Origin of the sequence: Kitasatospora sp. NPDC008115 (genome assembly GCF_042957205.1) — a bacterium.
Taxonomy (GTDB): Bacteria; Actinomycetota; Actinomycetes; order Streptomycetales; family Streptomycetaceae; genus Kitasatospora.
Genome location: NZ_JBIBHU010000015.1, coordinates 55619 through 170961, shown reverse-complemented (window position 1 = coordinate 170961; position 115343 = coordinate 55619). Strand labels below are relative to the sequence as shown.

Sequence of the window (115343 nt, the reverse complement as noted above, 5' to 3'; positions counted from 1 at the left end):
AGAACTCGTAGGCGCCGAACATGTTGCCGTGGTCGCTCATCGCGATGGCGGGCATGCCCTGTCTCTCCGCCTCGGCGAAGAGCTTCCCGTTCTTCGCGGCCCCGTCCAGCATCGAGTACTCGGTGTGGACGTGCAGGTGCGCGAAGCTGTCGGACACGGTGCTGGGCTCCTCGGGTGGTTCCAGGACGGGGAAGCGGCCCAGGTTAGTCGTTCGACGCGCACGACACGCCGCGCCGGCGGCACGGGTGCCGGACTCCCGCACCGCCGGCAGGCGGCCCGACCGGCCACAGCGGTTCTCTCCGGCCCAGCCCCGGGCGCGCGCCGGCCGAGAAGGCGGCACGGCCATGCGCGCCGTACCCCAGCACATGTCCGGCGTCACGTCTGTCGGCGCCACGGCCGACGATCGTGGTCAGAGGCCCAGGACGCGGGCGGCGTTCTCCTTGAGGATCAGGGGGCGGACCTCCGGCTTGAGGCCGAGGGCGTCGAAGTCCGCCAGCCAGCGGTCGGGGGTGACGACGGGGTAGTCCGAGCCGAACAGCACCTTGCGGCGGAGGAAGGAGCCGGCCGCCCTCACGAGCTGCGGCGGGAAGTACTTCGGCGACCAGCCCGACAGGTCGATGTACACGTTGGCCTTGTGCGTGGCGATGGAGATCGCCGCGTCCTGCCAGGGCACCGACGGGTGTGCCAGGACGATCGTGAGGCCGGGGAAGTCGGCGGCGACGTCGTCCAGGAGCATCGGGTCGGACCAGCGCAGCTTGATGCCTCGCCCGCCGGGCAGGCCGGCGCCGATGCCGGTCTGCCCGGTGTGGAAGAGGATGGGGACGCCCAGTTCCTGGATCGCCTCGTAGAGCGGGTAGTGCTCGCGGGCGTTCGGCGCGAACGCCTGGAGGCTGGGGTGGAACTTGAAGCCGCGGACGCCGTGGTCGAGGACGAGCGAGCGGGCCCGGGCGGCGGCGTCCGGCCGGTGCGGGTCGACAGAGCCGAACGGGATGAGGACGTCGGGGTGGGCGGCCGCCGCCTCGGCGATCTCCTCGCTGGACAGGGCGGGGTGGCCCAGGCCCGTGGTGGCGTCCACCGTGAAGACCACGGCCGCCATGCGGCGCTCGCGGTAGTACGCGGCCAGCCGCTCCACGGTGGGCGTGCGGTCCTGGCCGGACTTGAAGTAGGCGGCCGAGGCGTCCATCAGCTCCGCGTCGAGCGCGAGACGGCCGTGGGCGTCCTGCTCCACGTGGACGTGGAAGTCGATGGCGATCGCATCGGAGGGGTTCATCGGTGTGCTCACAGGTGGTCGGTCCGGTTCTTGGCGTCGAGGAGGAGGGAGAGGAGGGCGTCGCGTTCCGCGACGAGGTCGGCCTCAGGGGTCCCGGCGAGTTCGTCGCCGACGCCTTCGGTGACGGCGCGCGTCAGCTCGGGCGTCAGGCGCGGCGCGCCGAGGTCGGCCCACCACTCCTCCATGGGCGGGCCGAGGTGCTCCAGGACGTGCGCGATGCCGCCCGGGCCGCCCGACAGGTGCTGGTTGAGGAAGGGCCCGAGCAGCGCCCAGCGCAGGCCGGGACCGTGGGCGATGGCCGCGTCGATGTCGGAGACGCTCGCCGCGCCCCGCTCGACCAGGGAGTACGCCTCCCGCCACAGCGCGGCCTGGAGCCGGTTCGCGACATGGCCGGGCAGCTCCTGGCGCAGCCGGATCGGGCGGCGGCCGAGGCTGCGGTAGAAGCCCATGGCCGCCTCGACGGCGGCCTCGCCGGTCCGCTCGCCCGGTACGACCTCGACCAGCGGGATGAGGTGGGGAGGGTTGAAGGGGTGCCCCACGAGGACCCGTTCCGGATGGGCCGCGCACGCCCGCTGGATCCGCGACGGCGGCAGCCCGGAGGAGGAGCTCGCCAGGATCGTCCCCGGCGGTGCCGCGGCGTCGAGGACGGCGAAGACCTCGTCCTTCAGTTCGGGACGCTCCGGGCCGTTCTCCTGGACGAAGCCGGCGTCCGCGACGGCCTCGGCGAGGTCGGGGGTGAACGACAGGCGGCGCTGGTCGGCGGTGACGGCCGCCCGGAGCCGCGCCTCCGCGCCGGGCGCGGGATCGCTGGCGACGACCTCGTGCCCGTGCAACAGGAAGAGCGTGGTCCAGGAGGCCCCGATGACCCCGGTGCCGACGACGGCGACCTTCACGACGCGCTCCCGGGCCCGGCTCCGGCGGCCCGTTCGGCGGCGTACGCGACGAAGGGGTCCAGCGAACGGGGGTCGGCGAGGACGTCGGTGCTGGCGACGGACTCGGGACGCGCGCCGAGCAGGATCCGCTTGACCGGCACCTCCAGCTTCTTGCCGGTGCGGTTGCGCGGGACGGCCGGGACCCGCTCGATGACGTCCGGGACGTGCCGGGGCGACAGCGCCGACCGCAGCGTGCGGGCGATCGTCGCGCGGAGGGCGTCGTCGAGCTCCACGGGGCCCGTGATGAAGAGCAGCAGCTCCCCGTTGCCGCCCTCGGGGTCCTCGATGTGGACGACGAGACTGTCCTCGACCTCGGGCAGGTCCTCGACGACGGCGTAGAACTCGGCGGTGCCGAGCCGGACCCCGCCCCGGTTGAGGGTGGCGTCGGAGCGCCCGGCGACGACGCAGTGGCCCTCGGGCGCGAACCGCACCCAGTCGCCGTGCCGCCACACGCCCGGGTACTCCTCGAAGTACGCGGCCCGGTAGCGGGAGCCGTCGGTGTCGCCCCAGAAGCCGACGGGCATCGACGGCATCGGCTCGGTGATCACCAGCTCGCCCAGCTCGCCGACGACCCGCCGGCCCTCGCCGTCGTAGGCGTAGGCGGCGACCCCGAGGCAGGGGCCGGAGATCTCTCCGGCGCGCACGGTCTGCAGCGGGCTGCCCTGGAGGATGCCGGTGCAGACGTCGGTGCCGCCGCAGCCGACGTTCAGCAGGACCTGGTCCCCGAACTGCTCGGCCACCCAGCGGAAGCCGTCGGCGGCGAGCGGGCTGCCCGCCGCGCCGAGCTGCCGTAGCCGCGACAGGTCGAACTCCTCGGCGGGCCGGATCCCGGCCTTGCGGCAGGCCATCAGGTAGCCGGGGCTCACGCCCATCAGCGTCGTCCCCGTGTCCTGCGCGATCCGCCACTGCTCCCGCAGGTCGGGGTGGACCGGATTGCCGTCGATCATGACGATCGAGGCGCGCACGAGCAGCGCCGAGACCAGGGTGTTCCACAGCATCCAGGCGGTCGTGCTGAACCAGAGCATCCGGTCGCCCGGCTTGAGGTCCCAGCTCAGCGCGTTGTTCTTCAGGTGCTCCAGGAGGATCCCGCCGTGCCGGTGGACGATCGCCTTGGGGATGCCGGTGGTGCCGGAGGAGAAGAGCACGAACAGCGGATGGTCGAACGGCACGGGCTCGAAGGCCGGTTCGGCCGGTTCGGCCAGCAGTTCCGCCCAGCCCAGCGCGTCGGGGAGGGCGTTCGGCCCGTAGGGGACGTGGACGACCCGCTCGACGGTGGGCAGTCGGGAGGCGATCTCCGCCACCTCGGTGCGGCGGTCGACGTCCCGCTCCCCGTAGCGGTAGCCGGCGACGGTCAGCAGCACCTTCGGTTCGAGCTGGGCGAACCGGTCGACCACGCTGCGCGGGCCGAACTCCGGGGCGCAGGCCGCCCAGACCGCGCCGATGCTCGCGGTGGCGAGGAAGGCCACCAGCGTCTCCGGGATGTTCGGCAGGTAGGCGACGACCCGGTCGCCCTTGCGGACGCCCAGGCGCAGCAGCCCGGCGCGGGCCCGGGCGACCTGGTCGCGGAGTTCGCCGAAGGTCAGTTCGAGCGGTGCCCGGGTCTGGGAGCGGGCGACGACCGCGACGGCGTCGAGGTCCTCCTCGCGGCCGAGCGCGTGCTCGGCGTAGTTGAGGGTCGCGCCGGGGAACCACTCGGTGTCCGGCATCGACCTGCGGCCCAGGGCGGCCGTGGGCGGGGTGTGGGGGCGGACGTCGAAGAACTCCCAGACCGACGACCAGAAGCCGTCCAGGTCGGTGACGGACCACTGCCACAGGCTGTCGTAGTCCGGGAAGCCCAGCTGCCGCCGGGACTCCAGCCAGCGGAGGTAGCGGCCGATCTCCGACTCGTCCCTGACCGAGGGGCCGGGCGTGCTGAGGATCTCGCTCATCGGGCGTCCTTTCCGTGCGAGCCGTGTGCGGCGGCGACCTTCGCGGCGCGGCCGTCGAGGAACGCCCGCATCCGCTCCTGGGCGTCGTGGCTTCCGGCCGCGACGGCCGACATGAGGGATTCGAGCAGCAGGCCGCCGGCGGGCGAGGCCTCGGCGATCCGGGGGAGCGCCTGGAGGACGGCGAAGTTGGTCAGCGGCGCGTTGGCCGCGATCCGCTCCGCGAGCTCCAGGGCCCGGGCGCGTGCCCCGCCCTCCCCGGTCAGGTACTGGGAGAGACCGGCGGCCTGGCCCTCGGCGGCGTCGAGGACGCGGCCGGTGAGCATCATGTCCGCCATCCGGTGGGCGCCGATCAGCCGGGGGATCCGGACGGAGCCGCCACCGCCGACGAAGAGCCCGCGCCGTCCCTCGGGCAGCGCGTAGAAGGTGGACGGCTCGGCCACCCGGATGTGCGCGGCGGCGGCCAGCTCCAGGCCGCCGCCGATCACCGCGCCCTTGAGAGCGGCCACCACGGGGACGCGCCCGCCCTCGATGGTGTCGAAGACGCGGTGCCACATGAGGGAGTGCTCCAGCGCCTCCTCGGTGGACCGCTCGGTCAGCTCACCGAGGTCGAGCCCGGCCGAGAAGTGATCACCCTCGGCATCGAGGACGACGGCCCGGACGTCCGCGCCCGGCTTCCGGAAGAACTGCTCGACGCTCAGCACGGTGGCGTCGTCGAGCGCGTTGCGCTTGGCCGGGCGGCGGAGCGTCAGGACCGCGACCCCGTCGCGGCGGTCGATGGAAAGCGTGCTCAAAGGAAAGGCTCCTTGGTTTTCAGGAATCCTGGGTATCGAAGGGTCTGCGCGGGCGGGCCGCACTCGGCCGGCCGGGGGCCCTGTGCTACGTCAACCGCGTTGACGTACTCTGCCGGGATGAGCGAACGCGTAGTGCCCGAGCCCCAGCGGCGCCGTCGGCGGCCCACCAAACAGGGGGTGGTGCTCTCCCACGAGCTGATCGTCGGCACGGCGCTGCGGTTGGTGGGGCAGCACGGTGCGGAGGCGCTCACCGTCCGGCGGCTCGGTGCCGCGCTGGGCGCCGACCCCAGCGCGGTGTACCGCTACTTCCACAGCGCGGACGACCTGCTGCTCGCCGTCGCCGAGGAGCTGATCGCCCGCGCCCAGGACGGCTGGCGGGCCACCGGGGACTGGCGGGCCGACCTGCGGGAGATCGGGATGCGGCTGCACGCCAGCTACCAGGCGCATCCGCAGGCGGCGCTGCTCGCGGCCCACCGTACGACCGGGCGTGCGCATGAGATCGCCGCGGTCGAGGCGATCCTCGGTGTGCTGCGCGGTGCGGGGTTCCCCGATCCGGAGGCGGTGCGGATCTACCACGCGTTCGTGGACCAGAGCCTCGGGTTCGCGGTGCTGGACGCGGCGGCGCTCGCGCTGCCGGCCTCCGCGCAGTCGGCGGACCTGCGGGTCTGGCAGGCCTCGTACGGCCGGCTGGACGCCGCGGCCAATCCGCACATCGCGGCCACCGCACACCTGCTGGCCGCCGACATGCGGTGCAGCGGCTACCCGTTCGCGCTGGAGCTGCTGCTGGACGCTGCCGAGGCCCGGCTGGCGGCGGCGCGCTGAGCGCCGCCGCGCCCGGCGCGTCGGCCGCCGGGCCTCGGCGGCGGGACTCATTCGGCGGTGTGGACGAGCCGGCCGCCGATGTAGGTGCGCAGGACGCGGGCTGCGGCGATCTCCTCGGGCGGGCCGGTGAGGATGTCGCGGTCGAGGACGACGAGGTCGGCGAGGTTCCCCACGGCGAGGGTGCCGGCGTCGTCGTGGCCGTTCACGTGCGCGGATCCGGCCGTGTAGGCGGCGATCGCGGAGGCGATGTCGAGCCGCTGCTCGGGCAGGAAGACCCGCTCGTCGGCGGCGTCCGGCTCCCTGCGGTTGACGGCCACGTGCAGCCCGGCCAGCGGGTCCGGGCTGCTCACCGGCCAGTCGCTGCCGGCCGCGAGGGTGGCGCCCGCGCGCTGGAGCGCACCGAACGGGTACTGCCAGGCGGCGCGCTCGGGGCCGAGGAACGGGATGGTCAGCTCGTCCATCTGCGGTTCGTGTGCCGCCCAGAGCGGCTGGATGTTGGCGATCGCGCCGAGCCGGGCGAAGCGCGGCACGTCGTCCGGGTGGACCACCTGGAGGTGTGCGAGGTGGTGCCGGGTGTCGCGGAACCCGTTGGCGGCGCGGGCGGCCTCGACGGCGTCGAGTGCCTCGCGCACCGCGCGGTCGCCCAGCGCGTGGAAGTGCACCTGGAAGCCCAGCGCGTCGAGTTCGGTGACGTGGCCGCGCAAGGCGAGCGGATCGACGAAGCTGAGGCCGGAGTTGGCGGTGGCGCAGCCGCAGCCGTCCAGGTAGGGGCTGGTCATGGCGGCGGTGAAGTTCTCCGCGATGCCGTCCTGCATGATCTTCACGGAGCCGGCCCGGAACGTGCCGTGGGCGAGGGCGGCGCGGCGTTCGACGAGTTCGGGGATCTGTTCGGCGCCGCGATCGCGTTCCCACCACAGGGCGCCGGTGACCCGGGCGGTGAGTGCACCGGAGCGGGCGGCGGCGAGGTAGGCGTCGGAGGGGTCGGACAGGCCGTTGAACTCGCCGAGCAGGGCGTCCTGCCAGCCCGTGATGCCGAGGGAGTGGAGCAGGCGCTGGGCGCGCAGGAGTCCGTCGAGGCGGTCGGCGGCGGTGAGGGGCGGGATCAACCGGGCGACGAGGGCGGTGGCGCCTTCCTGGAGCATGCCGCCGGGGGTGCCGTCGGGCTCCCGCTCGATCCGCCCGTCCACCGGGTCGGGGGTGTCGCGGTCGAGGCCGGCGAGTTCGAGGGCGCGGGTGTTGGCCCAGGCGCCGTGGTGGTCGCGGTTGGTCAGGTAGACCGGGCGGTCGGGGACGACGGTGTCGAGCAGGTGGCGGGTCGGCAGGCCGCCGTCGAAGCTCTCCATCGACCAGCCGCTGCCGGTGATCCACTCCTGCCCGGGGTTGGCCCGGGCGTAGGCGCGGATGCGTTCCAGGTAGTCGGGGACGCCGACCGTTCCGGTGAGGTCGCAGGAGGCCAGCTCGGTGCCGCCGCCCACGGCGTGGATGTGCGCGTCCTGGAAGCCCGGCAGCAGCAGCTTCCCGGTGAGGTCGACGACGTCGGTGCCCGGACCGATCAGGCCGTGGACCTCGTCGTGGCCGACGGCGGTGATGCGTCCGCCGGTCACGGCCAGGGCGCTCGCCCGGGTGCGGGCGGCGTCGCCGGTGTGCACGGGGCCGCGGGTGAAGACCAGGTCGGCCTTGGTCATGGGTGGTGCTCCGTTCTCGGGTCGTGCGGGTGGTACGGGGTGTTGCGGACGGGTCAGGGGGTGTCGCGCAGGAAGTACGGCGAGCGGCGCCGCCAGCGGGCCCAGGCCGCCACGGGCAGCCCGCTGACGATCATCACGACCACCACGGAGAGTTCGAACCAGCCGTTGTCGGCGGAGAGTTCGAAGTGGTCGGTGGAGTCGTAGAAGGTCCAGGCGAGGTAGCCGCCGACGGCGAGCAGGGCCGCGGCGCCGAGCAGCGGGCCGACCACCGCGCGCAGGCCCTCCAGCACGCTGGTGCGCAGCAGGTGGCGGAAGCGGACGGCGGCGGCGACGGCGGTGAGTGCGTAGTAGAGGGCGACGACGATGCCGATCGCGTTGACGGCGGCCGAGATGAGGTCGTTGACGGTCGGGATGGTGACCGCGCACAGGGCCAGGGCGACCGCGATGCCGGTGATCAGCAGGGTGCCGGCGGCGGGTGTGGAGTGCCTCGGGTGCAGGCGGGTCCACACCGGGCCGAGCACGCCGTCGCGGCCCATCGCGTACATCCCGCGGGCGGTGGGGATCACCGAGGACTGCAGTGAGGCCACCGCGGAGAGCATCAGCGCGATCAACGGCAGCGCGGCCAGCGGCTGATCGGCCAGCCGGTCCCCGAAGTAGGCCAGCCCGTGTGCCCCGTTGTCCGCCAGCTCGTCCAACGGGAGGACCCGCTGGAACGCCGTGCCGGCGAGCAGGAACAGCGCCAGCATCACCAGCAGGGCCAGCAGGCCGCCCCGGGAGGCGTCACGCGGGTCGCGGACCTCCTCGCCGACGCTGAACACCGACTCGAAGCCCCAGTAGCAGAACACCGCCAGCACCATGCCCTGGGCCAGCGCATCGAAGGACGGGATCGCGAAGGGGTTGTACCACTCCAGCGAGAACGGCTGGTCCCCGGCGAACAGCCCGTAGCCGCAGAAGCCGAGCAGCACCGCGTACTCGAACACCAGCAGCGCCTTCTGCAGCCGCGCGGCCAGATCCAGCCCGCGCACCGCCACCAGCGCCGCCCCGACCAGCACGACCAGGCCGATCAGCGTGCACTGCACCGTCGAGTCCGCGTCCAGCCGCACACCTGCGACGCTGCGCACGTGGGCCAGGCCGAGGAGTTGGACGATCGAGGAGCCGGTGACCGTGGTCGTGTAGGCCATGAACACCACGGTGCCGACGGTGTTCACCCAGCCGGTGAGGAAGCCGAGCCACGGGTTGAGCGTGCGCCCGACCCAGCGGTAGCTGCTGCCGGCGTCCGGCTCGGCGGCGTTCAGTCGCCCGTAGCCGCCCGCGATGGCGAGCACCGGGAGGAAAGCCAGCAGCATGATCGCCGGGAGGTGGAGTCCGACGACTCCGGCCATCAGGCCGAGGCCGATGCCGATGCTGCTGGTCGCGGCGGTACTGGAGGCGGCGATCGCCGCCCCGTCCAGGAGGCCGAGGGACTTGCGCATGGAGTGGTGGGGGCCGCTCGCGTCGATTCTCGGACCGCTGCCCGTGGCCTTCGCCGTCGATGCCAAGGGATCACCGCCTTGAGGGTGTGGGGGTGGGGTGGGTGAAGTGCGAGCCATGAAACCGGGGGAGCCTTAACACGTCAATGCTGTTGTCATAAGAGCCGGGACCGGCCGCCCGCCGGGCCGGGCCGCCGCTGCCGGGGCCTGGTGTCAGCCCTGCCGCCCGAACGCCCGCATGCCCCTGGCACGGGCGATCCCCGACGCCGCGTCGGACCCGAGGAGGTCGAGGACCTCGCGGGCCCGGTCCGCTCGGCCGGACGAAGCCAGGACGCCCCCGCTGAAGACCGAGCTGATCGCGGTGTCGCCCGGCAGCGGGCCGACGACGACGACGCCTGGCAGGTCCGTCAGCTCGCTGCGCTGCTGGAAGGCCAGGTCGGCCCGGCCGGACGGGAGCAGGCTGCCGGCGGGCACCCCCGCCGGCGCCTGGACGAGCCGCCCCGAGAGCGTGCCGGTGAGCCCCAGCCGGGTGATCAGCTCGACGAGGGCCGTCCCGCTGGGACCGGTGGAGTACGCGATCCCCGTCGCGGACAGGAGCGCTGCGCGCAGGTCGGATTCCGAGTCGAGGGCCGGAACCGGCGCCCCGTCCGGCACGGCGGCGACGACCTGGGAGACCCACAGCGGGCGCGCCGTTCCCCCCAGGAGGTGCCCTTCCTCCGCCAGCTCGGCCAGTGCTCCTGCGGCGAGCACGAGCAGGTCGGCCCCGGCGCCCTCACGAACCCGCCGTGCGACCTCGACCCCACCGGCGGATTCGAAGCGCACCGGGATGCCGCAGGTGTGCCGGAGGTGTTCGGAGAGGTCGGCCAGGACCGGCCGCGTCGCCATCGAGGACAGCCCGAAGATCTCTTGGTTCACATCGCCTCCTTGGGATCCGGCAGCCGGTCCGGCGCGTGCCGGGAGGCTTCGCGCCGGTCTGCGAGACTGGCCGGATGATCACACCCCGGAGCACGGCGGCCGGAAAGGTCCTTGAGGTCCTCGCGGCCTTCGACCGTGAGCACCCGTCGCAGACACTGTCGGAGATCGCTCAGCGTACGGGCTTGGCGTTGAGCACCACGCACCGCGTGATCACGGAGCTGGCGGGCTGGGGAGCGCTCGAACGCGCGGAGGACGGCTCGTGGCACATCGGGCTGCGCCTGTGGGAGATCGCCTCGGGGTGTCCGCGGACCCAGATCCTGCGTGACGCGGCACTGCCGTTCATGCAGGACCTCTACGAGGCGACCCATGAGAACGTCCAGCTCGCGGTGCGCGAGGGCACGGAGCTGGTCTTCGTGGAACGGATCGCGGGGCACGGATCGGTCGAGGTGGTCACGATGGTCGGATCCCGGTTCCCCGTCGGTTCCACCGGGATGGGCCGGGTGCTGCTGGCGCACGCGCCCCGGGAGATCCAGGAGGAGGTCCTGGAATCGCCGCTCCGGGCCTGGACCGAGCACACGGTCACCGACCCTAAGGCGTTGCGGACGCAACTGGACCGGATCCGCCGCGAGCAGGTCTTCGTCAGTGACCGGCAGCTCTCGGAGCACTCGGTCGCGGTGGCCGCGCCGGTGCGGATCGGCCGGGCCGGCCCGGTGAGCGCCGCCCTGGGGATCGTGATCGCGGCGCGGAGCGCGAGCCGGGCGCGCGGGCTGCGCGAGCCGCTGCTGAGGGCTGTGCGGGGGATCTCCGACGAGCTCGGCAGGCGGGCCCGGACGACGGCCTGACCTGGGGGCCTGACCTGCGGGGCTTCCGCCTGGCGGAAAGGGCGGCGACGGGCCGGGCGTCCGGATGCCAGCGTTCGGGGTGTTCGCAACCCCGCGCCACCGTTCAGGAGATGCCATGGCCGATGCCATCGTCGACACCGTCGCCTCGGTCCCCGTCGCCGTCGTCGGAGCCGGCCCGGCCGGACTGATGCTGGCCCATCTGCTCGGGAGGGCCGGGGTCGAGACGATCGTGCTCGACACCCGCACCCGGCACGAGATCGAGACGACGCACCGGGCCGGCATCCTCGAGGCCGACGCGGCCCGGGACCTGGTCGAGACCGGGGTCTCCGAGCGGATCCTGCTCGACGGCCACGAGCACGAGGGCGTCGAGCTCCGGTTCGGCGGCCGGCCGTACCGCGTCGACTTCAAGCAGCTGGTCGGCGCGTCGGTGTGGCTCTACCCGCAGACCGATGTGTTCATCGACCTGGCCGACGCCCGGGAACGCGACGGCGGCACGGTCCACTTCGGGGTCCGGGACACCGAGGTCCTCGACCTCACGACCGACGCCCCCCGGGTCCGCTGGACCGCGCCCGACGGGACCCGCCACGAGGTCCGGGCGCGGTACGTGGTCGGTGCGGACGGGTCGCGCAGCATGTGCCGTGACCTCGTGCCCGAGGACCGGCGGGTGCGCTACGGCAAGGAGTACCCCTTCGCGTGGTTCGGCATCATGGCCGAGGCGCCGATGAGCGCACCCGAGCTGGTCTACGCCCACTCCGAGCACGGGTTCGCGCTGATCAGCCAGCGCACCGACACCGTGCAGCGGATGTACTTCCAGTGCGCCCCCGACGAGTCCGTGGACGCCTGGCCGGACGACCGCGTCTGGGAGACGCTCCAGGCCCGGGTGGCTGGCGAGGACGGCTTCCGGCTCAACGAGGGGCCGATCATCGAGAAGACGGTGCTGCGGTTCCGCTCCTTCGTGCAGGAGCCGATGCGCTGGGGCTCGATGGCGCTGGCGGGCGACGCCGCGCACACCGTACCGCCGACCGGCGCCCGCGGGCTGAACCTGGCGCTGCACGATGTGAAGGTCCTCGCCGGCGTCCTGCTGCGGGCGCTCGGCGGCGAGGGCGCGGCCGCGCTGGACGACTACCAGCCGCGCGCCCTCCAACGGGTCTGGCGGGCGCAGAACTTCTCGCACTGGATGACCCGGCTGCTGCACACCGCGCCCGGCGACACGCCGTTCGACCTGCGGCGCCGGCTCGGCGAGCTCGACAATGCGGTGGGCACCCGGGCCGGCCGCACCTTCCTCGCCGAGCAGTACACCGGCTGGCCCGCCGCGGCCCAGGACTGACCCGGACCCACCAGGAGAGCACCCATGATCATCGACTGTCACGGACACTTCACCACCGCACCACCGCAGTTGACGCAATGGCGGGACCGGCAGGTGGCCGCCGTCGGCCGCGCCTGCGACGCACCCGACCCCGAGGCCCTCGGCATCACCGACGACGACCTGCGCCGGGCGATCGAGGGCAACCAGCTGCGGCTCATGGACGAGCGCGGCAGCGACCTGACGATCTTCTCCCCGCGGGCCAGCTTCATGGCCCACCACATCGGCGACTTCGAGGTCTCCTCGGTGTGGGCGCGGATCTGCAACGACCTGGTCCACCGCGTCAGCACGCTCTACCCCGACCGGTTCGCGATGGGCGCGATGCTCCCGCAGTCGCCCGGCGTCGACCCCGCCACCTGCCTGCCCGAGCTGCGCCGCGCGGTCGAGGAGCTCGGCGCGGTGACGGTCAACCTCAATCCCGACGCCTCAGGCGGCAGGTGGACCGCTCCGCCGCTGACCGACCGCAGCTGGTACCCGCTCTACGAGGCGATGGCCGAGTACGACATCCCGGCCATGATCCACGTCAGCACCTCGTGCAACCCGGCCTTCCACACCACCGGCGCCCACTACCTCAACGCCGACACCACGGCGTTCATGCAGCTGGTCCAGGGCGACCTCTTCGCCGACTTCCCGACGCTGCGGTTCGTGATCCCGCACGGCGGCGGCGCGGTGCCCTACCACTGGGGACGCTTCCGCGGCCTGGCGATGGCCCTCGGCAGGCCGGACCCCGAGACGCTGCTGGACAACGTCTTCTTCGACACCTGCGTCTACCACCAGCCCGGCGTCGACCTGCTGACCCGGGTCATCCCCAGCCGGTCGGTCCTCTTCGCCAGCGAGATGATCGGCGCGGTCCGCGACATCGACCCGCTCACCGGCCGCCACTTCGACGACACCAAGCGGTACGTGGACGCCACGCCGAACCTCTCCGACGAGGAACGGGCCGCCGTCTACTCGGGCAACGCCCTGCGTGTCTACCCCCGCCTCGCCGCCCGCCTCGTCGCGGCCGGCCGCTGAACCCAGGAGAACCACCGCATGGAGCACACCGAAATCGGCGTCGTCCACACGTCGGTCGACCGCGCCGACCCGGTGGCGGTCGCCGCGCTGTCGACGTTCGGCGTGGCGACGATCCACGAGGCCATGGGCCGGGTCGGCCTGATGCGCCCCTACCTGCGCCCGGCCTATCCGAAGGCCCGGCTGTGCGGCACGGCGGTGACCGTCCTGCTGCAACCCGGCGACAACTGGATGCTGCACGTCGCCGCCGAACAGATCCGAGAGGGCGACGTCGTGATCGCGGCCTGCACGACCGACAGCGAGGACGGATTCTTCGGCGAACTGCTCGCCACCTCCTTCCGCGCACGGGGATGCCGGGGCCTGGTCATCGACGGCGGCGTGCGCGACGTGGCCGACCTGGAGGAGATGGACTTCCCGGTCTTCGCGCGGGCGGTCCATGCCAAGGGCACGGTGAAGGCCACCCTCGGCTCGGTCAATGTGCCGGTGGTCTGCGCCAACGCCCTGGTCCGGCCCGGCGACGTCGTCGTCGCGGACGGCGACGGCGTCGTCGTGGTGCCTCGCGAGCGGGCCGCCGAGGTCGCCGAGGCCTCGGCCGCGCGGGAGGCGGGGGAGGCGGGCAAGCGCGCGAGGTTCCGCGCGGGCGAACTCGGCCTGGACATCTACGGCATGCGCGGCCCGCTGGGCGCGCTCGGGCTGCGGTACGAGGACTGAGGCATGACCACGACCTTCGAGAAGACCCCCGGCTGGCTGGACTGGCACGCCGGTCCGAGCCGTCCGCGGTTCCGGCCGCCCGCGGGCGCCGTCGACGCCCACTGCCACGTCTTCGGGCCGGGCGCGGAGTTCCCGTTCGCCCCCGAGCGCAAGTACACCCCGTGCGACGCGTCGAAGGAGCAGCTCTTCGCACTGCGCGACCACCTGGGCTTCGCCCGCACCGTCGTGGTCCAGGCGACCTGCCACGGTGCCGACAACAGCGCCATGGTCGACGCCCTGCGGGCGTCGGGAGGCCTGGCCCGCGGGGTCGCGACGGTGCGCCCCGGGATCGCGGACGCGCGGCTGCGGGAACTGCACGAGGCCGGTGTGCGCGGCGTGCGGTTCAACTTCGTCAAGCGGCTCGTCGACACGGCGCCGCGGCAGGACCTGTGGGACGTCGTCGAGCGGATCCGGCCGTACGGCTGGCACGTCGTCGTCTACTTCGAGGCGGCCGACCTGGCCGGCCTGCGCGAGTTCCTCCTCTCGGTCCCGGTACCGCTGGTCGTCGACCACATGGGCCGGCCCGATGTCGCCAAGGACCCGTACGGCCCGGAGTTCGAGGCGTTCCTGGACCTCCTGCGGGCCAGGCCCGACATCTGGTGCAAGGTCACCTGCCCCGAGCGGCTGTCGGTGAGCGGCCCGCCGGCCCTCGACGGGGAGCGGACGGCCTACCGCGACGTCGTCCCGTTCGCCCGGCGCGTGGTCGAGGAGTTCCCCGACCGGGTGCTGTGGGGCACCGACTGGCCGCACCCGAACCTCACCGGCCACATGCCCGACGACGGCCTGCTCGTCGACTTCGTCCCGCACATCGCGCCGACGGAGGAACTGCGGCGCAAGCTCCTCGTCGACAACCCGATGCGCCTTTACTGGCCCGAATCGGACTGAACCGTCCCACGAACGGAGGACCCACCCATGTCGCTGGACAAGAGCTACAAGCTGGTCCCGGGGACGACCATCTTCGACGCCGAGCAGTCCGCCAGGGGCTACCACCTCAACCAGTTCTGCATGTCGCTGATGACCGCGGAGAACCGGGAGCGCTACCTCGCCGACGAGCGCGCCTATCTGGAGGCGTGGCCACTGCGGGAGGAACAGAAGCAGGCCCTCCTCGACCGCGACCTCAACGCCGCGATGCGCGAGGGCGGCAACATCTACTTCCTCGCCAAGTGGGGCGCCACGCTGGGGCTCTCCTTCCAGCAGATGGCCGGATCGATGACGGGGATGACCGAGCAGGAGTACCGCGACATGATGCTCCGCGGCGGCCGCTCCGTCGAGGGCAACCGGATCGACCACGCCGTCCTCGAAGCGGCCCACGCCGACCGGACGCCGCCGGCCGAGCACGCCACGGTCACCGGCGCCGTCTTCACCTCGCACGTACCGGCGATCGGCGCGGCGATGGACCACCACAAGACCGACGAGCCCTACTGGCGGCCCGTCTTCGAGGGTTACGAGTACTCCAGACGGTGGGAGCGGGAGAACCTCCCCGACGTGGTGTTCCTGGTCTACAACGACCACGCCACCGCCTTCGACCAGTCGGTGGTCCCGACCTTCGTGCTCGGCACCGGTGCGGTCTACCCCACCGCCGATGAGGGCTACGGGCCCCGGCCCGTCCCGGGCGTCGAAGGCCATCCCGACCTCGCCGCGCACATCGCGCACTCGCTCATCAGGGACGACTTCGACCTCACCCTCGTCAACGAGATGAGCGTCGACCACGGCCTGACCGTCCCGCTGTCGCTGATGTTCGGGGACGTCGAGGCCTGGCCGTGCAAGGTGATCCCGTTCCACGTCAACGTGGTGCAGTACCCCGTGCCCTCGGGTGCCCGGTGCTTCCGACTCGGCCAGGCGCTGCGCAAGGCCATCGAGTCCTACGACCGGCCGCTGAACGTCCAGGTGTGGGGAACGGGCGGCATGAGCCACCAACTGCAGGGCCCCCGGGCCGGCCTGATCAACCGCGCGTGGGACAACGCCTTCCTGGACCGGCTGGTCGAGGACCCGGCCGGCCTGGCGCGGGTGCCGCACCTGGAGTACGTCGAGGAGGCGGGCTCGGAGGGCATCGAACTGGTCATGTGGCTGATCGCCCGTGGTGCGATGAGCGACATCGACGGAAGCGGCGAGATCGAGGTCAAGCACCGCTTCTACCACGTCCCGGCGTCCAACGCCGCCGTCGGGCACCTGATCCTGGAGAACCGACCGCGGGCCGAGGCGCCCGCCGTGAAGGAGTGACATGACCGACGACCGGACCGTCCGGATCGCCCTCGCCGGAGGCGGCGCCTTCGGTGCCAAGCACGCGGCCGCACTCAGGCGGATCAAGGGAGTCGAGGTGACCGCTGTCGTGAGCAGCTCCCTCGACAGCGCCCGGAGGTTCGCCGAGGAGCAGGGCGTCGGCCGGGGCGTCGCGACGCTGGAGGAGGCGCTGGCGATGGACGACGTCGACGCCGTCATCCTCGCCACGCCCACGCCGATGCACGCCGCGCAGACGCTGGCCTGCCTGGAGGCGGGCAAGCACGTCCAGGTCGAGATCCCGCTGGCCGCCTCACTCGGCGACGCCGAGGCGTGCCTGGCCGCGCAGCAGCGCACCGGGCTCGTCGCGATGGTCGGACACACCCGGCGCTTCAACCCCAGCCACCAGTGGGTGCGCCGGCGGACCGAGGCCGGGCTGTTCCGGATCCAGCAGCTGGACGTGCAGACGTACTTCTTCCGCCGCACCAACCTCAACGCCCTCGGGCAGCAGCGCTCCTGGACCGACCACCTGCTGTGGCACCACGCCGCGCACACCGTCGACCTGTTCGCCCACCAGACCGGCTCGCCGATCGTGCAGGCCAACGCGATCCAGGGGCCGATCCACCCCGAGCTCGGCATCGCGATGGACATGTCGATCCAGCTGCGCGCGGAGAACGGGGCCATCTGCACCCTGTCGCTCTCGTTCAACAACGACGGGCCGCTCGGCACGTTCTTCCGCTACATCGGCGACAGCGGCACCTACCTCGCCCGCTACGACGACCTGTTCACCGGCAAGGACGAGCCGATCGACGTGAGCGGCGTCGACGTCTCGATGGACGGCATCGAAATCCAGGACCGCGAGTTCGTCGCCGCCATCCGCGAGGGCCGGGAGCCGAACTCCTCCATCGCCCAGGTGATGTCCTGCTACCGGACGCTGGCGGCCCTGGAGGAGCAGCTCGACGCGGCCCAGGGCTCGTGACGGCGGCGCCGTAGGGGGGCGAACACGCGGGTGAGGGGCGGTCCGGCGGACCGCCCCTCACCCGTTCCCGGCGCTTGACGATCCGGTCAGGAGTCGAAGCCGAGGCCGAAGCGGTCGAGGGTGCGCAGCCAGAGGTTGCGGTGGCCGCTGTTGGCGTCGGCGCGGGTGAGGGCCCACTGGGTGAGGCCGATGCCGAGCGAGCGGGCCGGCTCGGGCGGGAAGGGCAGCGGCTTGCGGCGGACCATCTCCAGGGCGGTGCGTTCGGTGCGGGCGCCGGCCAGGAGGTCGAGCATCACCTCGGCCCCGAAGCGGGTGGCGCCGACGCCGAGGCCGGTGTAGCCGGCCGCGTAGGCGACCCGGCCGTCGTGGGAGAGGTCGAAGAAGGCGCTGAACCGGGTGCAGGTGTCGATGGCGCCGCCCCAGGCGTGGGTGAACCGCAGGCCCTCCAGTTGGGGGAAGGTCCGGGCGAAGTGTCGGGCGAGGGTGGCGAAGGTCTCCGGCCGCTGGTCGCGGTCGCTCCGCACCCGGCCGCGGAACTGGTGGACCACGTCGTAGCCGCCGAACAGGATGCGGTTGTCGGCGGAGAGCCGGACGTAGTGGAAGTGGTTGGCGCTGTCCGAGAAGCCCTGGCGGTTGCGCCAGCCGACCGAGGCGAGCTGCGGCCCGGTGAGCGGTTCGGTCATCAGCGCGTAGTCGTAGACCGGCACGGTGTACGGGCGGTGGCGGCGCAGCAGGGAGGGGAAGGCGTTGGTGGCGAGTGCCACGCGGCGGGCGCCGACGCGGCCGTACGGGGTGCGGACGGTGATGCCGCGCGGGGAGTCGGCGAGGCCGGTCGCGCGGGTGTGCTCGAAGATCCGCACGCCCTGGTCGAGGCAGGCCCGCTTGAGGCCCCAGGCGAGGCGGGCGGGGTTGAGCATGGCGACGCCCTCGCGGTCCCACAGGCCGCCGAGGAAGGTGGGGGAGTCGATCTCGGCGCGGACGGCCTCGCGGTCCAGGACGTCGATCGGGCTGCCGTGGCGGGCGGAGAGCTCGGCGAACTCGTGCAGCTCGTCGACCTGGTAGGGCTCGGTGGCGACGGCGAGGGAGCCGGTGCGCTCCCAGTCGCAGTCGATGCCGTGCCGCTCGACGGTGTCCTCCATGGCCTGGAGGTTGGCGGCGCCGAGGCGCTCCAGGGCGTCGAGTTCGCCCGGCCAGCGCTGGTGGCCATTGGCGAGGCCGTGGGTGAGGCTGGCCTCGCAGAAGCCGCCGTTGCGGCCGGAGGCGGCCCAGCCGGCCTCCTGGGCCTCGATGAGGACGACGTCGAGCGAGGGGTCGCGTTCCTTGGCGATGAGCGCGGTCCACAGCCCGCTGTAGCCGCCGCCGACCACCAGCAGGTCGCAGCGCACGTCGCCCACCAGGGCGGAGGCGGCGGCGGGCCGGGCGGGGTCGTCGAGCCAGAACGGTACGGGCTGGGCGTCCCGGAGGGCGCGGACGGGGTCGGCCATGGCGGTGGCTCCTTCGGTGCATGGCTGCGGTGCGCGGAGGGCCGGGGCCTCCGCATGCCGCCATCAGACCGTCGCGGCCGCTTCAACGTCAATGGCGTTGACATAAGGCGGCGCCCATCCGGGCGTGGGTGGCCGCCGCCCCCGGCGCCCGGGCGCCGGGGCGCTCGACTGCAACCGCCGGCCGCTGCTCCAGCGGTCGGGGGAGGTCGCCGAGGCCATCGGGGGCCCGCTTTCCTGTGCGCTGACCGCCTGCTGACGGTCGATCTCCTGGGGATTGCGTCCGGGACGAAGCATTTCGGCCAACTTGCCGCCGCATGGGTGACGTGTCCCCACCAAAGCTGGCACTGTACCGTCCCATCGCCGCAGAGGCCCTTGCCGTCGCACATGTACCGGACGGCGCGGCGAGCACGTCGAAGACCGTTCCAGCCACGCGAACCACCAGCTCTACCGGGCGGCACCACCCTCGGCCGCCCGGCTGGCTCCGGCCGCTCGAACCCGGCCGTCGCAGAAGGAGTTCAGTGTGACTCGATCCCCCAGAAAGTCCGTCACCGCGAGCGCGTTGATCGCCGGCGCCGCGATGATCGTGGCTGCTCTGCCCGCCGGTGCGGCCTCCGCCGAGGACGTCCCGGCCGGGGCCGCCGCCGAGGTGCGGGCCTTCGCCGGTGCGCTGCCGGTGGACCTGTCGCCGGAGCAGCGCGGCACGTTGCTGGCCGCCGCCGACGCGAACCGGGCGGAGACCGCCGGGGCGCTGGGCCTGGCCTCCGAGGAGGCGCTGGTCGTCAGGGGCGTCACCAGGGACGCGGACGGCACCGTGCACACCCGCTACGAGCGGACCTTCGCCGGACTGCCGGTGCTCGGCGGCGACCTGGTGGTCCACGCCGCTCCGGACGGCTCCGTCAAGGGCGTCACCAAGGCCACCGAGGCGGACATCGCCGTCGACACCACCGCCGAGGAGAGCGCGGAGGCGGCGAAGGGCCTCGCGCTCGACAGCGCCGGGAGCGCGAAGGTGCGGGAGCCGGCGGCCGACAGCGCCCGCAAGGTGGTCTGGGCCGCGTCCGGCACCCCGCGGCTCGCCTGGGAGACGGTGGTCACCGGCACGCAGGAGGACGGCACGCCGTCCGAGCTGCACGTCGTCACCGACGCCGACTCCGGCAAGAAGATCTTCGAGTACCAGGGCGTCGAGACCGGCGTCGGCAACAGCAAGTACTCGGGCCAGGTCACCATCGGCACCTCGGCCGCCGCCGCGGGCGGCTACGCGATGACCGACCCCGCCCGCGGCGGCCACAGCACCTACGACCTGAACGGCACCACCGGCACCAGGACGCTGTTCACCAACCCGGCCGACACCTGGGGCGACGGTACCGTCGCCAACCGGCAGACCGCCGCCGTGGACGCCGCCTACGGTGCCCAACTCACCTGGGACTACTACAAGAACGTCCACGGCCGCAACGGCATCAAGGACGACGGCGTCGCCGCCTACACCCGGGTCCACTACGGCAGGAACTACGTCAACGCGTTCTGGTCCGACACCTGCTTCTGCATGACCTACGGCGACGGCGCGGGCAACGTCAAGCCGCTGACCTCGATCGACGTCGGCGGCCACGAGATGACCCACGGCGTCACCTCGGCCACCGCGGGCCTGATCTACAGCGGCGAGTCCGGCGGCCTGAACGAGGCCACCTCCGACATCATGGCCGCCGCCATCGAGTTCTGGGCCGGCAACCCCGAGGACCAGGGCGACTACCTGGTCGGTGAGAAGATCGACATCAGGGGCGACGGCACCCCGCTGCGCTACATGGACAAGCCCTCCAAGGACGGCCGCTCCAGGGACTCCTGGTCGCCCGACCTCGGCTCCATCGACGTGCACTACTCCTCCGGCCCGGCCAACCACTGGTTCTACCTGGCCTCCGAGGGCAGCGGCGCCAAGACCGTCAACGGCGTGGCCTACGACTCCCCGACGTCCGACGGCCTGCCAGTCACCGGCATCGGCCGGGACGCGGCCGCCAGGATCTGGTACCGGGCACTGACCACCTACATGACCACGTCCACCAACTACGCGGCCGCCCGCGTCGCCACCCTCCAGGCCGCCGCCGACCTGTACGGGCAGACCAGCGCGACCTACCAGGACACCGCCAACGCCTGGGCCGCGATCAACGTCGGCCCGCGTGTCGTCGACGGCCTCCTGCTCGACGCCGTCGGCAACCAGGTCACCGAGGTCGGCGCCGCCGCCGGGCTCCAGGTGAAGGCCGTCAACTTCAACCCGGGCGCCGTCACCTACCACGCGACCGGCCTGCCCGACGGCCTGAGGCTCCACCCGGTCAGCGGCCGCGTCACCGGAACCCCGACCACCGCCGGCACCTACACGGTCACCGTCACCGCCAAGGCCTCCCACCACAGCAGGCTCTCGACGACGTTCACCTGGAAGGTCTCCCCGGGCATCTTCACGAACACCACCGCCGTGCCGATCCCGGACGGGGGCCCGGCGGTCTTCTCGGACATCGTCGTCGACCGGATCGCGGGCCACGCGTCGAGCGACCTCAAGGTGGGCGTCGACATCAAGCACACCTGGCGCGGTGACGTGGTCGTCGACCTGGTCGGCCCGGACGGCACGGTGTACCCGCTGAAGAAGAGCAACCTCGGCGACTCGGCCGACAACGTCGTCGAGACCTACACGGTGGACGCCTCCGCCCAGCTCGCCAACGGCACCTGGCGGCTGCGGGTGCAGGACGTGTACCGCAGCGACTCGGGCCGCATCGACGGCTGGAAGCTCATCTTCTGATCGGAGTTCCCGCCCAGGTGGTCCGACCGGCGAAGTCACTCACTTCGCCGGCCGGACCACCGGGTGTCGGCGCCGGCGGCAGTTCCCGTGGTGATCACCCGGCCGTCCGCCTTCGGAGGCCGAGAAGCCGTACGGCGAGGCCGACCGGCCGTCGACCCTGATGTGCGGCTCGCAGTGGGGCGGGACGCCAACCCCGCGCCGGCCGGGAGGAGTTCGCGACCGGCCGGTCCGCGGACCCGTCCTCCGGCCGGCCGGCGACCCCGACCCGCGGCTCGGGGTCGGGTGGGACCACGGCCCTGTGTCGGCCGGTCGGGCTCCGCCGCAGGTCGGACCACGTATCCCTCCCCGGGCAGGAGGGGGAGCGGCACGCCGGAACGGAGACTGGAGGTGATCTTGAGACACCGGTTCCGGCACAGAGGGCGGGCATGGCACTGCGACACGGACGAACGATTTCCCTGCTGACGGTGGGCGCGGTGACGACCGTGCTCACGGCGCTCACCCCGGTGACGGCCTTCGCGGCGGGCGGGGATGCGCTGCAGCCGTACGCGCAGCAGGAGCTCCGCTGGGAGCGCTGTGACGCGGACGGTCCGGCCAGGTTCGAGTGCGCGAAGGTCACGGTGCCGCTGGACTACGCCGACCCCGCCGGCCGCACCATCGACATCGCGATCTCGCGGATCAGGGCGGGCAGCGCGAAGCAGCGGCACGGCGCGCTGCTGATGAACCCCGGGGGCCCGGGCGTTTCCGGCCTGGGCCTGCCCGTGGAGATCCAGCCGCTGCTGTCGGCGGGGGTGCGGGACCGGTTCGACCTGGTCGGCTTCGACCCGCGCGGGGTCGGCCGGAGCGCGCCGATCGGCTGCGGCCTGACGGCCGACGAGCGCGTCCCGTACCACCCCTACAAGGCGGAGACGTTCGCCACGGACGTGGCCCGGGCCCGGTCGGTGGCCGACAAGTGCTGGGCCAAGGCGGGGGACACGCTGCCGCACATCACCACCCGCAACACGGCCCGGGACATGGACGTCGTCCGGGCGGCGCTGGGGGAGCGGAAGATCTCCTACTTCGGCTACTCGTACGGCACCTACCTGGGCGCCGTCTACACGCAGATGTTCCCCCGGCGGGCGGACCGGTTCGTGCTCGACAGCGCGCTCGACCCGGCGCTCGCGTGGCGGGGGACGCTCCGGGCGGCTGCGCCGGGGGCCGAGCTCGCCTTCACCCGGTGGACCGAGTGGGCCGCCGCCCGCGACGCCGTGTACGGGCTGGGCGCGACTGCGGCAAAGGTCCGGAAGGCATTCTGGGACCTGGTGGCGCACGCCGACCGGACCCCCGTGCCGACGGAGGGCGGGGCGCTCAGCGGCGACGACATCCGGCTCAGGTACGCCGACTTCGTCCGCGTCGAGGCCGTCACGCCCTGGATCGCCGCGCTCAAGGCGGCGGCCGACGGCGGGCCGGCCGGGCCGGCGGCCTTCGACGCGGGCGCCGTAAGGGCCGCCGACGCGATCGACGCGGCCGACAACCAGGCCGCCATGACATGGGCCGTCTTCTGCGGCGACACCCGCGACTGGCCGCGCGACCCCGAGCAGTACCGCCGGGACGCCGTCCGGGACCGGGCCCGGTATCCGATGGCCGGCGACCTGGGCGCCAACGTCCAGCCGTGCGCGTTCTGGAAGCGGCCGGCCGCCGAACCGGCCACCGTGGTGGACAACGACGCCGACGCGCTGATCGTGCAGAACCAGTGGGACCCGCAGGCGACGCTCGTCATGGCCCGGGGCATGCGCCGGGCGCTGCACGGTGCACGGATGGTCACGGTGGCCGGCGGCGAGGGCCACGGTGTGGTGGTGGCCGGCCCGTCCTGCGCGAGCGCCGACGTCGACCGCTACCTGACCACCGGCCGGCTGCCCGCCAAGGACCGCACCTGCACCGGCCAGGTGCAGTGACCACGGGCGGGCCGGGGCCGCAAGGGCGCAGCCGACATCGCCCCGGAGGGCGGTACCGGCTGCGCCGTGGGTCACTTCGCCGGCAGTCGCGGGGTGCGCGGCGGCTCGGTGCGCCGGTTGCCGGTTGCTTCGAAGGCGGCGGAGAGGGTGAGGAGGGCGTTGTCGTCGTAGGCGCGACCGGCGAAGGTGAGGCCGACGGGCATGCCCGTGTCGGCCATGGTGCCCATCGGGACGGTCACCGTCGGGATGCCGAGGTGGCGGGGCACGAGGTTGCCGTTGGCGACCCAGACGCCGTTGCGCCAGCCGAGGTCGGCGGAGGCCTCGTCCACGTCCATGTCGGCCGGGCCGATGTCGGCGACGGTCGGGAAGACCACGGCGTCCAGGGCGAGTTCGTCCATCCACTGCTCCAGGTCGACCCGGCGGGTCTCCTCCAGACCGCGCAGGCCCTCCTCCAGGTGCGGCAGGTCGGTGAAGGACGCGTACGGGCGCTCGCGCACGAAGCGCGGGTAGTCGCCGATCGAGTCCTCGAACCCGGGGTAGCGGTCCGGGAGTTCGCCCTCGTGCTTGGGCCAGATGCGGTCGCCGTCGACGTCGGTCAGGGTGCTGAGCGCGGGGTCGCCGTTGGCGCGCAGGAAGTCGTCCCAGGCCCAGGCGGAGAGGTCCTCGATCTCGACGGTGAGGAAGTCGCGGCCGACCAGGCCCCGGGTGAGGAGGGAGGGGGCGCCGGGGCGGTCGGACTCGTAGTTGGTCACGACGGGGAAGTCGACCTCGACGACCTCGGCGCCGGCGGCCTCCAGGTCGCGGCGCGCGGCCTGCCAGAGGTCGAGCACCGAGGCCCGGGTCTCGATCCGCTGCCCGGTCTGGCCGCCGATGCCGCCGTCGGGGTTGGTCCCGGCTCCGGGGTCGGCGTTGATGTACATCCGGGGGACGCCGACGCGCCTGCCGGCGAGCGCGGCCCGGGCGGCGGCCGCGTCGGCGGGGGCCAGGGACGGGTAGGAGGCGGGCCGGACCTCGGAGGCGGCGGGCAGCGCGATCCACGGCTGCGCGCGCCACAGGTCGCCGCGGGTCTCCGCGTCGTCGGCGACGACGACGTCGAGGAGTTCGAGGAGGTCGGCCATGGTGCGGGTGTGCGGCACGACGACGTCCATGGTCGGGACGAGCGGCCAGTTGCCGCGCACCGAGATCACGCCGCGGCTCGGGGTGTAGGCGCACAGCGCGTTGTTCGAGGCGGGGGCCCGGCCGGAGGACCAGGTCTCCTCGCCGAGGCCGAACGCGCCGAACGAGGCCGCCGTTGCCGTGCCGGAGCCGTTGGAGGAGCCCGAGCCGTAGGCGCTGGTGAGCCAGTCGGCGCTGTAGGGGCTCTCGGCGCGGCCGTAGAGGCCGCGCTGCATGCCGCCGTTGGCCATCGGCGGCATGTTGGTCAGGCCGATGAGGACGGCGCCGGCGGCCCGCAGCCGCTCGATGGCGAAGGCGTCGCGCTGGGCGAGGAGGTGCTCGAACGCCGGGGAGCCGGCGGCCGCGGTCAGGCCCCTGGCGAGGTAGCTGTCCTTGGCGGTGTAGGGAATGCCGTCCAGCGGGCCGAGGGTCTCGCCACGGGCGCGGCGGGCGTCGGAGGCCTCGGCGTCGGCGCGGGCGTCCGGATTCATCACGACCATCGCGTTGAGCGCGGTGGCGGTGCCGGGCCGGTCGTAGGCCTCGATCCGCGCGAGGTAGGCGTCGAGCAGTTCGACCGAGGTGGTCTCGCCCTTCGCCAGTGCCGCGCGCAGCTCGGCGATACCGGTTTCCACAACATCGAATCCGCGCGTCATGCGGGTGTCTCCTGGCTGGTCGGGCGGCTGGTGCTGGAACGTTCCAGCAGGTGCACCATAGACAGTGCTGGAACGTTCCAGCAAGGAGCGCGGCGGACCGGACCGGGACAGGCGCGGGGCTGCGTCTAGACTTCCGGGCTGTGACCAGCCGCTCCGTGACCCTGATCGACGTGGCCCGGGCGGCCGGCGTGTCGAAGAGCACCGCCTCCAACGCGCTCGGCGGCTCCGGCCGGGTCTCCGAGGCGACGCGCGAGCGCATCCGGGGCGTGGCCCTGGAACTCGGCTACCGGCCGAACACCGCCGCGCGCAGCCTGCGCCGTTCCAGCACCGGCGCGATCGGGCTGCACCTGCCACGCACCGCGACCCGCCTGGACTACTACATGAACCTCGCGTTCGGCGCGGTCGAGCGGGCCAGGGAGGACGGCCTCGACCTCGTCCTGCTGGCCCCCGGCACCGCGTCCGGCGGTGGACTCGCCTCCCGGGTGGACGGCCTGCTGGTGATCGACCCCGAGGTCGACGACCCGGAGGTCCCGGACCTGCTGGGCTCGGGCGTGCCGGTGGTCACCGGCGAGCGCTACCTCGGCGGGGGCGTCGCGCCGAGCGGTGCCGTGGTGTGCGACAACGCGGCGTCGCTCGTCGCGCTGCTGGACCACCTCGCCGCGCGCGGCGCCCGGCGCCCCGCCCTGCTGGCTCCCGGCCCGGGCTCCGACTGGGCCGCCGCGCTGCGGGAGGCCGCCGGGGCCTGGAGCCGGACCCAGGGCGTGGAGGTGATCGTGCGGACGGTCCCGTTCGCGGCCGCACCGGCCGAGGCGGAGGCCGCCACCGCGGACCTGATCGCCGACGTCCCGGACCTGGACGCGGTGGTGTGCGCCCCCGACGGCGCGGTCCCCGGCGTCCTGGCGGGCGCGGCCCGGGCGGGCCTGCGCCCGGGGGCCGACCTGCTGGTGGCCGCCTGCGTCGACGGGGCGGCGGCACGCGGTTCGAGCCCCCAGGTCACCGCCGTCGACCTGCGGGCGGCGGAGTACGGGCGGGCGTGCGCAGCCCTGCTGAGCGACCTGCTGGCTGGAACGGCGGCGCCCGGCGCCGTCCGCCGCCACGACTGGACGCTGAACCTCCGGGCGTCCACCGCCGGCCGGTGCTGAACCCGGTCCGGCAGCCGGGTCCGGACCCGCAGGCCCGCCGGGCCCGCCGGGCCTGCGCGAGGTGCTCGGGGAGGCGGCGGCGGGCGCGGGGTCAGGTCAGGTAACGGCGCGCCACGTCGGACAGCCCTGCCTCCGTGCCGCCGCTGACCGGGCCTGCCGGCCCGCAGCCACCGAGCAGCCTGGCCGCCTCGACGGCCAGGTCCCGCACGCCGGGCGCGGCATCGTCCGGCGCTGACCGGTCGCGACGGGAACGGTTGACCAGAGAACGCAGTCGGCGGGCGAGACCGGTCGGCTCCCCGTCGGGTGGCGGCAGGGACGTCACCGCACGGCCTCCTGCGGCGCAGCCCGACGGTCGGGCTCCGGGACGCCGGGGTGATGGGGGCCGAGCACGACCGGTTCACCGGCCGGGTTCCGGCCGAGCCCGAGCCGGAGGTGGATCTCCATCGGCCCGCCCGCCGCGGGAGTGGTGAGCAGCCGGCACAGTCCGCCGGGTGCGTCCGCGAGACGGCCATGGGCAGTGAAAGCGGTTGCCGCGGTGAACCCCGACCGGGCGACGTCACGACGCGGGCGGACGAGGTGGGTGTCCGCCTCGTGGTCGGGCTCCGACCACTGCGGACGGCCGAAGGCCCCCGCATACACGGCGCGGATGCCCGCCGCCGGGCCGAGCGGCTCGGTCGGTCCGATGCGACGGACGTCGAGCGTGGTCACGCCGCCCGGACGGGGGCGAGCGGTGACAGGGCCGCGTACTCCAGCGGGGCGGAGGGGTCGATGGAGAGGTCCATCGGTGAGGGTTCGGCGCCGGAGCGGACGAGCAGGTCGCCGATGGCGGCGATCATGGCGCCGTTGTCGGTGCACAGCCGCAGGGCCGGGACGCGCAGGGTGATGCCGGCGGCGGCGCAGCGCTGTTCGGTGAGGGCGCGGATGCGGGAGTTGGCGGCGACGCCGCCGACCACGACGAGGGTGTCGATGCCGTGGTCGACGCAGGCGCGGACGGCCTTGCGGGTGAGGGTGTCGGCGATGGCCTCCTGGAGGGAGGCGGCGGCGTCGGGGACGTGCGGCTCGCTGCCGGCGGCGCGTTGGGCCTCGACCCAGCGGGCGGCGGCGGTCTTGAGGCCGGAGAAGGAGAAGGCGTACGGGGGGTCGTTGGGTCCGCTCAGCGGGCGGGGGAGACGGACGGCCTTCGGGTCGCCGTCGCGGGCGGCGCGGTCGATGGCGGGTCCGCCGGGGTAGGGCAGATTCAGGATCCGGGCGACCTTGTCGAAGCACTCGCCGGCCGCGTCGTCCAGGGTGTCGCCGAGGTGGAGGATCGGGTCGCGGGCCAGGTCGCGGACCAGCAGCAGCGAGGTGTGCCCGCCGGAGACGATGAGGACCACGCACGGGTTCGGCAACGGCCCGCCGTCCAGCGTCGCCGCGGCGACGTGGCCGGCCAGGTGGTGCACGCCGTAGAGGGGGACACCGAGCGAGAAGGCGTAGGACTTGGCCGCCGCGACGCCCACCTGGAGCGCGCCGGAGAGCCCGGGGCCCGCGGTCACCGCGACGGCGCCGACGTCGGCGAGCGTGAGCCCGGCGCGGTCGAGCGCCTCGCGAACCACCGGCGCCATCGCGTGCACATGGGCCCGGGCGGCGATCTCGGGGACGACGCCGCCGAAGCGGGCGTGCTCGTCCATCGAGGACGCCACGGCCTGCCCGAGCAGCACACCGTCGCGCACCAGCCCCGCGCCGGTCTCGTCGCACGACGACTCGATTCCCAGCACCACCGGCGATCCGGCCATCGGTACAGCTCCTTCTTGCTTCTGATATGCAACTGCAGTCTAGATGCAATAAGGATTCAGGGTGGCGCCTTCGTGGCCGCCTTCGCCGGGAGGCGTCCGGTCCGGTTCCAGCGTCTTCCGGCGTTCGGTGCCACCCCGGCCGGTGCGCCGTGCGCGACAGGCCGCCCCGCCGGGCCGGCGCACTCCCGGCAGGCCCACGGCCGAGGGCCCGCGTGCGGTGGGCGGAGGGCCCGGAGTCCGCGCCGCTCGTCGTCCTGACGCGGCTCCGGGGGCTTCAGCGGCGCGACGGGCAGCGCTGTCAGCGAGGCCCGGTTCCGGCCGGGGCCGGGCTGTGCCGGGCGGTGGCCGGACGGCGGTCCGGGGTGTAGGCCCACGGGCGCAGGTGCTCCAGGGCCTTGCCGATCCTGAAGACGGTCGGGTCGTCGTAGGTGTGGCCGACGATCTGGACGCCCGTGGGTACGCCCCAACTGGAATGGCCGCTCGGGACGTTGAGGACGGGGCAGCGGTTGTTGATGTTGAAGGGGGACGTCATGCACGCCCACAGGGGATCACCGTGGTCCTCACCGTTCACCACCAGGCGGCCCAGGAGGTCGTCCCCGGCGGGCAGGCCCGGGACGGCCGTGGTCGGGCAGACCAGGGCGTCGAAGGGCACCATCGCCTCGCCCAGCTGGCGCTGCAACCGGGTCTCGACGCGCAGGCCGTCGAGGTAGCCGACACGCTCGCGGGCGATCGCCATGGTGTCCGCGAAGGCCACCGCGTAGGCCGACATCCGGTCGCGGTTCCCGGCCTCGATCTCGGACACCAGGGCTCCGAAGATGGAGGAGAAGTGCGCGGCGAGGCTGAGGAGGAGGTCGTCCCTGGTCCACGGCAGTTCGATCTCCTCGACGACCGCGCCCGCGTCGGTGAGGGCACGGGCGACGGCGCGGGTGTTGGCCTCGACCTCCGGGTGGACGTCGTAGGCGCCGAGGCGCAGGCACAGGGCCACGCGCATCCCCGTGACGGTGTCGTACTCGGTGGGCAGTACGAGTTTGGGGCGCAGCGACACGTGGTCGCGCGGGTCCGGGCCGGCCAGGACGTTGGCGAAGGCGATGCAGTCGTCCACGGTCCGGGCCATCGGGCCGTCGCCGCGGTAGTGGTCGGCGGAGAGCGGGGCGACGCCGGGGATGCGGCCGTAGGGGGCCTTGAAGCCGACGGTGCCGGTGAAGGCCGCGGGGATCCGGGTGGAGCCGCCGATGTCGGAGGCGGAGGCGAGGAGCGCGCTGCCCGCCGCGAGTGAGGCGCCCGCGCCGCCGGACGAGCCGCCGGGGGTGAGTTCGGGGTTCCAGGGGTTGCGGGTGACGCCCCACAGACGGCTGTGGGTGAAGGTGGCGATGGAGAACTCGGGGGTGGCGGTGCGGGCGTGGATGATGCCGCCGGCCTCCAGGATGCGGTCGACCACCGGGGCGTTCTCGGTCGCCACGGCTCCGACGTTGACCAGCGAGCCCTCGGTGAGGGAGCGTCCGGCGATGGCGTGCTTCTCCTTCGTCGCGACCGGGATGCCCTCCAGCGGTCGCGGCGTCAGGCCGCCCTTGCCGAGGAAGCGGTCCTCGGCGTGCCGGGCCTGTTCGAGCGCCTCGTCGAAGAGTCGCTCGGCGAAGGCGTTGACGACCGGTTCGGTCTGTTCGGCGCGGTCGATCACCGCGCGCATCAGCTCCACGGGGGACAGCTCGCGGGCCTCGAACAGGCGTCGGGCTTCGGTGGCGCTGAGGTACGCGAGATCGGATCCGGAGTCGTACACGTTCATGCGGAAGCCTTTCCGGAAAGCCAAAGCGGGGGAGAGAGGGGAGGGGAGGCCGGGGAGCCGGTACGTCAGTGGCTTCGGCCGCCGGCGGTGCGGGCGTCTTCGGGGCACAGCCACGGGGCGGCTGCCGCGAGCAGGGCCGTCACGCCGATCCGGATGGTGGGGTCCGGCACCGGGGCGAAGTGCGGCGAGTGGTTGGCGGGGATCGTGTCGGGCAGACCGTCCGTCAGCAGCGATTCGGGGTCGATGCCCCGGAAGAGGGCGGGGTCGGCGCCGCCGAAGTGCCAGAAGACCGAGGGGACGCCGAGGGCCGTGCCGAAGACGCCGAAGTCCTCGCTGCCGGTGAGGGTCTGGGGCAGGGTGAAGACCCGCTCAGGGCCGAGGGCATCGGCGATCGCCGTCATCACGGTGTCCGTGGCGGGTGCGTCGTTGACGGTGACGGGAAAGGAGTTGAGTCCGGTGATCTCGGGGTCCTTCGGGGCTCCGGAGGCGGCGGCCTCGGCGCGGACGATCCGTTCGACGGCGGCGAGGACCCGGTCCCGCACGGCGGGGGTCGTGGAGCGGATGTTGACCCGGAGCTCCGCAGTGTCGGGGATGATGTTCTCCTTGGTGCCCGCGTGCAGCGAGCCGACGGTCACCACCGTGGTCTGGCCCGCCCCCGTCTCCCGGGAGACGATCGTCTGCAGCCGCATGACGACCGCGGCGGCCATGACGACCGGGTCGACGGTGGACTCGGGCGTCGAGCCGTGTCCGCCGCGTCCGAAGAGGCGGACCCGCAGGCTGTCGGAGGCGGCCATCACCGGGCCGGGCCGGGTGCCGACGAACCCGGCGGGCGCGGGTGCCACGTGCTGGCCGAGGCAGACGTCGGCGCGGGGGAAGCGCTCCAGGAAGCCGTCCTCGATCATCGCCGGCGCTCCGCCGACCTCCTCGGCGGGCTGGAACACGGCGACGACCGTGCCGCTCCACTCCCCGCGGGCGGCGGCCAGTTGGGCGGTGGCGCCGAGGAGGCAGGTGACGTGCATGTCGTGACCGCAGGCGTGCATCACGGGCACCTCGTTGCCCTCGCCGTCGACGGCGGTCGCGCGGGAGGCGTACGGCAGTCCCGTCCGCTCCTGGACCGGGAGGCCGTCCATGTCGGCGCGGAGCAGGACCACCGGGCCCGCGCCGTTGACCAGGACCCCGACGACGCCGGTGCCGCCGACGCCCTCGGTGACGTCCCAGCCCTGGCGCCGCAGGCGGTCGGCGACGATCCCGGCCGTGCGGAACTCCTGGAACGACAGTTCCGGGTGGGCGTGCAGGTCCTCGTAGACGGCGCGCAGGCCGGGCAGCCGGTCGGGAAGGGCTGCCAGCAGGCGGGTGAGGGAGACGGAGGTCATGCGTGCTCCTTGACGGGCGCGGGGAGGTGGGACGCGCCGGTGGCGGTCCGGAACGAGGCGGCGTCCTGCGGGGTCAGGAGCGCCATGGCGGCGGCGATGCCGGCGCCGAGGACCAGCGAGGCGAAGGCCACCTGGAAGGAGAAGGCGTCGGCGAGCGCGCCGACGGCGGGAGGGGCGACCATGCCGGCCACCTGGCCGCCGAGGATGATCACCGCGCTGCCCACGCCGACCCGCTCCGGTGCCAGCCCGCTCAGCGGGACGGCGAAGATGGGCATGTAGCAGAGGGAGACGGCGACCGAGGCGATCGTGCCGAAGACGACGAAGCCGGTGAGCGAGGACGAGAAGGCGACCAGGAGCAGCGCGGCCGCGGCCACGGTCATGGCGGGCAGGATCACCTTGCGGTGGTGGCCGCCGAGCCGGTCCGAGATCCGGCCGCCGACGACCGTCGCCCCGGCGGCGGCGAGGGCGGGGACCGCCATGAGGGCTCCGGCGGCGGTGAGGGAGACGCCGAACTCCTCGCCGAGGTAGGAGGGGACCCAGGTGTTGAAACCCCAGACGATCGCGCTGTAGCCGAACATCATGGCGCTGAAGCGCCAGACCACACCCAGCCTCAGGACGTCGCCCGCTCCGGCGCGGACCGTGCTCGTTGCCGGCTCCGTCCGGGGCAGCGGGGCGGGGAGCCGCATCCGCACCGCCAGCAGGACGAACACCCCGAGTGCCGCGGTGGAGAAGAACGCCGAACGCCAGCCGAAGACCGCGATCAGGGGAGCGACGAGAAGCGGGGTGAGGACACCGGCGATCGCGTTGGAACTCATGATCAGGCCGTTGGCGGCCATGCGCTCGTCCGGCCTGGTCCGCTCGACGAGGACCTTCAGCGCGGCGGGCGGGAAGACGCCCTCGGCGGCACCGAACACGAACCGCAGCACCAGCAGAACGGCGAACGACCAGGCGAAACCGGTCAGCGCGGTGAACACCGACCACGTCAGCAGGGCCCAGAGCGTGACCCGGCGCGCGCCGTACCGGTCGGCGAGCATTCCGCCGGGTATCTGGGCGAGCGCGTAGGCGAGGAAGAACGCCGAGACGATCAGGCCCTGCTGTCCGCGGCTCAGGTCGAACTCGGCGCCGAGGGAGGGCAGGACCAGATTGATGACGAGCCGGTCGGCGTAGTCGACCAGCCAGGCGGCGAACAACAGGACGATCGTGATCCGGACGGTTCTCCGGGCGGACTGCGGGGACGGAGCAGACACGCGGCACTCCTCATCACCGTGGCCGAAACTGGGCATCGGCCGGAAGTGCCCCTACCATCCGCCCCATGACCGGAATCCCCGAAGAATTGCAGGAAAACATCAGGAGAAGCGCCATGGCGCCCGATTCCTGCCCGGCCGGTGCGGACGTGCGCTTCTCCGAACTGGACCTGGCACTCGTCGACGCCCTTCAGGCCGCTCCCCGGGCCCCGTGGTCACAGATCGGCCGGGCGCTCGGTGTGGACGCGACCACGGCGGCCCGGCGCTGGGAACGGCTGCGTGCGAACGGCCTGGCCTGGGTCACGGCCTACGACGCGGCGAAATCGGCCACCGTGGCCTACGTCGAGGTGCGGTGCCGGCCACGGGCGCTGGAATCGGTCAGCCGGGCCCTGGCCGGCATGCCCTGGGTCTTCAGCGTCGACGAGACCGCCGGTGACTTCGACCTCCTGGCATCCGTCGCCGCCGCCGACCTGCCGTCCCTCGGCCGCTCGGTGCACGGCCTGATCGGCGGGCTGAAGGGGGTGAGGTCCACCCGGACCCGCCTCGGGATCACGCTGTACAGCGAGGGCGGCGACTGGCGGATGCGGGCCATGGAACCGGCCGGGCACACGGAACTCGCCGCTCCGCGGACCTCGGGCTCGACCGTGTACAGCGCCCGCATGCACCCCCCGTACGCGCCGGAGGACCAGGCCCTGCTCGCGGCGCTCGGTGCCGACGGGCGCCTCGGTTACACCGAACTCGGCGCGGTGACCGGGATGAGCGAACACACCGCCCGCCGCCGGCTCCAGCGGATGATCCGGGAGGGCGACATCACCTTCCGCTGCGACCTGGCCCATCCCCTCGCGGGGCTCTCGACCGTGGTGCTCTACCGCGCCATGGTCCCCCACACCCATCTCGCCGCCACGGGCAACGCGCTGGCCCGGACCAAGGAGGTGCGCCTCGCCGTCTCGGTCAGCGGTTCCGACAACCTGCTCGTGATGGCGTGGCTCCGCGGCCTGCACGCCATCGACCCCTTCGAGGCACAGATCGCGGAACGCTTCCCCCAGTTGAAGGTCAGCGACCGCACCGTCTTCCTGCACTCCCGCAAACGCATGGGCCGCCTCCTCGGCAGCACCGGTCTCGCCACCGGGCACGTCCCCTTCGACCTGCCACGACTGTGACCCTCCGATCGCGGCGGGGGACGGCGACGGACGGCCGGACGTCCGGGCGGGTCCCGACGGGGCGTTGAGCGGATGTTGACACCGGGTTGGGAGGGTATCCGCAGGGCCGCGGTGAGGAGCCGGTGGCCCCGTCCAGCCCGTTGGACCCCTTCGATCCGTTCAAGCCCGGAAAGGCCATCCGCCTCGTGCACATCGGACTGTCCCTGCCCCAGTACGGCCGTCTGGCCGACCCACGCCTCTGCGCCCCCGTCGCGACCGCCGCCGAGAAGATCGGCTACGACAGCCTGTGGGTCGGGGACCGGCTGCTCGTCGCGACCGAGCCGCAGAGCCGCTACCCCGGGGGCGACGGCACCGCGCCGGCCGAGCACCGGTCCTTCCTGGACCCGTTGACCCTGCTGACCGTGGCGGCGGGAGCGACCCGCCACGCCCGGTTGGGCACCAGCACCCTGAACGCCCTCTGGCACCCGCCGGCGCTGCTCGCCCGCACGCTGACCACCCTGGACCTGCTGAGCGGCGGACGGTTGGACGTGGGGGTCGGACTGGGCTGGTCCAAGGACGAGTACCAGGCCGTCGGTGTTCCCTGGGAGGGCAGGGGAGCCCGGCTGGAGGAGACCCTGGACGTGCTGGAGAGCGTCTGGTCCGAGGGCGGGGTGGTCTCCCACCGGGGCCGGCTGTGGACCGTGCCGCCCTCGGTGGTCCGGTCGAAGCCGGCGCAGCGGCCCAGGCCCCCGCTGCTGTTGGGCGGCTTCGGCGCGGAGAGCCTGGCCCGGGTCGGCCGGCGTGCGGACGGGTGGCTCGGCGCCGGCCTGCCCATGCCCGCGCTGGAGCACATGTGGCAGACCGTCCGCCGGCACGCCGTGGAGGCCGGGCGCGATCCCGACGCGCTGCGGCTGGTCCTGCGGATCAACCCGGTGGTCACGGTGGAACCGGCGCCCCGGGAGCAGGTGCCGCACCGGGGGACGGTCGACCAGCTCGCCGCCTACCTGGCCACGGCGGTCCGGACCCTGGGCGCCGAGCCGCTGATCGACCCGCACCTCACCGCGCGGGACGCCGACGACTACCTCGACATCGCCCTCGCCCTGCACGACCGGCTGCGCCACCGCGTCGACTGACCGCCGCCGCCCGGCGCAGGCCCCCGGAGGCGGGCGCCGACCCCCCGGGCGTCAGCCGGTCGGGGCGGCGTCGGCGGCGTCGGCCGACTGGCGGCCGCAGAAGGCGGTCGCCAGCAGTTTCTGCGAGGTCGGCCAGCCCTGGCCGGTGTCGCGGTGGCCGTTGGTCGAGACCGCCACCACCCGGCGGCCGTCCGGGGTGCCGTAGAGGGCGCTGTTGTGCCCGCGGCCGGTGCTGCCGTTGTTGCCCCAGACGTCGCCGCAGGGCGTGGTCAGCCGGCTGATCCCCAGGCCGTACTGGGCGCCGCCGCTCACCGGGGCGACCGTCAGCATCTCGGCGAGCAGCGGTGCGGGGAGCAGCCGCCCGCCGAGCAGGGCCCGGAGGAAGGCGGCGAGGTCCGCGGTGGTCGAGATGCCGACGCCCGCGGCGTCCATCTCGCTCGGCTCCATCTCGGTGACGTCCACCGGGCCGCCGGGCAGGTCGAGGTAGGTGTGCGCGTGCGGGCCGCGAATCCCGGTCGCGTGGACCGGCATCGACGTGCCGTTCAGCCCCAGCCGGTCGATGATCCGGCGTTCCACCTCCCGGCGCCAGTCGCGGCCGGTGACCCGCTCGACGATCATGCCGGCCAGCAGGTAGTTGGTGTTCGCGTAGGCCCAGTCCGTGCCGGGCGCGAAGTACGGCGGGTGGCTGTTGGCCACCGCGAGGAGCTGCTGCGGTGTCCAGCTCCGCCAGCGCCCCTCGCGGAGCCAGGTCGCGTGGTCGAGGCCGATGGCCGGGTCCTCGGTGTAGTCGAACAGCCCGCTGGTGTGGTTGAGCAGGTGGCGCACGGTGATGGCGGCGCCGCCCGGGACGGCGCCCGGCAGCAGGCTCTCCACGCTGTCGTCCAGCCCGAGACGCCCCTCGCCGACCAGCTGGAGCACGACCGTCGCCACGAAGGTCTTGGTCACGCTGGCGATCCTGAACCGGCCGTCCGCCGAGGGCTCGGCGCCGGTCGAGAAGTCGCCCACGCCCTCGGCGCCCTTCCACGCCGTGCGCCCGTGCTCGGTCACCCGGGCGAGGGAGCTGGACGCCCCGCCGGTGCCGACCACGCCCTGCAGCGCCTCGTTCAGTGCCCGGGCGTCCACGCCGCCCCGGTACGGGCCGCGGTCGGCCGCCTCCGGGCCGTTCCCCGGCTGCCGCTCGCCGACGGTCGCGGCTCGGGCCGGCCCGGCGCCGAGGGCGCCGGCCGTCGGGGCGGTCACGCCCACCAGACCCGCGCCGGCCAGCGCGAGCGCGACGACCCGCACGGCCGTGCCGCGCCGTCCGGCGCGGGCCCGTACGCCCGGTGCCGTCCGCGTCCCGTCCCGGTGCTGCGCCACGCTCATGAGTCCTCCTGTGTCCGTGCCGACGGCTCTCGCGACACCCGAAAAGAGTCAGAGGCTGACACCTTGTCAGACGGGCACGAACCGGTCGTCCACCCGCAGGGCGCAGCGGCTCCGCCCGTGGGTGGAGACTCCTTCGGCGTGTCGGCCCTCCTCAAGTCGGAGGCCGACCCGCCGAACGTCGGGGCCGGTCTCCGACTTGAGGAGCAGTCGGAAGATTCGGTGAACCATCCCCTCCGGCTTCTGCGCCTCGAAGGAGTGCCGGGCGATCCGGGCGCGGGAGCGTCGGGCGTCGATGAAATGGAGATTCCGAGCCTGGCGCTCTTGACCATGTCTGAAATGTTTGTAACTCTCGATGTTCCCGCGGCCCGCCCGCGTACCCGCCCGACCGCAGCGCGGCGACGCGGCCCGATCGAAGAGGTAGACATGAGTTCTTCAACCACGGTGTTCGTGGCGACCAACGACCTGTCCGGATTCACCCGCGGGCGCGCCGCACCGGGCAACGCGGCCGACGGTGTGCTGCGCCGCGGGCTGGGATGGGTCCCGGCCGACCTCGCGGTGACGGCCTTCGGGGAGCTCGCGCCGAACCCGTTCGGCTCGACGGGTGACCTGAAGCTGCTGCCGGCCGAGTCCACCGGCGTGGACATCCCCGCCCGTGGCGATGTGCCGGGTGTCCGTCTGTATCTCGCCGACCAGGTGCTGCCGGACGGCACCCCGTGGGAGAACTGCCCGCGCACCTTCGCCCGCCGGGCCCTCGACGACTTCCGGCGTGCCACCGGGCTGGAGGTGGTCGCCACCTTCGAGCACGAGTTCATGATCCCCGGACTCGACAGCGGCGCCCCGTTCTCCTTCGGCCGGTTCCGGTCCGCCGAGCCGTTCGGCAGCGAGCTGGTGTCACTGCTGGACCGGATGGGACTCGAACCGGAGACCTGGCTGCCGGAGTTCGGCACCGACCAGTTCGAGATCACCCTGCGTCCCTCCGACGCCATGACCGCCGCGGACCGCGCGGTGGTCCTGCGGGAAGTGGTCCGCGACCTGGCGGCCCAGTACGGACACCGGGCCACCTTCGCGCCGCTGCTGCATCCCGACGGCAGCGGCAACGGCGTGCACGTCCACCTCTCCCTGCGCGACGCGGCGACCGGACGGCCGGTCCTGTACGACGCCGCCCGCCCCGGCGGGCTCTCCGAGCTGGGCGGGAGGTTCAGTGCGGGGATCCTGCGGCACGCCCGGGCACTGCTCTCGTTCACGGCGGGCAGCCCCAGTTCGTACCTGCGCCTGACGCCCCACCGCTGGAGCTCCGCCGGGGTGTTCCTGGCCGAGCGCAACCGGGAGGCGCTGCTGCGGATCTGCCCGACGAGCACCCTGGGCGGCGGCGTCGTCGCCGACCAGTTCAACCTGGAGTTCCGGGCCGCGGACGCGACCGCCAACCCGTGGCTGGTCCTCGGCGTGCTGGTGCGGGCCGGACTGCAAGGGGTGGAGGCGGACTACCCGCAGCCGCGGGTCTGGCCCGAGGAGACCGGGGAGGCGGACCTCGCGGAGGTCCCCGCCCTGCCCGGCGGCCTGGAGGAGGCGCTCCTCGAACTCGACAAGGACGAGGTGGTGTCCGGCTGGTTCTCCGCCGAGCTGCTGGAGACCCACCGCTCGGTGAAGCGGTCGGAACTGGCCGCGGTCTCCGGCCTGGACGAGCGCGGCGTGTGCGGGCGGGTCGCCGATGTCTACTGAGCCGATGCCCACCGCGCCGATGTCCACCGGGCCGGCGTCCACCGGACTGCGCCGCCACCTCGCCGCGCTGCCGCTGGTCGACCACCACGTCCACGCCTCGCTCGCCGCGCCGGTGACCCGGGAGCAGTTCGAGACGCTGATCACCGAGTCCGACCGCCCCATCCCGGCCGGCGTCACCCAGTTCGACTCCCAGATCGGGTTCGCGATCCGCCGCCACTGCGCGCCGCTCCTCGGTCTGCCTCCGCACGCGTCGGCGGACGCGTACTGGGCCGCGCGCTCCGAGCGCACCCCGGAGGAGCTGTCGGACCTCTTCCTCGCCGCGGCCGGCGTCTCCGACTGGTTGCTGGACACCGGCTTCAAGAGCGACGAGCTGCTCCCGCCCGACACGCTCGCCGACCGCCTGCCCGCCCGGTTCTCCGAGATCGTGCGCCTGGAGACCGTCCTGGAGGGCGTCGCCCCGACGAGCAGCGCCGCGCGCCTCGCCGACGACTTCCGGACGGCGCTCGCCGAGGCCACCGCGTCGGCGGTCGGCCTGAAGTCGATCATCGCCTACCGCTACGGCTTCGACTTCGCCCCCGCCCGCCCCTCCGCCCAGGAGGTGGAACGCGCGGCCGGCGCCTGGCTGCGCGAACTGGAGGCGGGCGCCCCCGTCCGGGTGTCCGACCCGGTGCTGCTGCGGATGGCCCTGTGGACGGGCGTGGACACCGGTCTGCCCCTGCAACTGCACGCCGGGTACGGCGACCCCGACCTGGATCTGCGACGGTGCGACCCACTGCTGCTGATGCCCTGGCTCAAGGAGATCGACGGCACCGGAACCGATGTCGTGCTGCTGCACTGCTACCCGTTCCAGCGCAACGCGGGGTTCCTCGCCCAGGTGTTTCCCCACGTCTACTTCGACGTCGGTCTGGGCGTGAACTACACGGGCGCCGCCTCCACCGCCGTCGTCGCCGAGAGCCTCGAACTGGCCCCCTTCACCAAGGTGCTGTACTCCTCCGACGCCTGGGGTCCGCCCGAACTCCACCATCTGGGCTCCGTCCTCTGGCGGCGCGGCATGTCCCGGGCGCTCGGGGGCTGGGTCGAGGAGGGCGAGTGGTCCGAGGCCGACGCCGTCCGCGTCGCGACGATGATCGGACGCACCAACGCGCAGCGCCTCTACGGACTGCCCGATGCCTGACCCGACCGTGCCCGACCCGACCGTGCCCGACCCGACGGTGCCCGACCCGACCGTGCCCGACCAGGACGTGTACGAGGCCCTGTGGTCCGCCCTGGACCGGCACCTCCCCGCGGCGCTCGACCTGCGGCGCCGGCTGCACCGCGAGCCCGATCTGTCGGGTGACGAGGCGGCGACCCGGGACATGGTGCTGGCCGCGCTGCCGGGGGCCGGTGCGGCGGTGAAGACGGCCGAGACCGGCGCGGTGCTGCGCATCGGCGGGCCGGGGCCGGCGATCGGTGTGCGCGGGGAGATGGACGCGCTGCCCGTCACCGAGGAGACCGGTGTCGCCTGGGCGTCGGCGCGGCCGGGGGTCATGCACGCGTGCGGCCATGACACCCACCTCGCCGCACTCGTCGCCGTGGCGGGAGCCCTGGCCGAGACCGGGCCCCCGGTTCCGCTGCTCGCGGTGCTGCAGCCGCGCGAGGAGACCTACCCGTCCGGGGCGCAGGACATCACCACCAGCGGCGTCCTCGACTCCGAGCAGTGCGCCGCCATGGTGGGCGTCCACGTCCAGCCCCTGCTGGCCCGGGGCGAAGTGGCGTGCACGGCGGGGGGCGTCAACGGTTCGTCCGACGAGTTCGAGATCGTCGTGCGGGGCAGGTCCGGGCACGCCGCGTACCCCCATCTGACGAACGACGCGCTGCTGGCGATGTCCGAGATCGTCGTCGCGCTGCAGAGCGTGGTGAGCCGGTCCGTCGACCCGATGGCGCCCGCCGTCGTGGGCGTGTCCTCGTTCTCGGCGGGCAACGCCGCGAACGTGATCGCCGGCACGGCGCGGGCGACCGGCACCGTCCGGGCGCTGGCCTCCTCGACCCGGGAACTGATCCACCGACGGATCACGGAGGTCGCCGAGTTCGTCGCGCGGGCGCACGCGTGCACCGCGTCGGTGACCATCACCCACGGGGAACCCGTGCTCGACAACGACCCGGCCCTGGTGCGGAGCATCACGCACCAGCTGGACCGCCGGGGGCTCGCGGTCTCCGGGAACCTGCGCTCGCTGGGCTCGGACGACTTCTCCTACTTCTGCGAGCGCGTGCCCTCGGCGATGCTGTTCGTCGGCACGGGGACGTCCGAGCCGCTGCACTCCTCGCACTTCCTGCCCGACGACGGGGACGTGCGCGCAGTGGCCACCGCTCTGATGGCGGCGTACCTCGGAACGGTTGCGGCCCTGGCGGAGCCCGCCGGCGCCCGGGGAGTACCGGCCGGATAACGGCCCACCACACCGACGGCCCGGGGGCCGGACCGCTGCTGCGGGCAGCCCGGCCCCCGGGCCGTTCAGGCGTGCTCGGACGCCGTCTCGAACCGTTCCATGCGCTCCCGGCCCGCCGCGCCCATGGCGTCCGTCACCGCCGCCACCAGGCTCTCGCTCAGCGCCATCGCCGCCACCAGGGAGTCGAACGGCGAGGCGGACTCCACCCGTGCCGGGAGGACGACCTTGGCCAGCTTGGCGATGGGGGAGAGCCAGTTGTCCGTCATCAGGCACACGGTGGCGCCCCGGGCGGCCATCCCCTCGCTGAAACGCAGGCTGGACTCGCTGTAGCGGCGGTAGTCGAGGACGAGGAGGACCGTGTTGGCGTCGGCGTCGGCGAGCGCCCTGCGGCGCTCCATCTCCTCCTGGCCGATCACGTCGACGTCCTCGCGCAACTGCCACAGGTGGATGACCAGGTACTCGGCGAGCAGCCGGCTGAACCGGCCCCCGGTGACGCGTACGCTCCGGGCCGGGTCGCCGAGCAGCTTGACCAGGGTGGCGAACTCCGACTCCGGCAGCTCCGCGTAGGTGGCCTCCAGCAGTTGTGCGAAGGCCCGCTGCGTCTCCGGCAGCACGCCCTTCGCGGAGACCGACGCCTTCTCGGCGTACTGCTTCAACGGGGAGCCCAGCTCCCCGTTCAACTCGTGGACCAGGGCGCGCTGGAAGGCCGGGAACCCGGCGAAGCCGAGCCGGGTGACGAAGCGGACCACCGTCGCCGAACTCACGCCGGCGACGGCGGCCAGGTCCGCGACGGTGGTGAGGCCGGCCGTGGGGTACTGGGCCAGCACCGCGCGGGCGACCTTGCGTTCGCCGTTGCTGAGTCCGTCCATGGCGGAGAGCAGCAGCTTCCGCACCGACGCGTGACCCCCCGGTATCGTCTCCATCTTTCAAGAATACCAAGGAAGGGCGCTCTGAAACGTTCGTTACATCCGACTCGTTACATCCGGCCGCGCCGGGAACGGAGCGGCGCCACGGGCGGCTCCCGTGGCGCCGCCCGTCGACGCGCCGTCAGCTCCGCGCCTCCTCAAGGACGCCGGCCAGGGCGTCCACGAGCAGGTCGATCTCCTCCTCGGTGGCCACCAGCGGAGGGGCGAACCGCACGGTCGATCCGTGGGTGTCCTTGGCCAGGACGCCGCGCCGCATGAGGCCCTCGCACGCCTCGCGGCCGGTCATCAGGTGGGGGTCGATGTCGACCCCGGCCCACAGCCCCCGGACGCGTACGGCCAGCAGGCCGGCGCCGACCAACTTCCGCAGGCGGGACTCCAGCCGCTCGCCCAGGACCCGGGCGCGCTCCTGGTACTCGCCGGTGGCCAGCATCGCGGCCACCTCGTGGCCGATCGCGGCCGCCAGGGGGTTGCCGCCGAACGTCGAGCCGTGGGTGCCTGGGGTGATGACGCCGAGCACGTCGTCGTCGGCGGCCACGGCGGACACCGGGTAGAGGCCGCCGCCCAGGGCCTTGCCGAGGACGTAGACGTCCGGCACGACGTCCTCGTGGTCGCAGGCGAAGGTGCGGCCGGTGCGGGCCAGGCCGGACTGGATCTCGTCGGCCACCATCAGCACGTTGCGCCGGGTGCAGAGTTCGCGCAGGTCCCGCAGGAACCCGGGCGGTGGGACGACCACGCCGCCCTCGCCCTGCACGGGCTCGAAGAGGACCGCGACCACCGTGTCGTCGATCGCGTCGGCGACCGCCCGGACGTCGCCGTACGGCACCCGCACGAAGCCGGGCGTGAACGGGCCGTAGTGGTCGGTGGCGACCGGGTCGTCGGAGAAGCTGACGACCGTGGTCGTCCGCCCGTGGAAGTTGCCGCTCATCGTGATGACGGTGGCCCGGTCCGCCTCCACGCCCTTCACGAGGTATCCCCACTTGCGGCTCACCTTGACGGCCGTCTCCACCGCCTCGGCGCCGCTGTTCATCGGCAGGACGCGTTCCTTGCCGGTGAGCCGGGCGAGGGCCTCGGCGAACGGGCCGAGCTGGTCGTTGTAGAAGGCGCGGCTGGTGAGGGCCAGCCGGTCGAGCTGCTCGTGGGCGCGCCGCAGCAGCCGCTCCGGGCGGTGACCGAAGTTCAGGGCGGAGTAGCCCGCCAGGCAGTCGAGGTAGCGGTTCCCGTCCACGTCGGTCACCCAGGCGCCGTCCCCGGAGGCCAGGACGACGGGCAGGGGGTGGTAGTTGTGCGCGGCGAAGCGCTCCGTCTGCTCGATGTGCTCGCGCGCCGTCGGCGACGGGGCCGACGCGCCGGCGGTCGAAATTGTGGATTCATGCGGCATGTCTGACACCTAACATGAAACGCCCATTTCATTCAAGGGGGCAGGCGGGGGCGTGTGTCGCCGGGTCTCCGATGATCGCGAATGTAACATCTGTTTCGGAATCGGCTATTGACACGTGAAACCTATCGCCTGTTTCATTCTGGCCAAGCGGCGAGGCCCGGCACCGAGACGGTCGCGGGCGCCGCATCTCCCGAGCGCGCCACTGGAGGCGTCATGAGCTCCCCCGAAGAAACCGCCCGCTTGAACCGCCTGATGTCCGTCGTCGACGGACTGCGCGACGAGATGACGGCGAGCCTGCAAGAACTCGTCAGGATCCCGTCCGTGAGCCCGAAGTATCCGGGAATCGAGTACAAGGACCATGTCGGCAGGGAAGGTGAGGCGACCGCGCTGCTCACCGACCTCTACCGCCGCGCCGGGGCGTCCGTGGACGTCTTCGCCGTGGAGGAGGGACGCGACAACGCCGTCGGCCGGATCGGCGGCAAGGGCGGGGGGAACTCGCTGATCTTCAACGGCCACGTGGACGTCGTCCCCGGCGGCGACCCGGCCGGATGGGCCAAGGCCCCGCCGTTCTCCGGCGAGGTGATCGGTTCCCGGATGTACGGCCGCGGGACCACCGACCAGAAGTCCGGGCTCGTCGCCCAGGCCTATGCCGCGATCGCCCTGCGCGAGGCCGGGATCGAGCTCGGCGGGGAACTGCAACTGCAGTGCGTGGTCGGCGAGGAGACCGGCGACCACGCCTGCGGGACGGGCGCGGTGGTCGAGCGCGGGTACGTCGCGGACGCCGCGGTCGTCTCGGAGCCGAGCGCGCCGCCCACGCCGCTGTCGATCGTGGTCGCCAGCCCCGGACTGCTGTGGTTCTCCGTCACGGTCGAGGGCAAGAAGGTGCACGGCTCCATGCGCGGCGCCACCATCCACCCCACCCACTCCGGCGACCTGATCGGTGTGAACGCCATCGACAAGGTCTTCCTCGTCTACCGGGCGCTGCGCGCGCTGGAGGACGAATGGGCCCGCACCCAGCGGCACGACCTCTGGTACAACGGCCACTTCTCCCTGCTGCCCGGCGCCATGCGCGGCGGCCCCGGTGACCTGACCGTCCCGTTCGCCCTGTCCGACACGGCCACCATCGAGTACGGGGTCATGTACCACCCCGAGCGCTCGCCCGAGGACGTGATGGCCGAGATCCAGGCCGTCATCGACCGCGCGGCGGACGCCGATCCGTGGCTGCGCGACCACCGCCCGATATGCGAGTGGAAGCTCAACTGGGACCCGTTCGTCACCTCGCCCGACGACAGCATCAGCCAGTCCGTCGCCGGCGCGTACCGGACCGCGGCCCAGGGCACCGCCTTCTCCGACCAGCCCTCCTACACCGGGCTCTACGGCGTCTGCGACGCGACCGTGTTCACCCGCACCGGTGTCCCGTCCGTCGTCTTCGGCCCCGGCGACCTGCGCGTCGCCCACGGCAACGACGAGTACGTCGACCTCGACGAGGTCTGGCTCGCGGCCCGCACCTACGCCGTCCTCGCCACCCGCTGGTGCGGCACCGCCTCCCCCGTGTCCTGACCCGGACAGGTCTCCTCCTCGCACGGGTCCCCGCCCGCGCGAGGCGCCCCGGTCGTGCGCCCCGGACCCGGTCCGGGGCGCCGAGGTGAACCCCCACAAGGCGAAGTGCCGTCCCCCGGGCGCTTCGCCGTCCCCTCCCCACGCCCAGACCAGAGGCCCGCTCATGCGCACTGACGTTCCCGGTACACAAAGCCCCGAAGACGGCTCACCCGAGGCCTACCGCCAGCCGAAGGGGGTGGAGCGGCACGGCATCGAACCCGTACCGGACGAACAGCGGACCGTGCGCTGGTTCGACCTGTTCCAGATCATCATCAACGTGATGCTCAACCCCGGCCTGATCCTCATCGGCGGACTCGCGGTGGTCTCGGGGCTCTCCTTCTGGGCCGCCGTCACCGCCCAGGTGCTGGGCATCTTCATCGCCTTCTGCGCCTACACCGTCATGGCCACCGTCGGCGTCGACTACGGCCTGCCCGGGATCGTCTCGACGCGGGCGTTCCTCGGGATCGCGGCCTCCCGCTGGCTGGTCTCCGTGCTGCGCGCCGTCAGCTCGGCCTTCTGGTTCGCCTTCCAGACCCTGGCCGGCGCCATGGGCATCCTGGCCGTACTCGACGCGTGGCTCGGGGTGAAGCCGCCGCTCATCGCCGTCAGCCTCGTCTTCGCGGTGCTCCAGGCATCCGTCGCCCTCTCCGGGTACGGATCCCTCAAGTGGCTGTCGAAGGTGGCCTTCCCGGTCAAGCTGGTGATCCTCGGGTACCTCTTCTGGCTGCTCGCCAACCACCAGGCGCCGGGCTTCGCGCCGAGCGAGGTGTTCGCCTACTCCGGCTCGGCCGGCTGGAAGTGGGCGGTGTTCGCGGTCTGGGTGAACGCCGTCGCGGCGGCGTGGTTCAGCCAGGTGACGGACGCGGCCGACTACTGCCGCTACTCCAGGTCCCGCAAGGACATGTGGGTCGGCACCATGGCCGCCGCGCTGATCGGAACGGCCGGATCCGCCTTCTTCGGCGCCTACGCCGCCGCCGCGACCCTCGGGGAGACGGCGAACGCCTTCGAGGTGATCCCCGGCCTCGGCGTCGGCTCGTTCACGCTGATACTCGTCCTGATCGTGCTGCTCCTGGACAACTGGACGGTCAACGTCCTGAACGTCTACACGGGCGGCCTGGCGCTGGCGAACCTGGCCACCCGGCTGGGGCGCTTCTGGTCGACCATGGTGGTCGCCGCGGCGGGCACGGCACTGGCCGCCTTCCCCGCGCTCATCGACGGGTTCAACGGCTCCATGTCGGCGATGGGCAACGTCTTCGCCCCCCTCGTCGGCGTGATCATGGCCGACTACCTCGTCATCAAGCGGGGCCGCATCGACGTACCGGCCCTCTTCGACCCCCACGGCCCCTACCGCTACACCGGCGGCGTGAACATCCTCGCCCTTGCCTGGACGGCGCTCGGCGCCCTCGCCTTCTTCGCCCTGCCCGACACCGTGCTGCCGACCCCCCTGGTGGCGGTCGCCTGCGGCGTCGGCTACGCCCTCACGGCCCGGATGCTCCCGGCCCGACAGGCCGCGACCGCGCCCCGCGTGGACACGCCCGGCGAGCTCAGGGTGCCGACCCCGGTGCCGGGTGGCGAAATGAGGTGATACGACGTCAATCAGGTCATGTGACAACGGTCTTGTTGAGTCTCCCTTAAGCTTCCGTTCACAGGGCGGATCACCGCCTGAACGATGAGAGCGGGAATGACACCTACAAGTGAAGAGATGACCGGCGCCGCACGTGGGCCGGGTCGGCGGCGGTCGGGCTTGCCCGGCCGCCGCTCCGTGGGCCGGGCCGTGGTGCTCGCCGTGGGGATCGGTGGTTGCTCGGCGCTGGCGGCTCCGGCGGCGTATCCGCAGGCGGAGGAGGGCTCGGTGACGGTCCGGGTGGTCCGGGCGGTCGGTGCCACCGGGGTGTGGAGTCCGGTCCTGGAGCCGGGCATCGGCGGGGTCACGGTGACGCTCACCAGTGACGAGGGCACCGGGACCACCGGGGTGACGGCCCTCGACGGTACGGTCACCCTGGCGCCGGGCAAGGCCCGCTCCGCGAGCGGCCGGTACCGGGTGCAGGTGGTGAACCCGAAGCCGGGTGTGCTGTTCCCGGCGATCGCGTCGCGGCAGGGCCTGGAGGGCGCACCGAACCGGCTGAGCAGCAACGAGGAGTTCGTCGACCTCGCCGGCGGAAAGAACGTGGCGTACACGACGGGCCTGTGGAATCCCGCCGACTACTGCCAGAAGAACGCTCCGCTGGTCACGGCCTGCGAGCCCGCGACGAACGAGCCGCGGAAACCGCGCACGCTGGTGACGTTCCCCTACAGCGCGCGCGGCACCGACACGGACACCACCGACCTGGCCACGAACGCCGAGACCGGCACCGTCTACGGCGTCGGCTGGAGCAAGCCGGGGAAGCGGCTGTTCAGTTCGGCGCTGGCCAAGCGGGACACGACGTACGGGCCCGGCGGCGCCGGCGCGGTCTACGTCACCGACGTGGCGGGGAAGTCGACCTCGCTGTTCACCACCGTCCCGGACGCCGGGGCGTCGGTGCACGGTGTCGGCGCCGCCGACGACGCCTTCCTCTTCGCGCCGGGCAAGGAGAGCCTGGGCGCCCTGAGGCTCTCCGAGGACGGCCGGGACCTGTTCGTCGTCAACCTCAACAACCGCAGGCTGTACCGCTACGACGCCACCGGGGCGACCGCGGCGGCGCCGGAGGCCTCCTACCCGATTCCGGACCCGGGCTGCCCCTCCCCGGCGGACTGGCGTCCGTTCGGGCTGGGCATGCAGGACGGGGTCGGCTACCTCGGCGGCGTCTGTTCCGGGGAGTCGACCGGGAAGGTCTCGGACCTGCGCGCGGTCGTCCTGCCCTTCGACCCGGCCACGGGCGCCTTCGGCAGGGCGGTGCTGGACCAGCCGCTGGACTACCCGCGCAGCAAGACGGCCAACGGCCTCTGCCCAGGGGCCGGCTGGTTCCCGTGGACGGACACCATCCCCGCCGAGCAGAACGGCAAGGCGTGCACCGGCACCGGGTTCTACGCCAACCCCGAGCCCGAGCTGGCCGAGGTCGCCTTCGAGACCGATGGGTCCATGCTGCTGGCGTTCCGCGACCGGCACACCGACAAGGCGACGGCGTTCCAGCGGACCGGGGACCCCACGACGTACCACAACTTCGCGTCCGGCGGCGACCTGAACAAGGCGTGCCTGTCCGGCGGCGTCTACGTGATGGACGTGAACACCGGCTGCGGGATGAAGCCGCGGGGGACCAGGTTCTTCAGCGTGGGCACCTTCCAGGGCAACCACCCGAACGCGGCCTACGCCGGGATGGCGCTGTCGAAGGCGGAGGACTCCATCGCGATCTCGGCCGTGGACCCCACCGACGTCTGGTGGACCGTCGGCACGATGTTCACCAACCGTGACGGTACCAGGGCGGTCGGGTCCGGCCTGGGCATGAACGACCCGAACGACCGGCCAGCCTTCGGCAAGGGTGCCGCGATGGGCGACCTGGAGGTGCTCTGCGACCAGGCGCCGCTGCAGATCGGCAACCGGGTCTGGTACGACGCCGAACGCAAGGGCGTCCAGAGCCCGGGTCAGAATCCGGTACCCGGCGCCACCGTCAACCTCTACGACGAGTCCGGCAGGCTGGTCGCGTCGACGAGGACGACACCGCGCGGCGAGTACTACTTCGACGACTCGAACGTGCCCGGTGGTCTGAAGCCGAGGACCACGTACACGATCAGGATGGACAACCCGGCGGACTACGCGCCGGGCGGGCCGCTGTACCGGTGGGTGCCGACCGAGGCGGGCGTCGGTGACAACCGCTTCGTGGACTCCAAGGGCGTCGTCCCGGCGGGCGCCCGCTACCCGGAACGGACGCTGACCACCGGCGGACCGGGGCAGAACGACCACACCGTCGACCTCGGCTTCCGGCGGCAGGAGGGCGCGGTACGCCTGGTCAAGCACGACCAGGACGGAAAGCCGCTGGCGGGGGCGGAGTTCGCGCTGTGGAGGGAGACCAACGGCACCGCCGGGCTGCAGGTGTCCGGGACGAAGCCCGACACCCGGGTCGGCGAGCCCTGTACGACCGGGGTCGACGGGGCCTGCGCGGCGACGACCGAACCGGGAGCGTACTACTGGCAGGAGGTCAGCCCGCCCAAGGGATACGCGGCTCCGGACAACCCGGTGTCCGGCCCGCTGGTGCTGGACGACGAGAACCTCGACGCCGGAGTCTCCACCACCGCGGTCAACCGGCTACTGCCCGCCCCCACGCCCACCCCCACATCGACCCCCACGCCGACACCTTCGGTGACGCCGACCCCGACCCCGACCCCGACCCCGGCCCCGCCGGCGTCGGCGGTACCGGTGGCGGTGACGACGCCGGATCCGCCCAGGCCGTCCGGCACCCCGCCCACCCCGACGTCGTCGCCCGCCGCGCCCGGCTCACACCTCGCCGACACCGGCCAGGGCCAGGCCGTACCGCTGGCCGTCGCCGCCGCCGCGTGCACCGCCCTCGGCCTGGCACTCGTGGAGTTCCGCAGGCGCCGGACCCGGCGTCACTGACCCGTCGAGGCGCCGACGTTCAGGGCCGGAGCCTCCGCGCACCCTGGGAGCCTCAGGCACCCGGGGTGCGCGGGGGAGGGTCACACGCGGCCCGGCACGGCTCCTCCGTCCTGCCACCGGTAGAGGTCGCGCAGCAGGGAGATCTCGGCGCCGTGATGGATCAGCTCCCGGTTGACGTGCAGGACGATGCCCTCCATGGGGAACCGCTCGGGACCCGCCGCGGGCGGATTCTCCAGGTCGGCGTCCGAGAGCCCGCGGACCCCCTCGTTCCACCTCCCGTACATCTCGTCCAGCTGCCTCAGCGCCTCGTCGGCGGTCCCCGCGTAGGCGAACGCCTGGAAGTCGACCTCCTGGCCGCCGAAGTGCCATCCGACCCGGTAGCCCAGACAGGAGACGACGACGTGCGCGAGCCGCCAGGCGATCGTGGTCACCGGCGCCGGCACCGGGTCGGCGGACGCGTGGTCCATCGTCCATGCCCCCGAGCCCGCCGACAGCGGAGCGGGCGACGTGCCACGCGGGCGGATGCTCCAGCAGCCGCGCACCGGCTCCCAGAAGTACTCCTCATCGGCGAGGCCCTCCAGCCGCGGCCGCAGGTTCTTCTGCCAGTGCCGGTCCAGTTGGTCCGCGATGCGCGCGCTTCTCGTCATTTCGGCACACTACTCGACAACGGTGGGCTCACAGCGTCCGGCGTACGCCCGCCTGACGCTCCAGGTCGCGCAACTGCACGGCCAGGTTCCCCTCGACGGCTTCATGGGCGGGGCCACGGCGTCCCACGGGCAGGACCTCCTCGCCCCTCATGTCCTCCAGCATGAGGGCGAACGCCGCGTAGAGCGCGACAACGGCCAGGAGCATGCCGAGCGCTCCGGACAGGTGGCCGAGCCAGGTGACGCCGGTGAGGTTGGCGAGGGCGGCCACGGTGAACCGCGGGACGGCGACGCAGAGCACCAGCCACATCGACCGCTTGCGATGGGCGACGGACGCCATCATGAGGGCGAAGACGGCGAACACGAGGTTGAGGACACCGAGGACGCGCGTCCCGGAGGGCGGGTCGAGGGCGAGGACCAGGGAGCTCGCCAGCCACGTTCCGGAGAAGCAGGCCATCAGCGTCGCGGCGAGCACGTCCCTTGCGCCGAAGGCGAAGATGCTGACGATCAACTGCAGAACGAACGCCGGGAGGATGGTCAGAGCCACCGCGAGATGAGCGTTGTCGCCCAGGAGTTCCAGCTGGAGGCTTCCGACGACGAACGAGGCGATCGCCACCGCGAAGAACCCGACCGGCATGGGGGACGCGATCGGACGGAGGTTGATGCGGGTCATCGGACGCAGGTCCCGCTCGAAATACCTCCTGGCCTCGCGGGCCGGCTCTCCGGACGGATCGGAATCGTGGTTCACGGGTTCTCCTGTGGGTCGCTCTGGTGGGGAAGCCGAAACGGCGGAACGCGGCCGCCCGGCGTCGGCGATGACGCTATGTTCCGGTCAAGGCGCTCGTTGTCCCCCCAGCGCATGCGGAAGTGCTCCGCAGCGCATGACGACCGCGGTCCGAAGCCGTCGCCGGGGCAGGTGGTCCGCGCCCCGGGCGGCTGGGACGCGGGGTGACCGCGCGGTGTCGTCGCCGTTGTTGCCGTCGTTGCCACCCGTCCCGGAAACCGCCCTTCCGCAGGTCGGGTGAAATGTTTCACCCAAAGAGTGGTTTGTGCGCGAATTCCATTGGTAGTAGCGGTGCGTAGCGTTGGGGCGCCGCCGTATCGTTGTCCGCCGCCGTCCGGTACCCGCAGGAGGATGCCCGTCATGGTCTCTGCCGAAGTCGCGCCGGTGCTCCGTGCGTCCGGGCCGCCGGGGCTTCCCCTGCTCGGTCACCTGGTTCCGTTCGGCCGGGACCCGCTGGCCTTCTTCGCCCGGTTGCGGGACGAGCACGGCGACATCGCCGCCTGGTCGCTCGGGCGGCGGCGCAGCCTGCTGCTCTCCCGGCCCGAGCACATCGCGGAGTTCCTGGGCGCGGTCGAGCGGACCTTCGAGGTGATCGACATCAGCTGGATGTTCCGCCGGTTGATCGGAGCGAGCGTGCTGCTCAGCCGGGGCGAGGACTGGCGCCGCAAGCGCGCGCTCGTCCAGCCGGCGGTCCGCCCGCGCCAGGTGCGGGGGTACGCGGCGACGATGGTCGAGTGCGGCGCCGCGCACGCCGACGGCTGGCACGACGGGCGGCGCGTCGACGTCATGGGCGAGATGAACGCGCTGACCCAGCGGATCATCGTCCGCACCCTCTTCGGCGGCGATGTCGGCGACCGGCACCGGGCGCTCGCGGACGCCGTGGCGGTGGCCCAGCGGGAGATCGGTGCCGAGTTGGGCAGCGTCTCCCTCTTCCTGCCCGGCTGGGTCCGCACACCCGCGCGGCGCCGGCTCCTCGCGGCGGTCGCGACGATCGACGCGGAGGTCAACCGGCTGATCGGCGACAGGATGGCCGCCGGCAGCGGTCCCGGGCAGGGCGACGACCTGCTCGCCCGGCTCCTCGCGGCCCGCGACGAGAAGGGGCGGCCGCTGACACCCCGCGAGGTCCGCGACGAGGCCGTGACGCTCTGGGCCGCCGGCCACGAGACCACGGCCACCACGCTCACCTGGACCTGGTACCTGCTCTCCCGCTCCCCGCGGGCCCGCGAGCGGCTGCACGGGGAGCTCGCCCGCGTCCTCGGCGGCCGTCCGCCCGGCTACGACGACTACGAGCGGCTCGACTGGACCCGCCAGGTCGTCAAGGAGGCCCTGCGCCTCTACCCGCCCGCCTGGACCGTCTCACCCGCCGTCGCCCACGAGGGCGCGACGCTCGGCGGCGCGCCCGTCCCCGTCGGGACGACCGTGTGGTGCAGTCCGTGGATCACCCACCGTGACCCGCGCTGGTTCCCCGACCCGGAGGCCTTCCGACCCGAGCGGTGGGATCCCGACGCGCCGACGGCGGTCCCCGACCACGCCTGGTTCCCCTTCGGCGGCGGCCAGCGCGCCTGCCTCGGCGCCCGCTTCGCCCTCGTCGAGGCCACGCTGCTCATCGCCACCCTCGCCCAGCGCTTCCACCTCGACGTCGACGCCGGCGAGCCCACCCCGCATCCCGGCATCCTCCTCCAGCCGGCCGAGCCGTTGCGGGCCACGCTGCGCGCGCTGTGACGAGCGCTGTGACGAGCGCTGTGACGAGTGCTGTGACGAAGGCGCCGTGACGAACAGGGCCCGCGATCAGGCGTCGGACCAGGCCTCGGCGAGGCGCTCCAGGCCCCGCCACAGGTCGAGCGCCGCCGGGAGCAGGTGGACGGCGGCGGGGCTGTCCTCCTCGACGGCCGCGAGGTAGGCGTCGATGCCGGTGACGGAGTGCCGCAGCCGGCGGCGCAGCGGCTCCACCTGGCCGGCGTGGTCGCCGCTCTCGCAGGGCGCGCCGATGCGCTCGGTGAGGTACGCGGTGAGCCGTTCCAGTTCGGGCCGGGTCATCTGGGTCACGGGACCATCTCCCGGAGTGCACTCCGCGCGACGGACGCTGCGCGGGCGGTGCGGGGTCGAGGTGTCTCCACTGTTCGCCCCGGCGGCATCACCTGTCAACCATTGCACGAAAATATTGTCGTGCTTTGGTCTTCGTGAATCATCGGTCGTATCCTTGCGCCATGGACGACGGCAGCCCGCCCGCGCGGCAGTGGACCTTTCTGACCAACCACGCCCGCGTTCTCGTCCAGATCGCCCGTGACCCCGGCATCCGCGTGCGCGACCTCGCCGCCCGTTGCCTGCTCACCGAGCGTGCCGTCCAGCGGATCATCGTCGACCTCGAAGAGGCCGGCTACCTCAGCCACGAGCGCAACGGCCGCACCAACCACTACACCGTGATCGACGGCAAGCAGCTGCGCCACCCCGCGGACTCCGGGCCCACCCTCGCCGAACTCCTCGCCGTCCTGCTGCGCTGACGCCCGCCGGGGCGTGCCGGGTGCCGGCGATGCGGCTGGACGAGTGCAGTTCGGAAGCCGGGTCCGGCGGCCTGCGGCCGAAGCGGCGCGCCGCCGGGTTACATGGGCCTGCGCCTCGGCGCGGGGCGTGCCGGCGTCCTTCGGGGCCCCGGACCCGACGGATGAAAGAGCACCATGGCTGAGCGCGACCCTCGCAACCGCACCGGCCGCAGCCCGCTTCGCCGCAGTCCGCTTCGCCGCGGGCTCGCCGCCGCCGTGCTCGCGGCCGGCCTGCTGGTGGCCTCGGCGGGCCCCGGATCCGGGACCGGCGCGGCCGCCCTGGCGCCGGGCACCCGGTTCACGCCGCTGACGGCGGCGGTGATGACCGAGCCGACGCCGTTCGAGGCCACGGACGGCAGGACGCACCTCTCGTACGAACTGCTCACCACGAGCGCACTGTCCAGCGGCACCCAGGTGCGGCTCGACCGGGTCGACGTCCTGGACGCCCGCACCGGGCAGGTCATCGGCACGCTGAGCGGCCAGGCGCTGGCCGACGCCGCCAATCCGGTGGGCGACCCCCTGCCCGGTGCGGACGGGTACACCCCGGCGCCCCCGGGGCCGGTGCCGACCGTCATCCAGGGCTCCCAGCAGTGGGTCGTCTGGCTCGACCTGACCCTCGACGGCGCCCGGCCCGCGCCCGAGGCCGTCGAGCACCACCTCTCGGGTGCCGTCCTGACCCCGTCCGGCACCTCCGCGTTCGAGGAGACGGTGCAGACCACCCCGGTCGGCCGCGTCGTGCCGCCGAACCTCGCCCCGCCGGTCGCCCCGGGCACCTGGTACGCCAGCGAGTCGTGCTGCGGCAACACCCACCACCGGCGCGGCCTCGCCCCGGTCAACGGCCGCTTCGGCGTGCCGCAGCGCTTCGCGATCGACTGGTACAGGGTCGGCGGGCAGGGGCAGACCTGGGAGGGCGACCCGGCGCGGCTCGACAGCTACCTGAGCTTCCGTCAGCCGGTCGTCGCCGCGGCCGGGGGCAGGGTGGTGGAGGTCCAGGACGGGGTCCCGGACAACCCGCCGCCCCTCACGCCGCCCGTCCCGCCGATCGAGGACACCGTCGGCAACCACGTCACCCTGGAGGTGGCGCCGGGCCGCTACCTGCTCTACGGCCACCTGCAACCCGGCTCGCTCAGCGTCCGGGAGGGCGACTGCGTCGAGCCCGGGCAGGTCCTCGGGCTGATCGGCAACAGCGGCAACTCCACCACGCCGCACCTGCACTTCCAGGTGATGACCACGCCCGAGTTCTTCCCGACCGACAGCCAGCCGTTCACCTTCCGCGAGTTCCGCGTCCTCGGCCAGGTCGAACCCCGGATCTGGGACGACAACCTGGGCCTCCAGCCGACCGGCGTCCTGCCGATCACGCCCTCGCCCTACGCGGGCCCGCACCACGCCCGGTATCCGCTCGACCGTGAGGTACTGGAGTTCTGACGGCACGCCGGCCGCCGACGGGCCCCTTCGCGGAGGCCCGTCGGCGGCGGTTCGCCGACTCCACGGGCCCGGCATTCACTCTTCCGGCCTATTGGGCACGGTGGTTCGGGGTCGATATATTTTTCTGCATCGGGACGCTTCCCGCAAACCCACAGCCTGCGGGCCCCCGAACGACCACGGGACCGACCGCCCGTCGGTGCTGACGCCGACGCGCGCACCCCTTGGCCCCGAGTTCCGCGACCGACGACGGATCACCGCCGGGAGGAACCATGAACGCCGCCGCCGACTGGAACGACATCCTGGTCCGTGACAACTTCCCGGACGTGGGGCGGACCCCCACGGCCGACCCCGTCTGGGAGTCCCCGGACATCATCCCCTTCGGCAGCGACATCCTGGACTTCGCGCTGCTGGAGTCCAGCTACGGCGGACCCGACCTCGGGCTGAGCCACCCCATCGTGTACGGGCGGCTCAACCGGATCTACGTCCGGGGAAGGAACCTCAGGACCGGCTGTCCCGCCTCCGGTGACGTCAGGCTCTACTACGCCCCCGGAGGGCTGCTGCTGGACCCGCGGGCGTGGACCCCGCTCACCGCCGAAGGCGGGGGCACCAGCGTGCCGTTCACCGTTCGCGGCGGCGGCAGGGAGGTCCCTCCCGGGCAGATCTGTGTCAGCAGGTCCGCCTTCGTGTGGCCGAGCAGCAACCCGCCGGGCCACTACTGCACGATAGCCACCGTCGACACGCCCGCCCACCCCATGCCCGCCACGCTGCCGACGTTCGGCTCGCTCGTCGACTACCTGAACTGGGTGAGGTACAGCCCCAACGTCGGCTGGCGCAACATCGACGTCATCCCGTGCCGGCAGACCAGGTACGTCCTCTCCGACCTGGCCATCTGCAACCTGAACAACACCCCGACGCGGTTCGTCTTCGGGATCTCCGGCACCGACCTGCCCGGCGGCACCGCGACCTTCTCCAACACCGACCAGCAGGCGCCGTTCAGCCTGACGGCGCAGATCTACGCGCCCGGCACCGACGAGGGGTACACCCGCTCGGTGCTCCTGCCGGCCAACTACTCCGGTACGGTCACGGTCGTGGTCCAGTTCGACCAGCCCCTCCCGTGCGACGCCCGGATCGTGCTGCGGGCCTACAACCCGGTGACCGCCCGCGCCGGGGAGCGCGAACGGCGGCTCGCCGTCCCGCTCACCGGCGTTCCCGGGCTCGCGGACGCCCTGTTCCTCGAACTCGGCGCGTACACCTTCGTCGCGGCACCGGCCAGCCCGTGACAGCGCCGGGCGCCTGACGGCCACCGGTGGCCGTCAGGCGCCCAGCACAGGCCGTCCCGCCGTCAGGCCCCGTCCAGGGTCTCCAGCAGGGCCGCCAGGAACTCCTTCGGCCGCTCCAGGTGCACGGTGTGGCCGGCGCCCTCGACGACCACCTCGCGCACCCGCCCGCCGGCGGCGGCGTAGCGGTCGAGGACGGCGCGGGTCTGCGCGACCATCGGCTGCGCCGGGCAGGTCCCGGCGCCGGGCCAGCCCGGGACGGCGCCGAGCGACCCCAGGTGGGCGAGGTCGAAGAGCGAGGTGTCGGAGACGATGACGTCGGCCGCGCCGCGGATCCACAGGATCGGCGGCTTCGGTTCGACCAGCTCCAGGTCGTCGATCCGGAAGTGGGTCGGCGCCATGGAGTTCAGCACTCCTCGCCCGCCGGGCGCGGAACCCGGCCAGGTGTCGCTCGGCCGGACGTCGCCGGGGTAGTGGTCCTCCCCGGTCCGGGTGGTCAGCATGGCGGCCACGTAGCGGTCCGGATCGGCCAGCGGCTCGCTGACGTAGGCGGTGTCCAGCACCGAGCGCGGCGCGAACGGTGACCCGGCGCCCGGTTCGCCCTCGCCCAGCAGCCGGACGAACTCGGGGGCCGCGCCGCCGGCGCCGGAGCCCGCGCCGTCGGGCGAGTTGAGCCTGCCGTCCACCCCGTGGGTGCCGCCGAAGCCGTACGGGGAGACCGGGTTGACCAGGGTGAGCGAGCGGACCAGTTCCGGGTGGTCGCGCAGCAGTTGCAGCGCCACCCCGCCGCCCATGCTCCAGCCGACCAGGTGGACCGGGCCGAGGTCCAGCGTCCGGAGGTAGCAGAGCAGGTCCTCGCTGTGGTCGCGCAGGCCGCGGGTGGCGTCCACCGGCAGCGGCTCGGTGCCGCCGAAGCCGCGCAGGTCGGGGGCCAGCGGGCGGAAGCGGTCGGGCAGGGCGGCCATGGTCGGGTGCCAGAAGACGCCGGAGGAGACGTTGCCGTGGACGAGGACCACGGGCTCGCCCGTCGTGCGGCCCTCGATCTCGGCGTGGTTCACGGTCAGCCGGTCGGTGGCTATCGGTCGATCGGTGATCATCGGGCGTGTTCCTCAGTTCAGCCAGCCGGCGACCTGCGCGTTCGCCGCGCCGTCCCAGCCGAGTTGCAGGTGGTTGGCGAGGGTGATCAGCGCGGTGCCGCCGACGGTGGCGATGCCGGTGGTGTCCAGCGCGCTGGCCACGAAGACCACGCCGTCGCTGGGGCCGCGGTTCTCGTTGAAGATGCCGACGACGCTGGGCGCGCCGCCCGCCATCAGGTAGGTCGTCACCGAGGCGGGCACCCCGGCCTGGTGCAGCGGGGCGATCAGCGAGCCGGCGTTGATCGCGGCCTGGATGCCGCCGCCCTCGGTGTAGAAGCCCTGGCCGCCGTGGTAGGTGGTGTACCAGTCCTGCTGGGTCTGGTCGATGCCGAACACCGAGTCCCAGCGGGCCAGCATCTGCCGCTGCCCCGGGTAGACGTCGTAGCCGCCCGAGGGGGCGAAGGAGAACTCAGGGTGCGCGGTGTAGGTGCCGTAGCAGGTCATCCGCAGGTGCGGCGCGGGGGCGTTGACCTGGCCGCCGCACTGCGGCCAGATGGAGAAGTCGTGGGCCCAGCCGTGGGCGAAGGGGTAGTCGTAGCCGCCGTTCGGGCCGCCGACGGTGATCAGCTTGCGGACGTCGCCCGCGAAGGACCGGCCCCAGGAGGGCTTGACCGAGGAGACGTAGGCGCGGGCGGACATCTCGCCCTTGCTCCAGCCCACCACGTCCACCTGGGGGACGCCGAGCCTGGCGCGGATCAGCGCGACGGCGTCGCCGACCGCCTGGGCCTGCATCAGGTTGTCGCCCTGCTTGTGCGCGAAGCCGACCGCGAAGACCCGGTAGCCGCGCCCGGACAGGTACTGCATCAGACCGGTGTTCGGACAGGAGAGGGAGCCGCAGCCGTAGCCGCCGCTCTCACCGGGGTTGGCCCAGGCCCGGTCGGGGTTGTCGTTGGCGCCGTGCACCAGCAGCACCGGGACCTGGTGCGCGCCGGTGTTCCAGCCCGGGGCGGAGTAGAGCAGGAAGCGGCCGGAGTAGGGCTGCTTGACGCCGCCGAAGAAGGTGAGCCGCTGGCCGTCCTGGTTGCCGCGGCCGTCCGGCGGGTACTGCTCCTGCTTGAAGCCGGTCGTGGTGTCGAGGTAGCGCTCGACGCGGTCCCAGCCGTTGGCGACGCTTCCGTAGGTCGCCTCCAGCGTCAGGTAGGACGGCACCGCCGCCGAGGCGGACCCCGACGGGACGACCGCGCCGATCAGCGCGAGCACGCTCGCGAGCAGCCAGCCGAAGCCCCTGCGCCTACCACGTCCGCTTCCCCACATGCCGCGTTCACTCCTCCACGCCGAGGTCCAGTGCGTGCGTGACACCCTAGGAACGGAGGGGCCGTCTCCCTATGGCGGCGGCACCTATCTCGGGCGTCACGGTGTGGGCGTCGGCCACATGGTCAGGAGCGGCCGGCCGGGGCGGTGGCCCGTCCGGCGGAGCTCTGCGGGACGAGCGGCGCGGTCGCGTCGCTCCCGAGTGCCGTCATCACGTCGCGCAGCTGCGTGAGGGGTTCCGGGCCGCAGATCCGCAGCACCACCGTGTGCGCGCCCGCGTCCCCGAGCGCGTGCAGCGCCGCCGCCGCCTCGGCCGCCGTACCACCGGCGGCGAACGTCGCGGCCTCGTCGCGCCCCAGCCACTGCGCGTGTCCGGCGACGGCCTCCCGCAGCGCGGGGGCCGCCGCGGCGCCCACGCCGAGGAAGGTGAAGACGGTGACCGTGTGGTCCGCGCCGGCGCCGCCGCGCTCCGCGGCCGCGCGGACCGCGAGCAGGTCCCGCGGACCGTGGCCTTCGGCCACCAGCGTGCCCTGCGCGGCGCGGCCGGCCAGCTCCAGGGACTTGGGCGAGACGACGCCCGCGATCACCGGGGGAACCGCGTCCTTCGCCGGCGGGTGGACCAACCGGACGCCGTCGAGCCGAAGTTCGCGCCCGTCCACGGTGACGCGCTCGCCGCGCAGCAGACCGCGCACCGCGGTGAGGGCCTCCTCCAGCAACGCCAGCGGCGACCGCGGGGCCACGCCGGCCTGACGCATCCACTCCCGCACACCGTGGCCGATCCCGGCCACCAGCCGGCCGGGGAAGACCCGGGCCAGGGTGGCCACCTCCATCGCCAGCAGCGCCGGACTGCGCAGCGGCGCGGGCGCGATTCCGATGCCGACCCGCAGGCGTTCGGTCGCCCCGAGCGCGACCGCCGCCGCCGAGACCCCGCCGTTCCACCCCAGGTCCTCGACGACCCACAGGTCGTCCGCCCCCAGCGCCTCGGCCTCCCGCGCGAAGGCGGGCAGCCCGGCGGGGTCCCAGGAACGGTCGAACATCACACCGATACGAAAGGCCGTCATGACCGGTCAACCTATCTCCCGGCGCAGCCGGGGCGCAGGGGGCGGCTCCGGCTCGGGGGAGGGCGCGCGCCCGGGGGCTCCGCGCCCCTGCGCGCTGCACCGGGTTGCGGGTGAGGTGCGCAGCGGAGCGAGCGCCTGGGTATCGGGAGGTGGGTATCGGATGGTCTCGGGAGGTTCTGTGAGCGAGCAGGAAGCGTCACCGGTCTCGATCTTCTACCGCCGTGACGGCCTCGGGCCGGGCGCGGCGCTGGGAGAGGCCCAGCGGGGGGAGCCGGTGCGGCGGGTCCGGGACTTCTGGCTGCACCGGGTCGGCGAGTTCTGGCTGGTCACCCGGCACGCGGACGTCCGGCGGGTGCTGGCCGACCAGGAGACCTTCGCGATGTACGACCCGGACCGCGCCCCGGTGCTGCCGAACGAGCTCCTCAACATGGACCCGCCGGAGCACACGCGGCTGCGCCACGTCCTGACGCCCGAGTTCACCGGAAGGCGGATCCGCGCACTGGAGCCGATGATCCGCGCACTGGCCGGCGAGCTGGTCGACGCCATGGAGGCGCGGGGCCGTGAGGCGGACCTGATGGCCGACTTCGCGCTGCCGCTGCCGCTCGGGGTGATCTGCGCGATGCTCGGCGTGCCCGACCTCGACCAGGGGGAGTTCCACCGCTGGTCGCGGGTCACGCTGGACCTCGGACTCCCGATGGAGGAACGGCTCGCGGCCGGCCGGGAGTCGCACGCGTACATGGCCTCCCTGGTGGCGGAGAAGCGGCGCAGCCCGGACGAGGGGATGATCGGCATGCTCGTGCGGGAGCACGGCGGCGCGGTGTCGGACTCCGAACTGGTCGGCGTCTGCGAGCTGTTGCTGCTGGCCGGCCATGTCACGGTGTCCAACACGATCGGGCTGGGCGTGCTCGCCCTGCTGTCGCACCCCGAGCAGGCCGACCGGCTGCGCGGGGCCGGCGAGGGCGATCCCGTGATCGACACCGCCGTCGAGGAGTTGCTGCGGTACCTGTCCGTGTCCAGCACCGCGCTGGCCAGGACCGCCCGGTGCGACACCGAGATCGGCGGCGTGCCGGTCAAGGCCGGGGACCAGGTCGTCTGCCAGTTGCCGGTGGCCAACCGCGACCCGGCGCTCGGCACCGGGATGGACCGCCTCGACATCGAGCGCAAGCCCGTGTCGCACGTGACCTTCGGGCACGGTCCGCACCACTGCCTCGGCGCACCGCTGGCCCGCGCCGAACTGCGGATCGCGCTGCCCGCCCTGCTGCGGCGGCTGCCCGGCCTCGCGCTCGCGGGCCCGGCCGAGGAGGTGCCCTACCGCGTTAACAACGAGGTCTACGGCCTGCACGCGCTGCCCGTCACCTGGTGACCACCCGAGCTGCCGGGCGGTGCGGCCGCCGCCCGTGGAGGGGCCCTACGCCTCGGGGGGTGTCTCGGGCTCCTGGCGTTGGCGGCGGCGGTAGTTGCGCATGGAGACCTGGGAGCCGCACGTGGTGCTGCAGTACAGGCCTGCGCCGTTGCGGGTGCGGTCGAAGAAACCGAAGTGGCACGGGGGGTTGCGGCAGGCCTTGACGCGGCCCCAGTCGGCCGTCTGGGCGAAGGTCGTCACCGCGGCCAGGACGGTTCCGAACACGCGTGGTACGCCTGCCTGCGGTGAGGCCAGCCGGACGCCTTCGGCTGTGACCACCGTGGCCAGCGGGTAGAGCGTGCCCGCGCGTCGCAGGTGTCGCTCGGCGCGCCGGAGGGGCTCGCCGAGGCTCTCCTCGTCGCCCGAGTGGGCGAGCAGCAGGGTCACCAGGGCGTCGCGCAGTTCGCGTGCGGCGGCGGCGTCGGCATCGGTCGCCACGGTCTCGCCGCCGGGTCCGCCGGGCCCGCCGAACTCGTCGTGCTCGGCGAGCCAGGCCGCGAACGAGGCCCCGTCCTCGAACAGCTCCCGGCGGCCGGTTCCGTCGGCGCGGGTGTTCACGAACACGAGCACGGTCTCCACTGTCGGCAGGACGGTGCGAGGCCTGGGTTTCGCGGATCCGGTCGCGGCGCTGCTCATCACCCCACCCTACAGCAGCGGGAAGAGGCGCTAAGCCGCCTAACGGGCAACGCAGAAGACCAAGGATCTTGACTCGTTATGAGCTAACGCCATACGGTCGCAACATGAACGAGACATCGAGCCGTATCTGGCTCATCACCGGTGCGACCTCCGGCATCGGCCGCGAACTGACCCTCCAGGCACTGGAGAGCGGAGAGAGCGTCGCGGCGCTCGCCCGTGACACCGCCGCCCTGGACGAACTGACCGAGGCCCACGGCGGCCGCCTGCTCCTCGTGCCCACGGACGTTCGCGACGAGCAGGCCGTCCGGGAGGCGGTGGAGCGCGTGCTCGCGCGGTTCGGCCGCATCGACGTGGTCGCCAACAACGCCGGCTACGGACTCTTCGGAGCCGTCGAGGAGGCCTCCGACGCGCAGGCCCGCGCCGTGTTCGACACCAACGTCTTCGGAGTGCTCAACGTGCTCCGCGCGACGCTGCCGGTGCTCCGCGCCCAGCGCTCCGGACACGTCCTCCAGGGCTCCTCGGTCTACGGGCAGTCCGCCCACCCCGGCGTGGGACTGCTCGCCGCGACCAAGTACGCGGTCGAGGGGCTGTCGGACGCGCTGGCGGCCGAGGTCGCACCGCTCGGCATCAAGGTCACCCTCGTCCAGCCCGGAATGACCGCCACCCCCTTCCTGTCCAACCTCGACGTCGCGGCCGGCCTCGACGACTACGACCAGACTGTCCGCGCCGTCCACAAGGCCATCGGCGAACTGCCCGCCTCCGCGTTCTCCGCCGCCGCCCGGATCGCCGAAGGAATCCGAACCGCGGTCGACAGCCCCAACCCGCCGCTGCGCCTGGCCCTCGGCGCTGACGGTGCCACCGGCATTCGCACCGCCCTGGAGGCCCGCACCGCGGACCTGGACGACTGGATCCGGGTGACCGACGCCGTCAACAGGTGATCGCACGCCCGGCAGGGGACCTCGGCCGCCGGCGGCCGAGGTCCCCTGCCGGGCAACGGCCGTCTACCGGCCGGGGCGGGGCGGGCGGCGGCGGGGTGGGGGTGGCAGGGCGGTGCGGTCGGCCTTGCCGTGGGCGGTGGTGGGGATGGCGGTGAGCGGGACGACGCGGGCGGGGACCATGTGCTCGGGCAGGTGGTCGGCGAGGTGGCCGCGCAGGAGGGCCTCGTCGAACTCGTCCGGGCCGCCGGCGGCCGGGACGGCGTAGGCGACCAGGGTCCGGCCGTCGCGGAGGGCCGCGATGGCGTCGCGGACCCGGGGGTGGCGGCGCAGGGTGGCCTCGATCTCGCCGAGTTCGACGCGCTGGCCGCGGATCTTCACCTGGGTGTCGATCCGGCCGAGGTAGTCGAGGTGGCCGTCCGGCGACCAGCGGGCCAGGTCCCCGGTGCGGTAGACCCGTTCGGCGCGGCCGGCGACGGGCAGTTCGACGAAGCGTTCGGCGGTGAGGTCCGGGCGGCCCGCGTAGCCGCGGGCCAGCGAGGGGCCGGCGAGCAGGAGTTCACCGGGGACGCCGACGGGGGCGAGGCCACCGGACTCGTCGACGACGTAGGCGCGGACGTTGGAGAGCGGGCGGCCGATCGGGACCAGGTCCCCGTCCTCGTGCGGGCGGCAGTGCCAGCCGGTGACGTCGATGGTGGCCTCGGCCGGTCCGTACATGTTGTGCACCGCGGCCTGCGGCAGGGCGGCGGTCAGGGTGTTGGCGAGTGCGGGCGGAAGGGCCTCGCCGCCGCACAGCACCGTGCGCAGGGTGGTGCAGAGGCCGGCCCCGGGCTCGGTGACGAACAGCGCGAGCATCGACGGCACGAAGTGGACCATGGTGACCCCGTGCCGCCGGATCAGCTCGACCAGTGCCTGCGGGTCGCGGTGGGCGTCCGGCGGCGCGACGGCCAGGGTGCCGCCCGCGAGGAAGGCGAGCAGGAGTTCCCAGATGGAGACGTCGAAGGTGTACGGGGTCTTCTGCAGCAGGACGTCGGAGGGGCCGAGCCGGTGCCGCGCCAGCATTCCGGCGAGCCGGTTGGCGAGGGCGGCGTGGGGCAGTTCGACGCCCTTGGGCTCGCCGGTGGAGCCGGAGGTGAAGATGACGCAGCAGAGGCCGTCGACGACGGCGGGCTCCGCGCGGTGGTGCCGCCAGTCGAGCGGCACCGGGGCGCCGGCGGACGGGTCGTCATCAGGCGGTGCGCCGGTCAGCGGGAGGACCGGGACCGGGTGCCCGTCCGGCAGGGGCGGCGCGGTGTCGTCGGTGAGCAGCAGGGCCGCCCGGGTGGAGTCCAGCATGGCGCGGAGCCGCACCGGCGGGTGCCGCGGGTCCAGCGGGACGTACGCGGCGCCGGAGAGCAGGACGCCGAGGACGGCGGTGACCAGCGCGGGGCCGCGGCGGGCGGACAGGCCGACCACCGCGCCGGGGCCGATGCCCCGGGCGGTGAGCCGGCTCGCCAGGGCGGCGGCGTCGTCGAGGAGTTGGCGGTAGGTGAGGGCGTCGTCCCCGTACCGCAGGGCGGTCGCGTCGGGCGTGCGGGCGGCCTGCCGGCAGATGGCCTCGTGGACGGGGGTGCGCGGGGCGGGCGTCGGGTCGGGGTTGAAGCCGAGCAGGGTCGGCAGGTCGGTGCGGGCGCTCATCCGGCCACCGCCTCCACCGCCTGGGCGGCGATCGCGCGCGGGGTCGGGGAGCCGGCGAGGGCGGCGATGTCGATCGGGGCGTCGAGCGCGCGCTGGACCTGGGAGATCATCCGGATGAAGAGCAGGGACTCCCCGCCGAGGGCGAAGAAGTCGGAGTCGGCACCGATGCCGGGGACGCCCAGCAGGGTCCGCCAGATGGCGAGGACCTGTCCGAGCGGCGTGTCCACGGCGCTGTCGGCGTCGGAAGGGGCGGCGGCAGGAGCGGCGGCAGGGACGGGGACGGACGGCGCGGAGCCGTCGAGCCAGTGCCGGGTGGCGGCGAAGGGATGGGTGGGCAGCACGGCCCGTGCGGCGGGGGCGCCGGCGCGGACGGCGGGCCAGTCCAGGTCGACGCCGTGCGCCCAGAGCTGCCCGAGGCCGTCGAGCAGGTCGGCGCGCCGGCGCTGCAGGGCGACCATGGCGGCGTGCCGGACGGCGGGGATCTGCCGGGCGCTGCCGATCAGTCCGGTGCCGGGACCGACCTCGACCAGGACCAGCCGGGAGCGGTCCGCGACGGCCTCCACCGCGTCCTGGTAGCGGACGGGACTGCGCAACTGCCCGGCCCAGTAGCCGGCCGGGCGCACGCCGCCCACGGGCAGCAGGCTTCCGTCGACGCTGCTGACCACCGGGACCGTGGCCGGGCGGGCCGGGATGCCCGCCGCCGCGGCGCCGAGGGCGGTGGCGGCGTCGGCCATCATCCGGGAGTGGAAGGCGCGTTGGGCGGGCAGCGGCCGGTGCTGCACGCCCTCGGCCGCCAGCCGTTCACACAGCCGGCCGATCCCGGCGACCGGACCGGAGACCACCACGACCTCGGGGGCGTTGAACGAGGCGAGGTCCAGGGCGTCGAAGTCCGCGAGCCGGCGGCGGACCTCCGGCTCTGCGGCGAGGACGGCGACCATCCGGCCCTCGGGGGCCCGCTGCATCAGCGCCCCGCGTTCGGCCACCAGCCGCAGCATCTCCTCGGGGGTGAGTTCCCCCGCGAGCGCGGCGGCGGCGAACTCGCCGACCGAGTGGCCGATCAGCGCCGCGGGCTTCACCCCGAGCGAGAGCAGCAGCCGGCCGAGCGCGTACTCGTGCAGGGCCAGGGCGGGCTGGGTGAGGTCGGTGCGGTGGACCAGCCCCTGCGGGTCGTCGCCGAGCAGCAGTTCGCGCAGGTCGACGCCGAGCAGGCCGTGGACGTGGTCGGCGCCCCGGTCGAGGTCGGCGGCGAATCCCGGGAACCGGTGGTACGCCCAGGCGGCCATGCCGGGGGCCTCGGCGCCCTGGCCGGGGAAGAGCAGCACCACCTCGGGCCGGCGCAGCGCGGTGCGGCGGGGAGCGCGGGTCAGCGCCCGGGCGGCGGCGGCCGGTTCGTCGGCGACCACGGCGAGGCGGTGCGGGAAGTGCCGGCGGTGTTCGCGGCCGGTGACGGCGGCGTCGCGCAGCGGCCGGCCGGGGTGTTCGGCCAGGTGGTCGGCGAGTCGCCGGGCGGCGGTCCGCAGGGCGTCGTCGCTGCGGGCGGAGACCACCAGCAGCTCGGGGCCCTCGGCCGGGGGCGGCGCCGGTTCGGCGGGCGGGGCCTCGGTGAGGACGACGTGGACGTTGGTGCCGCCGAGGCCGAAGGAGCTGACGGCGGCCCGCCGGGGCGTCCCGGGTGTGCCGGGCCAGTCGCGGGCGGCCGTGTCCACGGTGAACGGGCTTGCCGGGTCCAGCAGTTCGGCGCGCGGCCGGCCGACTCCGGCGAGCGGAGGGAGCCGCCGGGTGCGGAGCGCGAGGACGGCCTTGATCAGCCCGGCCACACCGGCGGCGGCGGACAGGTGGCCGATGTTCGCCTTGACCGAGCCGAGCGAGCAGCGGGCCGCGCCGGGCTTGAACACCTCGTGCAGCGCCGCGAGTTCGATCGCGTCGCCGACCTCGGTGGCGGTGCCGTGCGCCTCCAGGTAGCCGACGGTCGCCGGGTCGACGCCGGCCGCGGCGTAGGCGCGGGTCAGCACGTCGACCTGGCCGGCCACGCCGGGCGCGGTGTAGCCGACCTTCGCGGCGCCGTCGTTGTTGATCGCGGAGCCGGAGATCAGGGCGTGCACCAGGTCGCCGTCCCGGCGGGCGTCCTCGGCGCGTTTGAGCGCGACCACGCCGACGCCGCTTCCGGGCACGGTTCCGTTGGCGGTGGCGTCGAACGGGCGGCAGCTCCCGTCCGGCGACATGATGCCCTTGGGCTCGTAGTGGTAGCCGGACCGCTGGGGCAGCGCGAGGTAGGCGCCGCCGGCCAGCGCCGTGTCGCAGTCGCCGGTGCGCAGGCTCTGGCAGGCCAGGTGGACGGCGGCCAGCGAGGTGGAACAGGCGCTCTGGACGGTGATCGCCGGGCCGCCGAGGCCCAGCCGGTAGGCGATCCTGGTCGCCAGGTGGTCCTTCTCGTTGGCGAGCACCACGGAGAGCAGCCCGTCCGTCTCCAGGACGGCCGGGTCGGCCAGGACGTGCTGCTGGAGGTAGTAGTTGTAGCCCGCGCCGGCGAACACGCCGACCCGGCCCGGCGGGGCGTCGGTGATCAGGCCGCCCGACTCCAGGGCCTCCCAGGCGGTCTGCAGCAGCAGCCGGTGCTGCGGGTCCATCAGGTCCGCCTCGCGGGGCGGGATGCCGAAGAAGGCGGAGTCGAACAGCTCCGGGTCGGCGACGGTGCCGCGCACCGGGACGTAGCCGGGGTCGTCGAGCCGCGTGGCGGGGACGCCGGCCGCGAGCAGTTCCGCGCGGTCGAGGCGGCTGACGGTGATCCGGCCGGCCAGCAGGTTCGACCAGTACGCGTCCAGGTCGGCGGCGCCGGGAAACCGGCCGGCCATGCCGACGACGGCGATCTCCTGGCTCATCTCGGTACTCCCGTGGTCGTCGGTACGGCCGTGGTCGTCGTGCGCAGGTGGGCGGCCATGGTCCGCACGGTGGGGAAGCGGTACAGGTCGGTCAGCGGGATCGGTCGGCCGCCCAGCTGCTCCTGGAGCCGGCGGCGGACCAGGGCGACGCCCAGCGAATCGCCGCCGACGTCGAAGAAGCCCTCGTCGGTGTCGAAGTCGTCGGTGCCGAGCACGCCGGCCCAGATCCCCGAGATCAGCTCCTCCAGATCGGCGGCGGGGGCGGGGGAGGGCGCGGCGACGGGAGCCGGGGCGGCCGGGGCGGACAGCGCGGCGAGGGCGCGCAGGTCGACCTTGCCGTTGCGGTCCAGCGGGAAGGCGTCCACGGCGAGCCAGCGCTGTGGGCGCTCGTAGGCGGCGAGCCCGGGTTCGACGGCGGCGCGGACCGCGGAGAGCAGGTCGGCGGGTGCCTTGACGGCCGCGCACAGCCGCCCGTCGGCGGCGAACACCACGGCGTCCAGGACGCCGGGCCGCTCGCGGATCCGGCGTTCCACGTCGACCGGTTCGACCCGGTGGCCGGCGATCTTCAGCTGGCGGTCGGCGCGGCCGAGGAAGCGCAGCCGTCCGTCGGCGCCCCAGCGGACCAGGTCGCCGGTGCGGTACTCGCGTTCGCCGGAGTGCTCGGTGAACGCCGCGGCGGTGCGCTCCGGGTCGCCGAGGTAGCCGTCGGCGAGGCCGGCGCCGGTGGTGCGCAGTTCGCCGACGGCGCCGGGCGGAACGGGGCGGCCGGCGCCGTCCGTGACCCGGACGCCGGTGCCGTGCACCGGTGTGCCGATCGGGAACGGGTCGGGCACCTCGTGGGCGCCGTCGGCGTGGCAGACGGTGGTGAAGGTGGTGTTCTCGGTCGGCCCGTAGCCGTTGGTGACGCGCAGCCGGCTGCACCGCCGCAGGACCCGGCGGACGTGGTCGGGCGAGACCACGCCGCCGCCGGTGAACAGCTGGCGCAGGCCGGCGAACGCCTCCGGCCGGTGGTCGGCGACCAGGTGGAAGAGGCCGGAGGTGAGCCAGGCGTGGGTGGTGCGGGAGGCGGGGAGGAAGTCGGCCAGGCCGGCGGGGGTGGGCTCCACGGGCGGGTGGACGACCACCGTGGCGCCGGTGGCGAGCGGCACCAGCAGCTCCAGGGTGGAGGCGTCGAACGCCAGCGGGGAGAGCCGCAGCATCCGCGCCCCGGCCGGGTGGGCGAACAGCAGGCCGTCATCGGCCAGCCGCAGCACCGCCCGGTGCGGGACCACGATGCCCTTGGGGTCGCCGGTGGTGCCGGAGGTGAAGGAGATGTACGCGGCCGCGCCGGGTCCGGCGGGCGCCGTGGTCCTGAGCGGGGCGGGCGAGGGGTCGGGCGCGGTGTCCGCCACGGGGTCGGGTGGTGGGCAGCGGGGGACGGCGGCGAGGGCCGGGTCGTCCGCGGCGCCCCCGATGCGGGCGGCCGGGGCGACGGCCCCGGCGATCCGTCCGCGGCGGTCGGCGGGGACGGTGGGGTCGACGGCGACATAGGTGGCGGGCAGGCTCAGCACGCCGAGCACGGCGACGGCCTCGGCGGCCGAGCGGGGCACCTCCAGCACCACCCGGTCGCCGGGCCGGACGCCGAGGGCGCGCAGCCGATCGGCCTGGGCCAGGGCCCGGGAGTGGAGGTGACGGTACGTCAGAACGGTTCCGGTGTGCGGGTCGTCGACGGCGACCGCGTGCGGGTGCTGCTCGGCGTGCCGCTCGAACCGGGTCCACAGGTCGTCGCCGCCACCGCTGAACCCGCCACCGCTGAACCCGCCACCCCGGCCGAGCCGTTCGAGCCTCCGCCGCTGTCCGGCGGAGAGCCCGGTGACCTCGCCGAGCGGGGCGTCCGGCCGGGCGGCGAGTTCGGCGAGGACGCTCCGGAAGGACTCGGTGAGCTCGCCGATGTCGGCCGCGTCCTGCGCCGAAGACGCGTACTCCACGGCCAGTCTGGGCCGCCGCGACCAGTCCTGGACGAACAGCAGGGCGTCGAAGACGGAGCCGTGGCAGTGGCCCTCGTGCACCCGCCACTCCCCGTCCTCGGTGCCGAACCGGTCCGGGACCAGGTCGTGGTGGGCGGCGAAGCCGAGCTGGGCGACCGGGTTGCGGGCGGCGTCGACCTCGCCGGCGAGCGCGCCGACCACCCGGGCGAAGGGCAGGTCGGCGTCGCTGACGGCGTCGGCGAGCGCGGCCGCGGTGGCGCGTACGTAGGCGGTGGCGCTCTGGAGGTCCCCGGTCCGGCAGCGGACCGGGACGATCCGGGTGCACAGGCCGACGAGGTCGGCCATGCCGGCCTCGAACCGGCCGGAGGCGGCCACGCCGAGCAGCAGGTCCGAGGTGCCGGCGCGGCGGGCGGCGGCCAGGGCCCAGGCGGCGAGCAGCACGGAGGTGACGGTGGTCCGGGCGTGCCGGGCGAGCCCCTCCACGCTCTCGGCGACGGCGGGCTCCAGTGCGAAGACCAGGCGTTCGCCCCGCCCGTCGGCCTCCTCCGCGCGGAGGCGGTCGGTGGGCAGGGTGGCGACCAGCGGGGCGCCGGCCAGCCGCGTGGTCACCCGCCCGGTGGCGGCGGCGAGTTCACCGGCCGCCTCCTTGGCGGCGAGGCGGGTGGCCGTCCACTCGGGGGACGGGGCGGTGGCGGGCAGCGCGCCGGGCCCGTCCTGGTAGAGGCGGGCGAACTCGCGCCACAGCACGCCGATGCTCCACCCGTCGACCAGCGCGTGGTGCACCAGCACGGTGAGCAGGGTCCGTTCGTCCGCGTCCGGATGCTTCCCCGTCTCGGTGCGGACGAACACCACCGGCGGCTCCTCGAAGGGCCGCAGCAGTTCGGCGGCGCGCCGCCCGTACAGCTCGTGGACGGCCCTGACCGGGTCGGTGCCGGCGGGCAGGCCCTGGTGCAGCAGCCGTGGGGTGTGCCCGGGCGGCAGGACGGTCCGGCGGGCGCCCTGGCCGTGCTCGTGGAACACGGTGCGCAGCGACTCGTGCCGGGCGGTGAGCGCGCGCAGGGCGGCCTCGGTGCGGGCGGGGTCCAGCCCGCCGGGTGGCTCCAGTGTGAACATCAGGTGGTACGTCCGGTCGCGGCCGGCCAGGTGCGCGGCCAGCATGGCCTTCTGGCCGGGCAGCAGTTCCCGGTCGAGCGCCTCGGTGGCCGCCTCGCCCGGCGCGGGCTCGGTGCGGACGTAGTCGCGCGCCCCGGCCAGGGCCTCGGCCAGCGGGAGCGCGCCGAGCAGCCGGGCGACGTCGACGTCCTTGGCCAGTTCGCGCTGGCCGCCCGCGCCGAGCGCGATCGCCTGCAGCGAGGTGCCGCCCAGGGCGGTGAAGGACTCCCGCGCGGCGCGGCCCGCGACCTCCGCGGCCGGAAGGCCGAGGAGGTCGGCGGCCAGCGGGAGCCACTCGGCGAGCGGTCCGGCCGGGAGGGTCATGCCCGGCCGCCTTCGGCGACCCGCTCCGGCCCGGCCTTCGCGGCGGCGGCCAGCAGGTCGCCGAAGCGCGGGTTCTCCAGGACGTGGTTGAGCTCGACGGCGAGGCCGAGTTCCTGGCGGACCAGGGTGGAGAGCCGAAGGGCGCTGAGCGAGTGCCCGCCGAGGTCGAAGAAGTCGTCGTCCCGGTCGACGGCGTCCACGCCGAGGACCTCCATCCAGATCTGCTCGAACCCGGCGGCCCGTGCCATGTCCAGGTGCTCGCTCATCACAGGTGCCTCTCCTTGGCCGTGGGGGGAATGTCGAGGTAGTGGCGGGTCGGGGCGAAGGGGTAGCCGGGGGCGGGGACCCGGCGCAGCCCCTCGTCGAGCGCGGGGTCCCAGGGGCCGCCGATGCCCATCTCCCAGAGCAGGCCGACCGAGGCGAGCAGCCGGTCGTAGCCGTTGGACAGCGGTGGCGGCTCGACGTCGACGTGCGGCAGCACCTGGGTGGAGATCTCCAGCCAGGCGGCCGGGTCGGGGCCGGCGGCGGGCGGGGCGAAGCTCCGGTCGTGCTCCTCGTGCAGCCGGACCGCCCAGTAGCCGGGGTCCGCGGCCTGCGCGGCCGTGACCGGGGTGCCGTCCGGGGTGTACAGCGGGACGGCCGGCTCGGCGCAGCGCAGGCCGTCGGCGGGCCGGCCGAGGGTCAGGCCGATCGCGTCGGTGAAGTCCAGCACGCCCGCCGCGCAGGCCGCGGCGAGGGCGCCGACGCCCTGGCCGACCAGGGCGGAGGGGCGGACGCCGCGCCGTCGCAGGGCGTCGATCCAGGCTTGGGCGAGGGCGAAGCGGCCGGCCAGCTCCCGGATCTCCAGGCCGGGCTCGCCGTCCGCGGCACGCAGCGCGGCGTAGCCCCGGTCGACGATCTGCCGGAAGTGCGGGTCCAGGTTGTAGGTGTGCGGGCTGCCGGGCAGGCGGCCGCCGCCGGTGAGGAAGTAGCCGACGCCGCGTTCGGCGTGCTGCGCGGTGGCCCGGCGGACCGGGCGCAGCGGCTTGAGCTCCTCGTCGGGCGTGCGGATCAGGCAGCCGCGCCAGGGAAGTACGGCCCGGCCGGTGCGCAGGGTGTACCCGAGGTCGGGCAGGTCCGCGGCCGGCAGGCCGGCCAGGTGCTCGTCGATCCGGGCGAGGCTGCGGGTGGCGGCCTCCTCCGTCTTGGCGGAGACCAGCAGCAGTTCGCTGCCCTCCCGGCGCCCGTGCCCGGCGGCGGGGACGGGCGGGGCCTCCTCCAGCACGACGTGGGTGTTGGTGCCGCCGATGCCGAAGGAGCTGACGCCGGCCCGGCGCACGCCGTCGATGGCCGGCCACTCGTGCGCCTCGGTGGGCACGTACAGCACCGACTTGTCGAGTTCCAGCGCGGGGTTGGCCTCGGTGAACCGGGCGACCGGGGGGATGGTGCGGTTCTTCAGGGCGAGGACGGTCTTGACGACGCCGACCACGCCGGCCGCGGTGTCCAGGTGGCCCATGATCGACTTCAGCGCGCCGAGGGCGACGGGCTGCCGCTCCGGGCGGTCGGTGTCGAAGACCGTGCGCAGCGCGGAGACCTCGATGGGGTCGCCCAGGACGGTGCCGGTGCCGTGGGCCTCGACCAGGCCGATGGCGTCCGGTTCGAGTCCGGCGACGGCCAGCGCGGAGCGGATCGCGGTGGCCTGGCCCTCCGGTCCGGGGGCGGTGAAGCCGGCCTTGCGGGCGCCGTCGTTGACGGCTGCGGTCCCGGCGATCACCGCGTGCACGGTGTCGTTGTCCCGGATCGCGTCCTCCAGCCGCTTGAGCACCAGGATGGCGCCGCCGTCGGCGTCCACCGTGCCCTGGGCCTGGCTGTCGAAGGTCCGGCAGCGGCCGTCGGGGGAGAAGATCCCGCCGGGCTCGTAGAAGTGGCCGCGCCGGGTGGGCGGTGCCACCGAGGCGGCGCCGGCCAGCGCGATGTCGGCCTCGTAGGTGAGCAGGCTCTGCACCGCCAGGTGGACCGCGACCAGCGAGGTGGAGCAGGCGGTCTGCACGGTGAAGGCGGTGCCCTGGAGGTTGAGCTTGTAGGCGATCCGGGTGGCGGCGAAGTCCTTGTCGCTGGAGATCAGGATCTGTAGGCCGCCGGCGGACTTCACCGCGCGGGCGTTGGGCCACAGCACGTCCAGCAGGTAGACGTTCAGCCCGGTGCCGACGTGCACGGCGATCCGGTTGCCGTCCGGGGCGATCGGCGGGTAGCCGGCGTGTTCCAGGGCGCTCCAGGCGCACTCCAGCAGGACCCGCTGCTGCGGGTCCATCAGGACGCAGTCCTGCGGGGAGTAGCCGAACAGCCGGCCGTCGAAGCGGTCGTAGTCGTCCAGCACCGAGCGGGCCGGGACGAAGTCCGGGTGGTCGATCACCTCGTCCGGGTAGCCCCAGCTGCTCAGCTGCTCGCGGTCGAAGAAGCTCATCGCCTCGACGCCGTGCTCGATGTTGTGCCAGAAGCGGTCCAGGTCCCGTCCGGCGCCGGGCAGCCGGATGCCCATCCCGATGATGGCGATCCGGTCCTGTGCCAGGTTGTCAGGCATGATCGTCCCCTCTGCTCAGTCGCCGCCGGCGGGCGAGCTGTTCGCGGCCCTTCCGGCGTTGTGCGAGCCGTTGGTCGTCGGCGGGCGCGGTCGGCGCCGGCCGGAAGTGGGCGGCGCAGGACGCCGCCGTGCCGAAGCGGAAGAGGTCGGTCACCGAGATCTCCAGGCCGATCTCCGCCATCCGCTGCTGCACCGTGATCAGGGCGAAGCTGTGGCCGCCCACGTCGAAGAAGTTGTCGCCCGGCTCCAGGTCGGGCCGGCGCAGCACCTCGGCCCAGAGCGCCCGGATCCGCTCGGTCAGCGAGTCGGTCGACGAGCCGGTCGGGGGACCGTCGCCGGAGCGCACCGGGGCGGCGGGCGCGGTCGGCGGCGCGGTGCGCTCGGCGAGCAGCCGACGGGTGTCGACCTTGCCGTTGGCGTTCAGCGGGACGCGCTCCACCGGGACGATCCGGGAGGGCACCATGTACCCGGGCAGTTCCTCGCGGACCAGCGCGCGCAGTTCGCGCTCGCCGCCGACGCCGGGGTCGGCGACCACGAAGGCGAGCAGTTCGTCGCCGTCCGCGGCGGCCACGCAGGACCGCACGCCGGGCTGGCGCAGGAACGCGGCCTCCACGTCGGCCAGTTCCACCCGGAAGCCGCGCACCTTGACCTGGCCGTCCTCCCGGCCGAGGTAGACGAGCCGGCCGTCGGGCGCCCACTTGGCGAGGTCTCCGGTCCGGTACAGCGTGCCGGGGGCGTACGGGTCGGCGGCGAAGCGCTCGGCGGTCAGCTCGGGCATGCCGAGGTACCCGGCGGCGACCAGCTCGCCGCCGACGTACAGTTCGCCGGGCACGTTGATCCCGGTCGGCCGCCTCCGGTCGTCCAGCACATAGCAGCGGGCGGAGGGCAGCGGCACCCCGATGTCGCCCTCCCGCGCCCCGCCGAGCCGGTCGGCCGGGACCTCGGCGACGGTGACGTGGATGGTGCCCTCGGTGATCCCGTACATGTTGACGAAGACCGCGGGCAGCCGCTCCGGGTCGACCAGCGAGGCGAGGCGGGACCAGCTGAGCGCCTCGCCCGCCAGGACCACGTACCGCACCGGGGACTTTTCCGGGCCGAGCGTGTCGAAGAACGGCGGCAGCACCCGGTACAGGGCGCCGGGGGTGAGGCTGAGCACCGTCACCCGCTCGGCGTGCACCAGCCGGGCCAGGCGCGGCGGGTCGACGAGGTCGGCCTGGTCGGCGATCACCAGGCGGGCCCCGGAGGAGAGCGCGCCCCACATCTCCCAGACCGAGACGTCGAAGGAGAAGGAGTGGGCGCCCAGCCAGCGGTCGCCGGGACCGGTCTCCAGTCCGGCCGGGGTCGGGTCGCAGAGCGCGTCGAGGCCGCGGTGGCGGACCATCACGCCCTTGGGGACTCCGGTGGATCCGGAGGTGAAGATGAGGTAGGCGAGGTCGTCCGGGCCGGGCAGCGCCTCGGGAGCGGGTCGCGGGCCGTCCAGCGTGCGGGCGTCCAGCAGGGTCCGCTCCCCGGCCAGTTCGCGGGCCAGGCCGAGGGTCTCCGGTTCGACCAGCAGGACGGCGGGCGCGGCGCCGGCCAGGACCAGCTCCAGCCGCTGCCTCGGGTACTCGGGATCGAGCGGCACGTACACCCCGCCGGCCTTCCACACGCCGAGGATCGCGGCGACCACGGCCGGCGAGCGCCCCAGCAGCAGGCCCACGTGCCCGCCCTTGGCGAGTCCGGCGGCGGCGAGTCCGGCGGCGATCCGGTCGGACCAGCCCTCCAGCTCGCCGTACGTCACCCGCGCGCCCCGGTGCACCAGCGCCACCGCGTCCGGGGTGCGGGCGGCGTGGCCGCGGAACGCGCCCAGCACCGAGGGGTGCCCGGCGGGCCGCCCGGGGACGGGCGGGTTCCATTCGACGGTGAGCCGGTGGCGCTCCTGCGGCGAGACCGGGCCGGGTTCGCCGTCCTCGACGACCGCGGCCAGCAGGGTGTGGTACTGCTCCAACAGCCGCTCGGCGGTGGCCCGTTCGAACAGCTCGGTGGAGTACTCGGCGCGCAGGAACGGCGCCCCGGTCGAGACGTCCAGGGTCAGCGCGAGGTCGAACTTGGCGGCCTCGATCTCCACGTCCACCTCGGTGGTCCGCAGCCCCGCGAACTCCGGCACGGTGAAGGTGAAGTTCTGCACCGTCAGCATGGTCTGGAACAGCGGGGCGTGGCTGAGCTGCCGCTCCTCCCCGACGGCCCGCACGATCTGCTCGAACGGCACGTCCTGGTGGCCGAGCGCGCTCAGTGCGGTGCGCCAGGTGCGGGCGACCAGCTCGGCGAAGTCCGGATCGCCGGACAGGTCGACCCTGATCGGCAGGGTGTTGACCAGGCAGCCGACCAGCCGCTCCTCGGCCTCGTCCAGCCGGTTGGCCACCGGGACGCCGATCACCACCTCCTGCTGGCGGGCGTAGCCGGCCAGCACCTTGGCGTACGCCGCGAGCGCCACCCCGAACAGGGTGGTGCCGTGCTCCTTGGCCCAGGTGGTGAGCCGGCCGACCAGCGCCGGGTCGAGGGGACGGCGCAGCACCGCGCCGGCGAAGCTCAGCACGCTCGGCCGGGGGTGGTCGGTGTGCAGGGTCAACTGAGGTGCGCCGGTCAGCAGTCGGCGCCAGTTTTCGAGCCGGCGGGTGTTCTTCGACCAGAGCGCGCGCTGCGCCTCGGCGTAGTCCAGGTAGCTGGGGCCGGCCGGTGCGCCCGACCCGGTGCCGTACTCCTCGGCCAGGTCGTCCAGCAGCAGGCCGACCGCCCAGCCGTCGCAGGCGATGTGGTGCACCAGGACGACCAGGGCGTGCCGCTCCCGGTCCCAGGAGAGGAGGTGGGCGCGCAGCACCCGGCCGCCGGCCAGGTCGAACGGGCGGGCGGCCTCGGCGGCCACCAGCTCGCGCAGCTGGGCGTCCTGCCCGGCGCGGTCGGCGGGGCCGCCGTCCAGCAGGGTGATCTCAGGCTCGGCGTCCTCGATCACCCGCTGGACCAACTCGCCGTCGTGCAGGGCGAATCCGGTCCGGAGCACCTCGTGCTTGGCACCCACCCGGCGCAGCGCGCCGCTCAGGGCGGCGCGGTCGAGGGCGCCCTCCATGCGCAGCGCGAACGCCACCACGTAGGCGGGGTTGCCCGGTTGGAGTTCGTTGAGGAAGTAGAAGCGCTCCTGGGCGAAGGAGGCGCGTGCGGTGCGGGTCATACCGGTTCCTCCGTGTCCACGGCGGTGTCGTGCGCGGCGGTGAGGCCCGCCATCGCCTTGGCGCTGCGCCGGGCGGCCGGTCCGATCAGCAGCGCGGCGACGGCCATCAGCGCGGCGAGCGCCGCCCAGCCCCAGAAGCCCTGGGCGATGACCAGGCCGGAGAACAGCACCGGGCCGGCCACGTTCTGGGTCGCCACGTGCAGGTCGAAGGTGCCCAGGTACTCGCCCTCGGCGTGTTTGGGGGCGAGGCCCAGGGCCAGGCCCCAGGCGGAGGCGGACTGCATCACCTCGGCCACCGACAGGGCCAGCACGGTGGCGACGATCGCGGCCACCGCCAGCGCGGTGTGGTGCCAGACGGCGGTCAGCGACACCGCGAGGCAGCCGGCCGCGATCCACAGGCCGGCCCGGCGGCCGGTGGCGGCGGCGCCCTCCAGCGTCTCGGCGCCCTTGCTGGCCCGGACCTGGAAGAGGATCACGAACGCGGTGTTGAGCACCAGCAGCAGCGGGACCAGGAAGGGCCGCACCTCGGTCCGGTTGATCGTCCACAGCGGGAGCACCACCATCAGCAGGCTGATGTGCGAGGCCAGCAGCGCGGAGACCCCGACGACGCTCAGGTAGCGCAGGTCGCGGATCGCGCCGAACGGCCGGGGCCGGCGGGCGGCGGAGCCGGGCGCGCCGGCCGGCAGCCGGGTCGCCAGGGCGGCGGCGGCGCCGAGCAGCACCGCCGAGCCGACCGGGATCGCCACCAGCAGCCGGGGGCTGAGCGCGGCGAGCGCGGCGATCCCGATGCCGACGCTGAAGCCGATGTTGAACATCGAGCGCATCATCGCGTTGAGCCGGACCCGCTCGCCGTCCGGGACGAGGGTGGCGACCATGGCGCTCTCGGTGGGACCGGTGCCGTAGTCGAGGAAGGCGATCAGGACCACCAGGACGTAGAACCCGGCCGCGTCGGAGACCACCGAGTACAGGCCGAACCCGACGGCGACCGCCGCGAACAGCGCGCACAGCAGGGTCCGCTTGGGCATCCGGTCGGCGATCATGCCGAACAGCACCGAGGAGACCAGGCCCGCGAAGCCCGCCGCGGACAGGCCGATGCCGACCTGGGCGGCGGACAGCCCGACGTGCAGGGTGAAGTAGACGACGCTGCCGCTGAGGAACACGCCCTTGCCGGTGGCCCCGGCGAAGCGGATGGCCAGCAGGCGGCGGCGCAGCGGGTCGGCGGGGATCAGCCGGGCGAGCCGGCCGGACGGTGGCGCCGTGTCGTTGCCGCTCACCTCAGTACTCACCGCGCCCGAACGCGAGCAGTTCGGTGACCCGCTCGGGGACGGGGGAGCGGGACGCGCCGAGCGGGGCCATCGCCCGGCACCAGGCGTCCAGCCGGTCGACGTCCAGCCCCGCCGCGCGGGCGAGTTCGTCGCGCCGCCACACCATGACGGACCGGTCGCGGCCCTCCAGGACGTAGTCGGCGGCGTCGAAGCAGCGCTCGCCGGCGCAGGCGATCGGGCTGCGGGCGACCAGGCCCCGGGCGGCGCAGGCCAGGACGTTGCCCAGGTGCAGGTCGCCGTGGAGCAGGACCCGGTCGGCCGGGTCGGCGAGCAGTTCGGCGGAGATCCGGCGGGAGGCGGCGCAGTCCAGGCCGCCGCGCTCGGTCCAGCCGTACATCAGTTCCAGCCAGTCGGTGATCCGGCGCGGCGCGGCATCGGGGTCGCCGGCCGCGTGCAGTTCGTCGAGGAAGCGCGCGTACTCGGCCGGGCCGGGCTGCTCGGGCAGGTCCTCCACCGGGGTGCCGGGGTGCACGGCCTCCAGCAGGGCGGCGCCGCGGGCGGTGGCGAGCACCTCCGGCACCCGCCCGCTGGGCGCGAACTGGTGGAGCATCGCGACCTCTTCGGCCAGCGCGTAGGAGTCGGCGGCGAGCTTCAGGCTCGTCGCACCGCGCGGTCCGGTGCAGGCCAGCACCACGGAGGAGACCCCCGAGGTGAAGTCGGTCTCGACGTCGGTGCCGATCTCCAGCTCCCACTCCCGGGCCAGGGCCGCCACCTGGCCGGGCAGGGCGCCCAGCCAGCGGTGGTTGACCTTGCCGGTGCGGGCGTAGTCGGCGATCGCTTGGAATCTCGCGGTTATCTCTTCCAGATCAAGCAACGGGATCATCACCAATCGGCGGGCGGCGGACGATCTTTGACGCGATCAACGCCGACAGCCTGACGGACCCGCGTTCAAGCCGGATGGAACCCGCGTGCAAGTCCTGTTCAAAGGTGTTCGTTATGCGTCACTCCTTGACTGGACGTGTTCAATATGGGTTCAATCGCAGCCGCAACCGTGCAGATCTTGGGGAGATACGGTGGGTGAAGCGATTTGGTTCGGCCTCCTGGGGCCCCTGGAGATCCGCGTCGCCGGAGCCGCGGTCAAGGTGCCGTCCCGGGTCCGGACCCTGCTGGCGAGCCTGCTCTGCCGTCCCAACCAGACGGTCGGCGTGGACGAACTGGCCGACGCCGTCTGGAGCAACCGGCCGCCGCGCGCCGCCACCACCACCCTGCGCAGCCATGTCCTACGGCTGCGCCGATTACTGGGAGAGGCGGCCGAGCGGGTCGAGACCACCGGATCCGGCTACCGGATCGGCCTGGACCCGCACACCGAACTGGACGCCACCATCTTCACCGCGAAGGGCGAGTCCGCCCGCGGCGCCGCCCGGCGCGAGGACTGGCAGACCGTCTCCCGCTCGGCCGCCGCCGCCCTGGAACTGTGGCGCGGAGTGCCGCTGTCCGACGTGCCGTCGGATCCGCTGCACCGCGACGAGGTACCGGGCTGGCTGGAGGCCCGCATCGAGCTCACCGAGCTCGCGGCCCACGCCGACCTGCGGCTCGGCCGCACCGCCGAGGCGATCCGGGGACTGCGCCGGCTCGGCGCGGAGGAACCGCACCGGGAGGGCGTGCACGCCCTGCTGATCGAGGCCCTGGCCGCCGCCGGGCGGCGCGCCGAGGCACTGGCGGTCTACCGCCGGGTGCGCGCCGCGCTCGCCGCCGATCTCGGCATCGAACCCGGCCCGCAGATCGCCGCCGTGCACCAGCGGGTACTCGGAGCGGGCGGCGCCGAGCCCCCTCGGGGCCCACGCCGAGGGCCCGCCCCCGCGGAACCGGCTCGCCGTTCCCCGGCCGGCCCGGCGCCGGTCACCGTGCTGCGCCAACTCCCCGCCGACCTGGCGACCTTCACCGGACGCGGCGCCGAACTCGCGGCCCTGCTGGACGCGGCCACCGGACCCGCCGGTTCCCCCGCCACCGTCCAGGTCACCGTGATCGAGGGGATGGCCGGCGTCGGCAAGACCAGGCTCGCCGTCCGCGCGGCCCACGAACTCGCCCGCGCCGGCCGGTTCAGCCAGCTCCAGCTCTACGTCAACCTGCGCGGCTTCTCCCGGGACCACCGCCCCCTCGACCCGTCCGACGTGCTGGAGGGACTGCTGCGCGCCCTCGGCGTGGACGAGTCCCGGGTCCCGGCCGGACTGGACGCCCGCGCCGCCCTGTTCCGCGACCGCCTGCACGGCCGCGAGGCACTGCTGCTGCTCGACAACGCCGCCGGCGAACCACAGGTCCGGCCGCTCGTGCCGGCCGGGCCGGGCTGCCTGGTCCTGGTCACCAGCCGCCGCCGGCTGGCCGGCCTGGACGGCGCGAGCGCCCTGCCGCTCGATCCGCTCAGCCCGCCGGAGGCCGTCTCCCTGCTGGCCGCCACCGTCGGCGCCGACCGGGTCGCCGCCGCCGAGGACGCCGCGGAACGCATCACCCGCCTCTGCGGCCGCCTCCCGCTCGCCCTCGCCCTCGCCGCCTCCCGGCTGCGCGCCCGCCCCGCCTGGGGCCTGCCCGACCTGGCCGACCATCTCGAACACGGCGGCATCCGCGCCCTCGTGGCGGGCGACCGCTCGCTGCACACGGCCTTCGACCACTCCTACCGGGGCCTGCCGGAACCGGCCCGGCGGTTCCTCCGGCTGCTCGCCGTCCACCCGGGCCGCGACTACACCGCGCACTCCACCGCCGAACTCGCCGCCCTCCCGCCGGCCTGCGCGCGCGAGGCACTGGAGTCGCTGGTCGACGAGAACCTGCTGATCCAGGACCGTCCCGAGCACTACCGGCTGCACGACCTGCTGCACGCCTTCGCCGTCGAGACCGCCGCGGCGCACCCGGGAGCGGAGGAACCCGCGGCGGGGCGTGTCTGATCCGACGCCGCCCCCGGGGTCGCCGGGCTCAGTGGATGCCGAGCTCGGCGAGCAGGTCGCGCACCAGGCGTTCGATCTCGTCGCGGATCGGGCGGACGGCCTCGACGCCCTGGCCGGCCGGGTCGTCGAGCGTCCAGTCGCGGTAGTGCTTGCCGGGGAAGTAGGGGCAGGCGTCGCCGCAGCCCATGGTGATGACGTAGTCGGAGGACCGGACGGCATCAAGGGTGAGGATCTTCGGGCGCTGGTCGGAGATGTCGATGCCGGCCTCGGCCATGGCGGCGACGGCGGCCGGGTTGACCTCGCGGCCGGGGGCGGAGCCGGCGGAGCGGACCTCGACGCGGTCCCCTGCGAGGTGGGCGAGGAAGCCCGCGGCCATCTGGGAGCGGCCGGCGTTGTGGACGCAGACGAAGAGGACGGAGGCGAGCGGCGCGGTGGTCATCGGTGGGCGGGTCCTTCGTTCCGGTGGCGGCCTCGACCGGTGTGACATTATCAGTCCATGCTGATGTCAGTCGACGCTGAACTGTTGCGGGTGCTGGCCGACCCGCTCAGGCTCCGGATCGTGACCCTGCTCGCCCGCGAGACCCTGTGCACCACCCACCTGGTGGAGGAGACCGGCGCGCGCCAGACGAACCTGTCCAACCACCTGAAGGTGCTGCGCGAGGCCGGGGTGGTGGACACCGAGCCGTGCGGCCGGTTCACGTACTACCGGCTGCGGCCGGAGGTCCTGGAGAGCCTGTCGGGCGGGTTCGCCGCCCTCGCCGCCACCGCCCGCGCCAACGCCGACACGAAGAGGTCCTGCTAGTGGCCGCCGCCGCGCCCGCCCCCGCTCCGGAGGCGGCCGAGCAGTCCTCGGTCGCCGCCAAGCTGTCCACCCTCGACCGCTTCCTCGCGGTGTGGATCCTGGCCGCGATGGCGGTCGGCCTCGGGCTCGGCCGGCTGATCCCCGGCCTGAACGGCGCGCTGGCGAGGGTCGAGATCGGCGGGATCTCCCTGCCGATCGCGCTCGGCCTGCTGGTGATGATGTACCCGGTGCTGGCGAAGGTCCGCTACGACCGGCTCGACGCCGTCACCGGCGACCGCAGGCTGATGGCCTCCTCGCTGGTGGTCAACTGGATCGTCGGCCCGGCCGTGATGTTCGCCCTCGCCTGGATCTTCCTTCCGGACCTGCCCGAGTACCGCACCGGGCTGATCATCGTCGGGCTGGCGCGCTGCATCGCCATGGTCGTCATCTGGAACGACCTCGCCTGCGGCGACCGGGAGGCCGCCGCCGTCCTGGTGGCCCTGAACTCGGTGTTCCAGGTGCTCGCGTTCGGCCTGCTCGGCTGGTTCTACCTGGACCTGCTGCCCGGCCGGCTCGGCCTCGGCGACGGACAGCACCTGGACGTCTCCCTGGGGCGGATCGCGCTGAACGTCGTCGTCTTCCTCGGCGTCCCACTGCTGGCGGGCTTCCTCACCCGCCGCCTCGGCGAGAAGAGGTTGGGCCGGGAGCGCTACGAGCGGAACCTCCTGCCGAGGATCGGCCCCTGGGCCCTGTACGGGCTGCTGTTCACGATCGTGATCCTTTTCGCCCTCCAGGGGAGGACCATCACCTCCCGGCCGCTGGACGTCGCGCGGATCGCCCTGCCGCTGCTCGCCTACTTCGCGATCATGTGGTTCGGCACCTTCGCCCTCGGCAAGGCCATCGGACTCGCCTACGACCGCACCGCCACTCTGGCCTTCACCGCCGCGGGCAACAACTTCGAACTCGCCATCGCGGTCGCCATCGGGACGTTCGGGGTCACCTCCGGCCAGGCCCTGTCGGGCGTCGTCGGCCCGCTCATCGAGGTGCCGGTGCTGGTCGTCCTGGTCTACGTCTCCCTCGCCTGGCGAGGGAGGTTCCGGCCCGCGCCCTGACCCGTACGCCCGGACGCGTCGCGGCTCAGCCGGCGACGCGGCTGCGGCGCTCGATCAGAACCGTGTCGCGCCACACGCCGTGGTGGCGGGCGACGCGCTCGCGGGTGCCGATGACGCGGAACCCGGCGCGGGCGTGCAGCGCGAGGCTGGCGGCGTTCTCGGGGAAGACCGAGGACTGGATCGTCCAGATCCCGGCCCCCTCGGTGGAGGCCACCAGCGCCCCCAGCAGCCGGCCGGCGACGCCCCTGCCACGGGCGCCGGGGTGGACGTAGACGGAGTGCTCGACCACCCCGGCGTAGGCCGGCCGGGCCGAGACCGCGCTCACCGCGGCCCAGCCCAGCACCCGGCCGTCCGTGCCGAGCGCGACGTAGCGGTGCTCCGGCAGCCGTGCGGCGTCGAAGACCTCCCAGGTGGGCGCGGTGGTCTCGAAGGTGGCGTTGCCCTCCTCGATACCGGCCCGGTAGACGGCCAGGACCTGCCCGGCGTGCTCGGGCACCATCGGGACGACGGCGGTCGCGGTGCGCGGCACGGGGACTTCCCTCGGCTCCCGGGTCAGCGGCTGAGGTCGAGCAGGGCGGCCATGCCGGCCACCACGGACGGCTCGACCCGGTAGTACACCCAGGTGCCGCGCCGCTCGGAGGCCAGCAGGCCGGCCTCGCGCAGCTTCTTCAGGTGGTGCGAGACGGTCGGCTGCGAGACGCCGACGTCCTGGATGTCGCAGACGCACGCCTCCCCGCCCTCGTGCGAGGCGACCTTGGAGAACAGCCGCAGCCGCACCGGGTCCGACAGGGCCTTGAACATCGCCGCCATCCTCACCGAGTCCGCCTCGGACAGTTCCGCCGAGGTCAGCGGCGGGCAGCACGGCGCGACGTCGGGCTCAAGGACCGGCAACTCCAGATTCGACATCTGTCTATGTTGACACTTGTCGAATCCGAGTGGCAAGGTCGATACCGCCAATACATCGACGTTTGTCGAATCAGGCGGGTCGGAGAAGTCCGCACCCGCGCACCTCGTAGGGGAGAAGCCGCCATGAACCCCGGCACCGACCTGCCCGTCCTCGTCATCGGCGCGGGCCCGATCGGCCTGGCCGCCGCCGCCCACCTCACCGACCGCGGTCTCGACGCCCTGGTCCTCGAAGCCGGGCCCGCCGCCGCCACCTCGGTGCGCGAGTGGGGGCACGTGCGGCTCTTCTCCACCTGGGCCGAACTCGTCGACCCCGCCGCCGAGAAGCTCCTCGCCCCCACCGGCTGGACCCGCCCCGACCCCGCCGCCTACCCGGCCGGAGCCGACTGGGTCGGGCAGTACCTCCAGCCGCTGGCCGACGCGCTCGGCGACAAGGTCCGCTACGGCGCCCGCGTCACCGGCGTCGCCCGCGCGGGCCGCGACCGCGCCGTCGACTCCGGCCGCGAGGAGCAGCCGTTCACCGTCCACGTCCGGCACGCCGACGGCCGTGAGGAGCGGATCACCGCCGCCGCCGTCATCGACGCCTCCGGCACCTGGAACACCCCCGCCCCGGCCGGCTCCGACGGCCTGCCCGCCCTCGGCGAACACGCCCACGCCGACCGCGTCTCCTACCGCATCCCCGACCTCGGCGACCCCGCCGTCCGCGCCCGCTACGCCGGCAGGCGCACCGCCGTCGTCGGCTCCGGCGCCTCCGCCTTCACCGCCCTGGCCGCCCTCGCCGACCTCGCCGAGGCCGAACCCGGCACCCACGCCGTCTGGATCCTGCGCCGCGGCATCACCGGCTCCACCTTCGGCGGCGGCACCGCCGACCAGCTCCCCGCCCGCGGCGCCCTCGGCCTCGCCGCGAAGGCCGCGGTCGAGAACGGCCGCGCCACCGCGCTCACCGGCTTCCGCATCGCCGCCGTCGAACAGGAAGGAGGCAGGCTCACCCTCGTCTCCGAGGACGGCCACCGCGCCGAGGACCTCGACGAGGTCATCGTCCTCACCGGCCTGCGCCCGGACCTCACCTTCCTGTCCGAGCTGCGCCTCGGCCTCGACGAGCGCCTCCAGGCCCCCATCGCCCTGGCGCCGCTGATCGACCCCAATCAGCACTCCTGCGGCACCGTCTACCCGCACGGCGTCGCCGAGCTCTCCCACCCCGAGCAGGACGTCCACCTCGTCGGCATGAAGTCCTACGGCCGCGCGCCGACGTTCCTCGCCATGACCGGCTACGAGCAGGTCCGCTCCGTCGCCGCCCACCTCGCCGGCGACCACGACGCCGCCCGGCGCGTCGAACTCACCCTCCCCGAGACCGGCGTCTGCGGCGGTGCCGGGCTCTACGACCAGCCGGACACCCAGGACGCCGGCGGCTGCTGCGCCGCCCCCGCGGTCACGGCCGTCCCCGTGGTCATCGGCCTGACCGTCCCGGACCGGGAGGCCCCGGCCGCCGACGGCTGCTGCTGACCCGCGCGCCGGGGCCGGGGGCGGGAGTGGCGTCTCCCCTTCCCGCGAGGCCTGTGCTGGACTGGTCCGGCACAGTCCGTACGCGACAGCGGAGTGATGACGATGCCTCTTGAGGGCGAGTACGAGCCGAGTCCGGCGCAGTGGATCCGCGAACAGGTCGAGCTGTACGAGAGTTCGGGCGGCACCCGGGGCACCACGCTCCGGGACACCGGTCTGCCGGTCGTGATCGTCACGATGCGCGGCGCGAAGAGCGGAAGGATCCGCAAGATCCCGCTGATGCGGGTGGAGCACCAGGGGCGGTACGCGGCGGTGGCCTCGAAGGGCGGCTTCCCGAGCCACCCGGAGTGGTACTTCAACCTCAGGGCCGACCCGCGGGTGGACCTCCAGGACGGCCCCGAGCGGCAGGGCATGACGGCCCGTGAGCTCGCCGGGGAGGAGCGGGACCAGTGGTGGCGGCGCGCGGTCGCCGCGTATCCGCCGTACGCCGAGTACCAGGAGAAGGCCGGCCGCGTGATCCCGGTCTTCGTCCTCGAACCCGGGCACCCGGCCGGCCCGGCGTAGGTCCCCGGCCCACGGGCCGCCCCGCACGGCCGCTGCGGGGCGGCCTCGGTGTCTTCGCGCCGGGTCGGGCAGATCGGGCGATGTCTCAACATGCGGACAACTGGGCAATTCCCCGACCGGATACCGGGGGAATGGCCCTAGGCTGGCGGGTGCAGCTGGTTCACCCCGCCCGCCAGGCGGGGTGTCGTAAGAGGGAACCCGGTGACGCCTTGAATCGGCCAGTCCGGGACTGCCCCGCAGCGGTGAGCGGGAACGACCGCCGTCATACGCACTGGGCCCGGCCGGGTCTGGGAAGCGACGGCCAGTAGGTGTCCGCCCTTCAACAGGGCGGGTGCGCCCGCGAGTCCGAAGACCTGCCCGTTGCCCGTGCGCGACCGATCGCGCGCGGCTTTCCGGTGGCCTCGTGGGCGGGTCGGCGTGCATACCTGGCGGAGCCGTGCAGGCGTCCGTCCGGTTCGCCATCCCTTCGCGTCCTCGTCCCGTCACCGGGCACTTGAGGAGCAAGACTCGCGAAGGAGAGTCCCTTGACGACGAAGTCCGCCGCCGTGGCCACCGCGCACGGCTATCCCCGGCAGGGCCGGAACCGGGAACTCAAGAAGGCGGTCGAGGGCTACTGGAAGGGCGCGGTCACGGCGGAGGCGCTGCTGGCCACCGCCGCGGGCCTGCGCCGGGAGAACTGGGCGCGGCTCGCCGGTGCGGGCGTCCACGAGGTCCCCACCGGTGACTTCTCGCTCTACGACCACGTGCTCGACACCACCGTCGCCGTCGGCGCGATCCCGGCCCGCCACCGGGCCGCCGTCGAGGCCGACCCGCTGGACGGCTACTTCGCCATGGCGCGCGGCACCCAGGACGTCGAACCGCTGGAGATGACCAAGTGGTTCGACACCAACTACCACTACCTCGTCCCGGAGTTGGGCCCGGGCACCGCCTTCGCCGCGAACTCCGGCAAGGCCGTGGGCGAACTGGCCGAGGCGCTCGCCGCCGGTCACGACGCCCGGCCGGTGCTGGTCGGCCCGGTCACCTTCCTGCTGCTGGCCAAGCCCGCACCCGGCGTGGCCGGGGACTTCCGGCCGATCACGCTCCTGGACCGGCTGCTGCCCGTCTACGCCGAACTCCTCGCGGACCTGCACGCGGCCGGCGCCGAGTGGGCGCAACTGGACGAGCCCGCACTGGTCCAGGACCGCACCCCGGCCGAGCTGAACGCCGCCGCGCGCGCCTACCGCGACCTCGGCGCCCTCACCGACCGGCCCAAGCTGCTGGTCGCGAGCTACTTCGACCGCCTCGGCGAGGCGCTTCCGGTGCTGGCCAAGGCGCCTGTCGAGGGCCTGGCGCTGGACTTCACCGGACCGGCCGCCGCCAATCTCGACGACCTCGCGGCCGTCGGCGGGCTGCCCGGAAAGCGCCTGGTCGCGGGGGTCGTCGACGGCCGCAACATCTGGATCAACGACCTGGAGCGGTCGCTGGCGACCCTGGCCACCCTGCTCGGCCTGGCCGATCGGGTCGACGTGGCACCGTCCTGCTCGCTGCTGCACGTGCCCGTCGACGCCCGTGCCGAACGCGACATCGACCCGCAGATCCAGCGCTGGCTCGCCTTCGCCGAGCAGAAGGCCGAGGAGGTCGCCCTGCTCGCCCGCGGCCTGCGCGAGGGCACCGCGTCGATCGTCGCCGACCTGGCCGCGAACCGTGCGGACCTCGCCTCCCGGGCCAACTCGCCGATCACCCGCGACCCGGCGGTGCGCGCCCGCACCGCCGCCGTCACCGAGGCCGACACCCGCCGCCCCCAGGCCTACCCCGTGCGCGCCGAGGCGCAGCGCGCCCGGCTCGGCCTGCCGCTGCTGCCGACCACCACCATCGGGTCCTTCCCGCAGACCACCGAACTCCGGCTCGCCCGGGCCGATCTGAACGCGGGCCGGATCGGCGCCGACGCCTACCGCGAGCGGATGGAGGCGGAGGTGCGCGAGGTGATCGCGTACCAGGAGAAGGCCGGGCTCGACGTCCTGGTGCACGGCGAGCCCGAGCGCAACGACATGGTCCAGTACTTCGCCGAGCAGCTCACCGGCTACCTGGCCACCCGGCACGGCTGGGTCCAGTCCTACGGCACCCGGTACGTGCGGCCGCCCGTGCTGGCCGGCGACATCTCCCGCCCGCACCCGATGACCGTCGACTGGTTCCGGTACGCGCAGTCGTTGACGCACCGCCCGGTCAAGGGCATGCTCACCGGCCCGGTCACCATGCTCGCCTGGTCCTTCGTCCGCGACGACCAGCCGCTCGCCGACACCGCCCGCCAGGTGGCGCTCGCCCTGCGGGACGAGGTCGGCGACCTGGAGGCCGCCGGCGCCGCCGTCGTCCAGGTCGACGAGCCGGCCCTGCGCGAGACCCTGCCGCTGCGCGCCGCCGCCCGCCCCGGGTACCTGGCCTGGGCCACCGAGGCCTTCCGCCTCGCCACCTCCGGGGTGCGCGCCGACACCCAGGTGCACACCCACATGTGCTACGCCGAGTTCGGCGCCGTCATGACGGCCATCGACGACCTCGACGCGGACGTCATCTCCCTGGAGGCCGCCCGCTCCCGGATGGAGGTCGCCGGGGAGCTGGCCGAGGCCGGGTACCCGCGCGAGGTCGGCCCGGGCGTGTGGGACATCCACTCCCCGCGCGTGCCGAGTACCGACGAGGCCGTGGCGCTCCTGCGGGCCGGCCTGGCCGCGATCCCGGCCGAGCGCCTGTGGGTCAACCCCGACTGCGGGCTGAAGACCCGCGGTTGGACGGAGACCCGCGCCTCCCTGGCCGGCCTGGTCGCCGCCGCCCGCCGGCTGCGGGAGGAACTGGCCGGCTGATCCCGCCGGTGAAGGCCGCCGGGGCGGGCGCGGGCCATTTCCCGCGCCCGCCCCGGCGGTTCGCGCCACGGGGGACAATGCGGTGATGGACCAACTCGACCAGACCGTCGGACTCGTCCGCGACGTCCTGTCGCCGGACCTCCTCGGCACCTACCTCCACGGCTCCGCCGTGCTCGGCGGCCTCAGGGCGGCCAGCGACCTGGACGTCCTGGCCGTCACGCGGCGGACCCTGGACGACCGGAGCCGGCGGGCGCTCACCGAGGGCCTGTTGGAGATCTCCGGCCTCTCGCCGACCGTCCGGCCGGTGGAACTCACCGTCGTGGTCCTCTCCGAGGTCCGCCCTTGGCGGTTCCCGCCGACCGGGGACTTCCTGTTCGGCGAGTGGCTGCGCGACGAACTCCAGGACGGCGGCCCACCGCAGCCCGGTCCCATGCCGGACCTGGCCCTCGCGCTCACCGTGGTCCTGTCCGGCGACCACCCCCTCACCGGACCACCCCCCGGCCACCTCCTCGACCCCGTGCCCCGCACCGACCTCGTCCGCGCGAGCCTCCTCGGCCTCCCCGGACTCCTCGCCGACCTGGCCGACGACACCCGCAACGTCCTGCTGACCCTCGCCCGCATCTGGACGACCCTCGCCACGGGCGAGATCAGGTCCAAGGACACCGCCGCGGACTGGGCCCTCGCCCGCCTCCCCCCGGACCACCGCCCCGTCCTGGAGCACGCCCGGTACCTGTACCTCAACCGCCACTACGAGGAGGAGACCTGGAGCCCCGGACTGAAGGCCCGGGTGCGCCCCCACGTGGACGAGGTGCTCGCCCGCATCGACCACCTGCGCCACCGGGGGTGAACCGCCCCCGGAACGGCCGCACCCGTCCTGCCGCCGGAGCCCGAGCGCCGGCCGCGCGGATCAGTGGCCGGCGCCCGCCGCGCCGGCCTTGGCGTCGTCGTCGGCGTCCAGCCGTGCGGCGATGTCACGGGCGTCCTCGTACGTGGTGAGCGCGGTGCGCAGGCCGAGTTCGTCGTGGATCGCGCTGGTCACCTTGGAGAGTCCGCGCTTGAGGTGGCTCGCCGGGATGGAGGGTTCGGCGGGGCGGTGGGCCCGGAGGACTTCGGCGTCGGCGCGCAACTGCTCCAGGGTGAAGCGGCCCCGGTTGGTCCACCAGGGGACGTCGGAGGTGACCTGGTAGGCCCAGTGCCGGCGGCAGGCCTCTTCGAGGAGGTCGCGCACGGCTTCGACGCGCTTGCGGCTGAGCCCGCCCGAGGTGTAGAGGAACTGGTCGCGGTTGAGGTTGAGCAGTTTCTGGTCCTCGCCGGTCACCTGGAGCCCGGACAACTGGTGGAGGGAGGCGGCGCGTTCGTCCGGGGCCCGGCGGGTGAGGCGGTAGCGGCCGGACTTGATGGTCAGGATGTGCTCGCCGTGCTCCTCCAGGAAGGGCAGCCAGCGCAGTGAGCGGTTGATCGGCTCACCGGGCACGCCGACGATGATGAAGACGTGGACCTGGATTCCGGCGTCGTGCAGGTTCCGGAGAATGCGGCCGTAATTGGCCGGGTGGTTCCAGGGTTTCGCCTCCTGCCGCAGGGTGTCCGGATCGAGGGATTCCAGGCCGAGTTGCACGGCGCTGCACCCGGCGTCGGCCAGCGCCCGGCAGGTTTCCGGTTTCAGTAATTGGTCACTGGCGGTCAGGTAGCACTGCCAGGTGGCCCGGTGGCCGATGCGGGCGAGTTCCCGTCCGATTCTGAGCTGCCTGGGGATGGTGAGGTATTCGTCGACGAAGTCGACGCGTTCCACGCCGAGTGCGGCGATGTGCTCGGCGACGCGCCGCTCGGACATCACCCGCGGTTTGTGCAGGAAGCTGTCGCTGCCGGCCGCTATCGAGCAGAACCCGCAGCGCATCGGGCAGTTGGACATCGTGTAGAGCGGCGGTACGAAGTCCGGGCTCCACTGCCGGATGCCGCGGTCGAAGACCGGCGTGGGCAGTGACTCGTAGTCGACGGGGGCGGGGGTGCGCGGATTGATCCGCACGGTGTCGCCGTCGCGCCACACCACGCCGGGAACAGCGGCCGGTGCGGCGCCTTCGACCAGCTCGACCACGGGCCGGAAGCCCTCGGCGTAGACGACGGCGTCCCAGTGGTCGAACAGGCCCGCGAACCGGGGGTCGTGGTAGGCGTCCATGGTGCGGGCCCAGTAGTTCCCGCCCATGAACAGCCGGACGTGCGGCAACTGCTCGCGGACGAGGCTCGCCAGCACGCAGGCACTCACCAGCTGCCGCTCGTCGGCGACGCTGATGCCGACCACGTCGGCGCCGGTGGCGCGGATCCGGGCCAGCTCGGCGTCGGCGAAGTAGTCGTGGAAGACGTGTTCCTCGCGGTGCTCCAGGACCCACCGCAGCTCGCCGACGTCGCCCTTGAAGTGCCGCGAGTCGCACCTCACGTTGTTGCGTTCGACGGCGAAGTCCTCCAACGTCGAGGACGTGCTCGCCGAGACCTCTTCGAACAGGCGGCGGGCGTCGTGGCGCCGCAGGATCGAGGCGTGGGGATCGCGGACGGTCCGCAGGGCCTCGTCGACCGGGCCGCCGCCCCGCTCGCGCAGGACGTGCTCCACGGCTTCGATGTAGCCGTAGTGCTGGACGACCCGGTGGCCGCGTTCTTCGAGGATCGCAGCGAGGTAGGCAATTCCCATGGGCAGGTGCCAGATGCTGGAGGCCGGCGGATAACTCAAGAAAACCGATCGCTGATCAGGCACCGGATCTTCCCCCTGTCGGCAAGGGAACACAAGGGAACCAACGGGCCGAGCGTACGGCGGGGTCCGGGGCGCGGCAAGGGGGTGCGGCGGATGATAAAAGCGGAATGAGGATCTTGTGTTCGGGAATTGATCTCCGGAGCGGCGGTTTCCGGCCATCCGATATTTGATCTACGGTGAATTCTTCCGTGCCATCGGATGTGCTGTTAGCGTTATTCCCGTCAGAGTTCGACGGGCCGGGGTGGCGGAAGTGGCAGACGCGCCTGATCCACGTGGTCAGGTGCCCCCCAGGGGGCGTGGAGGTTCGAGACCTTCCCCCGGCACCGGATCGTCCGGTCAGACGCGGAAGTGCGCGACGTAGCGGCGGGGGTCCTGCCGCAGATCCGTCTCCCAGCGCTCGGCGCACTGCTCGGCGAAGGTCCTGCCGGTGTGCAGCACCTCGTCCAACGGGTCGAGGTAGGCCGGAACCTCGGGGCGCTCCAGCCCGGCGGCGACCCGGGCCCGCAGTCCCTCGCGGGCCAGCCGGACGAGTTCGCCCGCGAGTTCGCGCACGCGGTCGCCGCCGAGCGTGGTGCGCAGCCCCTCGGCCGGGAACCTGGTCGTCGTCGCCTGCAGCTGCGCCACGGTGTAGTGCCGCAGCAGCTCCCAGGCCGCGGCCCGGGACGGGGCGTGATAGCTCAGCCCCGTCCACAGCGCCGGGAGGACCTGGAGGTTCTGGTGGGCGGGACCGTCCGCCGCGCGCAGTTCGAGGGTGCGGCGGACCCTGACGTGCGTCCAGATCTGGGACAGATGGGCGGTCCAGTGGCCGAGGAGGGGCCGGGTGCCGTCGTCGAACCCGTCCCGGAGGAGCGAGGCGAACGGCCGGTCGGGGGCGGGTCGGAGTCCTCCCGCCGCGTCCTGGTAGTAGATCATGGGGATGCGCAGCGCCCAGTCGACGACGTCGTCGACGCCCACGTCCTCGCGCAGGGCCGGTCGCACGAGGCCGCAGCGCCGCGGATCGGTCAGCAGCCAGTTCCGGGACCGGTGCGAGAGCAGCCCGTCGAGCCGTCCTCTGTTCAGCGGTGAGTTGACGAGCAGCGCGGCGACCACCGGTGACGCGGCCGCCTGCATCCGCAGCTTCTGTGTGAAGTCGTCCTCGGAGAGGTGGTCGAGGTGCACCTGCGTGCACGTCGACATCGACAGGATCCTCGCTCCTCCACTGCCCGACTCGCCGAGGCCGGCGAAGTGGCCGCGCATCAGCGGGCTACGGCTCAGGGGAGCCCAGGGGACGGTCTCGATCCGGTCGAACGGCAGGTGCGCGCCCGGAAGGAGTGCGAGATCGAAGCGGCGGAGGAGCTCGGACAACCGGAGGAGGGTGAGGCGTACGTCGTCCACCGCCGTGGCCACATCGGCCGCCGGAGGCGCCGAGTACTCCAGCTGGCCGCCGTGTTCGAGCCCGATCAGGCCTCCGGCGGCCAGTTCGACCCCGGTCAGTTCTCCCTCGTCGAACAGGGCCTTGCCGTCCCACTCCGCCAGCACGGCCTCCAGGACGGCCCGCATCCCTCCGGCTCCCCGGTAGGGAGCGGCGAGACCGGTCCGCGGGTCGACGACGCCGCTCTCGATCTCCAGTCCGATCCGCTCGGACGCCGCCGCGGGCGCCACCAGCGACGACCTGAGATCGACCCGGCTCAGCTCCGGCGCACCCATCCGCAAGCCTCCTCGCACCCGAACACCCGCGAAACCGCGCACCGCGGCACCGTGCACCCGCGCACGGAGACGTCGGCGACCAGTGAAACCCGGCATTCGGGCCACCGGCGGCAGGCGTCGCGTCGGCGCCGGACGGGTACGCCCGGCCGGCCCACGACGCGACACCCGCCGTGCACCCGGTCGGCCGCGGTCGGCGGACGCCCGAGTCCGCCGGGTGTGGCACCCGGCGGACGGCGCCGCCGGGACGGGGCGTTCGGGTGGTCCGGTCCGCGCGGGTGACTCACAGGACGGGGTGGCGGGCCCTTCCCGCCGCCTCCAGCAGGGCTCCGACGCCGAGCAGGAGGTCCTCGCGGTGGTGGGGGGCGACGAGCTGGACGGCGAGGGGCAGCCCCGCGGAGCCGTCGGCCGGGGCGACGGGGACGGTGAGGGCGGGGTGTCCGGTGTCGTTGAAGACGCAGGTGTAGGCGATCGGGACGGTCCGCTCGCGGATGGCCGTTTCGATGTCGGGGCCCTCCGCCGGCCAGGCGGTGGTGGGGACGGTCGGGGTGAGCAGCAGGTCGTGGTCGGTGAACAGTCCGGCGGCCCATCGGTCGAGGCGGGCGCGGTGCTCCCAGTAGCGGGCGAGTTCCTCGATCGTGACCGAGCGTCCCTGGTCCAGGGCGGCGGCGAACCAGGGCTCGAAGTCCTGCGGGCGGGTGGTGAAGGTGTCCAGGGCGCCGGTGAGCCGGGCGCGGGCGAGGACCTTCTGCCGGAGCTGGATGAGGGAGGTGAAGTCGTCGGCACCGGGCAGCGGCGCGTCGGCCTCCACGACCCGGAAGCCGAGGTCCCAGAGGGTGCTGACGGTCCGTTCGAGGGCGGCGAGCTGTTCGGGCGCGGGCCGGGCGACGCCGAACGTGCGCATGACGCGGATGCGGATCTCCCGCAGGCCCTCGGCGGGCCGGTCGAGGGCGTCGAGGTACGGGACGGCGGGGGCGGGCAGGGAGAAGGGGTCGGCCGGGTGGTGCCCGGCGGCGACGTCGAGGTGGAGCGCGGTGTCCCGCACGGTGCGGGTGACGCAGCCGAGGACGGTGTTGCGCGGCCAGTGCGTGCTGCGGGCCGGGCCCTGGGGGATGCGGCCCCGGCTCGGCTTGAGCCCGACGGTCCCGCACAGGGCGGCGGGGATGCGGGTGGAGCCGCCGCCGTCGCCGGCGGTGGCGAGGGCGACCAGTCCGGCGGCGACGGCCGCCGCCGAGCCGCCGCTGGAGCCGCCCGGGGACAGCGCGGTGTTCCAGGGGTTGCGGCTGGTGCCGAACGCCTCGTTGGCGGTGTGGACGCCCGCGCCCATGGGCGGCATGTTGGTCTTGCCGATGATGATCGCGCCCGCCACGCGCAGCCGGGCGACGTGCAGGGAGTCGCGCTCGGCGGGCGGGTTGTCCCGGAAGGCGCGGGTGCCGTGGCTGGTCGGCAGGCCGGCGACGTCCTCGCCGTCCTTGACGAGGACGGGCAGGCCGGTGAGCGGGCCGAGTCCGGGCTCGTCGCGGGCGATCCGCCCGGCGGCGTCGGCGGCCTCGGCGAGGGCGCGTTCGGCGTCGAGCCGCACGACGCTGTTCAGGACGCCGTCGTGGGTGTCGATCCGGTCGAGGGTGTGGTTCATCAGCTCCACGGGGGAGAGGGCTCGGCTGCGCAGCAGGGCGAGGAGTTCGGTGGCCGAGGCGTACGAGAGGTCGGTGGTGCCGGTCATGGGTGGTGTGCTCCCGGTCGGGGGTGGGGGGTGGCGGGGTTCGGGGCGGGGGAGTCGTGGGGGGTGACGGCGGCTTCGAGGCTGATTCCGGTCGTGCGGGGTCCGAGGGTGACGGCGATGGCGCCGCCCGCGACGGCGAGGCCGGCCAGCAGGACGAAGACGGCGGTGTAGCCGATCCCGCTGTACAGGGCGGCGATCAGCGCGGGGGCGCCGAGGTTGACCACCCGGGACAGGGCGTTGGCCGTACCGGAGCCGAGGGCGCGGATCCGGGTGGGGAAGACCTCGGCGGAGTACACCTGGAGGAACGGGACGGCCATCTGGAACAGCAGGTTGACGGTGCAGCCGAGGACGAGCACGGCGGCCGGTTCCCGGACGAAGGCGAAGCACAGCAGGGCGAGCGCGGTCAGCAGGCCGAGGCCGAACTGGCCGGCGCGCCGGTCCCAGCGGTCGATGAGCGGTGCGGAGAGCAGGGCGCCGAGCGGGGCCGCGGTGGCGAGGACGGCCGACATCAGGAGGGTGTCGTCGAGTTCGAGGCCGTTCTCCGACAGGAGGGTGGGCGTCCAGGTCTGGAAGGCGGAGTACGCGAGCAGTCCGCTCGTCCACATCGCCGCGACGATGAGGAAGGTGCGGCGGTGGGCGCCGTCCAGCAGGTCCCGCAGGCGCGGGGGCGCGGGCGGGGGCGTCACCGCGGCGGCCGCCGCAGGCTCGGGTCCGGGCTCGGGCGCGGCCACCCCGCACTGGCGCTCGACCTGACGGACGATCGCCTCGGCGCGCGCGAGGTCGCCGCCGGCGGCCAGCCAGCGCGGGCTCTCGGGCACCCAGCGGCGGATCAGCCAGGCGAAGACGCCCCCGAACAGCCCGAGCGCGAAGACCGCCCGCCAGCCCCAGTCCGCGTGCGGGACGAGCAGGTAGCCCGCCCAGCCGGCGACCGGGATGCCGAGCGAGCCGATGACCACCTTGTACGTCTGCAACCGCCCCCGGTGGGCGGCCGGGACGAACTCGGTCAGGACGACGATGGCCACCACCGACATGCCCTGGGTGCCGAAGTGGGCGGCGAACCGTGCCGCGACGAGCTGCCAGGGGTTCTGGGCGAGGACGCACAGGAGGGTCGCCGCGCAGTAGACGGTGACGAAGACGAGCATGGTGCGCCGGCGTCCGGCACGGTCGGCGAGCCGTCCGGCGAGGATGCCGCCGGAGAAGGCGCCGAGCGAGGCGACGCCGGCGATGGCGGCGATGTTGCCCAGGGACAGGCCCCACTGGGCGCGCAGGGCGGGTGCGACGAACGCGAAGGAGTAGGTCTCGACCCACTCGAAGAGGATCATCCCGGCCAGGGCCAGGACGAGTCGGCGGTGGAACGTGCCGAGCGGAAGCCGGTCGAGGCGGGCGCCGAGTGCCGCTGCTTCGGCCGGTCTCATCAGATCACGCCCCCGGCCCGCAGCGCCTCGACGTCGGCGGGGCCGAGGCCGAGGAGGTCCCCGAAGACCTCGTCGTTGTGCTCGCCGAGCGCGGGCCCGGTGCTGCGGATGCTGCCGGGCGTCCGCGACAGCCGCGGGATGGGGGCGGGCATGGGCAGCTCGCCGAACTCGGCGTCCTCGACCTGGACCAGGCTGCCGCGCTCGCGGTAGTGCGGGTCGGCGGCGATGTCGGCGATGCTCATGAGCGGCGAGGCCGGCACGCCCGCGTCGTTGAGCAACTCGGAGAGGTGGTCGGCGGTGTGGCCGGCGACCCACTCGGCGATGATCGCGTAGAGGCCGTCGGCGTGCTCGCTGCGCGCGAGCCTGGTGGCGTACTCGGGCGCGTCGGCCAGTTCGGGGCGGCCCATGAGGGCGGTCAGGCGGCGGAACAGCGGATCGGTCCCCGCGTGCAGGGAGAGCCGGCGCCCGTCGGCGGTGGTGAAGTCGGAGGCGGGCACGATCAGCGGGTTGCGGTTGCCGAGCCGCTCGCGGACCCGGCCGGTGGTGGCGTACGAGGCGAGGGCGTCCTCGGAGGCGCGGAAGCCCGCCTCGTAGAGGGCGAGGTCGACGACCTGGCCGCCGCCGCCCGCGGTGTCGCGGTGGTAGAGGGCGGTGACCACGGAGAAGGCGCCGAGGTAGGCGGCCATGTAGTCGATGGTCGAGTACCCGCTGCGCACCGGCGGCCGGTCCGGGTCGCCGGTGACATGGGTGAGTCCGGCGAAGGCGCTGGCGATCCGGTCGAAGGAGCCGCGGTCGCGGTAGGGCCCGGTCAGGCCGTAGCCCGTCACGTACACGAGGATCGCGTTCGGCGCGAGGGCGCGGAGGGAGTCCGGGTCCAGGCCCCATTTCTCCAGGGTCGACGGCCGGTAGTTGGTGACCACCACGTCGAAGTGCGGGACCAGTTCGCGAGCCAGTTCCTGTCCGCGGGCGGTGCGCAGGTCCAGGGTGACGGACTTCTTGTTGCGGGCCTCCTGGGCCCAGTACGGGGTGCGGCCGCCGCCGGCGGAGCCCCGGGTGAAGTCGCCGTGCCCGGGTTCCTCGACCTTGATCACCTCGGCGCCGAAGTCGCCCAGGAAGGTCGCGGTGACCGGCGCCGCGAGAACGGTGGAAAGGTCGAGGACGCGGATGCCCGCCAGTGGAAGATTCGCCATGCGATGCCCCTAAACTTTCAGTAACGTTTCGTTATTAACGAAACGTTGTTAGCGGGACCTTAGGCTAGGCCCCGCACGGGGGCAAGACCCCGGCAGCAGATCGCGGTGAACGGAGACAGCCCGACCCATGGACGAGAAGCCGGACGTGAACGAGACCGGCAGGCCGCGGCGGCGGCGCCGCAGCCGGCAGGAGACCGAGGCCGACCTGCTCGACGCGGCGCGCCGGCTGCTGCAGCGCGACGGCGTGCTGGCGGGTGTGAACCTGCGGGAGATCGCGACCGAGGCGGGGGTCAACCACGGGCAGATCTACCAGTACTTCGGCAGCCGCCAGGCGCTGCTGCGGGCTTCGGTCGCCGACCTGGTGGACCGTCAGGCCGCCGAACAGGAGCCGCGGTTCTGGGAACTCCCGTTCGCCGAGCGGCGGGCCGCGATGTTCCGCCACCGGCTGGCCGAGCCCGAGGTGGTCCGGCTGGAGGCCCTGCTCGCCCTGGACGGCGACGAGGGGGTCGCCGCGCTGCCCCGGTTCGCCCAGACCCGCCGCAGCCTGGAGCGCGACCAGCGCGAGGGCGCGCTGCCGCCCGACGCCGACGCGGTGGCGGCCCACGTCATGGCCGCCTCCGCCCTGGTCGGCTACGTGATCTTCCGGGAGTCCTACGCCCGCGACACCGGCATCCCCGTCGAGGAGCTCGACGCACGCGCCGAGGACGCCTACGCCCGGATGATCGCCGGCCTCACCGGCACCGCACCCGCGGACACACGGGATCAGGGGGAGGCCGCTGCCGGGGGCTGACCTGCGGCCGGGTGGTGAGTGAAGGCCGAGGGGCGGCGGCCCACTACGGGCCGCCGCCTGCTCCGCGTGGAGCAACCCGCACCCCCGTCCTGCGTACGCGGACGGGGCCGTCGTCGGGGCGGCGCCGGCGGCGGGTGATGATCCGGAGGTTCCCTCCCCTTCACCGAAGGCGGCCCGCCCCGTGCTCCTGGTCATCGTCGTCGCCGTCATCGCCCTGCTCGTGGGCCTGGCCGCCAACCGCTATCTGCGCCCCGTGCTGCTCAAGGAGGACGACGACTCCGGCATGGCGGTCAAGGATCTCGTCGGCCCGCTGCTCACCCTCACCGTGCTGCTGCTCGCCTTCGTCCTGGTCACCGCCAACGGCTCCTACGGCAAGGCCGAGGTCGCCTCCCGCGGCGAGGCCCGCGCCCTGGACCAGCTCGTCGAGACCGCCGAGTACGCGCCCGTCGCGCAGCGCGCCCGCCTCCAGGCCGGCGCCGTCTGCTATGCCCGCGCCGTGCGCGAGCAGGAGTGGCCGGCGATGGCGGACGGCAACGGGTCCCCGGCGCCCAGCGTCTGGTCGACCGACTTCCGGCAGACCTTCGCCGAACTCCAGGGCCAGCCCGTCTTCGGCATGCTGGTCGCCGCCGACAACAAGCGCTCCGACGAACGCGAGGAGCGCCTCACCCAGGCCTCCGCCAGCATCCCCAGCGCCATCCTCTGGTTCCTGCTCGCCACCCTGGTGATCACCGTCGTCGCGCTCGCGGTCTGCCTGCCGCGTCGCAACAACCGCGGCCAGCTGATCACCCTCGTCGTGATCACCGCCCTGCTCACCACCACCCTGGTCCTCATCCGCGACGTCGACCGCCCCTTCGGCGGCATCATCGACGTCAAGCCCACCGCGATCACCGAGGTCGAGAAGCAGGCCGACCGGGACTTCCACGCCAACGACCCGACCGGCCAACTGCCCTGCGACGACCAGGGCAACCGCCGCACCGTCTGACCCGCGGCGGCGCGGGCCCGGCGGCTCAGGACGCGGCGGCCCGGGAGCGCGGCCTTTCCGCAGGATCCCCGGCACGGTGCTCCGTCGGGGATCCTGCCGTGCGTCGCAGCAGGGTGGCGACGAGGACCGCGGCGCCCGCCATCAGGACGGCGCTGACCACCGAGGCGATCCGGGCCTCCCCGGCGAAGGCGTCGAAGGAGGCCTACCGGGCGCGCCGGGCCGGGCCGTCGGCGGACGCCCCGGAGGCCGATGTCCCGGAGGGCGGCGACGACGGCGCACCGCACCTCGCCGTCGAGCGCGTCGTGCGGGCCGGGATCGCCGTCGCGGACGCGGAGGGGCTCGACGCGCTGTCGATGCGCCGGGTCGCCATGGAGCTGGGCACCGGCACGATGTCCCTGTACCGGCACGTGGCGTCCAAGGACGACCTGGTGACCCTGATGGTGGAGGAGGCGATGACCGATGTGCCACTGCCCGACTCGCCGCCGCGCAACCGGCGGCACGGCCTCGAACCCGCCGCGCGCCGCGACTGGGAGCTGTACCACCGCCACCCGTGGATCCTGCCGAGGGTCATGATGACGACCCGCGCCTACTTCAGCCCGGCACTCGCGGCGGACAGCGAGAGCGCGTTCTCCTCCTTCGACGGGCTCGGCCTCGAACCCGCCGACGCCTTCCGGTACATGTTCATGTTCGCCTCCTACGTGCAGGGCGTGGCGGTGACCCTCGTCGGCGACGTGGAGGCGGAGCGGCGGGCGAGGGCCGCCGGGAGCGGGGGAGCGGGGTCCTCGGAGCACGTGCGGGACCCGCTCTTCGAACCCGGGGCGTATCCCCGCCTCGCCCGCGCGATGCGCGCGGGCGCCGACCCCTGGGACCTCGACGCCCTGTTCGTATCGGGTCTGGCCAGCGTCCTGGACGGCATCGCGGTCGATCTCGCGCGCAAGGGCATCGACGCCTGAGCCCGCGGGCCCGGGCCGTCGCCCGGGCCGTCGTCACGCCCGGGCCGGTTCGCCGGCCGGGTCCTGGGGCCTGGTCCGCAGGCGGCCCCGGGCCGCCCGGCGCTCCAGCCGGCGCTGTTCGGCCGTCGCCCAGCGGGCGGCGCGGGCCGGGTCGAGGGGGGTGCCGTGGCCGACGTGGAGGCGGGTGGGGTTCAGGGCGAGCATCGCGCGGAGGCTGGCGAGGTTGGCGAGCGGGTCGTCGTGGAAGGGCGGGTTGGCCGGGCGGCCCTGGACCAGGCCCATGAAGGAGTTGGCGATCAGGTCGCCGGCCACCAGGTCGCCGTCCTCGGTGAGCACGGCGACGGAGCCGGCGGTGTGGCCGGGCATGGGGATGATCCGGCCGTCGACGCCGAAGTCCGCGAGGGCGGTCTCGCCGCGGAGGACGAGGTCGGGTTCGAAGGGCTCGGCCTGTACGTGGAGCTTGGGGCTACGGGCCATCAGGCGCCCCATCGGGCCGGTGGGCAGGTACGGTTCGCGGACCCGGCCGGTGCGGTAGGGGCCGAGGTCGGCGGCGTGCGCGGCGATCGGCGCGCCGGTGAGGCGGCGCAGTTCGGCGGCGGAGCCGAAGTGGTCGAGGTGGCCGTGGGTGACCACGATCAGCCGGACGTCCCGCGGGTCGACCCCGTGGGCGGCGACCTGTTCGGTGATGCGGCGGCCACTGCCGGGCATCCCGGCGTCGACGACGACCGGGTGGCGGCCGAGCAGCAGGTAGGCGTTGACGGCGTGCCGGCCCAGGACGGGGATCGGGACGATCTCGGTACGGGACAACGGAGGTGCTCCTTGCCGGGGTTCAGCGGGCGGTGGCGTGGGGGCGGAAGCGGCGGCGGTACTCGGCCGGGGTGGCGCCCAGGCGGCGGCGGAAGGCCCGGTGCAGGGTCTCCACCGACCCGAGTCCGCTGGCGGCGGCGACGTCGGGCAGGCTGCGGGGGGTCTCTTCGAGCAGGCGGCGGGCCGCCTCGACCCGGACCGCCTCCAGGTAGTCGGCCGGGGTGCGGCCGGTGCGGTCGCGGAAGACCCGGGCGAAGTGGCGCACGCTCAGGTTCAGGCGGGCGGCCATGGCCTCGACCGGGATCCGCTCGGCGAGGTTGTCGTCGATCCAGCGGCGGAGTTCGTCGATGCGGTCGTCGGCGCTCTCCTGGAGCGAGAGCGGCACGCTGAACTGCGTCTGGCCGCCGGGGCGTTTGACGTACATGACCATGGCGCGGGCGGCGTCGAGGGCGACGGCCGGACCGTGGTCCTCGGCCACCATGGCGAGCGCGAGGTCCAGCGCGGCGGTGACGCCCGCGCAGGTCCAGATCCGCCCGGCGCGGATGAAGATCGGCTCCGGGTCGACGGCGATGTCCGGGTACCCCGCCGCCAGCTGGCCGGCGGTGAGCCAGTGGGTGGTGGCGGGCAGGCCGCTGAGCAGTCCGGCCTCGGCGAGCAGGTGGACGCCCGCGCACACCCCGCCGACGCGCCGTGCGGCCGGGGCCGCGGTGGCGACGAAGGCGACCACCTCCTCGTCGACGACGGCCCGGTAGCGGCCGTCGCCGTGCTCCATGGCGCCGGCCACGAGGAGGGTGTCGACACCCGTGCCGCCCACCTCGGCCAGCGACCGCCCGGCGACCAGGCTGATCCCGGCGGCCGTGCGCAGCGGGCCGGCCTGCGCGGCGGCGATCTCCACCCGGTAGGCGGGCGCGTCGCCCGCCACCAGGCGGGCAGCGACGGAGAACACCTCCGCGGGGCCGGTCACCTCCAGCAACTCGACCCCGGGGAACGCGGCGATGACGACGGTGCGTGGTTCGGGCATGCCCCGATCCTTCCGCCGCCCGGGGCGTGTCCGCAATGACGGGGTTCTGTCACATCCGGCCATCGCCCCGGCCGTGCCGGACGGCTCCGGCCCCACCCCGCGCGGCGGACGCTACGCCCCGTCGGGCGCCTGCTGGACGAACGGGAGGCAGAGGTCCGCGGTGGCCGCGGCGTGGATGGCGAACTGCTCGCGGGCCCGTGCCGGGTCGCGGGCCTCGATGGCCGCGGCCAGGGCACGGTGGCGCTGATCGGGCGTGCTGCGTGCCCGGGTGCCGCCGGGGTGGTTGGCGAGCAGCCTGGTCAGCTCGTGCTGGATTCCCTGCTCGGCCTCCAACAGGCGCCTGGAGCCCGAGAGTTCGGCGATGAACAGGTGGAGACCGGCGTCCGCCGTGCGGTACGCCTCCGGGTCGGCGACGGCCGCGTCGGCGGCCAGCTCCAGCTCGCGCATCCTGGCCAGTCCCGCATCGGAGGCCCGGCCGGCGGCCCGGGCGGAGGCCTCCCCGGACACCGCGATCCGCCAGGCCGTCAGCTCCTCGATGTCGGCCAGCGTGTACGGGTGCAGGGCGGTCAGTTCGCCGATCCGGGTGAGGATGTCGGGCACGACGTAGGTACCGGCGCCGCGCCCTCGCCGGGTCTCGATCAGCCCGTCCTCCCGCAGCACCGCCATCGAGTGGCGGACGGTCATCACGGCGACGCCGAACAGCTCGGCGAGGGTCTTCTCCGGCGGCAGCCGGTCACCCCCGACGAGGATGCGCGCGCCGATCAGCTCGCCGAGGCGGCGGGCGATGGCCTCGGCGGCCCCCGCCGAACGCACCGGTTCGAGGTGTTCTGTCCAGGTCTTGCCATCCATGAAATCTATCTTCTAGATTTCGCATCGCATCTGCAAGCCGTTCACGGGAGAGCTATGACCCTCATCGACCACCCGGCCCCCCTCATCGGGATACCCGTACGCCTCAGCGACGGCGACGCGCCGGGCGCCGACGAGCGCATCGGTGAGGCCAACCGCATCTTCGAGGAGGTCGTCGCCCTGATCAGGGCCGCCGGCGCCGAGCCCGTCCTGCTGGAGCCGCACTCCGAGGACAGCCCGCTGGACGAGCGGCTCGCCGGCTGCGCGGGCTTCGTGGTGCCCGGCGGCGGGGACGTCGACCCGGCCCTCTACGGCGCCGACTCCGCCCACCCGTCGCTGTACGACGTCAACCCCGCCCAGGACCGGCTGGACGCCGCCGTGGTCCGGCACGCCCTGGAGCACGGCCGGCCGATGCTCGGGATCTGCCGCGGCATGCAGCTGCTCAACATCCTGCGCGGCGGGACCCTGCACGTCGACATGGAGCCGACCGACGTCACCCACAACCCGGAGCCGGGGATCGAGTGGGCCGTCCACGAGGTCGCGCTGGCGGACGGCAGCGCGGTGGCCGGGGCGTTCGGACGCGAGCGGATCCGGATCGCCTCCGGTCACCACCAGGCGGTGGACCGGGTGGGCGAGGGCCTGCGCGTCTCGGCCCGCGCCGACGACGGGTGCGTGGAGGCCGTCGAGGCGACGGCCGACGGCGCCGCCTGGACGGTCGGCGTCCAGTGGCACCCGGAGGCGCTGATCCCGGACGCCGAACTGCGGCTGCCGCTGTTCCGCGCGCTGCTGACCGAGGTGGACGCCCAGCGGAGAGCGGGGGCGGAGTCGTGAGCGACACCAAGGGGCGGGCGGGCGCCGCCCCGGCCCGGGAGTCCGCTCCTGCCCGGGACTCCGCGGCGGGCGGCGGACCCCGGCTGAAGCAGAGTCTGCTCAGCCGCCACATGACCATGATCAGCATCGGCGGCGCGGTCGGCGCCGGGCTCTTCGTCGGCTCGGGCGTGAGCATCCAGCAGGCGGGCCCGGGCGTCCTGATCGCCTACGCCCTGACGGCCGTCATCGTCATCGTCGTCATGCGGATGCTCGCCGAGATGTCCGTGACCCGCCCCGACACCGGCGCCTTCGCGGTCTACGGGCGGCTGGCGTTCGGCCGCTGGGCCGGGTTCGCCAGCGGCTGGATCTACTGGGTCGGCTGGCCGCTGGGCATGTGCATCGAGTCCATCGCACTCGGCGAGATCGTGCACGGCTGGCTGCCGGCACTCCCGGTCTGGCCGGTCGCCCTGCTGTTGCTCGGCGCGGTGACCGCCGTCAACCTCGGCTCCGTCCGCGCCTACGGCGAGATGGAGTTCTGGGCGGTGTGGGTCAAGGTCGCGGTGATCGCCCTGTTCATCGGCGTCGGCCTGGTCGCGGTGGCCGGACTGCTGCCGGACACCCCCGCGCCCGGCACCACGAACCTGCTGGGCCAGGGCGGCTTCCTGCCGATGGGCTTCAGCGGTGTCGTGATCGCCACCTCCGGCGCGATGTTCGCCTTCTCCGGCACCGAGATCGTGACCATCGCCGCCGGCGAGGCCGCGGACCCCGCCGCCGCGATCCGCAAGAGCACCCGCACCATCATGTGGCGGGTCACCATCTTCTACCTCGGCTCGCTGTCCGTGGTCCTCCTGCTGCTGCCCTGGAACAGCACCGCCGTCGGCGAGAGCCCGTTCGCGGCCACCCTCGACCACCTCGGCATGCCCGGCGCGTCCACCGTGCTGAACATCGTGATCTTCGCGGCGATGCTCTCCACGATGAACTCCCAGGTCTACGCCAGCTCCCGGATGCTGTTCGCGCTGGCCCGCGACCGCGACGCGCCGTCCCTGTTCGCCCGGGTCTCCCGGCGCGGGGCGCCGCACACCGCGATCCTGTTCACCTCCGCGCTGGCGGCGCTCTGCCTGGTCCTTGAGATCGTCCACCCGACGACCGCCTTCAGCCGGCTCGTCAGCATCACCGGCAACACCGTCTACATGACCTGGATCGGCATCGCCGCGGCGCACCTGGTGCTCGGTCGGCAGGACCGCGCCAACGGACGACGGCCCGTTCCCGGTACCGGCGTCTGGATGTTCCCGGCGCTCACCTGGGCGGCGCTCCTCGCGCTCCTCGGGCTGTACGCGGTGATGATCGTCCTGGAGGAGTCGCGTGCCGACGCCCTGCTGGCACTGGCGCTCACCGTGGCCGTCTGCCTCACGGGCCTGTGGCTCCAGCGCAGGCGGCCGTCACCGACCGCCTGAGTGTGCGCCGGGCCGCAACGGACGCGGGGGTGCGCGCCGGGCGGCCGGGAACGAGGCGGGGCGCCGACCATGGGGTCGGCGCTCCGCCGCGTTTGCGCCGAGGACCTCATCGGGCGCGCATGCCCAGGTCAGGGCAGTGGAACCGGGTATGCACACGCTCCGAGGCCAGGGGAGGAACCGGGCGTCGGCAAGGCCGGCCGGCGCCGGGCGGCCCCACGGCATCCGCACACCTGGTCGACGCCTGACCGGCGCACACGGAGGGCCGACGGAGGAGAGGGCCCGACGCGGGCGCGGGCCGGGCCCGGGGCGGTGGTGCGCCCCGGGCCCGGCCGCCGGCGGTTCAGGACGCCGAGGTGTACGCGGTGAAGAAGCGGGACGGCACCGGCGAGCCGGAGGCGTTGAAGCAGATCGGGTAGAGGTTCACCGTGCCTGCGCTGCGGTTCCACGGGGTGGCCAGGGTGCAGTGGTCCGGGCCGGGCCCGAAGGCGGTGACCTGCGCGGTGTCCGAGGGGACGGCGATGTTCGGCAGGTTGACGGTGTAGGGGACGGAGCCGGCGAGCGTGTTGACCGCGCCGGAGGAGTTGAAGTTGGTCGTGGCGGGCAGCCCGCCGTTGAACCAGAGGTAGCCGAAGAAGTTGGGCGGCAGGGCCGGCCCGTGCACGGCACGCTTCTCCGAGTAGCTCAGCGTCCAGCGGGTGTTGTACAGGACGTTGCCCGCGTTGTAGCAGTTGACGATGACGGTCTGGCCGGTCGAGGACGGCGACCAGTCGGCGACCTTGCAGCGCGCGCCGTTGGCCGCGTCGACGGCGGTGACCTCCAGGTTGCCGGCCGGGGTGGGCTGGCCCAGGCCCGGCAGCCAGACCTTCCAGATGCCGGTGCCCCCGGAGCCGACGACGTTGGTGCCGCCGGTCGAGTTGTACTGGGTGACCACCGACCCGGTCGGGTTGGCGAAGACGTAGCCGTAGCCGCCGACGGCCGGGGACGGCACGCCGCTGCTGGTGGTGTAGAGGACGGTGAAGCGGTTGTCCTCGGGCGCTCCGCCCGTGCGGTAGCAGCCGACGGCGACGTCCTGGCCGGAGCCCGCGGTGGCCCAGCCCCGGACCTGGCACCAGGAGCCGGTGCGGGCGACGGCGGTGACGTGCGCGATGCCGCCCGGGCCGGCGATCAGCGGGAAGTGCACGACGTAGGAGCCGGTGCCGACCTTGTCGACCCGCACCGGGTTGGTGGCCGGCGAGGGCCAGCTGCCCCACTGTCGGGTGGTGTCGGGGACGTACCCCGGCGGCGGCGCCGGGTTGTCGAGGTAGGCGAAGCCCCAGCGGTCCGGTACCGCGGCGTGCGCCGGGCCGGCCGCCGGGAGGCTGACGCCCAACAGGGCGGCCAGCACGGCGAGTACGGGCAGCAGGGCGCGGAAGGCGCGGAACGTTCGGACGGTGGGGACGGTGGGGACGGGTCCGACCGGTGGTACGGCGGTGCCGGCGTGCATGGGCATACCCCTCGGGTGTGGGTGGGTCACGGGCGGCCTGCGCGGGTGCTGCCCGCCCCGCTGCTTCGCTCGTGCCCGGGGTGAGCCGGACGCGCGGCGGCCGAAGGGTGGCGACCGGTCCGTCAGGGCGGGGACCGGTGCCGCCCGGTGTCGGCCGGCAGGGGCGGGTCGGGGGTCAGGCCCGACGGCGCTCACATCGTAGGGGCGCGCCGCGCGGCCGCACAGGCCTGCGGCGGGCCCGGCTCGGGCCGTTGCCGGCCCTTCCCGGGACGTCCGGAGGGCGCCCCTCCGAACGTGTTGCGTCCCGCCCGTCCCGTCTCCCGCCGCACCGGTGGCGCCGGCCCCACGGCACCCTCACGTCCCGTCCGCGCGGTGGCCGGAAACGGCCGTTCCGGGTCCGGCGGGCGGAACGCCTCACGCCGGAGGCGACGGGTTGGCGGGTTCTCATCAAAGCGATGTCCGGGGCATTGACCCGGATCCTGCCCGGCGGTTGGCTCGTACCCAGCCGACCGCCGAGGGGGGCGGGCCGCGCGGCGGCGTCGGGCCGGGCGCGCGGTGAGGCGCGAGCAGGGGAGGGAACCCGCCATGAGCACCACACCACCGGTCGCCCGCACCGTACGCACCACCCGGGGACCACGCGCGGCGCGGGCCGCCGTGGTACTGGCCGCCGCCGTCCTCGCCGTGGCCACGGCGGTCGTCCCCGCCCAGGCCGTCCCCGCCCAGGCCGCCCCGGCCCCGGCCGGCGCGGCGCAGGCGGGCGCGGTGCACGCCGGGGGGATCTGGGCGCGCACCGCCCGGCTCAGCACCGGCCTCGGCGGCGTCGAACCGGACTACGGGAGCCGGGCCACCGGGCTGAGCGCCGACGGCCGCTGGGCCGTCTTCGAGTCCGACGCCACCAACATCGTGCCGGGCGACACCAACGCCATGACCGACGTCTTCGTCCGCGACCTGTGGACCGGAGGCGTCGAGCGGATCAGCCTCACCTCCACGGGCACCCAGGCCGACGAGTACTCCTACGAGGGCGGGATCGACGCCCTGGGCCGCTCCGTGGTGTTCACCTCCCTGGCCGGCCTCGTCCCGGAAGACACCAACGGCACGACCGACGTCTACGTCCGCGACCTGTGGACCGGCGGCATCGAGTGGATCACGGCCGGCGGTCCGGCCCGGCTGGAACCCGACCGGTACGCCAACGAGCCGTCGATCAGCGCCGACGGCCGCTACGTGGCCTTCTCCTCGACCCGCGACGACCTGGCCCCCGGGGCCGGCCACTACGGCACGGTCAACATCTACGTCACCGACCGGTGGCAGCACACCACCCGCCTGCTCACGATCGGCGCGGACGGCTCACCGGCCAACCGTCCCTCCTTCCGGCCGGTGATCAGCGCGGACGGCGGGAGCGTCGGCTTCGTCTCCCGCGCCACCAACCTGGTGCCGAGCACCGAGGGCGGCCCGGTCGTCGAGGACCCGGCCGGCGCACAGGCCGCCCCCGACGACGAGGCCGCGCAGCCCCGGCCCCGCCACCTCCACGGCGACGGCGCGGCCGCCCGGCCGCCCCGCGAGTACCCGTACTACGTCCACGACCTGGCCTCCGGCCGCACCACGGTCGCCAGCGCCGACGAGTCCGGCGCGCCGCACCCCGCGGCCACCGGCACGATCAGCCCCGACGGCCGCCTCGCGGTCTACTCCTACCTCGTCCCCGACGAACCCGGCGGCAACCTCCGCCACCAGGAGCTCTTCGTCCGCGACCTGAGGACGGGCGCGGTCCGGCGGCTGCCGATCGCCCTGCCCGGCACCGTCACCACCGGCAGTTCCTCCCAGCCGGTCGTCGCCCCCGGCAACCGCTGGGTGTACTTCGACTCCGGCGCCGACAACCTCGTCCAGGGCGACACCAACCAGGCCAGCGACGTCTTCCGGCACGACCTGTGGACCGGCCGCACCGAGCGGGTCAGCGTGGCCGCCGACGGCTCCCAGTCCACCGGCAGCTCCTACGACCCGGTCGTCGGCGGCCTCGGCACCGCGGTCCTGTTCACCGCCGACGACGGCACCCTGGTCGACGGCGACGCCAACTTCTGGTACGACGCCTTCCTCCGCCGTGTCCTGCCCTTCTGACGCCTCGACCTGACGCCTCGACCTGACGGGTCCCGACCGCCCCCGCCGGGTGCGTTCCCGGAGGGCCACGGCCCCGCCGGGGCGCACCCGCGCCGGACCCCGGCTCCCGACCGGCCGGGGCCGCGGTGAGGCCGTTCCCGGCGCCGGGACCGACGAGGTCCACCGGGGCGCTGTCGACCGACGTCCCGATGAGGCGGTTGTGCCGGCGCGCCTCAGCGGTAGTCGGCCAGGCCGTCCGCGAGTTCTCCTTCGTCCCCGTCGCGGACGGCGTAGAGGGCTTGCTGCAGGGCGAAGGTGCCGCGGATCGCCGCGATGCGGGTGGTGAGTCCGTGGTCCGGCAAGCCGCCCAGGGCGAGCACCCGTTCCAGGAGTCCGGTGCCGTGGCCGGCGCCGACGGCCGCAAGATCCTCGGCCGGGTCGCCGAGTGCGACGTCGTCCCAGTCGAGCACTCCGGCGAGGTGGGGCAGGCCGTGCGTCCACTCCCACAGGACGTTCTCGGTACCGAGGTCACCGTGCACCACCGCTCGGGTGAGGTGGGGAAGGCCGTCGAGTGCTGCGAGCTCCCGTTCGGCCCGTAGCCGCCCGCTGTCGGACATGAGCCGGAACAGCTCCGCGCGCACACCCTCCGCGAAGTGCCGCCACCGGTCCGCCGGCACCCGGGGCAGCACTGCTCGTACCGTCCCGTCGTCGCCGGCCCGGGCCAGACCACCCAGCAGCGTTGCATACTGCGCCGCCACGGTCTCGGCCACCCGGAGATCGCCGAGTGCGTCGGCTCGGAGCGGTTCCCCGGGGATGCGGGTGAGTACCAGGAACGGCCCTCCGTCGGCGTCGTGGGTTCCGCCCTGGACCAGCGGTTCGGGTGTGCGGAAGCCGAGGTCGAGCCCGGCGAGCAGGCGCAGTGCGGCGGCGCGCCCGGGCAGCCGGGCGGCCGCCGCCCGGGTACGGGGCAGGCACACGACGCGGTCCGAACCGACGACCACGGTGTGGAACTGCCCCTGTCGCACCGTGAGACCGTCCGGGTCGTCGTCGGGAAGCAGTCGGCTCAGCAGGGGGCCATGCGTCTGACGGATGTTCACCAGTGTGACCTCTGGATCCTCGGGCGTGGTGTCCATGTGCGGAACACTGCCACGCGGGGCGAGCGGGCGGCACCAGCACCCCGCCCCGGCCCACGGGTTGACGTTCCCCGGGGCCGGCACGGAGCGGGCGCGGGCGGGGGTCAAGGCGCGGAACGGCCGCCCGTCCCGGCCGGGTACGGGTCGGCCGGCACGAAGGTCACCTGCGGCGCGCGCGTCCGCGGATGGACCGCGACCTCCGCCGTCACGCCGTACACCTCCGCGAGCAGCCGCGGCGTGAGCACCTCGGCGGGCGGCCCGGCGGCGGCGATCCGGCCGGCTCTCAGCACGTACAGCCGGTCGCAGTAGTACGCCGCGAGGTTGAGGTCGTGCAGTGCCACCAGGACCGTCGCGGGCAATCGCCGCAGCGCGCCGAGGAGCTCCAACTGGTGCCGGACGTCGAGGTGGTTGGTCGGTTCGTCGAGGACGAGCAGGGCCGGCTGCTGGGCGAGCGCCCGGGCGATCAGGACGCGCTGCCGCTCGCCGCCGGAGAGCCGGTCGAACGACCGCCCGGCGAGCCCGCCGGCGTCCACCGCGGCGAGCGCGGAGCCGATCAGCGCGGCGTCCTCGGCGGTGTCGCCGTCGAGCAGCCGCTTGTGCGGGCTGCGGCCCATCGCGACCACCTCGCGCACCGTCAGGTCGAAGTCCGCGACCTGGTCCTGCACCACCGCCGCGACCGTCCGGGCGAGCCGGCGCCCGGGCAGCGCCCGGGTGTCGGTGCCGTCGAGAAGGACCCGCCCGGCCTCGGGGCGCAGCGCCCGGTAGACGGCACGCAGCAGGCTGGACTTGCCGCTGCCGTTCGGTCCGACCAGGCCGACCACCTCGCCGGGCCGCGCGGCGAGCGAGACGTCCTCGACCAGGCGGCGGGCCCCGGCGGTGAGGGTCACCCCGTCGACGGCGAGGTCGGCCGCGCTCACGACGCGCCCCGGCGGGCGTCGCGGCGCATCAGCCAGAGGAAGAACGGGCCGCCGCACAGCGCGGTGAGCACGCCGACCGGGATCTCGACGGGCGCGGCGACGACCCGGGCCGCGATGTCGGCCCAGACGAGGAAGACGGCGCCGCCGAGCGCGGCGGTCGGCAGGACCCTCCGGTGGTCGCCGCCGACGACGAGCCGCACCGCGTGCGGGAGCATCAGGCCGACGAAGCCGATCGGCCCGGCCGCCGCCACCAGCACGCCGGTGACCAGCGAGAGCAGGACGAACATCCGGGCCCGGAAGCGCGCCACGTCCAGTCCCATCGTGGCGGCGGCCTCCTCCCCCGCGAGCAGCAGGTTCAGATTGCGGGCCTGCGGCAGCAGGACGGCCAGCCCGAGCAGGACGGCGGCGCCGGGCAGCCACAGGGTGTCCCAGGTGACGCCGCCGAGGCCACCGAGCGTCCAGGCGAGGACGGCGCGGGCCTCGTTGCCGCGGCCGGTGGTGAGCAGCAGCAGGTCGAGGACGGCGGTGAGCACCGCGGCGACGGCGACGCCGGAGAGCACCAGCCGGGAGGAGGTGATCCGGCCGCCGGCGCGGGCCGTGGTGTAAACGAGCAGCAGCGCGCCGAGCGCCCCGGCGAAGGCCGCGGCGGACAGCGAGAGCCTGCCGAACAGGGCGGCCCCGAACACGATCACGGTGACGGCGCCCAGCGAGGCGCCGGAGGAGACGCCGAGCAGGTAGGGCTCGGCGAGCGGGTTACGGACCAGGGCCTGGAGCGCGGTACCGACGACGGCGAGCCCGGCCCCGGCGAGCGCGCCCAGCAGCACCCGGGGCGCCCGGACGTCCAGCACGATGGTCTCCCGGGCCCGGGACCAGTCCGGCGGCGAGTGGCCGGCGCCCAGCGCGTGGGTGACGATGCCCCACACCTGCCCGGGCGGCACCCGTACCGAGCCGAGGGCGAGCCCGGCCGCGGCGGACAGCAGCAGCGCGACGGCCAGCACGCCGAGGACGACGGCGGACGCGGCGGGCCGCCGGTCCGCGCCGGCCGACGTCCGCTCCGGCGGGGCGCCGTCGGGGCCGACCGCGGCCGGCGTCCCGGCGGCGGGGCGCGGGGCCGTCACCGGAAGCTCCCGGGGTGCAGGCCGCGCGCGAGGTCCTCCACCGCGTACGCGGACCGGACGCCGACCAGGGCCGCGGTCAGCGGCAGGACGACGAACCGCCGGTTCTTCACGGCCGGCACGTCGGCCAGGGCCGGCTGCGCCAGCAGGAACCGCTCCTTCTCCTCGGCGCTTCCGGCGTCACCGTAGTCGTACACCGCGATGACCTCCGGCCGGCGCTCGACGACCTGTTCCCAGGAGACGTCCCCGAAGACGGCGTCGAGGTCCGAGAAGACGTTCCGGCCGCCGGCCAGCCGGATCAGTTCGGTGCCGAGGCTCCGGCCGCCCGCGGTGAACGGCGCCTTGTCGCCGCTGTCGTAGACGAGGACCGGCACCTCGGGGGTGCCCGCGACGGCGGCGACCGCCCCGGCGACGCGGCCCTCCAGGTCCGCGACCAGGGCCTCGGCGCGCTCCTGGACGCCGAAGATCCGGCCGAGGGTGCGGACCTCCTCGTAGGTGTCCGCCATGGTGACCCGCCGCTCGCCGCAGTACTCGCGGTTGAGATGGGTCCGGATCCCGGCGTCGGTGAACGCCTTGCGCGAGCGGCCCTCGTTCTCGGCGAAGGCGCTGCCGTATCCGCCGTAGACGAGGTCCGGGTCGGCCTCCAGGATCCTCTCGAACGAGGGCTCCTTCGCCGCCAGGACCGGGATCGACGCGAAGTCCTCGCGCAGGGCGGGCAGGACGGGCGAGTCGGGGAAGGCGGTGCCGACCATCCGGTCGCGCAGCCCGAGTGAGAGCAGCAGTTCCGCCGGGTGCTGGTGGACGGTGACGACCCGGGCGGGCGGCCGGTCGTAGGTGGTGGTGACACCGCAGTTCCGGACGGTGACGGGGAAACCGCCGGGCGCCGGGGCGGCGCCTGCCGCCGGGCCGCCCCGGGCCGGGGCGCCGCAGCCGACGGCGGCCAGCAGCACGCCCAGGGCGAGGGCCGCGGCGGAGCGCCCGGCGCGGAGCACGCGGGCCGGGCGCGCGGGCCGGGCGGGACGAGTGGGACGGGCGGGACGAGTGGAACGGTCGTGCACAGCAAGCCTCCTGGGGAGTCCGCGCTCCTCGGAACGGGCCCGCGACGGGCCAGTGTCCTGACTCCCGGGGAGGGCGCGCCGCGCCCTCCCCGGTCACAGTGGCGGGACCGCGCCGGACTCGCACCGGCTTCCTGTCCCCGTCGCGGCGGTGTCGTGGTGGTGGTTGCCCGGCGGGGCCGGGGAGCGCGCACGCCCCCCGGCCCCGCCGTCACGCCGGGCGGGCCGCCCGCAGCACCAGGCGCTCGGCGTCCTCGTCGTACGGGCGGCCGTCGAAGCCGCCGAACACCTCGATCCGCTCGAACCCCGCTTCCTCGGCCATCCGGCGCAGCTCCACCGCGCTGTAGACGAACCACACCAGGGTGGCGCGGGTGACGCGTTCGCCCCGCACCAGCACCCAGTCGCTGCGCAGCCGCGCCCAGTCGTCCAGCACCGTGTCGGTCTGGACGACGAGGTCCTCGCCGCGCCGCACCACCTTCGGCGGGGTGACCCGGCGGGCCAGCAGTTCCTTGCCGGCCAGGTCGAGGACGAGCGTCCCACCGGGCGTCAGGCTGTCGTGCATGGTGCGCAGCACCCGGGCGTTGTCGGCGGGGTCCTCGAAGTAGCCGAAGGAGGTGAACATGTTGAGCACCACGTCGAACTCGCCCGGCGCCTCGTACGTGCGCGCGTCGGCCCGCACGAACGTCACCTTGGCGCCGGCCCCGTCGGCCAGCCGCCGGGCGCGTTCCAGCATCGGCGGGCTGAGGTCGACGCCGGTCACGGCGTGGCCGCGCCGCGCCAGTGGGACGCTGAAGACGCCGGGCCCGCAGCACAGGTCGAGCACCCGGGAGCCGGCCGGGAAGTCCAGCAGCGGGGAGGAGCCGAGCAGTTCCTCGGCCTGCGTGTGGCGCTGCTCGGAGAACAGGAAGTCGTGGAACTCGGTCCAGAAGTCGTCGTCCTGGAACCCGCCCGTCCGTGTCATGCGGCCTCAGTGCTCCTTCGTCGTCGTGCGGTTGGGGGATGGGGTTCGGCGGCGCGGGTACGCAGCGCGAGCAGCAGCGGGGGCAGCAGCAGGCACTGCGTGGCGGCCAGCAGCCAGAACAGCCCGGTGTGGCCGCCCCGTTCGGACAGTCCGTAGAGCTGTCCGCCGAGGACGCCGCTCGCGCAGGCGCCGAGTCCGGCGCCGAGCCGCTGCTGTCCGAAGACCACGGCGTCCGAGCGCGGGCTGCGGGCCAGCGCCTCCAGGTCGTTCTTGAGGAAGAGCACGATGTCGCCCAGGGTGATCAGCGCCCCGCCCGCCAGCAGCGCGGGCCGGGTGCCGGCGGCGAGCACGGCCAGCCCGGCGGCGAGCCCGGCGAAGCCGGCCGCCAGGGCGATCGGGTAGGGCATCCGCCGGATCGCGTCGGAGGCGAGCGGCTGCACCACGATGACCAGCGTGAAGCAGAGCAGCAGCACCAGGCTGTAGAAGGTGCCCGAGGCCCGCTCGACCGCGTACATCGCCAGGAAGTGCTGGAAGTGGAAGTACAGGTAGAAGGCGAGCGCGTTGGCCGCGAACGGCAGCACCGCGATCCCGGCCAGCAGGCCACGCCCGGTGTCCGGCTCCTGCGCCCGCTGCGGCGCGGCCCCGGGGGGCAGCCCCGCGTGGCCGGCGGTGACCAGCGCGAACAGCGCCGTGGCGGCGAGGAAGAGGTAGCCGGGCGAGGAGAGCACGAACGGCCCGGCGATCAGCGGCCCGACCGCCATGCCCGCGTTGAGGGCGGCGTTGCCCGCCGACAGGAAGGCCGGTCGGCGCGCGTCGTCGACGCCCCGCACCAGGTAGGCCTTGTTGGCGGGCAGGTACAGCGCGGCGCCGCAGCACGTGAGCACGAGCGCGCCGACCGCCAGCGGCGGCCAGCGCAGGGCGAGCAGCAGGCCGACGAAGCCCACCGTACGGACGGTGAGCGCCCACAGCATGGTGCGCCGCAACCCGATCCGCTCGGCCAGCGCGCCGCCCGCGATCCCGCCGGAGAACTGCACCAGGGAGGCCGCGGCCAGCACGACGCCGACCGTGCCGAGGCCCATGCCGAGCCGCTCGTGCAGGAAGACCGACATGAACGGCAGCACCATGAAGCTGCCGAGCGGGATCAGGAACGAGCTGAGCAGCAGGAACCGCAGCGGCCCGTCGAGCGTGCCGAGCGCGGCCCGCAGCCCCGTCGGGCCGGCGGTGCGGTCAGCCACTGTCGGCCCCGCCCCCGTCGGCGGCCGCGGGCGGCGCGACCGGCTCGGTGAGCACCCGCAGGGCGTTGGCGGCGGCGACCGCGTGGTGGGTGGCCAGCTCGGCGGTCTCGCCCTCCGCGTAGACGATGCCCGCGTAGCCGCGGCTGTCGGCCAGGTGCTCGACCACGTCGCCCACCGATCTGACCGGGTACCAGGCGGGCGAGCCGGGCAGGCCGGCCAGCCGTTCCAGCCCGGCGACGCCGGTGAACACCCCGGGCGCGGCGGGGTAGCCGAGGACGAAGGCGACGGCCGGGCCGCCGGGCGGTTCGGCGTCCATCAGGGCGGGGCGGCGGCCGAGCGCGGCCTCGACCAGCGCCTCGTACACGTTGACGCCGAGCGCGCGGCACAGGCCTTCGCCGACCAGTGCGCCGCCGATCCGCGGGTTGATCTCGACGATCTCCGGGCCGTCGGCGGTCAGCACGAACTCCACGTGCGCGAAGCGGTCGGTGTAGCCGACGGCGGCGAGGACGTCGCCGAGCCACCGCTCCAGCGCGGCCCGGCGCGGCTCCGGGAACGCCACCGGGAACGCCGTGATCTCCTCCCGGAAGTACGGCTCGGGGGACATCAGCCGGCTGGAGACGCCCAGCAGCCTGGTCCGGCCGTCCCAGCCGAGCGTCTCGGCGCTGTACACCGGCCCGGCGAAGTACGGTTCGGCGAACAGCCGGCCGCGGAACTCCCGCCCGGCGGCCTCGGCGAGGACGGCGTCCAGCTCCGCCGGGTCGCGCACCAGCCAGACGTTCTGGCTGCCGGTGCCCGCGGTGTCCTTGAGGACGGCGGGCAGGCCGGGCTCCTTGAGGAGTGCCTCCGCCGCCTCCGGGCCGGCCCCGGTGACCGGTACCGCCCGGCCGCGGGTCAGCCCGGCCTCGTACAGCCGGCGGCGCACCGCCGACTTGTCCCGGGTCAGCCGCAGGACGGCCGGGTCGAGGCCGGGCAGGCCGAGGCGTTCGGCGAGTTCGGAGGCGACCAGCGTCCAGGTGTCGGTGGAGCTGATCAGGCCGCGCGGCCCGGGGGAGCGCTGCAGCAGCGCGGCGAGCCCGTCCACGTCGAAGGTGTCGGTCTCCACGACGTCCAGTGCGTCCGCCGGCAGCCGCTCCAACTCGTAGGTGTAGTAGGAGCGGTCGCGGGTGAGCAGGGTCAGCCGTTCGCCGAGCGCGTCGGCGGCCCGCACCAGGTGGCCGAGGCCGAAGGTGAGCGATTCCAGGCAGACGATGCTCATGCCGCCCGCTCCTCGGGGTGCGGCGGGCACGCGGTGCGCCGCCAGGCCATCGTGGACCAGGGCATGGACATCTCCTCGGGGGCGGAGACCTCGACCGGTTTCAACGCGGCCGGGTCGGGGGCTTCGGCGTGCCGGGCGAAGACGCGCTCGACGTAGCGGTGGCCGGTGTCGGCACCGATCACCAGGTGCAGCCGGTCGGGGTGGCGGCGCGCCTCGTAGGTCGCGGCCAGGTAGCCGGCGCCGGTGGAAAGCCCGGCGAAGACGGCGTGGTCGCGCAGCAGGGCGACGGTGCCCGCCATGGCGTGGGTGAAGTCCAGCCAGTGGATGCCGTCGTAGAGGTGGTGGCGGACGTTGTCGAAGACGATGGAGGAACCGATCCCGGCGATGATCGCCTCCGGGTCGTGGTGCCGCTGGCTGCCGAAGGTGACGCTGCCGAAGGGCTG

Annotated in this window: 92 protein-coding genes, 1 tRNA gene and 2 riboswitches (2 of these 95 running past the window's edge); of the genes, 39 read left to right on the top strand and 54 right to left on the bottom strand. The window is 73.9% G+C overall.

The window, feature by feature from the left end:
- From dnaE to ACFZBX_RS20485, 5 genes are all read right to left on the bottom strand, one after another.
- Positions 1-157, bottom strand: the 5' portion of a protein-coding gene (gene dnaE / locus ACFZBX_RS20505; RefSeq protein WP_391535175.1) for a DNA polymerase III subunit alpha. Its footprint begins 3410 nt before the window's first position; the window shows 157 of its 3567 coding nt (coding positions 1-157); the start codon lies at positions 155-157; its stop codon lies off the left edge, out of view.
- A gap of 252 nt (positions 158-409) precedes the next feature.
- Positions 410-1270, bottom strand: coding sequence for an amidohydrolase family protein (locus ACFZBX_RS20500; RefSeq protein ID WP_391535174.1), 861 nt, complete (start codon positions 1268-1270; stop codon positions 410-412).
- An 8-nt stretch (positions 1271-1278) separates the two neighbouring features.
- Entirely contained in the window at positions 1279-2163 is an 885-nt protein-coding gene (locus ACFZBX_RS20495) for a 3-hydroxyacyl-CoA dehydrogenase NAD-binding domain-containing protein (RefSeq protein ID WP_391535173.1), read from the bottom strand.
- The gene (locus ACFZBX_RS20490) at positions 2160-4130 is read right to left on the bottom strand and encodes an acetoacetate--CoA ligase (protein WP_391535172.1); all 1971 of its coding nucleotides are present in this window, start codon (positions 4128-4130) and stop codon (positions 2160-2162) included. The genes ACFZBX_RS20495 and ACFZBX_RS20490 overlap by 4 nt, the downstream gene beginning before the upstream one ends.
- Complete coding sequence (locus ACFZBX_RS20485; RefSeq protein ID WP_391535171.1) at positions 4127-4921, bottom strand: crotonase/enoyl-CoA hydratase family protein; 795 nt, start codon at positions 4919-4921, stop codon at positions 4127-4129. The genes ACFZBX_RS20490 and ACFZBX_RS20485 overlap by 4 nt, the downstream gene beginning before the upstream one ends.
- A gap of 117 nt (positions 4922-5038) precedes the next feature.
- Here ACFZBX_RS20485 and ACFZBX_RS20480 point away from each other — a divergent pair, with 117 nt between their 5' ends.
- A complete protein-coding gene (locus ACFZBX_RS20480; RefSeq protein ID WP_391535170.1) occupies positions 5039-5743 on the top strand; it encodes a TetR/AcrR family transcriptional regulator in 705 nt (234 codons plus the stop codon).
- A 47-nt stretch (positions 5744-5790) separates the two neighbouring features.
- Here ACFZBX_RS20480 and ACFZBX_RS20475 read toward each other — a convergent pair whose 3' ends face one another.
- From ACFZBX_RS20475 to ACFZBX_RS20465, 3 genes are all read right to left on the bottom strand, one after another.
- Entirely contained in the window at positions 5791-7428 is a 1638-nt protein-coding gene (locus ACFZBX_RS20475) for an amidohydrolase (RefSeq protein WP_391535169.1), read from the bottom strand.
- A 53-nt stretch (positions 7429-7481) separates the two neighbouring features.
- Positions 7482-8900, bottom strand: a complete 1419-nt coding sequence (locus ACFZBX_RS20470; RefSeq protein WP_391535221.1) for an APC family permease — start codon at positions 8898-8900, stop codon at positions 7482-7484.
- 210 nt (positions 8901-9110) lie between these two features.
- On the bottom strand, positions 9111-9812 hold the full coding sequence (locus tag ACFZBX_RS20465) for a substrate-binding domain-containing protein (RefSeq protein WP_391535168.1): 702 nt from the start codon (positions 9810-9812) through the stop codon (positions 9111-9113).
- A gap of 74 nt (positions 9813-9886) precedes the next feature.
- On the opposite strand from ACFZBX_RS20465, the gene ACFZBX_RS20460 reads away from it, so the two are divergent.
- The 7 genes from ACFZBX_RS20460 (at position 9887) to ACFZBX_RS20430 (ending at position 16974) form a co-directional block, all read left to right on the top strand.
- Positions 9887-10654 (top strand): IclR family transcriptional regulator, encoded by a 768-nt coding sequence (locus tag ACFZBX_RS20460; protein WP_391535167.1) that lies wholly within the window; start codon positions 9887-9889, stop codon positions 10652-10654.
- Between the two features lie 115 nt (positions 10655-10769).
- Positions 10770-11981, top strand: a complete 1212-nt coding sequence (locus tag ACFZBX_RS20455; protein WP_391535166.1) for a 4-hydroxybenzoate 3-monooxygenase — start codon at positions 10770-10772, stop codon at positions 11979-11981.
- Positions 11982-12005: 24 nt separating this feature from the next.
- On the top strand, positions 12006-13031 hold the full coding sequence (locus ACFZBX_RS20450) for an amidohydrolase family protein (protein ID WP_391535165.1): 1026 nt from the start codon (positions 12006-12008) through the stop codon (positions 13029-13031).
- An 18-nt stretch (positions 13032-13049) separates the two neighbouring features.
- Positions 13050-13739, top strand: coding sequence for a 4-carboxy-4-hydroxy-2-oxoadipate aldolase/oxaloacetate decarboxylase (gene ligK, locus ACFZBX_RS20445; protein WP_391535164.1), 690 nt, complete (start codon positions 13050-13052; stop codon positions 13737-13739).
- Between the two features lie 3 nt (positions 13740-13742).
- Positions 13743-14663: an amidohydrolase family protein gene (locus ACFZBX_RS20440; RefSeq protein WP_391535163.1), complete on the top strand. Its 921-nt coding sequence runs from the start codon at positions 13743-13745 to the stop codon at positions 14661-14663.
- 27 nt (positions 14664-14690) lie between these two features.
- The gene (gene ligA / locus ACFZBX_RS20435; RefSeq protein ID WP_391535162.1) at positions 14691-15998 is read left to right on the top strand and encodes a protocatechuate 4,5-dioxygenase subunit alpha; all 1308 of its coding nucleotides are present in this window, start codon (positions 14691-14693) and stop codon (positions 15996-15998) included.
- A gap of 1 nt (position 15999) precedes the next feature.
- Positions 16000-16974, top strand: coding sequence for a Gfo/Idh/MocA family oxidoreductase (locus ACFZBX_RS20430; protein ID WP_391535161.1), 975 nt, complete (start codon positions 16000-16002; stop codon positions 16972-16974).
- A gap of 86 nt (positions 16975-17060) precedes the next feature.
- On the opposite strand, the gene ACFZBX_RS20425 is transcribed toward ACFZBX_RS20430, so the two are convergent.
- Positions 17061-18458, bottom strand: coding sequence for an NAD(P)/FAD-dependent oxidoreductase (locus tag ACFZBX_RS20425; protein WP_391535160.1), 1398 nt, complete (start codon positions 18456-18458; stop codon positions 17061-17063).
- Positions 18459-18978: 520 nt separating this feature from the next.
- Between ACFZBX_RS20425 and ACFZBX_RS20420 the strand changes: the two genes are divergently transcribed.
- Entirely contained in the window at positions 18979-21237 is a 2259-nt protein-coding gene (locus tag ACFZBX_RS20420; protein WP_391535159.1) for a M4 family metallopeptidase, read from the top strand.
- A 425-nt stretch (positions 21238-21662) separates the two neighbouring features.
- A complete protein-coding gene (locus ACFZBX_RS20415; RefSeq protein WP_391535158.1) occupies positions 21663-23168 on the top strand; it encodes an alpha/beta hydrolase in 1506 nt (501 codons plus the stop codon).
- A gap of 71 nt (positions 23169-23239) precedes the next feature.
- Here the strand turns inward: ACFZBX_RS20415 and ACFZBX_RS20410 are convergent, their stop codons facing one another.
- Positions 23240-24976: an amidase gene (locus tag ACFZBX_RS20410; RefSeq protein ID WP_391535157.1), complete on the bottom strand. Its 1737-nt coding sequence runs from the start codon at positions 24974-24976 to the stop codon at positions 23240-23242.
- A 140-nt stretch (positions 24977-25116) separates the two neighbouring features.
- Between ACFZBX_RS20410 and ACFZBX_RS20405 the strand changes: the two genes are divergently transcribed.
- On the top strand, positions 25117-26118 hold the full coding sequence (locus tag ACFZBX_RS20405; protein ID WP_391535156.1) for a LacI family DNA-binding transcriptional regulator: 1002 nt from the start codon (positions 25117-25119) through the stop codon (positions 26116-26118).
- A 91-nt stretch (positions 26119-26209) separates the two neighbouring features.
- On the opposite strand, the gene ACFZBX_RS20400 is transcribed toward ACFZBX_RS20405, so the two are convergent.
- The 6 genes from ACFZBX_RS20400 to ACFZBX_RS20375 all read right to left on the bottom strand — a co-directional run bounded on the left by ACFZBX_RS20400 (position 26210) and on the right by ACFZBX_RS20375 (position 32293).
- Positions 26210-26440 (bottom strand): hypothetical protein, encoded by a 231-nt coding sequence (locus ACFZBX_RS20400; RefSeq protein WP_391535155.1) that lies wholly within the window; start codon positions 26438-26440, stop codon positions 26210-26212.
- Positions 26437-26826, bottom strand: coding sequence for a hypothetical protein (locus tag ACFZBX_RS20395; protein WP_391535154.1), 390 nt, complete (start codon positions 26824-26826; stop codon positions 26437-26439). The genes ACFZBX_RS20400 and ACFZBX_RS20395 overlap by 4 nt, the downstream gene beginning before the upstream one ends.
- A complete protein-coding gene (gene tsaD / locus ACFZBX_RS20390) occupies positions 26823-27890 on the bottom strand; it encodes a tRNA (adenosine(37)-N6)-threonylcarbamoyltransferase complex transferase subunit TsaD (protein WP_391535153.1) in 1068 nt (355 codons plus the stop codon). The genes ACFZBX_RS20395 and tsaD overlap by 4 nt, the downstream gene beginning before the upstream one ends.
- Positions 27891-28188: 298 nt before the next feature.
- Positions 28189-29673, bottom strand: coding sequence for an amidase (locus ACFZBX_RS20385; protein ID WP_391535152.1), 1485 nt, complete (start codon positions 29671-29673; stop codon positions 28189-28191).
- Between the two features lie 65 nt (positions 29674-29738).
- Positions 29739-31046, bottom strand: a complete 1308-nt coding sequence (locus ACFZBX_RS20380) for an amidohydrolase (protein ID WP_391535151.1) — start codon at positions 31044-31046, stop codon at positions 29739-29741.
- Positions 31043-32293 carry an MFS transporter gene (locus ACFZBX_RS20375; protein WP_391535150.1) on the bottom strand — a complete coding sequence of 417 codons (1251 nt, stop codon included), beginning with the start codon at positions 32291-32293 and terminating at the stop codon, positions 31043-31045. The genes ACFZBX_RS20380 and ACFZBX_RS20375 overlap by 4 nt, the downstream gene beginning before the upstream one ends.
- Before the next feature lie 113 nt (positions 32294-32406).
- Between ACFZBX_RS20375 and ACFZBX_RS20370 the strand changes: the two genes are divergently transcribed.
- Together ACFZBX_RS20370 and ACFZBX_RS20365 are read left to right on the top strand one after the other, a co-directional pair.
- A complete protein-coding gene (locus ACFZBX_RS20370; RefSeq protein WP_391535149.1) occupies positions 32407-33450 on the top strand; it encodes an Lrp/AsnC family transcriptional regulator in 1044 nt (347 codons plus the stop codon).
- A gap of 122 nt (positions 33451-33572) precedes the next feature.
- Positions 33573-34562 (top strand): TIGR03619 family F420-dependent LLM class oxidoreductase, encoded by a 990-nt coding sequence (locus tag ACFZBX_RS20365; protein WP_391535148.1) that lies wholly within the window; start codon positions 33573-33575, stop codon positions 34560-34562.
- 51 nt (positions 34563-34613) lie between these two features.
- On the opposite strand, the gene ACFZBX_RS20360 is transcribed toward ACFZBX_RS20365, so the two are convergent.
- Complete coding sequence (locus ACFZBX_RS20360) at positions 34614-35924, bottom strand: serine hydrolase (RefSeq protein ID WP_391535147.1); 1311 nt, start codon at positions 35922-35924, stop codon at positions 34614-34616.
- 423 nt (positions 35925-36347) lie between these two features.
- Here ACFZBX_RS20360 and ACFZBX_RS20355 point away from each other — a divergent pair, with 423 nt between their 5' ends.
- From ACFZBX_RS20355 to ACFZBX_RS20345, 3 genes are read left to right on the top strand one after another with little or no spacing between them, the layout of a single operon-like run.
- On the top strand, positions 36348-37643 hold the full coding sequence (locus ACFZBX_RS20355) for a glutamine synthetase (protein ID WP_391535146.1): 1296 nt from the start codon (positions 36348-36350) through the stop codon (positions 37641-37643).
- A 4-nt stretch (positions 37644-37647) separates the two neighbouring features.
- Entirely contained in the window at positions 37648-38817 is a 1170-nt protein-coding gene (locus ACFZBX_RS20350) for an amidohydrolase family protein (protein WP_391535145.1), read from the top strand.
- Positions 38810-40066 (top strand): amidohydrolase, encoded by a 1257-nt coding sequence (locus ACFZBX_RS20345; protein ID WP_391535144.1) that lies wholly within the window; start codon positions 38810-38812, stop codon positions 40064-40066. The genes ACFZBX_RS20350 and ACFZBX_RS20345 overlap by 8 nt, the downstream gene beginning before the upstream one ends.
- A gap of 65 nt (positions 40067-40131) precedes the next feature.
- On the opposite strand, the gene ACFZBX_RS20340 is transcribed toward ACFZBX_RS20345, so the two are convergent.
- Together ACFZBX_RS20340 and rocD are read right to left on the bottom strand one after the other, a co-directional pair.
- Complete coding sequence (locus ACFZBX_RS20340) at positions 40132-40989, bottom strand: MurR/RpiR family transcriptional regulator (protein WP_391535143.1); 858 nt, start codon at positions 40987-40989, stop codon at positions 40132-40134.
- Positions 40990-41113: 124 nt separating this feature from the next.
- Positions 41114-42370, bottom strand: coding sequence for an ornithine--oxo-acid transaminase (gene rocD, locus ACFZBX_RS20335; protein WP_391535142.1), 1257 nt, complete (start codon positions 42368-42370; stop codon positions 41114-41116).
- A 213-nt stretch (positions 42371-42583) separates the two neighbouring features.
- On the opposite strand from rocD, the gene ACFZBX_RS20330 reads away from it, so the two are divergent.
- The 3 genes from ACFZBX_RS20330 (at position 42584) to ACFZBX_RS20320 (ending at position 48497) form a co-directional block, all read left to right on the top strand.
- A complete protein-coding gene (locus ACFZBX_RS20330) occupies positions 42584-43930 on the top strand; it encodes a M20 family metallopeptidase (RefSeq protein WP_391535141.1) in 1347 nt (448 codons plus the stop codon).
- A 163-nt stretch (positions 43931-44093) separates the two neighbouring features.
- The gene (locus tag ACFZBX_RS20325) at positions 44094-45554 is read left to right on the top strand and encodes a purine-cytosine permease family protein (protein WP_391535140.1); all 1461 of its coding nucleotides are present in this window, start codon (positions 44094-44096) and stop codon (positions 45552-45554) included.
- Between the two features lie 201 nt (positions 45555-45755).
- Positions 45756-48497, top strand: coding sequence for an SdrD B-like domain-containing protein (locus ACFZBX_RS20320; RefSeq protein WP_391535139.1), 2742 nt, complete (start codon positions 45756-45758; stop codon positions 48495-48497).
- Between the two features lie 80 nt (positions 48498-48577).
- Here ACFZBX_RS20320 and ACFZBX_RS20315 read toward each other — a convergent pair whose 3' ends face one another.
- Positions 48578-49144 (bottom strand): DinB family protein, encoded by a 567-nt coding sequence (locus ACFZBX_RS20315; protein ID WP_391535138.1) that lies wholly within the window; start codon positions 49142-49144, stop codon positions 48578-48580.
- 28 nt (positions 49145-49172) lie between these two features.
- Complete coding sequence (locus tag ACFZBX_RS20310) at positions 49173-49889, bottom strand: acetate uptake transporter family protein (RefSeq protein ID WP_391535137.1); 717 nt, start codon at positions 49887-49889, stop codon at positions 49173-49175.
- A 387-nt stretch (positions 49890-50276) separates the two neighbouring features.
- Here ACFZBX_RS20310 and ACFZBX_RS20305 point away from each other — a divergent pair, with 387 nt between their 5' ends.
- Entirely contained in the window at positions 50277-51647 is a 1371-nt protein-coding gene (locus tag ACFZBX_RS20305; protein WP_391535136.1) for a cytochrome P450, read from the top strand.
- Positions 51648-51713: 66 nt separating this feature from the next.
- Here the strand turns inward: ACFZBX_RS20305 and ACFZBX_RS20300 are convergent, their stop codons facing one another.
- Entirely contained in the window at positions 51714-51971 is a 258-nt protein-coding gene (locus ACFZBX_RS20300) for a hypothetical protein (RefSeq protein WP_391535135.1), read from the bottom strand.
- Positions 51972-52132: 161 nt separating this feature from the next.
- On the opposite strand from ACFZBX_RS20300, the gene ACFZBX_RS20295 reads away from it, so the two are divergent.
- The 3 genes from ACFZBX_RS20295 to ACFZBX_RS20285 all read left to right on the top strand — a co-directional run bounded on the left by ACFZBX_RS20295 (position 52133) and on the right by ACFZBX_RS20285 (position 55170).
- Complete coding sequence (locus ACFZBX_RS20295) at positions 52133-52426, top strand: helix-turn-helix transcriptional regulator (protein ID WP_391535134.1); 294 nt, start codon at positions 52133-52135, stop codon at positions 52424-52426.
- Between the two features lie 174 nt (positions 52427-52600).
- Positions 52601-53890, top strand: coding sequence for a M23 family metallopeptidase (locus tag ACFZBX_RS20290; protein WP_391535133.1), 1290 nt, complete (start codon positions 52601-52603; stop codon positions 53888-53890).
- A gap of 269 nt (positions 53891-54159) precedes the next feature.
- Positions 54160-55170 (top strand): hypothetical protein, encoded by a 1011-nt coding sequence (locus tag ACFZBX_RS20285; protein ID WP_391535132.1) that lies wholly within the window; start codon positions 54160-54162, stop codon positions 55168-55170.
- A gap of 62 nt (positions 55171-55232) precedes the next feature.
- Here the strand turns inward: ACFZBX_RS20285 and ACFZBX_RS20280 are convergent, their stop codons facing one another.
- From ACFZBX_RS20280 to ACFZBX_RS20270, 3 genes are all read right to left on the bottom strand, one after another.
- Positions 55233-56264: an alpha/beta fold hydrolase gene (locus ACFZBX_RS20280; protein ID WP_391535131.1), complete on the bottom strand. Its 1032-nt coding sequence runs from the start codon at positions 56262-56264 to the stop codon at positions 55233-55235.
- Positions 56265-56276: 12 nt separating this feature from the next.
- Entirely contained in the window at positions 56277-57557 is a 1281-nt protein-coding gene (locus ACFZBX_RS20275; protein WP_391535130.1) for an esterase/lipase family protein, read from the bottom strand.
- Positions 57558-57679: 122 nt separating this feature from the next.
- Complete coding sequence (locus ACFZBX_RS20270; protein ID WP_391535129.1) at positions 57680-58615, bottom strand: LLM class flavin-dependent oxidoreductase; 936 nt, start codon at positions 58613-58615, stop codon at positions 57680-57682.
- A gap of 178 nt (positions 58616-58793) precedes the next feature.
- On the opposite strand from ACFZBX_RS20270, the gene ACFZBX_RS20265 reads away from it, so the two are divergent.
- Positions 58794-59978: a cytochrome P450 gene (locus ACFZBX_RS20265; protein ID WP_391535128.1), complete on the top strand. Its 1185-nt coding sequence runs from the start codon at positions 58794-58796 to the stop codon at positions 59976-59978.
- Positions 59979-60023: 45 nt separating this feature from the next.
- On the opposite strand, the gene ACFZBX_RS20260 is transcribed toward ACFZBX_RS20265, so the two are convergent.
- Positions 60024-60587 (bottom strand): CGNR zinc finger domain-containing protein, encoded by a 564-nt coding sequence (locus ACFZBX_RS20260; RefSeq protein ID WP_391535127.1) that lies wholly within the window; start codon positions 60585-60587, stop codon positions 60024-60026.
- A gap of 170 nt (positions 60588-60757) precedes the next feature.
- Between ACFZBX_RS20260 and ACFZBX_RS20255 the strand changes: the two genes are divergently transcribed.
- Positions 60758-61591 (top strand): SDR family NAD(P)-dependent oxidoreductase, encoded by an 834-nt coding sequence (locus ACFZBX_RS20255; protein ID WP_391535126.1) that lies wholly within the window; start codon positions 60758-60760, stop codon positions 61589-61591.
- A gap of 63 nt (positions 61592-61654) precedes the next feature.
- Here ACFZBX_RS20255 and ACFZBX_RS20250 read toward each other — a convergent pair whose 3' ends face one another.
- Genes ACFZBX_RS20250 through ACFZBX_RS20215 form a run of 8 tightly spaced genes read right to left on the bottom strand, consistent with a single transcriptional unit; the run spans position 61655 to position 77491 of the window.
- The gene (locus tag ACFZBX_RS20250) at positions 61655-63265 is read right to left on the bottom strand and encodes an amino acid adenylation domain-containing protein (protein WP_391535125.1); all 1611 of its coding nucleotides are present in this window, start codon (positions 63263-63265) and stop codon (positions 61655-61657) included.
- Entirely contained in the window at positions 63262-66144 is a 2883-nt protein-coding gene (locus ACFZBX_RS20245) for a type I polyketide synthase (protein ID WP_391535124.1), read from the bottom strand. The genes ACFZBX_RS20250 and ACFZBX_RS20245 overlap by 4 nt, the downstream gene beginning before the upstream one ends.
- Positions 66141-69587, bottom strand: a complete 3447-nt coding sequence (locus tag ACFZBX_RS20240) for an amino acid adenylation domain-containing protein (protein ID WP_391535123.1) — start codon at positions 69585-69587, stop codon at positions 66141-66143. Before ACFZBX_RS20240 ends, ACFZBX_RS20245 begins: the two co-directional genes overlap by 4 nt.
- Positions 69584-69853: a phosphopantetheine-binding protein gene (locus ACFZBX_RS20235; RefSeq protein ID WP_391535122.1), complete on the bottom strand. Its 270-nt coding sequence runs from the start codon at positions 69851-69853 to the stop codon at positions 69584-69586. Before ACFZBX_RS20235 ends, ACFZBX_RS20240 begins: the two co-directional genes overlap by 4 nt.
- Complete coding sequence (locus ACFZBX_RS20230) at positions 69853-72147, bottom strand: type I polyketide synthase (protein ID WP_391535121.1); 2295 nt, start codon at positions 72145-72147, stop codon at positions 69853-69855. The genes ACFZBX_RS20235 and ACFZBX_RS20230 overlap by 1 nt, the downstream gene beginning before the upstream one ends.
- The gene (locus ACFZBX_RS20225) at positions 72140-75352 is read right to left on the bottom strand and encodes an amino acid adenylation domain-containing protein (protein WP_391535120.1); all 3213 of its coding nucleotides are present in this window, start codon (positions 75350-75352) and stop codon (positions 72140-72142) included. The genes ACFZBX_RS20230 and ACFZBX_RS20225 overlap by 8 nt, the downstream gene beginning before the upstream one ends.
- Positions 75349-76626, bottom strand: a complete 1278-nt coding sequence (locus ACFZBX_RS20220) for an MFS transporter (protein ID WP_391535119.1) — start codon at positions 76624-76626, stop codon at positions 75349-75351. The genes ACFZBX_RS20225 and ACFZBX_RS20220 overlap by 4 nt, the downstream gene beginning before the upstream one ends.
- Before the next feature lies 1 nt (position 76627).
- The gene (locus ACFZBX_RS20215) at positions 76628-77491 is read right to left on the bottom strand and encodes an aminoglycoside phosphotransferase family protein (protein ID WP_391535118.1); all 864 of its coding nucleotides are present in this window, start codon (positions 77489-77491) and stop codon (positions 76628-76630) included.
- Between the two features lie 199 nt (positions 77492-77690).
- Between ACFZBX_RS20215 and ACFZBX_RS20210 the strand changes: the two genes are divergently transcribed.
- Positions 77691-79553 carry a BTAD domain-containing putative transcriptional regulator gene (locus tag ACFZBX_RS20210; RefSeq protein ID WP_391535117.1) on the top strand — a complete coding sequence of 621 codons (1863 nt, stop codon included), beginning with the start codon at positions 77691-77693 and terminating at the stop codon, positions 79551-79553.
- Positions 79554-79581: 28 nt separating this feature from the next.
- On the opposite strand, the gene ACFZBX_RS20205 is transcribed toward ACFZBX_RS20210, so the two are convergent.
- Positions 79582-79992, bottom strand: a complete 411-nt coding sequence (locus ACFZBX_RS20205; protein WP_391535116.1) for an arsenate reductase ArsC — start codon at positions 79990-79992, stop codon at positions 79582-79584.
- Between the two features lie 57 nt (positions 79993-80049).
- Between ACFZBX_RS20205 and ACFZBX_RS20200 the strand changes: the two genes are divergently transcribed.
- Together ACFZBX_RS20200 and arsB are read left to right on the top strand one after the other, a co-directional pair.
- The gene (locus ACFZBX_RS20200) at positions 80050-80355 is read left to right on the top strand and encodes an ArsR/SmtB family transcription factor (RefSeq protein ID WP_391535115.1); all 306 of its coding nucleotides are present in this window, start codon (positions 80050-80052) and stop codon (positions 80353-80355) included.
- On the top strand, positions 80355-81446 hold the full coding sequence (gene arsB, locus ACFZBX_RS20195; protein ID WP_391535114.1) for an ACR3 family arsenite efflux transporter: 1092 nt from the start codon (positions 80355-80357) through the stop codon (positions 81444-81446). The genes ACFZBX_RS20200 and arsB overlap by 1 nt, the downstream gene beginning before the upstream one ends.
- 25 nt (positions 81447-81471) lie before the next feature.
- Here arsB and ACFZBX_RS20190 read toward each other — a convergent pair whose 3' ends face one another.
- Both ACFZBX_RS20190 and ACFZBX_RS20185 read right to left on the bottom strand, forming a co-directional pair.
- Positions 81472-81945 (bottom strand): GNAT family N-acetyltransferase, encoded by a 474-nt coding sequence (locus tag ACFZBX_RS20190; RefSeq protein WP_391535220.1) that lies wholly within the window; start codon positions 81943-81945, stop codon positions 81472-81474.
- Positions 81946-81998: 53 nt separating this feature from the next.
- Positions 81999-82352, bottom strand: a complete 354-nt coding sequence (locus tag ACFZBX_RS20185; protein WP_391535113.1) for an ArsR/SmtB family transcription factor — start codon at positions 82350-82352, stop codon at positions 81999-82001.
- 123 nt (positions 82353-82475) lie between these two features.
- On the opposite strand from ACFZBX_RS20185, the gene ACFZBX_RS20180 reads away from it, so the two are divergent.
- From ACFZBX_RS20180 to ACFZBX_RS20165, 4 genes are all read left to right on the top strand, one after another.
- On the top strand, positions 82476-83852 hold the full coding sequence (locus tag ACFZBX_RS20180; protein WP_391535112.1) for an FAD-dependent oxidoreductase: 1377 nt from the start codon (positions 82476-82478) through the stop codon (positions 83850-83852).
- Positions 83853-83954: 102 nt separating this feature from the next.
- Positions 83955-84413 (top strand): nitroreductase family deazaflavin-dependent oxidoreductase, encoded by a 459-nt coding sequence (locus ACFZBX_RS20175; RefSeq protein WP_391535219.1) that lies wholly within the window; start codon positions 83955-83957, stop codon positions 84411-84413.
- A 187-nt stretch (positions 84414-84600) separates the two neighbouring features.
- Positions 84601-84768: riboswitch (cobalamin riboswitch) on the top strand.
- Positions 84769-84937: 169 nt separating this feature from the next.
- On the top strand, positions 84938-87244 hold the full coding sequence (metE, locus tag ACFZBX_RS20170; RefSeq protein ID WP_391535111.1) for a 5-methyltetrahydropteroyltriglutamate--homocysteine S-methyltransferase: 2307 nt from the start codon (positions 84938-84940) through the stop codon (positions 87242-87244).
- A gap of 85 nt (positions 87245-87329) precedes the next feature.
- The gene (locus tag ACFZBX_RS20165) at positions 87330-88091 is read left to right on the top strand and encodes an aminoglycoside adenylyltransferase family protein (protein ID WP_391535110.1); all 762 of its coding nucleotides are present in this window, start codon (positions 87330-87332) and stop codon (positions 88089-88091) included.
- Between the two features lie 60 nt (positions 88092-88151).
- Here ACFZBX_RS20165 and ACFZBX_RS20160 read toward each other — a convergent pair whose 3' ends face one another.
- On the bottom strand, positions 88152-89924 hold the full coding sequence (locus ACFZBX_RS20160; protein ID WP_391535109.1) for a B12-binding domain-containing radical SAM protein: 1773 nt from the start codon (positions 89922-89924) through the stop codon (positions 88152-88154).
- Between the two features lie 295 nt (positions 89925-90219).
- Here ACFZBX_RS20160 and ACFZBX_RS20155 point away from each other — a divergent pair.
- Positions 90220-90307: transfer RNA gene (locus tag ACFZBX_RS20155), tRNA-Trp, on the top strand.
- Between the two features lie 13 nt (positions 90308-90320).
- Here ACFZBX_RS20155 and ACFZBX_RS20150 read toward each other — a convergent pair.
- From ACFZBX_RS20150 to ACFZBX_RS20135, 4 genes are all read right to left on the bottom strand, one after another.
- Complete coding sequence (locus ACFZBX_RS20150; RefSeq protein ID WP_391535108.1) at positions 90321-91670, bottom strand: glutamate-cysteine ligase family protein; 1350 nt, start codon at positions 91668-91670, stop codon at positions 90321-90323.
- Positions 91671-91950: 280 nt separating this feature from the next.
- Positions 91951-93390: an amidase gene (locus ACFZBX_RS20145; RefSeq protein WP_391535107.1), complete on the bottom strand. Its 1440-nt coding sequence runs from the start codon at positions 93388-93390 to the stop codon at positions 91951-91953.
- On the bottom strand, positions 93387-94805 hold the full coding sequence (locus tag ACFZBX_RS20140; protein ID WP_391535106.1) for an MFS transporter: 1419 nt from the start codon (positions 94803-94805) through the stop codon (positions 93387-93389). The genes ACFZBX_RS20145 and ACFZBX_RS20140 overlap by 4 nt, the downstream gene beginning before the upstream one ends.
- Positions 94805-95995, bottom strand: a complete 1191-nt coding sequence (locus ACFZBX_RS20135; RefSeq protein WP_391535105.1) for a CaiB/BaiF CoA transferase family protein — start codon at positions 95993-95995, stop codon at positions 94805-94807. The genes ACFZBX_RS20140 and ACFZBX_RS20135 overlap by 1 nt, the downstream gene beginning before the upstream one ends.
- Before the next feature lie 127 nt (positions 95996-96122).
- Between ACFZBX_RS20135 and ACFZBX_RS20130 the strand changes: the two genes are divergently transcribed.
- The 3 genes from ACFZBX_RS20130 to ACFZBX_RS20120 all read left to right on the top strand — a co-directional run bounded on the left by ACFZBX_RS20130 (position 96123) and on the right by ACFZBX_RS20120 (position 98720).
- Positions 96123-96785: a TetR/AcrR family transcriptional regulator gene (locus ACFZBX_RS20130; protein WP_391535104.1), complete on the top strand. Its 663-nt coding sequence runs from the start codon at positions 96123-96125 to the stop codon at positions 96783-96785.
- A gap of 181 nt (positions 96786-96966) precedes the next feature.
- Entirely contained in the window at positions 96967-97767 is an 801-nt protein-coding gene (locus ACFZBX_RS20125) for a hypothetical protein (RefSeq protein ID WP_391535103.1), read from the top strand.
- 98 nt (positions 97768-97865) lie between these two features.
- Positions 97866-98720 carry a TetR/AcrR family transcriptional regulator gene (locus ACFZBX_RS20120; protein WP_391535102.1) on the top strand — a complete coding sequence of 285 codons (855 nt, stop codon included), beginning with the start codon at positions 97866-97868 and terminating at the stop codon, positions 98718-98720.
- A gap of 33 nt (positions 98721-98753) precedes the next feature.
- Here ACFZBX_RS20120 and ACFZBX_RS20115 read toward each other — a convergent pair whose 3' ends face one another.
- From ACFZBX_RS20115 to ACFZBX_RS20105, 3 genes are all read right to left on the bottom strand, one after another.
- Positions 98754-99527 (bottom strand): MBL fold metallo-hydrolase, encoded by a 774-nt coding sequence (locus ACFZBX_RS20115; protein ID WP_391535101.1) that lies wholly within the window; start codon positions 99525-99527, stop codon positions 98754-98756.
- A gap of 22 nt (positions 99528-99549) precedes the next feature.
- Positions 99550-100548, bottom strand: coding sequence for a GlxA family transcriptional regulator (locus tag ACFZBX_RS20110; protein WP_391535100.1), 999 nt, complete (start codon positions 100546-100548; stop codon positions 99550-99552).
- 111 nt (positions 100549-100659) lie between these two features.
- Entirely contained in the window at positions 100660-101397 is a 738-nt protein-coding gene (locus ACFZBX_RS20105) for a FadR/GntR family transcriptional regulator (RefSeq protein ID WP_391535099.1), read from the bottom strand.
- A 54-nt stretch (positions 101398-101451) separates the two neighbouring features.
- Here ACFZBX_RS20105 and ACFZBX_RS20100 point away from each other — a divergent pair, with 54 nt between their 5' ends.
- Both ACFZBX_RS20100 and ACFZBX_RS20095 read left to right on the top strand, forming a co-directional pair.
- Complete coding sequence (locus ACFZBX_RS20100) at positions 101452-102225, top strand: gamma-glutamyl-gamma-aminobutyrate hydrolase family protein (RefSeq protein WP_391535098.1); 774 nt, start codon at positions 101452-101454, stop codon at positions 102223-102225.
- Positions 102222-103658: an amino acid permease gene (locus tag ACFZBX_RS20095; protein WP_391535097.1), complete on the top strand. Its 1437-nt coding sequence runs from the start codon at positions 102222-102224 to the stop codon at positions 103656-103658. Before ACFZBX_RS20100 ends, ACFZBX_RS20095 begins: the two co-directional genes overlap by 4 nt.
- 340 nt (positions 103659-103998) lie before the next feature.
- Here ACFZBX_RS20095 and ACFZBX_RS20090 read toward each other — a convergent pair whose 3' ends face one another.
- Complete coding sequence (locus tag ACFZBX_RS20090) at positions 103999-105141, bottom strand: hypothetical protein (RefSeq protein ID WP_391535096.1); 1143 nt, start codon at positions 105139-105141, stop codon at positions 103999-104001.
- Positions 105142-105726: 585 nt separating this feature from the next.
- Here ACFZBX_RS20090 and ACFZBX_RS20085 point away from each other — a divergent pair.
- Positions 105727-107250, top strand: a complete 1524-nt coding sequence (locus ACFZBX_RS20085; protein ID WP_391535095.1) for a hypothetical protein — start codon at positions 105727-105729, stop codon at positions 107248-107250.
- Positions 107251-107462: 212 nt separating this feature from the next.
- On the opposite strand, the gene vph is transcribed toward ACFZBX_RS20085, so the two are convergent.
- The 8 genes from vph to ACFZBX_RS20045 form a co-directional block, all read right to left on the bottom strand.
- Entirely contained in the window at positions 107463-108326 is an 864-nt protein-coding gene (vph, locus tag ACFZBX_RS20080; RefSeq protein ID WP_391535218.1) for a viomycin phosphotransferase, read from the bottom strand.
- Positions 108327-108466: 140 nt separating this feature from the next.
- Complete coding sequence (locus ACFZBX_RS20075; protein WP_391535094.1) at positions 108467-109279, bottom strand: ABC transporter ATP-binding protein; 813 nt, start codon at positions 109277-109279, stop codon at positions 108467-108469.
- Entirely contained in the window at positions 109276-110397 is a 1122-nt protein-coding gene (locus ACFZBX_RS20070) for a FecCD family ABC transporter permease (RefSeq protein WP_391535093.1), read from the bottom strand. Before ACFZBX_RS20070 ends, ACFZBX_RS20075 begins: the two co-directional genes overlap by 4 nt.
- Positions 110394-111452, bottom strand: coding sequence for an ABC transporter substrate-binding protein (locus ACFZBX_RS20065; RefSeq protein WP_391535092.1), 1059 nt, complete (start codon positions 111450-111452; stop codon positions 110394-110396). Before ACFZBX_RS20065 ends, ACFZBX_RS20070 begins: the two co-directional genes overlap by 4 nt.
- A 50-nt stretch (positions 111453-111502) precedes the next feature.
- A riboswitch (cobalamin riboswitch) is annotated at positions 111503-111587 on the bottom strand.
- A 73-nt stretch (positions 111588-111660) separates the two neighbouring features.
- Entirely contained in the window at positions 111661-112410 is a 750-nt protein-coding gene (locus ACFZBX_RS20060; protein ID WP_391535091.1) for a class I SAM-dependent methyltransferase, read from the bottom strand.
- Complete coding sequence (locus ACFZBX_RS20055) at positions 112407-113645, bottom strand: MFS transporter (RefSeq protein WP_391535090.1); 1239 nt, start codon at positions 113643-113645, stop codon at positions 112407-112409. Before ACFZBX_RS20055 ends, ACFZBX_RS20060 begins: the two co-directional genes overlap by 4 nt.
- Entirely contained in the window at positions 113638-114900 is a 1263-nt protein-coding gene (locus tag ACFZBX_RS20050; protein WP_391535089.1) for an ATP-grasp domain-containing protein, read from the bottom strand. The genes ACFZBX_RS20055 and ACFZBX_RS20050 overlap by 8 nt, the downstream gene beginning before the upstream one ends.
- A protein-coding gene (locus ACFZBX_RS20045) for a cysteine synthase family protein (RefSeq protein WP_391535088.1) crosses the window boundary here: on the bottom strand, positions 114897-115343 show its 3' portion. Its footprint extends 576 nt past the window's final position; 447 of the gene's 1023 nt are visible here — the last part of the coding sequence; its start codon lies off the right edge, out of view — the gene reads right to left on this strand; its stop codon occupies positions 114897-114899. Before ACFZBX_RS20045 ends, ACFZBX_RS20050 begins: the two co-directional genes overlap by 4 nt.

Excerpts from the sequence above, each read along its gene's own strand:
- ACFZBX_RS20500 (WP_391535174.1), bottom strand. The coding sequence starts at position 1,270 with ATGAACCCCTCCGATGCGATCGCCATCGACTTCCACGTCCACGTGGAG.
- ACFZBX_RS20490 (WP_391535172.1), bottom strand. The coding sequence starts at position 4,130 with ATGAGCGAGATCCTCAGCACGCCCGGCCCCTCGGTCAGGGACGAGTCG.
- ACFZBX_RS20480 (WP_391535170.1), top strand. The coding sequence starts at position 5,039 with ATGAGCGAACGCGTAGTGCCCGAGCCCCAGCGGCGCCGTCGGCGGCCC.
- ACFZBX_RS20475 (WP_391535169.1), bottom strand. The coding sequence starts at position 7,428 with ATGACCAAGGCCGACCTGGTCTTCACCCGCGGCCCCGTGCACACCGGC.
- ACFZBX_RS20470 (WP_391535221.1), bottom strand. The coding sequence starts at position 8,900 with ATGCGCAAGTCCCTCGGCCTCCTGGACGGGGCGGCGATCGCCGCCTCC.
- ACFZBX_RS20460 (WP_391535167.1), top strand. The coding sequence starts at position 9,887 with ATGATCACACCCCGGAGCACGGCGGCCGGAAAGGTCCTTGAGGTCCTC.
- ACFZBX_RS20455 (WP_391535166.1), top strand. The coding sequence starts at position 10,770 with ATGGCCGATGCCATCGTCGACACCGTCGCCTCGGTCCCCGTCGCCGTC.
- ACFZBX_RS20450 (WP_391535165.1), top strand. The coding sequence starts at position 12,006 with ATGATCATCGACTGTCACGGACACTTCACCACCGCACCACCGCAGTTG.
- ligK (WP_391535164.1), top strand. The coding sequence starts at position 13,050 with ATGGAGCACACCGAAATCGGCGTCGTCCACACGTCGGTCGACCGCGCC.
- ACFZBX_RS20440 (WP_391535163.1), top strand. The coding sequence starts at position 13,743 with ATGACCACGACCTTCGAGAAGACCCCCGGCTGGCTGGACTGGCACGCC.
- ligA (WP_391535162.1), top strand. The coding sequence starts at position 14,691 with ATGTCGCTGGACAAGAGCTACAAGCTGGTCCCGGGGACGACCATCTTC.
- ACFZBX_RS20430 (WP_391535161.1), top strand. The coding sequence starts at position 16,000 with ATGACCGACGACCGGACCGTCCGGATCGCCCTCGCCGGAGGCGGCGCC.
- ACFZBX_RS20425 (WP_391535160.1), bottom strand. The coding sequence starts at position 18,458 with ATGGCCGACCCCGTCCGCGCCCTCCGGGACGCCCAGCCCGTACCGTTC.
- ACFZBX_RS20415 (WP_391535158.1), top strand. The coding sequence starts at position 21,663 with ATGGCACTGCGACACGGACGAACGATTTCCCTGCTGACGGTGGGCGCG.
- ACFZBX_RS20410 (WP_391535157.1), bottom strand. The coding sequence starts at position 24,976 with ATGACGCGCGGATTCGATGTTGTGGAAACCGGTATCGCCGAGCTGCGC.
- tsaD (WP_391535153.1), bottom strand. The coding sequence starts at position 27,890 with ATGGCCGGATCGCCGGTGGTGCTGGGAATCGAGTCGTCGTGCGACGAG.
- ACFZBX_RS20385 (WP_391535152.1), bottom strand. The coding sequence starts at position 29,673 with ATGAACGTGTACGACTCCGGATCCGATCTCGCGTACCTCAGCGCCACC.
- ACFZBX_RS20380 (WP_391535151.1), bottom strand. The coding sequence starts at position 31,046 with ATGACCTCCGTCTCCCTCACCCGCCTGCTGGCAGCCCTTCCCGACCGG.
- ACFZBX_RS20370 (WP_391535149.1), top strand. The coding sequence starts at position 32,407 with ATGGCGCCCGATTCCTGCCCGGCCGGTGCGGACGTGCGCTTCTCCGAA.
- ACFZBX_RS20360 (WP_391535147.1), bottom strand. The coding sequence starts at position 35,924 with ATGAGCGTGGCGCAGCACCGGGACGGGACGCGGACGGCACCGGGCGTA.
- ACFZBX_RS20355 (WP_391535146.1), top strand. The coding sequence starts at position 36,348 with ATGAGTTCTTCAACCACGGTGTTCGTGGCGACCAACGACCTGTCCGGA.
- ACFZBX_RS20350 (WP_391535145.1), top strand. The coding sequence starts at position 37,648 with ATGCCCACCGCGCCGATGTCCACCGGGCCGGCGTCCACCGGACTGCGC.
- ACFZBX_RS20345 (WP_391535144.1), top strand. The coding sequence starts at position 38,810 with ATGCCTGACCCGACCGTGCCCGACCCGACCGTGCCCGACCCGACGGTG.
- ACFZBX_RS20340 (WP_391535143.1), bottom strand. The coding sequence starts at position 40,989 with ATGGAGACGATACCGGGGGGTCACGCGTCGGTGCGGAAGCTGCTGCTC.
- rocD (WP_391535142.1), bottom strand. The coding sequence starts at position 42,370 with ATGCCGCATGAATCCACAATTTCGACCGCCGGCGCGTCGGCCCCGTCG.
- ACFZBX_RS20330 (WP_391535141.1), top strand. The coding sequence starts at position 42,584 with ATGAGCTCCCCCGAAGAAACCGCCCGCTTGAACCGCCTGATGTCCGTC.
- ACFZBX_RS20325 (WP_391535140.1), top strand. The coding sequence starts at position 44,094 with ATGCGCACTGACGTTCCCGGTACACAAAGCCCCGAAGACGGCTCACCC.
- ACFZBX_RS20315 (WP_391535138.1), bottom strand. The coding sequence starts at position 49,144 with ATGACGAGAAGCGCGCGCATCGCGGACCAACTGGACCGGCACTGGCAG.
- ACFZBX_RS20305 (WP_391535136.1), top strand. The coding sequence starts at position 50,277 with ATGCCCGTCATGGTCTCTGCCGAAGTCGCGCCGGTGCTCCGTGCGTCC.
- ACFZBX_RS20295 (WP_391535134.1), top strand. The coding sequence starts at position 52,133 with ATGGACGACGGCAGCCCGCCCGCGCGGCAGTGGACCTTTCTGACCAAC.
- ACFZBX_RS20290 (WP_391535133.1), top strand. The coding sequence starts at position 52,601 with ATGGCTGAGCGCGACCCTCGCAACCGCACCGGCCGCAGCCCGCTTCGC.
- ACFZBX_RS20285 (WP_391535132.1), top strand. The coding sequence starts at position 54,160 with ATGAACGCCGCCGCCGACTGGAACGACATCCTGGTCCGTGACAACTTC.
- ACFZBX_RS20280 (WP_391535131.1), bottom strand. The coding sequence starts at position 56,264 with ATGATCACCGATCGACCGATAGCCACCGACCGGCTGACCGTGAACCAC.
- ACFZBX_RS20275 (WP_391535130.1), bottom strand. The coding sequence starts at position 57,557 with ATGTGGGGAAGCGGACGTGGTAGGCGCAGGGGCTTCGGCTGGCTGCTC.
- ACFZBX_RS20270 (WP_391535129.1), bottom strand. The coding sequence starts at position 58,615 with ATGACGGCCTTTCGTATCGGTGTGATGTTCGACCGTTCCTGGGACCCC.
- ACFZBX_RS20255 (WP_391535126.1), top strand. The coding sequence starts at position 60,758 with ATGAACGAGACATCGAGCCGTATCTGGCTCATCACCGGTGCGACCTCC.
- ACFZBX_RS20250 (WP_391535125.1), bottom strand. The coding sequence starts at position 63,265 with ATGAGCGCCCGCACCGACCTGCCGACCCTGCTCGGCTTCAACCCCGAC.
- ACFZBX_RS20245 (WP_391535124.1), bottom strand. The coding sequence starts at position 66,144 with ATGAGCCAGGAGATCGCCGTCGTCGGCATGGCCGGCCGGTTTCCCGGC.
- ACFZBX_RS20240 (WP_391535123.1), bottom strand. The coding sequence starts at position 69,587 with ATGACCCTCCCGGCCGGACCGCTCGCCGAGTGGCTCCCGCTGGCCGCC.
- ACFZBX_RS20235 (WP_391535122.1), bottom strand. The coding sequence starts at position 69,853 with ATGAGCGAGCACCTGGACATGGCACGGGCCGCCGGGTTCGAGCAGATC.
- ACFZBX_RS20230 (WP_391535121.1), bottom strand. The coding sequence starts at position 72,147 with ATGCCTGACAACCTGGCACAGGACCGGATCGCCATCATCGGGATGGGC.
- ACFZBX_RS20225 (WP_391535120.1), bottom strand. The coding sequence starts at position 75,352 with ATGACCCGCACCGCACGCGCCTCCTTCGCCCAGGAGCGCTTCTACTTC.
- ACFZBX_RS20205 (WP_391535116.1), bottom strand. The coding sequence starts at position 79,992 with ATGACCACCGCGCCGCTCGCCTCCGTCCTCTTCGTCTGCGTCCACAAC.
- ACFZBX_RS20200 (WP_391535115.1), top strand. The coding sequence starts at position 80,050 with ATGCTGATGTCAGTCGACGCTGAACTGTTGCGGGTGCTGGCCGACCCG.
- ACFZBX_RS20190 (WP_391535220.1), bottom strand. The coding sequence starts at position 81,945 with ATGGTGCCCGAGCACGCCGGGCAGGTCCTGGCCGTCTACCGGGCCGGT.
- ACFZBX_RS20185 (WP_391535113.1), bottom strand. The coding sequence starts at position 82,352 with ATGTCGAATCTGGAGTTGCCGGTCCTTGAGCCCGACGTCGCGCCGTGC.
- ACFZBX_RS20180 (WP_391535112.1), top strand. The coding sequence starts at position 82,476 with ATGAACCCCGGCACCGACCTGCCCGTCCTCGTCATCGGCGCGGGCCCG.
- ACFZBX_RS20175 (WP_391535219.1), top strand. The coding sequence starts at position 83,955 with ATGCCTCTTGAGGGCGAGTACGAGCCGAGTCCGGCGCAGTGGATCCGC.
- ACFZBX_RS20165 (WP_391535110.1), top strand. The coding sequence starts at position 87,330 with ATGGACCAACTCGACCAGACCGTCGGACTCGTCCGCGACGTCCTGTCG.
- ACFZBX_RS20160 (WP_391535109.1), bottom strand. The coding sequence starts at position 89,924 with ATGGGAATTGCCTACCTCGCTGCGATCCTCGAAGAACGCGGCCACCGG.
- ACFZBX_RS20150 (WP_391535108.1), bottom strand. The coding sequence starts at position 91,670 with ATGGGTGCGCCGGAGCTGAGCCGGGTCGATCTCAGGTCGTCGCTGGTG.
- ACFZBX_RS20145 (WP_391535107.1), bottom strand. The coding sequence starts at position 93,390 with ATGACCGGCACCACCGACCTCTCGTACGCCTCGGCCACCGAACTCCTC.
- ACFZBX_RS20140 (WP_391535106.1), bottom strand. The coding sequence starts at position 94,805 with ATGAGACCGGCCGAAGCAGCGGCACTCGGCGCCCGCCTCGACCGGCTT.
- ACFZBX_RS20135 (WP_391535105.1), bottom strand. The coding sequence starts at position 95,995 with ATGGCGAATCTTCCACTGGCGGGCATCCGCGTCCTCGACCTTTCCACC.
- ACFZBX_RS20130 (WP_391535104.1), top strand. The coding sequence starts at position 96,123 with ATGGACGAGAAGCCGGACGTGAACGAGACCGGCAGGCCGCGGCGGCGG.
- ACFZBX_RS20110 (WP_391535100.1), bottom strand. The coding sequence starts at position 100,548 with ATGCCCGAACCACGCACCGTCGTCATCGCCGCGTTCCCCGGGGTCGAG.
- ACFZBX_RS20105 (WP_391535099.1), bottom strand. The coding sequence starts at position 101,397 with ATGGATGGCAAGACCTGGACAGAACACCTCGAACCGGTGCGTTCGGCG.
- ACFZBX_RS20100 (WP_391535098.1), top strand. The coding sequence starts at position 101,452 with ATGACCCTCATCGACCACCCGGCCCCCCTCATCGGGATACCCGTACGC.
- ACFZBX_RS20090 (WP_391535096.1), bottom strand. The coding sequence starts at position 105,141 with ATGCACGCCGGCACCGCCGTACCACCGGTCGGACCCGTCCCCACCGTC.
- ACFZBX_RS20085 (WP_391535095.1), top strand. The coding sequence starts at position 105,727 with ATGAGCACCACACCACCGGTCGCCCGCACCGTACGCACCACCCGGGGA.
- ACFZBX_RS20060 (WP_391535091.1), bottom strand. The coding sequence starts at position 112,410 with ATGACACGGACGGGCGGGTTCCAGGACGACGACTTCTGGACCGAGTTC.
- ACFZBX_RS20050 (WP_391535089.1), bottom strand. The coding sequence starts at position 114,900 with ATGAGCATCGTCTGCCTGGAATCGCTCACCTTCGGCCTCGGCCACCTG.